We start from the raw sequence: 115343 nt of genomic DNA on the forward strand, positions 1-115343 counted from the left end.
CACAGGTTGTGAACTCGAAGAGTAGGGCGGGACACGTGGTATCCTGTCTGAATATGGGGGGACCATCCTCCAAGGCTAAATACTCCTGACTGACCGATAGTGAACCAGTACCGTGAGGGAAAGGCGAAAAGAACCCCGGCGAGGGGAGTGAAAAAGAACCTGAAACCGTGTACGTACAAGCAGTAGGAGCCCACTAGTTGGGTGACTGCGTACCTTTTGTATAATGGGTCAGCGACTTATATTCTGTAGCAAGGTTAACCGTATAGGGGAGCCGCAGGGAAACCGAGTCTTAACTGGGCGTTAAGTTGCAGGGTATAGACCCGAAACCCGGTGATCTAGCCATGGGCAGGTTGAAGGTTGGGTAACACTAACTGGAGGACCGAACCGACTAATGTTGAAAAATTAGCGGATGACTTGTGGCTGGGGGTGAAAGGCCAATCAAACCGGGAGATAGCTGGTTCTCCCCGAAAGCTATTTAGGTAGCGCCTCGTGAACTCATCTTCGGGGGTAGAGCACTGTTTCGGCTAGGGGGTCATCCCGACTTACCAACCCGATGCAAACTACGAATACCGAAGAATGTTATCACGGGAGACACACGGCGGGTGCTAACGTCCGTCGTGAAGAGGGAAACAACCCAGACCGCCAGCTAAGGTCCCAAAGTCATGGTTAAGTGGGAAACGATGTGGGAAGGCCCAGACAGCCAGGATGTTGGCTTAGAAGCAGCCATCATTTAAAGAAAGCGTAATAGCTCACTGGTCGAGTCGGCCTGCGCGGAAGATGTAACGGGGCTAAACCATGCACCGAAGCTGCGGCAGCGACACTATGTGTTGTTGGGTAGGGGAGCGTTCTGTAAGCCGTTGAAGGTGGCCTGTGAGGGTTGCTGGAGGTATCAGAAGTGCGAATGCTGACATAAGTAACGATAATGCGGGTGAAAAACCCGCACGCCGGAAGACCAAGGGTTCCTGTCCAACGTTAATCGGGGCAGGGTGAGTCGACCCCTAAGGCGAGGCCGAAAGGCGTAGTCGATGGGAAACAGGTTAATATTCCTGTACTCGGTGTTACTGCGAAGGGGGGACGGAGAAGGCTATGTTGGCCGGGCGACGGTTGTCCCGGTTTAAGCATGTAGGCGGATGTTCCAGGTAAATCCGGAACGTTACTAACGCTGAGGTGTGATGACGAGGCACTACGGTGCTGAAGTGACAAATGCCCTGCTTCCAGGAAAAGCCTCTAAGCATCAGGTAACATCAAATCGTACCCCAAACCGACACAGGTGGTCAGGTAGAGAATACCAAGGCGCTTGAGAGAACTCGGGTGAAGGAACTAGGCAAAATGGTGCCGTAACTTCGGGAGAAGGCACGCTGATGGTAGGTGAAGTGACTTGCTCATGGAGCTGAAATCAGTCGAAGATACCAGCTGGCTGCAACTGTTTATTAAAAACACAGCACTGTGCAAACACGAAAGTGGACGTATACGGTGTGACGCCTGCCCGGTGCCGGAAGGTTAATTGATGGGGTTATCCGTAAGGAGAAGCTCTTGATCGAAGCCCCGGTAAACGGCGGCCGTAACTATAACGGTCCTAAGGTAGCGAAATTCCTTGTCGGGTAAGTTCCGACCTGCACGAATGGCGTAATGATGGCCAGGCTGTCTCCACCCGAGACTCAGTGAAATTGAACTCGCTGTGAAGATGCAGTGTACCCGCGGCAAGACGGAAAGACCCCGTGAACCTTTACTATAGCTTGACACTGAACACTGGTCCTTGATGTGTAGGATAGGTGGGAGGCTTTGAAGTGTGGACGCCAGTCTGCATGGAGCCATCCTTGAAATACCACCCTTTAATGGCTGGTGTTCTAACGTGGGCCCCTGATCGGGGTTGCGGACAGTGTCTGGTGGGTAGTTTGACTGGGGCGGTCTCCTCCTAAAGAGTAACGGAGGAGCACGAAGGTCAGCTAATCCTGGTCGGACATCAGGAGGTTAGTGCAATGGCATAAGCTGGCTTGACTGCGAGCGTGACGGCGCGAGCAGGTGCGAAAGCAGGTCATAGTGATCCGGTGGTTCTGAATGGAAGGGCCATCGCTCAACGGATAAAAGGTACTCCGGGGATAACAGGCTGATACCGCCCAAGAGTTCATATCGACGGCGGTGTTTGGCACCTCGATGTCGGCTCATCACATCCTGGGGCTGAAGTAGGTCCCAAGGGTATGGCTGTTCGCCATTTAAAGTGGTACGCGAGCTGGGTTTAGAACGTCGTGAGACAGTTCGGTCCCTATCTGCCGTGGGCGCTGGAGAATTGAGGGGGGCTGCTCCTAGTACGAGAGGACCGGAGTGGACGCATCACTGGTGTTCGGGTTGTCATGCCAATGGCATTGCCCGGTAGCTAAATGCGGAAGAGATAAGTGCTGAAAGCATCTAAGCACGAAACTTGCCCCGAGATGAGTTCTCCCTGACTCCCTGAGAGTCCTGAAGGAACGTTGAAGACGACGACGTTGATAGGCCGGGTGTGTAAGCGCAGCGATGCGTTGAGCTAACCGGTACTAATGAACCGTGAGGCTTAACCTTACAACGCCGAAGATGTTTTGGCGGACTGAGAAGACAACAATTTCAGCTTAGATTCAGAGTTGAGTACGCGATAAAGAATTGCGTACTGAGCACAAAGAATTTGCCTGGCGGCGATAGCGCGGTGGTCCCACCTGACCCCATGCCGAACTCAGAAGTGAAACGCCGTAGCGCCGATGGTAGTGTGGGGTCTCCCCATGTGAGAGTAGGGAACTGCCAGGCATCAAACAAGTGAAGAGCCCATCCTGACGGATGGGCTCTTTGCGTTTTTGTCGTCTGAACCGACCGGACATCGGTTTACCCATAAAACCCAACTCCGCGGTCATTTCTGCCTTTTACTCCCTGCTTTCATCCACATCTTCATAATAATAACCTGCCGGTTTTATGCGGGCTCTCTGTATAAATATACAGAAGATTCCACTAGCCACACTTCAGTCTTATGTACCAGGCTTATAACGTGTATCAGCCAGCCCGTGAGAAAATAATGGCCATTAAGCCTTTTAATTACCAGCAAGACTTTTCCAGCATCGATTTTCGCCAGCATCCGGAGTTTTATCAGGTAGGAAGAGGTGAACAGGGCGTGTTGTTGGTTGAACCCTATAAAAGCGAAATTCTTCCCTACTGGCGCTATAAAGATGAAGCATCGGCGATTGAATCTGCGAGGAAAATTTATCAGCTCTTCGAGTTCTATCGACAGCAGAATGATTTTGTCGGTATGGATATGGCGCGCAAATTTATTCAGATGGGCTACACCCGGGCAAGGCGTTATGCCAATTACAAAGGCGGTAAAAAATACGCGAAGGAGGGGCACCTGAATTCGCGAGGTAATGATCCTGTTAAGGCGGCAGCTGCGGCAGTTTTCAAACAATGGTGGGATAAGCTTCGTCAGGATGAAGATTATCTCCAGCGAAAAAAGAAACATCAGGCTCATTGGGGATAATTTTCAGCATCGATCTTCCCGCCCCACATAAATTTGTGCCGCAATATCGCCTGTATAAAAACCTGTTCTGGCCCGCTATTCACCATATTTCACTTTGCTAATCCTGAAGAATCTCCTTTTAATCGCGAAAACCTGCAGTACGAAAAAAAATGTGAATGGCATCACAAACTAAAAAATAACAATTATATAACATTTAATTTACTAATCGATTTGTCTGATTGAGCGGGGTCACCCGACGCGGCAGATTGCAGTCTTTGCTGGAGCAGAATTACAATGACAGAAAGCAGTATTAGCGAACGCGGATCCCAGGATCAGGGTGATACCCGGCGCCGTATATGGGCAATTGTGGGGGCGTCATCAGGGAATTTGGTGGAATGGTTTGATTTCTACGTCTATTCATTTTGCTCACTCTACTTTGCGCACATCTTCTTTCCTTCTGGCAACACCACTACGCAATTGTTACAAACTGCAGGGGTATTTGCGGCGGGTTTTCTGATGCGTCCGATCGGGGGATGGATATTCGGGCGCATTGCCGATCGTCGTGGACGTAAAACCTCTATGCTTATCTCCGTATGCATGATGTGTTTTGGTTCACTGGTGATTGCCTGCCTGCCGGGTTATGCAACGATAGGGACCTGGGCCCCGGCTCTGCTGCTACTTGCACGCCTGTTCCAGGGCCTGTCCGTTGGCGGAGAATACGGTACCAGCGCGACCTATATGAGCGAAGTCGCGGTGGAAGGAAAGAAAGGTTTCTATGCCTCATTTCAATACGTCACGCTGATTGGTGGGCAACTTCTGGCCGTGCTTGTTGTGGTTGCCTTGCAGCAGATCCTCAGCGATGAAGAGCTTCATGCCTGGGGATGGCGTATCCCGTTTGCTCTTGGCGCAGTCCTGGCTATTGTTGCCCTGTGGCTGAGACGACAGCTGGACGAAACGTCTAAACAGGAAACGCGCGCGTTAAAAGAAGCGGGATCGTTTAAAGGATTATGGCGTAACCGTAAGGCATTTATCATGGTGCTCGGATTCACTGCCGCAGGGTCGTTAAGCTTTTATACCTTTACAACCTATATGCAGAAATATCTGGTCAACACCGCAGGCATGAGCGCGGGTACCGCCAGCATGATTATGACCGCTGCCTTATTTGTTTATATGCTTGTTCAGCCGCTTTTCGGCGCGCTTTCGGATAAGATTGGCCGCCGGACCTCAATGCTCTGTTTTGGCGTACTCGTCACCGTCTTCACTGTCCCGATTCTCAATGCATTACAGAACGTGAGTTCACCGTATGCGGCATTTGCTTTAGTGATATGCGCCCTGTTGATAGTAAGCTTCTATACCTCAATCAGCGGCATTCTGAAGGCCGAAATGTTTCCGGCTCAGGTTCGTGCCCTGGGGGTTGGACTCTCTTATGCGGTGGCCAATGCGCTATTTGGCGGCTCGGCAGAGTATGTCGCGCTGTCGCTAAAATCAGCGGGAATTGAGCACGCCTTTTACTGGTACGTGACCGTCATGGGAGCGATTGCCTTCCTGGTCTCCCTGACGCTGCATCGTAAAGGCAAGGGGCTACGTTTGTAGCATTACTGATGTGCCAGCTGCCATACCGCATAGCCGGTAGTGGCACCTGCCACATCCCAGGCAAAATCTTTCCAGCTCCAGCCGCTCCCTGACGGGCGGCTGTCCCATAGCTCCTTCGATGCCCCTAAGCTCACGGAAAACATAAAGCCTATAGCGGCACTCCGGTCGCGGCTATAGCCCTGATGCTGGGCATATTCGTTGCCTGCGGCGGAAAGCATGGCTGAGGCGAGGAAGTGTTGGGCTTTATCCTGGCCGCTCCATGAATCATTAGCCATATGGCTGCAGCCAGTCAGTAATAATAGTGGGGCAATAAGCATGATGACGCGCATACTAATTCCAGAAAAAGCCCCGCAGGGCGGGGCGTGAATTCAGAGAATACGGCTGATAAGGCGGTCGATTCGGATACGTCGCAGACGCCTGATCAGTTTGCGTACCTTTATCGGGTAATCGGCAATACTTTGTAGATCGCGATAGTGCTGAACGATCGTAGTATGTTTGCGGATGAGATTGAGCTCTTTTTCACGCATTGCGCCGAGCTGGTGTTTTGGATCGTGGATAAGTATCGCGTTTTCCAAATCCAGCCGCCATGCGCGCGGGTTCAGGTTATTGCCGGTCAGCAGCATCCATTCGTCATCAACCCACATGCCTTTCAGGTGGTAGCTGTTATCGTCGTCCTTCCATAAACGGACAATCAGCTGATCGGTATTGACATAATACTGCAGTCGGCTCAGGAAGCGTCGCAGATTGATTTCGTAAAGATAGGGCAGCGCGCCGATAATTTTAAACGGCTGATCTTCCGGAATATAGAAATCATTAGCGGTTTTATCACCAACGATAATTTCGACTTTCTTCCCGCTACGCAGCAGCTGGATGATATTACGTACCAGCAGAGCGGGCAGGTTGAAATAGGGGGTGCAGATAGTCAGCTTATGCTCAGCGCAGGGCATCAGATGAAAAATGGTTTTATTCAGCAGACTCGTCTTCCCGAGGCCCACTAACGGAGTGACCGACAGCTGGTCATCGTCAGCATTGCCGATAAAATGATAGCTGCTATCGCGGAGCTCCTGGCGATACTGGCGGATGTCATTTTTGATTTCCGGACTTTTTGGCCGATCGGCCCTGTCAAGGCGGTTAACGCCACGCCCTTGCACCAGGTTATTCTCAACCCAGTCGAACATCACATCAGCCATTTTACCATTGCGAATACACTGGTAGCGGTCGTAGCGATACTTATCGTGTTGATGCAGGTAAACATCATTCAGACTGGCGCCGCTGTAGAGAACGCTGTCATCAATGATAAAACCTTTGAAGTGGAGGACGCCGAGCGCTTCCCGGGTATTGACCGGAACGCCATAAACCGGGATATCGACACCGGGATTTTCCTGCGCCATGCGGCAGTACCAGTCGGCATTGGTGTTTGACGCCGCTACGCCAATACGCCCGCGCTGGGCGCGATGCCAGTCGACCAACACCTGAACATCTAATTCGGGACGCTGACGCTTAGCGTCATAGAGCGCCTGCAAAATTCCTTTGCCGCCATCATCCTGTTCCAGATAAAGCGCAATGATACAAATACGCTGGGTGGCTTGAGCTATCCTGGCCAGTAACGCTTGCCGAAAATCTGCCGGAGCGTAAAAGAACTCGATATCATCAACTGACTGAGAAAGCTTAGGGAGTTGGGCAAGGTGTTGTTGATGTTTATTGCGTTTAAATTTTGACAACATCACAGTGCGTTTCTTCTCTGTTTATTGAAGGGTCTTCTGTACCATGCAGACGACGTAAGCGGGCAATAATACCATTACTACCCGTTAAAGTAGTCAACAATTGCGGCCAGCCGTTTGTAATTGCTCAGGTACAAGCTGTAGAGACAAACTGACAATTCCATCTTCAAGCTGAATATCAACCGAGAATCCTAGCTTTCTGGCGAGTTCGATCATGCCTTTATTATTCGGCATGGTAATGCCATTCAAACGCTGCAGGCCGTGGTTTTGCGTGTAGACAATCAGCTTTTCCAGGAGCTTACGGCCTAACCCCATACCCTTCAGGTCGGAGCGCACCAGTACAGCAAACTCGGCATCGATATTATCCGGATCGGAGATCGCTCGCGTTACGCCGAGGATCTCGTTCCCCTCGGCGGTGGTGCGCACAGCAACAAAGGCCATTTCTCGATCGTAGTCGATCTGCGTCATATTGGCTAAATCATCATGAGTAAATTCGTTGATTTCGCTGAAGTAACGATAATAAAGATCTTCTTTCGTGACCTGAGCGATAAAGGCCATAAGCTGCGGCTCATCTTCCGGGAGGATGGGACGGAAAAGACAGCGTTCACCATTCTTCATCACCACCCACTCCTCCTGCTGCTGAGGGTAAGGGCGTATGGCCAGGCGACTTTCACTATCGCCGGTAAACGGTGCGAGAGTTAACGTGACATCAAGCGCGGTAAACTCGTGGCCGGAAGCCAGAAGAGGATGAATATCCAGGCGCTGTATTTCCGGACAGTCGACGATCAAATTCGATACCTGTACCAGAAGCTGGCTCAGGCCAGGAATATCGAGAGGGCGCAGCGCGCTGCGGCCGCGCACTTTTTTACTTTTGATGGCCTGGATAACCAGATAGCGCGCAAGGTTCATATTCAGCGGCGGGAGCGCGACGGCGGCCTGATCCTCAGCCCGCCATTCGACGCCGCCTTCCCCCAGCATGATCAGCGGCCCAAAAACCGGATCGTGCTCAACGACAACCCGCAGCTCCTGTGCCCCGGCGCGATTAGCCATGCTTTGCACCAGCAGCCCGTGAATACGCGCCTGAGGCCAGGTCATTTTGACGCGATCTATAATCGCGTCCGCGGCCTGCTGTACCTCGGTAGCCGTGCGCAGATAAAGCATAACCCCCTGAACTTCCGACTTGTGCGGAATATCAGGCGAGCGCAGCTTCAGAGCGACGGGGTAGCCAATCTGCTCGGCAATATGTACAGCCTCGGCGCTATCAGCGGCAATCCACGTCGGCAGGGTATGAATACCGTAAGCGTGCAGAACGGGGCTCACTTCATGGGTATCCAGCGACGTTGCGCCTTCATTCATTGCCCGTTGCAGCAGGTTGTACGCTTCGGCAGCGTTAGTGGTTAACGAATCTGACAGGACCGGGGTTTCCCTGAGCTGTTTCTGGTTACGCCGGTACTCCACCATGTGCATAAAAGCGGTAATGGTTCCTTCAGGCGTTCGATAGGTCGGCAGCCCCGCATCGCTAAACAGGCGCCGGGCTTCTTGTGAAGAGAACTCACCGCACCAGTTGGTAAGAACCGTAACGTATTTGCCGCGCGGGTGGCGCTTCAGGGCGTCAATCAGCGCCAGCGCGCTCTCTGTTCCCGGTGCGGCAGCGCTGGGAGAGTGGATCACCAGCAGCGCATCGTAGTCATGGCTATCCAGCAGTACGTTCAACGCTTTGAGGTAATGCTCGCTGCTGGCGTCATCGCGGAGATCCAGCGGGTTGGCAATATCGATGGTTTCAGGTAATGCCTGACGGAGAGCGCTGCTGGTCTCTTCGCTGAGCGCGGCGAGTTTGCCGTTACGCAGCCAGAGCTCATCCAGCGCCAGCGCAGCCGGAGCGGCGCCGTTGCTGATTATCATCAGTTTCTCGCCGCGCAGCGGGCGCATGTGGCTGAGGGTTTCGACCGCTGAGAACAGCTCGTGCGTGTCCTGTACGCGCAATAAACCTGCGCGCTGAATAGCGGCGTCCCAGGCCGGATCCATGCCAGAGTTGACGTGCAGAAGCTTCTGCGCAGCCGGACTGCGTCCGCTTTTTATCACCAGGATCGGCTTATTACGCGATGCGCTACGGGCCGCAGAGACAAAACGACGGGCATCGCTGAGGTGTTCGAGATAAAGCAAAATGGCGCTGGTTTTACTATCGCGAGCGAGGAAATCAAGCAGGTCATCAACGTCGATGTCCAGACTATCCCCCAGCGCAATAAAGTAAGAAAAACCCATCTCGCGCTGCTGGGCCCAGTCGAGGATGGTATTGGAGACCGCCGCCGATTGCGAAATAAACGCCAGTTTGCCGCGATGAATAGGCACCGGCGAAAAGCTGGCGTTGAGGCCCTGCCACGGCGCAAGCAGGCCAAGGCTGTTAGGGCCGAGCAGACGCATCTGGTAGCGGGAGGCGCATTCAAGCAGCGCGGGATACTGTTCGGGGATGGAGGAGAGAATGATGCAGGTTTTGCACCCTTTTTGCCCCAGCGCTTCCAGCAGCTCAAGATTTCGGCGGGCGTTAGTACAAAGCACGGCGAGATCGGGCGTGAAGGGCAGACTGTCGACGTCAGGCCAGGCCAGTACGCCCTGAACCGCTTTCCACGCTGGCGTTACGGGGAGAACGGGGCCGCTAAATCCGCCCGCCAGCAGGTTGCGCATCATCAGATAACCGGCGCGCTGTGGTTTCATTGATGCGCCAATAACGGCGATCGACTTTGGCCGCAGCAATGCTTCCAGGCCTCGTTGGCTCATACCGGTCTCCTTTGATCCCCAGTGACCGAATGATTTTAAACGTTTTCTGTCAGTTGTGCTGTGATACTGCCCTTATGCTGAGTTTTTCCTGCCAGGTAGCGCGCTCTGAATAAGCTGAAGTGCTCGCTAAGGGCCGTGGCTGCGCTTTCATCCCCCGCGAGATCCAGCAGCGCAATCGCGACTTCGGCAGTACAGTATTGGCCTTCTGCGTGAGCTTCCCGCAGGTGATAAGTGGAGATACGCGACAGATCGACGGAAATCATCGGCAGCGCGTCAAGCCAGGGGCTTTTACGGAACATTTTTCGCGCTTCGGGCCAGGTGCCGTCGAGCATAATAAACAGCGGTGGTTTACCCGGGGGCGGTGAATCAAGTACCTGACGCTCTGGGCCAGCATAAGAGGCAGGAAAAACCACCATCGGCTGATATTGCGCGTCGGCGACGAGATCGAGAAGCGCCTGCGGCGGTTCGGTTCGTGACCACTGAAAGGCCTCCGTATCCGGCAGGATATCGGCAATCAGGCGACCGGTATTGCTGGGCTTCATTGGCTCGGTATCGAACATCACCAGGCAAAAACGGCTGGCGGCAGCAGCCGGCTTGAGGGTGGCGCAGAGGCACTGCTTCAACGGCAGCAAGCAACGCTGGCAGCGGTGGATACGGTTGCCGCGAGCAAGAAAAGGCCGGGTGGCGCGCGCGAGGCGTTCGGCGCGAAGGCGAAGGACGGCGTTATCAGTCATGGGGATCGCTAAGAAAAAACGCCATTGTCGCAGAGGAGAAAACGGGGCACAAGCGGTGCCCCGTGAGGTTTACTGCTGGCCTGCTTCGTTTAGCCAGCTATCGAAAGGTGCTTTAGGTACGGCACCATTGAGCATGTCGATAACTTCGCCATTTTTAAACATCATAATGGTCGGGATGCTGCGAATGCGGAAGCGAGCGCTCAGTTCACGCTCCATCTCGGTATTCACTTTCACGAAACGCATTTCGCCGCTGCGTTCTTCAGCCACATCTTCAAAGATTGGCGCAAAGTTACGGCAGGGGCCACACCACGGCGCCCAGAAATCAACAACCACGGGCAGATCGTCCTTCAGCAGTTTATCCAGCGTTGCCCCGGTCGCGTTGATCACATCGCCATCAAAAAGATCGTGACCGCAGCGCCCGCATTTCGCGCCATCGGCGCTACGATCGTCGGGGATGCGGTTCAGAGCCTGACAACTGGCACAAACGGTATTCATAACTAACCTCTGGTTATGGGTTGCAGCGCGGCACGTGGCCGATTTGTTTCTGTAATGTTACATATTATCGATGCACTGCGAATAAAGGACAATGAGTTTTATTCAATGAATACGATAGACTCAGGCTTTTAAATGAAATAATGGCTAAGTGATGGCACATCGGGTAATCTGCGCGCTTCGCGCAGCGCAGGTGGAGAAAATGAATGAGCGACGACGAACTGAAAAATAAAAGCGGCAAGGTCAAAGTGATGTATGTCCGCAGTGATGATGATTCTGACCGACGTACCCATAACCCGCGTACCGGGAAGGGCGGGGGACGTCCAGGAAAGTCTCGTGTTGACGGTCGTAACCGCCCCGCGCGCGATGAAAAAGAGAGCCGCGGTGGCGATCGTAAACGTGACGATCGCAAGCGTGAAGGCTTTGGCGGCGAGGGCTCCTCTCCGTGGCGTACCGTATCCCGCGCGCCGGGCGATGAGGCGCCGGTAAAAGCGGATCACGGCGGGATCAGCGGAAAAAGCTTTATCGATCCTGAAGTGCTGCGCCGCCAGCGCGCGGAAGAAACCCGCGTTTATGGTGAAAACGCCTGCCAGGCGCTGTTCCAGAGCCGTCCGGACGCCATCGTTCGCGCCTGGTTTATCCAGAGCGTGACCCCGCGCTTCAAAGAAGCTCTGCGCTGGATGGCGGCGAATCGTAAAGCCTATCACGTGGTCGATGAAGCAGAGCTGGCGAAAGCGTCCGGCACTGAACACCACGGCGGGGTTTGCTTCCTGATTAAAAAGCGCCACGGCACTTCCGTTGAGCAGTGGGTGGCTAAAGCCGACGCTGAAGATTGTGTTCTGGCGCTGGAAGATGTCGGCAACCCGCACAACCTCGGCGCGATTATGCGCAGCTGCGCGCACTTTGGCGTCAAAGGCGTGATTGTGCAGGATGCCGGCGTTATGGAGTCCGGCGCCGCGATTCGTACTGCGGAAGGCGGCGCGGAGCACGTTGAGCCGATTACGGGCGACAGCTTCATCGATACGCTCGAGCGCTTCCGTAAAGCGGGCTACGCGATTGTTTCTACTTCCAGCCATAACGGGACTCCGCTGTTCAAAGCCGAGCTGCCGAAGAAAATGGTGCTGGTGTTAGGGCAGGAGAGTGACGGTCTTTCTGACGCCGCTATCTCCAGCGCCGATCTGAACATCGCGATTGAAGGCACCGGCAACGTTGAAAGCCTGAACGTGTCCGTAGCAACCGGCGTGCTGCTGGCTGAATGGTGGCGGCAGAACAAGGCGTAACACCTTGTCTCAGAGTCAAAATGCCAGCGTAATGCTGGCATTTTCATTTTCAGAGCTATTCGCTTTCAGCCGGTAGCCTGGGCAGCCAGTCAATGGGCGCTTCGCCGCGTTCGGTCAGCCACTGATTCGCCTGCACGAAATGATTACTGCCAAAGAACCCGCGGTGGGCGGAGAGGGGCGACGGGTGCGGCGCTTTGAGCACGCAGTGGCGCTGGCGATCGATTATCGCGCCTTTCTTCTGCGCATGCGAACCCCACAGCAGAAAGACGACGCCTTCCCGATGCTGGTTAATCAGCGAAATGACTTTATCAGTAAAGGTTTCCCAACCGAGGCTGGCGTGAGAGTGCGCTTGTCCGGCACGTACCGTTAATACGGTATTGAGCAGCAACACGCCCTGGCGCGCCCAGCTTTCGAGATAACCGTGAGTCGGGCGCTGAAAGCCTGGTATCGTCCCTTCCAGTTCCTTGTACATATTCAGCAGCGATGGCGGGATCTGAATGCCCGGTAGAACCGAGAAGGCGAGGCCGTGCGCCTGCCCTGGTCCGTGGTAAGGATCCTGGCCGAGAATCACCACTTTAACGTCGCTTAGCTCAGTATAACGAAACGCGTTAAAGACATCTTTTTGCGGGGGATAGATGGTGATTCCCGATTGCCGCTCGTCAGCAACGGTTTTCAGGGTATTAACAAAATAGGGTTGCTGCTTCTCTTCTGCCAGCACGTCATGCCAGGTTAATGGGGCGGTCATTTTGCTCTCCTGCAAAGTGTCATTGCCATAGCTTAACTGCATCTTTCAACATCACAAAATTTGCCCCACGCGATTGACGCTCTTTATGCAAAAAAAATTGAAAACTTACAAATTTATTTGGTAGGCGGCATGGCGTAACTTGATGTAAAACAATAATATCCACCTATGACCACTTTTGCGATGTGGTTTTTGTTGATTTAAATCAAAGAATGCCGGGTGTACGGCTGATATATATACACTCATAGAACAATGGTTTTACCAATTGGCCGCGAAGGCCAATAATCGAACAAACCCTGCCTGGGAGGCATAAAATGATTACTGGTATCCAAATTACTAAAGCTGCAAACGACGACCTGCTGAACTCTTTCTGGCTGCTGGATAGCGAAAAAGGCGAAGCCCGCTGCCTGTGCGCGAAAGCCGGTTTTGCTGAAGATGACGTGGTTGCAGTGAGCAATCTGGGTGAAATCGAATACCGTGAAATCCCGGTAGACGTGAAGCCTGAAGTCCGCGTTGAAGGCGGTCAGCACCTGAACGTTAACGTGCTGCGTCGCGAAACTCTGCTGGACGCGGTTGAACATCCGGAAAAATACCCGCAGCTGACCATTCGCGTGTCTGGCTATGCGGTACGCTTTAACTCTCTGACTCCGGAACAGCAGCGCGACGTTATCGCCCGTACTTTTACTGAAAGCCTGTAAGATTCCGTTTTAATGTGAAAACGCCGGGATATCCCGGCGTTTTTTTTACTCTTCGTTTGACTTCTGCGGAGCATCCGCTGCGCTTGGTTTACGACGCTTACCAATGTTTTTGGTATCGCGATGGCGTTTTTTCACGCGCGGTTTCTCTTTTTCTTTCTCTTTCTTCTCTGCACGCTTGGCTAAAACCTTCTTGGAAGGTTTACCGGTTTGCTTCTCGCTGGGTGCGCGAGTGGTCGGGCGCAGTTCATCGATGACGCGGGCTTTTAACGGCTCTTCAATATAGCGGCCAATTTTACCCAGCAGCAGATGGTCGTGGGCTTCGACCAGAGAGATGGCCGTTCCCTTTTTACCCGCGCGTCCGGTACGACCGATACGGTGCAGATAGATGTCGGCCGTGCGCGGCAAGTCGAAGTTGAAAACGTGACTGACGTCCGCGATGTCGATCCCGCGCGCGGCAACGTCGGTGGCGATTAACACGTTAATACGGCCATCGGTCAGGCGGCTAATCGCTTCATTACGTTTTGCCTGTACCATCTCGCCTTCCAGCCAGCAGGTGTTGATACCCACTTCACGCAGCCAGCCCGCCAGCTCATGCACGCGCTCGCGCTTACGGACGAAGACGATAGAACGCGTCGCTTCCGGCTGCTTTAGCAGATGGACCAGCAGCGCGGTCTTATGCTTGACGTCATCGGCGCGGTAATACCACTGGTGAATCTTTTTACGCTCGCGGGTGGAGGGAGTCGCAGAGACTTCCACCGGTTCTTCCAGCAGACGCTCAGCAAAATCTTTAATGGCGTCACCTTCGAGGGTGGCGGAGAACAGCATGGTCTGCTTACGCCAGCGGGTTTCACCGGCAATGTGTTCGATATCCTGCGCGAAGCCCATGTCCAGCATGCGGTCCGCTTCATCAAGGATCAGCGTTTCAACGGCGCGGCAATCAAAGTTTTCTTCTTTAATATATTGCAGCAGGCGACCGGTCGTGGCGACCACGATGTCCTGGTTCTCGCTGAACACTTCAGCATGGTTCATATAGGCGACACCGCCGGTGATCGTGGCGATATCCAGATGAGTATGTTTTGCCAGCTCACGCGCATGGTCGGCAACCTGCATCGCCAGTTCGCGCGTGGGGGTCAGGATAAGAATGCGCGGCGGACCAGACTTCTTGCGCGGAAAATCGAGCAGATGCTGCAACGCTGGCAGGAGATACGCCGCCGTTTTACCGGTGCCGGTCGGGGCTGAACCGAGAATATCACGGCCATCAAGCGCAGGCGGAATAGCGGCGGCCTGAATGGCTGTCGGGCGTGTGAAACCTTTATCCTGGAGGGCGTCCAGCAGGTTTTCGTCGAGTTCAAGTTCGGAAAAAGTCGTTACAGTCATGATCTACCTCTGAGTGGACCGCCGATTATAGACGTTACGGACGCAATGTTCATCTGTTTGTAAGGCTATCTGTTCTCCGGTATTGTGCATAGCCTTAAGCTCAGGAGTTTTTTGCCCGCAAGGTTATCGAGGATGTCCCAGTCGAAGTTCGCGCTGCCGCGCAATGGTTTTACGTTTAAGCAGTTTTTTGTCGCCCACGATCGCTGTGCGATGAAAGTGGGTACCGACGGCATTTTACTCGGCGCATGGGCCCCCATCGCTCAGGTTAAGCGCGTGCTGGATATCGGCGCGGGCAGCGGTCTGTTAGCGCTGATGCTCGCGCAGCGAACCGGCGAGACGGTGATTGTGGATGCCGTGGAGCTGGATGAAGAGGCGGCAGAACAGGCGCGAGAAAACGCCGCGGATTCTCCCTGGGCCGATCGCCTGCAGATTCATCAGGCGGATATTCAGCAATGGCAGCCGCAGCAAACCCGCCGCTATGAGCTGATTGTCAGCAATCCGCCTTTTTTCGCTGAAGGCGTACCTTGCGCCACCTCGCAGCGCGAGCAGGCTCGCTATACCTCCTCCCTCGATCACGCAACATTATTAACCTGCGCCGCCGAGCTTATTACGGAGGAGGGGTTTTTCTGTGTCGTGCTTCCGGTCGACATTGGTAACGCCTTTGTGCAGCGGGCGCAGAATATGGGCTGGCATCTGCGTCTGCGTACCGACGTGGCGGAAACGGAAGTGCGCCCGCCGCATCGGGTTCTGTTGGCTTTTTCGCCGACGGCGGGGGAGGAGTGCTTTAGCGACAGATTGATCATCCGTGGGCCAGAGCAGCAGTATTCCGAAGGATTTACCGCTCTGACCCAGGACTTTTATCTTTTTATGTGAGCCAACGGCGAGAGCACCGACGGCCCGCTCTCCGGCAACTGGTCAGGATAGTCCAGCGTGTAGTGAAGCCCGCGGCTCTCTTTACGCAGCATGGCGCAGCGCACAATCAGCTCGGCAACCTGCACCAGGTTCCGCAGCTCCAGTAAATTATTGGAGACGCGGAAGCGGGCGTAGTATTCGTCCAGCTCCTGCTGCAGCATAGTAATGCGGCGCAGGGCGCGCTCAAGACGGCGGGTGGTGCGCACGATGCCGACATAATCCCACATCAGCAAGCGCAGCTCATGCCAGTTGTGCTGAATCACGACCAGTTCATCAGGTATTTCAACCTGGCTTTCGTCCCATGATGGCAGTTCATTGACTGCCTGCGCGAACGGCAGACGCTTAACGATATCTTCGGCGGCGGACCACCCGTAGACGAGGCACTCAAGCAACGAGTTTGATGCCATCCGGTTAGCGCCGTGTAATCCGGTATAGCTTACTTCACCGATGGCATACAGCCCGTCGACGTCGGTGCGCCCGTGATCGTCAACCATGACGCCGCCGCAGGTGTAGTGTGCGGCAGGAACCACGGGCACCGCTTCTTTTGTCAGATCGATGCCCAGCCCCAGCAGCTTCTCGTAGATCATCGGGAAGTGGTGGCGAATAAATTCTGCCGGTTTATGGCTGATATCCAGATACATGCAGTCAGCGCCAAGGCGCTTCATCTCATGATCGATGGCTCTGGCGACGATATCGCGCGGAGCCAGCTCGCCGCGCTCGTCAAAGTCCGGCATAAACCGCGTGCCATCAGGGCGTTTCAACAGCGCGCCCTCGCCGCGCAGCGCTTCCGTCAGCAGGAAGTTGCGCGCTTGCGGATGGTACAGCGCGGTTGGGTGGAACTGATTAAATTCGAGGTTGGCGACCCGGCAGCCGGCACGCCAGGCCATCGCGATACCATCGCCGGAAGAGACGTCAGGATTCGTCGTATATTGATAAACTTTAGCCGCGCCGCCGGTAGCCAGCACCACGGCCTTTGCGCTACAGGTTTCAACCGCTTCTTTATTACGATTCCAGATCCACGCGCCCACCACCCGGCGCGTGCCGGGCAGGCCGATTTTATCGGAGATAATAAGGTCAACGGCGTTACTGCGTTCCAGTATGCGGATATTAGGGTGGGCCAGCGCCTGGCTCACCAGGGTAGTCTCAACGGCTTTACCGGTCGCATCGGCGGCGTGGAGAATTCTGCGGTGGCTGTGACCTCCCTCGCGGGTCAGATGGTAGCTCTCTTCGCCGTTCGCCTGAACCTGAGTATCAAACAGCACGCCCTGATCGATTAGCCACTGAACGCAGGGTTTAGCGTTGCTCGCCACGAATGAGACCGCATGGCGATCGCAAAGACCCGCTCCGGCTATCAACGTATCCTCGATGTGCGATTCAACGCTATCGGTTTCATCAAATACGGCGGCAATACCGCCCTGAGCGTAGAAAGTAGAACCTTCACTGATAGGGCCTTTGCTGAGAACCGTGACCGCGCAGCGTTCCGCCAGGCGTAAGGCAAGGGATAATCCGGCAGCGCCGCTGCCAATAATCAGCACATCACAGGAGGAATCGGAAGTTGTTTTCATGGCCTTTGTTTAATTTACTAAACACAATAAGCGAACAATAGCACCAGCCAGCGAGAAGTCGTACATTTTTTTTACTCAGCGTTGCGAGGACTAAACATAGCGGCGTAATGAGGCGGGCTGTAAATGGAAAAAAGGTTTTGCGAAGCGGCTCGTGAGCTTCAGATTTTATAGTGAAATAAAAGCCGGGTTACGTTACCCTTCTGGCGGGTCTTGCGCTTTTTCTTATTATCTTACATATCGTTTAGCAACCGGGACATATAATGAGAGATAACAATCCGTCAGCCGGTGCCGGACGAAAAACAAAGGCGTAACGGAACTTTATTGTTTTCAGACACTCCAACCCTCTGCTTGCTCACTTGATGCAGTAATTGGGTGGTGTTTTTGAATACGCATGGGAATTGGGTTTGGGGAGACATTACCTCGGATGAGCGAGCAGTTAACGGATCAGGTCCTCGTTGAACGGGTCCAGAAAGGAGATCAGAAAGCATTTAACCTGCTGGTGGTGCGCTATCAGCATAAGGTTGCAAGTCTGGTCTCCCGCTACGTGCCGCCGGGCGATATCGCTGACGTTGTTCAGGAATCGTTCGTTAAAGCATGGCGTGCGCTGGATTCTTTCCGGGGGGATAGCGCTTTTTACACCTGGTTATATCGCATCGCCGTAAACACGGCGAAGAATTATCTGGTTGCTCAGGGACGCCGTCCGCCATCCAGCGATGTTGATGCGAATGATGCTGAAAACTTCGAAAGTGGCGGGGCATTGAAAGAAATTTCGAACCCTGAGAACTTAATGTTGTCAGAAGAGCTGAGACAAATAGTTTTTCGTACCATTGAATCGCTTCCGGAAGATTTACGCATGGCAATTACCTTGCGGGAGCTGGATGGCATGAGCTATGAAGAAATAGCCGCCATCATGGATTGTCCGGTGGGCACCGTGCGTTCGCGCATCTTCCGGGCGCGAGAAGCTATTGATAATAAAGTTCAACCGCTAATCAGGCGTTGACGATAGCGGAATACTGGAAAAGGGTATCAGGCATGCAGAAAGAAAAACTTTCGGCCTTAATGGATGGTGAAACGCTGGATAACGAACTGCTCAACGAGCTGGAGCGTTCATCTGAAATGCAAAAAACCTGGGAGAGCTACCATCTCATCCGCGATACGCTGCGAGGCGATACGAGTGAGGTGCTCCATTTTGATATCTCAGCTCGCGTCATGGCCGCCATTGAAAACGAGCCCGTTCGTCAGACGGTTCCTCTAATTCCTGAATCTCAGCCCGCACCGCACCAGTGGCGTCAGATGCCTTTCTGGCAAAAAGTACGCCCGTGGGCCAGCTCGCTTACCCAGATGGGCGTTGCCGCGTGCGTATCCCTTGCTGTGATTGTCGGCGTTCAGCAGTATAATGGCCAGTCTGATTCATCCCAGCAGCCAGAGGCGCCGGTGTTTAACACCATGCCGATGATGGGTAAGGCCAGCCCGGTCAGCCTGGGCGTGCCGGCGGATGCTTCGGCAGGTAGCGGTCAGCAGGCTCAGGTGCAGGAACAGCGCCGCAGAATTAATGCTATGCTGCAGGACTATGAATTGCAGCGTCGCCTGCATGCGGAACAGCTTCAGTTTGGCCAGGCCCAGACTCAGCAAGCCGCTGTTCAGGTGCCGGGCTATCAAACTTTAGGAACACAATCGCAGTAATGAAGCAACTTTGGTGTGCCATGTCGCTCATGGCAGGCAGCCTGTTCTTCTCCGTCAACGCCTCGGCTGATACATCGTCCGGGGCGTTGTTGCAGCAGATGAACCTGGCCAGCCAGTCCCTTAATTACGAGCTCTCTTTCGTCAGCATCAACAAGCAGGGTGTTGAGTCGCTGCGTTATCGACACGCTAAACTAAACAATCGCACCCTGGCACAGCTGCTCCAGCTTGACGGGCCGCGTCGGGAAGTGGTGCTGCGCGGAACGGAAATCAGCTATTTTGAGCCCGGACTCGATCCTTTCACCCTGAACGGCGACTATATCGTTGATTCGCTGCCTTCATTGGTCTACTCCGACTTTAAACGTCTGTCATCCTATTACGACTTCATTTCCGTGGGGCGGACGCGTATTGCCGATCGTTTATGCGATGTTGTGCGCGTCGTGGCTCGCGATGGCACCCGCTATAGCTATATCGCATGGTTAGATGCTGAAACTAAGCTGCCTCTGCGCGTTGATCTGCTTGATCGCGACGGCGAAACGCTTGAGCAGTTCCGCGTCGTCTCGTTCAACGTTGGCGATAACGTTAGCGCCAGTATGGAAACCCTGTCTAAGGCTAACCTGCCTCCGCAGCTGTCGGTGCCGGAAGGGGGCAATAAGGCCAACTTTAACTGGGCGCCAACCTGGTTGCCGCAGGGCGTGGCCGAAGTCTCCAGCAGCCAGCGTCGTCTGCCCACTTTCGATGGCCCGGTAGAGTCCCGTTTGTATTCCGACGGGCTGTTTAGTTTCTCTGTCAATATCAATCGCGCCACGGCAAATAGCAGCGATCAGCTGCTGCGTACCGGCCGTCGTACCGTGGCGACTACCGTGCGTGATAACGCAGAGATAACCATCGTTGGCGAGCTGCCGCCGCAAACGGCGAAGCGTATTTCCGATAGTATTAAATTCAGGGCAGTACAATGATTAAAGAGTGGGCGACGGTCGTTTCCTGGCAAAATGGCGTTGCGCTGGTGCACTGCGATGTGAAAGCCTCCTGCAGCAGCTGTGCTTCTCGCGCCGGTTGCGGAAGCCGGGTGCTGAATAAGCTTGGGCCGCAAACCAGCCATACCCTTAGCGTCCCCTGCGAACAGCCGCTGTCGGCCGGGCAAAAAGTCGAACTGGGCATTGCCGAAAGCAGCCTGCTCGGGTCGGCGGTATTGGTTTATATGGCGCCGTTAGTCGGTTTGTTCTTGATGGCATCGATATTCCAGGTGCTGTTTGCCAACGACTTTGCCTCGCTTTGCGGGGCAATTTTGGGCGGCGTTGGCGGGTTTCTGGTCGCTCGCGGTCTTTCGCCTGGCTTAGCCTCCCGGCAGTCGTGGCAGCCGGTTATTATCAGCGTCGGTTTACCGCCAGATTTAGTCCGCATCGAGACGCCTTCCTCCCAGCTGGGTCAGTGATTTCACTGGCCCTTATCTTTATTTACAACTCCCGCAAGAACTCATCGTTTACTCCGGTTATGCTAGCGGTAAGAGCATTTCCTGGTTTCGTGGATGTAGTGTAGAATGCGGCGTTTTCGGATTAAAAAACGTCAGGCACAGAACAGCGGCCTCATGATTCGCGTAAGGCATAATTAACTCTAAATATGAAGAATATACGTAACTTTTCCATCATCGCTCACATCGACCACGGTAAGTCGACATTGTCTGACCGTATTATCCAGATTTGCGGTGGCCTTTCCGATCGTGAAATGGCAGCCCAGGTTCTGGACTCCATGGATCTTGAACGTGAGCGCGGTATCACTATCAAGGCGCAGAGCGTCACCCTGGATTACAAAGCAACTGATGGCGAAACCTATCAGCTGAACTTTATCGACACCCCCGGCCACGTCGACTTCTCTTATGAAGTTTCTCGTTCGCTTGCCGCCTGTGAAGGCGCTTTGCTGGTGGTTGATGCCGGCCAGGGCGTCGAAGCCCAGACGCTGGCTAACTGCTATACGGCGATGGAAATGGACCTTGAAGTCGTACCGGTCCTGAACAAAATTGACCTGCCCGCAGCCGATCCGGAACGCGTAGCGGAAGAGATTGAAGACATCGTTGGTATTGATGCCACCGATGCGGTGCGCTGTTCAGCGAAGACCGGCGTTGGCGTACCGGACGTGCTGGAGCGCCTGGTGCGCGATATTCCGCCGCCGGAAGGCGATCCGGAAGCGCCGCTGCAGGCTCTGATTATCGACTCCTGGTTTGATAACTACCTCGGCGTCGTTTCTCTGGTGCGTATCAAAAACGGCACCATGCGCAAAGGCGATAAAATTAAGGTGATGAGTACCGGGCAGGTGTATAACGCCGATCGCCTGGGCATCTTCACGCCGAAGCAGGTGGACCGTACCGAGCTGAAATGCGGCGAGGTAGGCTGGCTGGTTTGCGCCATTAAAGACATCCTCGGCGCGCCGGTCGGCGATACGCTGACGCTTGCGCGCAACCCGGCAGATAAAGCACTGCCCGGCTTTAAAAAGGTGAAACCGCAGGTCTATGCCGGCCTGTTCCCGGTCAGCTCCGATGATTATGAAAACTTCCGCGACGCGCTGGGCAAACTGAGCCTCAACGATGCTTCTCTGTTCTATGAACCGGAAAGCTCTACGGCGCTGGGCTTCGGTTTCCGCTGCGGCTTCCTGGGTCTTCTGCATATGGAGATCATCCAGGAGCGCCTGGAGCGTGAATACGATCTGGATCTGATCACCACGGCGCCGACGGTAGTCTATGAAGTCGAAACCACCTCGAAAGAGGTTATCTACGTCGACAGCCCGTCGAAGCTGCCGCCGCTGAACAATATTCAGGAGCTGCGCGAGCCGATCGCGGAGTGTCATATGCTGCTGCCGCAGGAGTTTTTGGGCAACGTCATCACCCTGTGTATCGAAAAGCGCGGCGTACAGACCAACATGGTCTACCACGGCAATCAGGTTGCGCTGACCTATGAAATCCCGATGGCGGAAGTGGTGCTCGACTTCTTCGACCGACTGAAGTCTACCTCCCGCGGCTATGCGTCGCTGGACTACAACTTCAAGCGCTTCCAGGCTTCCAACATGGTGCGTGTGGATGTGTTGATTAACGGCGAGCGTGTGGATGCGCTGGCGCTGATCACGCATAACGACAATGCGCCGTACCGCGGCCGCGAACTGGTAGAGAAGATGAAAGAGCTGATCCCGCGTCAGCAGTTCGATATCGCTATCCAGGCTGCCATCGGCAACCACATCATTGCCCGCTCTACCGTAAAACAGCTGCGTAAAAACGTCCTGGCGAAATGCTATGGCGGCGACGTCAGCCGTAAGAAAAAGCTGCTGCAGAAGCAGAAAGACGGTAAGAAACGCATGAAGCAGGTCGGTAACGTTGAGCTTCCGCAGGAAGCGTTCCTCGCCATTCTGCACGTTGGTAAAGACGGCAAATAACCCTAAGGAGTTGGCATGGCGAACATGTTTGCCCTGATCCTGGTCATCGCTACTGTGGTGACGGGTCTGTTGTGGTGCCTGGATAAGTTTATCTTTGCGCCAAAACGTCGCGAAAGTCAGGCCGCTGCGCAGGCGGCGGCCGGCGACCAGTTGGACAAGAAAACGCTGAAAAAGGTCGGCCCGAAACCGGGCTGGCTGGAAACCGGCGCGTCAATCTTTCCGGTACTGGCGATTGTGCTGGTGGTTCGCTCATTCATTTATGAGCCCTTCCAGATCCCCTCCGGCTCGATGATGCCGACGCTGCTGATCGGCGATTTTATTCTGGTTGAGAAGTTTGCCTACGGCATTAAAGATCCGATTTACCAGAAGACGCTGATCGAAACCGGACATCCGAAGCGCGGCGATATTGTCGTCTTTAAATATCCGCAAGATCCGCGCCTGGATTATATCAAGCGTGCGGTCGGTTTACCGGGTGATAAAGTGACTTACGATCCGATTGCCAAGCAGGTCACTATCCAGCCGGGCTGTAGTTCTGGCCAGGCCTGCGGCAACGCGCTGCCGGTCACTTACTCCAACGTTGAGCCGAGTGATTTCGTACAGACCTTCTCCCGCAGCAACGGCGGCGAAGCGACCAGCGGTTTCTGGCAACTGCCGAAAGGCGAGACGAAAGCCGATGGCATCCGTCTGACCGAACGTAAAGAGACGCTGGGCGAAGTGACGCACCGTATATTGACCGTACCGATTGCTCAGGACCAGGTGGGGATGTATTACCATCAGTCCGGTCTGCCGCTGGCGACCTGGATTGTCCCGCCGGGGCAGTATTTTATGATGGGTGACAACCGCGATAACAGCGCCGATAGCCGTTATTGGGGCTTTGTGCCGGAAGCGAATCTGGTGGGTAAAGCAACCGCAATCTGGATGAGTTTCGAAAAACAGGAAGGCGAATGGCCTACCGGCGTACGTTTATCGCGTATCGGTGGTATCCAGTAAATTTTTCCTGCTTTATTCACGCTGCCGACGCAATAACGGCAGCGTGAATTATTTAAAATTTAAATCTATTCAAACTAACGACATCCCTTGTCGTTGCGTATAGAATATCCCCCCGAAGTTTTAGGTTGTCTCTCGTAAGATTGACACAGCACACGAAACCGCGTTGGTTTTTACTCAGGTCGGTTTCGTGTGCTGCATTTTTGACGCATTCATCTATTGGTAACGCATGAACCCCATCGTAATTAATCGGCTTCAACGGAAGCTGGGCTACACTTTTCATCATCAGGAGCTGTTGCAACAGGCATTAACTCACCGCAGTGCCAGCAGCAAACATAATGAGCGCCTGGAATTTTTAGGCGACTCAATATTGAGCTTTGTGATCGCGAACGCGCTCTATCATCGTTTCCCTCGGGTAGACGAAGGCGATATGAGCCGCATGCGCGCGACCCTGGTACGAGGCAACACGCTGGCAGAAATTGCCCGCGAGTTCGAATTAGGTGAATGTCTGCGTCTTGGGCCGGGTGAACTGAAAAGCGGGGGCTTTCGCCGTGAATCTATACTGGCGGACACCGTTGAAGCGTTAATCGGCGGGATTTTCCTCGACAGCGATATTCAGAACGTTGAGCGCCTTATTCTCTCCTGGTACCAGAGTCGTCTGGATGAAATCAGCCCGGGCGACAAGCAAAAAGATCCGAAGACGCGCTTGCAGGAGTATCTGCAGGGGCGCCATCTGCCGCTGCCGTCTTACCTGGTGGTACAGGTTCGCGGTGAAGCGCACGATCAGGAATTTACTATCCACTGCCAGGTTAGCGGCCTGAGTGAACCGGTGGTTGGCACGGGTTCTAGCCGTCGCAAGGCGGAGCAGGCTGCCGCCGAACAGGCGCTGAAAAAGCTGGAGCTGGAATGAGCGAAGAAAAGAACTACTGCGGATTTATTGCCATCGTTGGTCGTCCAAACGTGGGCAAATCCACATTGCTGAACAAGCTGCTCGGGCAGAAGATCTCGATCACTTCCCGAAAAGCGCAGACGACGCGTCACCGCATCGTTGGTATTCATACTGAAGGTCCGTATCAGGCGATCTACGTCGATACCCCGGGCCTGCATATGGAAGAAAAACGCGCGATTAACCGTCTGATGAACAAAGCGGCAAGCAGCTCCATTGGCGACGTTGAGCTGGCTATTTTCGTCGTTGAAGGTACCCGCTGGACGCCGGACGACGAGATGGTGCTCAACAAGCTGCGCGATGGTAAAGCGCCGGTGATTCTGGCGGTCAACAAAGTCGATAACGTACAGGAAAAAGCCGATCTTCTGCCGCACCTGCAGTTCCTTGGCAGCCAGATGAACTTCCTTGATATCGTGCCGATTTCCGCGGAAACGGGGCTGAACGTTGATACCATCGCCGGTATCGTGCGTAAGCATCTGCCGGAAGCGATTCATCACTTCCCGGAAGATTACATCACCGACCGCTCTCAGCGCTTTATGGCTTCCGAGATCATTCGTGAAAAGCTGATGCGTTTCCTCGGCGCTGAACTGCCGTATTCCGTTACAGTGGAAATCGAACGTTTTGTAACCAACGAGCGCGGCGGCTACGATATCAACGGTCTGATTCTGGTTGAGCGTGAAGGGCAGAAGAAGATGGTGATTGGCAACAAAGGGGCCAAAATCAAAACCATCGGTATCGAAGCGCGTAAAGACATGCAGGATATGTTTGAAGCGCCGGTTCACCTCGAGCTGTGGGTGAAAGTGAAGTCCGGCTGGGCTGATGACGAACGCGCGCTGCGCAGTCTCGGTTACGGCGACGATCTCTAAGTTTGGATACTCTATGGCTTTCGAGGTGCAGGACAAAACACAACGTGTTTTGAACAGCGCTTGCGCTGGCTGCGAAGGCGCGAGGCCAGAGGCTGAGTCACGCGGCAAGACCGCGAGTCCCCGGGAGCTTACTTCAGTAAGTGACTGGGGGGATTGGGCGCAGCCAACGCACCTGCGGCTTGAAAGACGACGAGTATGATGGAAGGCTGGCAACGCGCTTTCGTACTGCATAGCCGTCCCTGGAGCGAAACCAGCCTGATGCTGGACGTCTTCACGGAAGAATCCGGCCGCGTGCGCCTTGTGGCTAAAGGCGCACGTTCCAAACGTTCGAACCTCAAAGGCGCGCTTCAGCCTTTTACTCCCTTACTGCTTCGCTTTGGCGGGCGCGGCGAAGTCAAAACGCTGCGCAGCGCGGAAGCCGTCTCGCTGGCGCTCCCTCTCAGCGGCATCACGCTCTACAGCGGCCTTTACGTCAACGAACTTCTCTCTCGCGTGCTTGAGCATGAAACGCGCTTTTCCGAACTCTTCTTCGATTATTTGCACTGTATCCAGTCTCTGGCTGGCGCAAGCGGCTCGCCGGAACCGGCGCTACGGCGTTTTGAACTGGCGCTGCTGGGGCATCTGGGATATGGCGTGGATTTCCTGCACTGCGCCGGCAGCGGAGAAGCGGTTGACGACGCAATGACCTATCGCTACCGTGAAGAAAAAGGCTTTATCGCCAGCGTGGTTATTGATAACAACACCTTTACCGGGCACCATCTTAAGGCGCTGGCGAGCCGTGAATTTCCGGACAGCGATGCGCTGCGCGCGGCAAAGCGTTTCACCCGTATCGCCCTGAAGCCCTATCTGGGCGGGAAGCCGCTAAAAAGTCGCGAGCTTTTTCGTCAGTTTTTGCCCGCGCGGGCAGCGCGAGCCGATAAAACAAATAACGATTAACGAGGATTGTCATGGCTGAATTACTGTTGGGGGTCAATATTGACCACATTGCGACATTACGCAACGCTCGCGGTACCGCTTATCCGGATCCGGTACAGGCGGCCTTTATCGCCGAGCAGGCCGGCGCTGACGGTATTACCGTCCATCTGCGCGAAGATCGTCGCCATATTACCGATCGCGATGTCCGTATTTTGCGCCAGACGCTGGATACCCGCATGAACCTTGAGATGGCGGTGACGGAAGAGATGCTGAAGATTGCCTGTGAGACTCAGCCCCATTTTTGCTGCCTGGTGCCGGAAAAACGTCAGGAAGTGACCACCGAAGGTGGACTGGACGTGGCGGGCCAGCTCGACAAAATGCGCGACGCCTGTAAACGCCTTGCCGATGCCGGTATCCTGGTTTCGCTGTTTATTGACGCGGACAACGCGCAAATTAAGGCGGCAGCGGACGTTGGCGCGCCTTATATCGAAATTCACACCGGATGCTACGCTGATGCGCAAACTGACGCTGAGCAGGCAAAAGAGCTGGAGCGTATTGCCAAAGCGGCGACCTATGCCGCCAGCCTGGGGCTGAAGGTTAATGCCGGTCACGGTTTGACCTACCATAACGTGAAGGCCATTGCCGCGCTGCCGGAAATGCACGAGCTGAACATCGGCCACGCGATTATTGGCCGTGCGGTGATGAGCGGCCTGAAAGAGGCGGTGGCGGAAATGAAGCGCTTGATGCAGGAAGCGCGCGCCTGATGGCCATTCTCGGACTGGGTACTGATATTGTAGAAATTGCCCGTATTGAAGCGGTAATTGCCCGCAGCGGCGATCGTCTGGCGCGTCGCGTCCTGAGCGATAGCGAGTGGGCGATATGGGAACAGCATCAGCAGCCGGTCCGTTTTCTGGCCAAGCGTTTTGCCGTTAAAGAAGCGGCGGCCAAGGCGCTTGGTACCGGCATCCGCAATGGGCTGGCGTTTAATCAGTTTGAGGTTTACAACGACGAGCTGGGTAAGCCAAAGCTGCGATTGTGGGGCGAAGCGAAGAGTCTGGCCGAGCGCATGGGCGTAAGCAGCATTCACGTGACGCTGGCCGACGAGCGTCACTATGCCTGCGCCACGGTGATTATCGAAAGCTAGAGTGTTACAGGCCGGAGAGGTCGGTTAACGCCGCCATCCGGCAATATCACAGTTTGTCCGCGTGGTGCAGCAGGACAAACTTATCCCACAGCTGCTCTTCATTTTCGTTATGGGCCGGATCTTTCAGAATGGTATTTGGGATCGGGCACACCTTCTGGCAGGTCGGCGTATCATAGTGGCCAACGCATTCGGTGCAGCGATCGCTGTTAATTTCATAAATGCTATCACCCATGGATATCGCCTCATTCGGGCACTCCGGCTCGCACATATCGCAGTTGATGCATTTTTTGGTGATTAACAGCGCCATCAGGAAATTCTCAGAAACAACACAAACAGGGCGGGCATTATACGCCCATTTTTCGCCCGGGCCAGCTCTTTTCAACCGCGGTGCGACCATCCGCAGCGGAGAAATTTTGCCCGGCCTGAGCCAATAAGAGAGTGTGTGCTTTTGACAGCGGGCAGGGCACTCGGGGTTACACCAGCTTTTTCACCAGCGCTTCGCTATGGCGAATCCGCTCCGGAGCGTGCTCAAGATCCTGCTGCACCAGCCCCATAAACAGAAGATCGGTCAACATCATTTGCGCGCTGGTGGAGGAGATCGCGGCGCTACGCGTGGCCTGCTCTTCCGCAATGGTGTACAGGCACAGCGTCGCCTGCTGCTGAAGCGCGTTGGGGTTAAAGCCGGTGATCGCCAGGATCTGGCTTCCTACCCGCAGCGCTTCACCGGCCGCCATATTGATCTCGCGTCGTTCACCGGAATAGGAGATGGCCAGCAGCAGATCGTCCGGAGACATCGCCTGTACCGTCGCCAGCAGGGCGTGCATATCCTGTTCTGATACCGCGTTAATGCCGATTTTCATCAGCTTCCAGCTAAAGTTTCTCGCCACCAGGCCCGACGCGCCGATGCCGGTAATGATGACCCGACGGGCGTGGCGCAACAGCGTGACGGCTTCCAGCAGCTTCTCTTCGGTGTTGACGTCCAGCGAGGCGTGCATGGCCGCGACGTTATCCTTAATCAGCTTTTCGCCAACCAGGCGCAGGGGATCGTCGCCGCGAATCTGGTTATGCACCGGTACGGATTGCGGAGTCGGCGCGCTTGCCAGGGCTTCGCTCAACGCCAGCTTTAACGCCGGGAAGCCTTTGAACCCCATCTTCTGCGCAAATTTCACTACGCTTGACTGGCTGACGCCGGCTTCGCCCGCCAGCTGCTGCGAGCTGAGGTGGCGGGTTTGATCCGGTTGAGCCAGAATGAAATCGGCCAGTTTTTTATCGCTTGCGGCCAACGTCGGATAGCGCTGGCGAATACGGGTCAAACAGTTCATAGCGGCTCCGGAGGACAGCTTCACCCTCGGCTGAAAGAATTTTGTATTCGATTATAAGAGGATTATCGCGAATTAAAAATTCTGTGCCTAAGATTTCTCGGCAAAGACGTTTTCTTAATACGGATTCAACAGCAGCGTATGTTTTCGCTATTGGCGACGTAAGGCTGTTAAGCTATTGGTTATCATGCGATCGTTCAGGGGAGTGGGTTTTGAATAGCAGCACGCGGAGAGTGGTTTTCTTTGATCTGGATGGAACCTTGCATCAGCAGGATATGTTCGGCAGCTTTTTGCGCTATGCCCTGCGCCATCAGCCGCTGAACGCGCTGCTGCTGCTTCCTTTATTGCCGGTTATCGCGGCCGGACTGATGTTATACGGTCGCGCCGCGCGCTGGCCGATGAGCCTGCTGCTCTGGGCATCAACCTTCGGACGCAGCGAGCAGCAGCTTAAACGCCTGGAGGCCAATTTTGTTCGCTGGTTTCGCCAGCACGTCACGGCATTCCCGGTTGTTCAGGCGCGGCTTAAACATTATCTGACCAGCACGGACGCTGACGTCTGGCTGATCACCGGTTCGCCGCAGTCGCTGGTTGAACAGGTCTATTTTGATACCGCCTGGCTGCCGCGGGTGAATCTGATCGCCAGCCGAATGGAGCGACGCTACGGCGGCTGGGGGTTAACCCTGCGCTGTCTCGGTAATGAAAAAGTGACGCAGCTGGAACAAAAGATCGGCGCACCGCTGCGCTTGTATAGCGGCTACAGCGACAGCGAGCAGGACAACCCGCTGCTCTCTTTTTGCCAGCACCGCTGGCGGGTGACGCCGCAGGGCGATCTTCAGCAGTTAGAATAGTGTGTAATACATAGCGCCCATGTATAATGCGCCCCGCTTTTCTGCAGGAGTGCCCGCTTTGTCTGACCATGAATTAAATGATGAATACTGGATGCGTCACGCCCTGACGCTGGCCAAACGCGCCTGGGAAGAGGGCGAGGTGCCGGTCGGCGCCGTGCTGGTGCATAATCATCAGGTCATCGGCGAGGGCTGGAACCGGCCCATCGGCCGCCACGATCCCACCGCGCACGCCGAGATTATGGCGCTGCGTCAGGGCGGGCTGGTGTTGCAAAACTATCGCCTGATTGACGCAACGCTGTACGTTACTCTCGAGCCCTGCGTGATGTGCGCCGGCGCAATGGTGCATAGCCGTATTTCCCGGCTGGTGTTTGGCGCCAGGGATGCGAAAACCGGCGCCGCAGGGTCGCTGATTGATGTGCTGCATCATCCGGGCATGAACCATCGGGTAGAAATAGCGGAAGGTGTTATGGCGGAGGCCTGTTCCGGCATGCTGAGCGATTTCTTCCGCTGGCGGCGGGAAGAGAAAAAAGCGCTAAAGCGAGCTGGCCAACAGGCGCAAGATTAATGCCCCATTCCGGGGATTTTTAATTTTGCGTTATCGACCAGCGTTTCGGCGCGAAAGTTAAAAAAGGACCTGGTGTACTGCTCTTCTTTATCCAGCTCATCCGGCATGACCGCCGGATAGTGTTCGCCTAAGGCCGCCATCTGCGCGTCTTTTTTCTCTTTTTCAGAGAGATAGCCCACGAGGCTGATATGATATTTGCGGATATTTTCGACGTAAGCGTAGGCTTCGTGCCCGCGTGCAAATCCGTACTTCAGTCGGCTGTAGTAGTTTTTCTGGCTTAGCAGCGGCAGACGCTGCTTCACATCCGCCCAGCTATTCGGGTTGCCTTTCTGCTTTTTGGTCAGCGCCATCGCGTCAAGCATGTGCGCGTAGCCCATATTATAAGCCGCCAGCGCAAACCAGATGCGCTCGTCCTGTGGGACCGACTCCGGCACTTTATTCATCATGTCCTGTAAATAACGCATGCCGCCGTCGAGGCTTTGCTCGGCGTCGGTACGATCGGTCAGGCCCAGGCTTTGCGCCGTATTGCGGGTCAGCATCATTATCCCGCGAACGCCCGTCGGAGAGGTGGCCTGCGGATCCCAGTGCGATTCCTGCCATGAGATAGCCGCCAGCAGCCGCCAGTCTATCTGTCGGGCGTATTTTTCAAACATCGGCTGCAGGTCAGGGAGGACGCTCTCCACGGCGCGCAGGAAGGTGCGGGTGTCAACGTAGTCAAAATCGTTGCCGTGGCCGAGGTATTTCTCCTCCAGCCTCGCCAGGGTGCCATCTTCGTTAATGTTATTGAAGAAATCGAGCATTGCCGCCGGCAGGGAATTATCCTCACCTTTTTCGCTAAACCAGGTGACCGGCTGTTCGTCGCTGATATCGAGGGCGACGGCCAGCTCCGGGTGGACGCGCTGGAACAGACTGACGGCGACCGAATCAGCGACGGTATAGTCGAGTTTGCCATCGATAACCGCCTGCATCAGCGCCGTCGTGCCGCGCTTATCGTCCACGTGCCACTCAAGGTCGGGATATTTTTGCTTTTTCAATGCCTGGAGATCGTTAATCGCCACGTGCCCGGGAGCGATGGCCAGCTGCGCGGCGGTGATGTTTGCCAGGGTGCGCGGACGCAGGTTGCCTTTGCGATACACCAGCTGTTGCGAAACGGAATAGTAGGTCGGCCCGACCTGATAGTTTTTCACCCGCTCGGAGTTGTAGACCAGCCCGGCTGCCAGCATGTCGGCTTTGCCTTCATCGAGGTCGTCGAATAGCTGGCTGATATTCTGCCTGACGGTGACTTTGAGCTCGACGCCGAGGTAGTCGGCAAACTGCTGCGCCAGCTCATAATCAAAACCGTAGGTCTTGTCATTGATGGTCGCGAAGGTCATCGGCGAATTAATGGTGCTGATTCGCAGTTCTCCGCGCGCCATGATCCCCGCCACGCGGTTTTCTGGTTTTCCCATCCACGGGAGAGACGGCCACAGGGCAGCCGCCAGCAGGAGGGTCACAATGCCGATGAGCAGATAATTAATCTTTAGTTTTTTCAGATAGTTAATCTTCTGCAGCTTCGCGTTCCTCAGCAGATTATGACCAGAAAAAGTAAAAGGTTGTCCTAGAATGAGCGGCATTTTGCTTAAGAATGCGCCAGTTGGCAACTTATTCGCGAGATGAGTCACATTAATTGATAAACCCCGGCAATCATTTTATTTCTACGCAAACGGTTTCGTCGGGGCGCAGGATTCACTATAATGGCGCCCGTTTCCCCCCTGGCTCACCATGAAAGCTTCGAAGACGAGAGACTTATGATGGAAATTTTGCGTGGTTCACCTGCACTGTCGGCATTCCGTATCAATAAACTGCTGGCACGTTTCCAGGCGGCCAACCTTCCGGTCAGCACCCTTTATGCCGAGTACGTTCATTTTGCCGACCTCAGCGCCCCGCTCAGCGGCGACGATCGCGAGAGCCTGGCAAGATTGCTCAAGTATGGCCCGAACTTAAGCAGCCATACCCCGACCGGCAAGCTACTGCTCGTTACCCCCCGTCCCGGCACCATCTCTCCCTGGTCTTCTAAAGCTACCGACATCGCCCATAACTGCGGCCTGTCACAGGTTTTGCGCCTGGAGCGCGGCGTGGCGTATTACGTCGAAGCGAGCAGCCTGAATGACGAACAGTGGTCGCAGGTGGCGGCCGAACTGCATGACCGCATGATGGAAAGCGTCTTTGGCGCGCTGGAAGAGGGTGAAAAACTCTTCGCCCACCATCAGCCAACCCCGGTCACCAGCGTTGATCTGCTGGGCCTGGGCCGTCAGGCGCTGATTGACGCCAACCTCCGTCTGGGGCTGGCGCTGGCGGATGATGAAATCGACTATCTGCAGGATGCTTTCCAGAAGCTGGGTCGCAACCCGAACGATATCGAACTCTATATGTTCGCGCAGGCTAACTCCGAGCACTGCCGACACAAGATTTTTAACGCCGACTGGGTCATTGATGGCGAAAAGCAGCCGAAGTCGCTGTTCAAAATGATCAAAAACACCTTCGAGAAAACCCCGGACTACGTGCTGTCTGCTTATAAAGACAACGCCGCGGTAATGGAAGGTTCAGCCGTGGGGCGCTACTTCGCCGACCACGAAACCGGCCGCTACGACTTCCACCAGGAAGACGCGCATATTCTGATGAAGGTCGAAACCCATAACCACCCGACGGCGATCTCTCCGTGGCCGGGCGCGGCGACCGGTTCCGGCGGCGAAATTCGCGATGAAGGCGCCACCGGGCGCGGCGCGAAGCCGAAAGCGGGTCTGGTGGGCTTCTCGGTTTCCAACCTGCGTATTCCGGGGTTTGAGCAGCCGTGGGAAGAGGATTTCGGTAAGCCGGAGCGTATCGTCACCGCGCTGGATATCATGACCGAAGGCCCGCTGGGCGGCGCGGCGTTTAACAACGAATTTGGTCGTCCGGCGCTCAACGGTTACTTCCGTACCTATGAAGAGAAAGTGAGCAGCCACAACGGCGAAGAGCTGCGCGGCTATCACAAGCCCATTATGCTGGCGGGCGGTATCGGCAACATTCGCGGCGAACACGTGCAGAAGGGCGAGATCGTCGTCGGCGCGAAGCTGATTGTTCTCGGCGGTCCGGCGATGAACATCGGTCTTGGCGGCGGCGCGGCCTCTTCAATGGCTTCCGGCCAGTCCGATGCCGATCTCGATTTCGCCTCCGTACAGCGCGACAACCCGGAAATGGAACGTCGTTGCCAGGAAGTTATCGACCGCTGCTGGCAGCTGGGCGACGCTAACCCGATTCTGTTTATCCACGACGTCGGCGCCGGCGGTCTGTCGAACGCGATGCCTGAACTGGTCAGCGACGGCGGACGCGGCGGTAAATTCCAGCTGCGCGATATCCTCAGCGATGAGCCGGGCATGAGCCCGCTGGAGATCTGGTGTAACGAATCGCAGGAACGTTATGTGCTGGCGGTCGCGCCGGAGCAGCTGCCGCTGTTTGATGAGCTGTGCCGCCGCGAACGCGCGCCGTACGCGGTGATTGGCGAAGCGACCGAAGCGCTGCATCTGAGCCTCGACGATACCCACTTTGACGATCGCCCGATCGACCTGCCGCTTGACGTGCTGCTGGGCAAAACGCCGAAAATGACCCGCGACGTGCAGACGCTCAAAGCCCAGGGCCAGAGTCTGGAACGCCAGGGAATCACTATTGCCGACGCGGTGAATCGCGTGCTGCACCTGCCGACCGTGGCGGAGAAAACCTTCCTCGTCACCATCGGCGACCGTACCGTCACCGGTATGGTGGCGCGCGATCAGATGGTGGGTCCGTGGCAGATCCCGGTGGCTAACTGCGCGGTGACCACCGCCAGTCTCGACAGCTACTATGGCGAAGCCATGTCTATTGGCGAGCGCGCGCCGGTGGCGCTGCTGGACTTTGCCGCTTCCGCCCGTCTGGCGGTCGGCGAGGCGCTGACCAACATCGCGGCGACGCAGATTGGCGCGCTCAATCGCGTGAAGCTGTCGGCAAACTGGATGGCCGCAGCCGGTCACCCGGGCGAAGACGCCGGTTTATATGAAGCGGTAAAAGCGGTTGGCGAAGAGCTCTGTCCGGCCCTGGGACTGACCATTCCGGTGGGTAAAGACTCCATGTCGATGAAAACCCGCTGGCAGGAAGGCGCTGAACAGCGCGAGATGACCTCTCCGCTGTCGCTGGTGATTTCCGCCTTTGCCCGCGTGGAAGACGTACGCCGTACCGTCACCCCACAGCTCGTGACTGAAGACAACGCCCTGCTGCTGATTGATTTAGGCAAGGGGAACAATGCGCTGGGCGCGACCGCGCTGGCGCAGGTTTATCGTCAGCTTGGCGATGTGACCGCCGACGTGCGCGATGTCGCGCAGCTGAAAGGCTTCTGGGACGCAATGCAGGCGCTGGTGGCCGAAGGTAAGCTGCTGGCGTGGCACGACCGGTCTGACGGTGGCCTGCTGGTCACGCTGGCCGAGATGGCCTTTACCGGCCACTGCGGCGTCAAGGTTGATATCGCCGCGCTCGGCGAGGATCGTCTGGCCGCGCTGTTTAACGAGGAGCTTGGCGGGGTGATTCAGGTTCGTGCCGCCGACCGCCAGGCGGTGGAAGCGCTGCTGGCCGCTCATGGTCTGGCGGATTGCGTTCACTATCTTGGCCAGGCCACGACGGGCGATCGCTTTATCATCGAGGCCGACGGTCACCCGGTATTCAGCGAAAGCCGCACAACGCTGCGCATGTGGTGGGCAGAAACCACCTGGCAAATGCAGCGTCTGCGCGATAACCCGGAGTGCGCCGACCAGGAGCACGAGGCGAAAGCCAACGATGCCGATCCGGGCCTTAACGTGAAGCTCTCCTTCGATATCAATGAGGATATCGCTGCGCCTTATATTGCCACCGGCGCGCGTCCGAAGGTTGCGGTGCTGCGCGAGCAGGGCGTGAACTCCCATGTCGAAATGGCCGCGGCGTTCCATCGCGCGGGCTTTGATGCCATCGATGTGCACATGAGCGACCTGCTGGCGGGGCGTACCGGTCTTGCTGACTTCCAGGCGCTGGTGGCCTGCGGCGGCTTCTCCTACGGTGACGTTTTAGGCGCGGGTGAGGGCTGGGCGAAATCGATCCTGTTCAATGAGCGAGTTCGCGACGAATTTGCCACCTTCTTCCATCGTCCGCAAACCCTGGCGCTGGGCGTGTGCAACGGCTGCCAGATGATGTCTAACCTGCGCGAGCTGATCCCGGGCAGCGAGCTGTGGCCGCGCTTTGTGCGTAACCAGTCGGACCGCTTTGAAGCGCGCTTCAGCCTGGTTGAAGTGACCCAGAGCCCGTCGCTGCTGCTGCAGGGGATGGTGGGGTCAATGATGCCGATTGCCGTATCTCACGGTGAAGGACAGGTGGAAGTCCGCGATGGCGCGCATCTGGCGCAGCTGGAAAGCAAAGGCCTGGTGGCGCTGCGCTTCGTCGACAACGTCGGCAAGGTGACGGAAAACTATCCGGCTAACCCGAACGGTTCGCCGAACGGTATCACCGCGGTGACCAGCGAAAGCGGGCGCGCGACCATCATGATGCCGCACCCGGAACGCGTGTTCCGCACCGTGTCGAACTCCTGGCATCCGGAAAACTGGGGCGAAGACAGCCCGTGGATGCGTATTTTCCGCAACGCGCGTAAACAGCTGGGCTAAAACCGCTCACAAATCGCATTAAGCCTCCTGCCCGCGCAGGGGGCTTTTTTATTGGTGAGGCGTATCGACAGCAGGTGTCGGGGATCGCCGACAAACGCGCTATAGCGGTGTCGTCAAAAGGTGACACTTAACATATTGATTTATAATAGCATTGCTAAACCATTCATCCGGTGTTGCTAATCAGCGACACTTTGCGCATAAACCGACCATCATCATTCACGTCCATAAATAGTAAAAAGGTATTATATTTCATTGTGTTAATAAAATGTTTTGAGATGTGGCATAGTTCGTGCATAATTATAACCAGTGGCTCATTCACCTTCTTATGTCAGCCCCTTCGGGACGCGCTACATAAACTTCGAATGACGCACAAACAGGTGCCTGCCGTCCAACTCCTGATAACAGCTCTGCTTTATCAGTCATCGGGCGAAACGTCGAGTAAGGCACCGCCTCATTTCTTAATAAAGCCAGGCTCCTGTAGCCTGGCTTTATTATTTCCGGCGTAGATGTTTATTGCGTCCTCGGTTAGCATCGTCATGAGCTAATGATTGAGACCCTATCCGTGAAGCGACTCTCCCTTTTCCCCCGTTCGCTGCGCCAGCTGGTCACGCTATCCTTCGTGCTGATCCTGCTGCCGCTGCTGGTGCTGGCATGGCAGGCGTGGCAAAGCCTCAACGCGCTGAGCGCGCAGGCGGCGCATATCAACCGTACTACCCTTATCGACGCCCGCCGCAGCGAAGCGATGATTAACGCATCGCTGGAGATGGAACGTAGCTACCGTCAGTACTGCGTGCTGGACGATCCGACGCTGGCGCGGGTCTACCAGAATCAGCGCCAACGCTACAGCGAAATGCTTGATGCTCACGCGGGCGTCCTGCCCGATGAGAAAATCTGGCAGGCGCTGCGTCAGGATCTCGACGATCTGGCCGAGCTGCAGTGTAAAAATAGCGGTCCGGCGGCGAAGTCAGCCGCCAGCCTGGAAGCGTTTGCCTCGGCCAATAGCGACATGGTGCAGGCAACCCGAACGGTGGTCTATTCGCGCGGGCAGCAGCTGCAGCAGGAAATTGCCGAGCGCGGGCAGTTCTTCGGCTGGCAGGCGCTGGTGCTGTTCCTGCTCAGCCTGGCGCTGGTGCTGCTTTTCACCCGCATGATTATCGGCCCGGTGAAGGGCATTGAGAGAATGATCAACCGACTGGGGGAGGGGAAGTCGCTGGACGACGCCGCGCTGTTTACCGGTCCGCGCGAGCTGCGCTCCGTCGGTAAACGCATTATCTGGCTGAGCGAACGCCTTGCCTGGCTGGAATCCCAGCGTCATCAGTTCCTGCGCCATCTTTCCCATGAGCTGAAAACGCCGCTGGCCAGCATGCGCGAAGGGACGGAGCTGCTTGCCGACCGGGTGGCCGGGCCGCTGACGCCCGAGCAGCAGGAGATCGTTGAAATTCTCGATAACAGCAGCCGCAACCTGCAAAAGCTGATCGAGCAGCTGCTGGATTACAACCGTAAACAGGCCGATGGCCCGATTGCGCGCGAGACGGTAAACCTGGCCGAACTGGTGGAAAATGTGGTTTCTGCCCATAGCCTGCCGGCAAGAGCTAAAATGATGCATACCGAACTGTTGCTCAGCGAGCGTTTATGCGAAGCGGAGCCCGCTCTGCTGGTGAGCGTCCTGGATAATCTCTACTCCAATGCGGTGCACTATGGTGCTGAATCCGGTAACATTCGCATTCATAGCTATCGGCACGGCGAGCAGGTGCGCATTGACGTCATTAACGACGGCGAGCCGATCCCGCCCGCAGAGAGAAACATGATTTTTGAGCCTTTTTATCAGGGAAGCCACCAGCGTAAAGGGGCGGTAAAAGGCAGCGGTCTGGGGCTGAGCATTGCCCGCGACTGCGTACGGCAAATGCAGGGCGAGCTGAGCCTGGTTGATGATAAATCAGGGCTAATCTGTTTTCGTATCACGCTCCCCGTCGCCGAGTCTGGACAAAATAACGTATAACTATCGGGTGAATATGTCCCACTTCTTCGCACTTGTCCGTCCCCTCAGGGGATGGCTGCTGTCAGGCATGTCCTGCCTGGCGCTGGCGGGATGTTCCGCCTCTACATCACCACACGCCGCGGATGGCAAAACGCTCTCCGCGCTGCCGCAGCATCAGGTCGCCGATTTTCTTTCGGTGGAGTGCGCCGACATCTGGAGCCTGCAAAGCGAGGCCAGTGATAAAAACCCGCTTTACTGGCTGCGGGGAATTGACTGCGCGGATCGCCTTGCTCCGGTACAGGCGCGGGCTGAAGCCCGGCAGCACGATGCCAACAGCTGGCAGGATGCCTTTAAACGCGGCATTTTACTGGCCGATGCCAAAATTACGCCCAACGAACGTCGCGATCTGGTGGCCAGTCTGGATGCCTTCAGCCCGCAAATCGCCGCCCAGGTTCGCCCGCTTTATCAGCTCTGGCGCGATGCCCAGGGCCGGCAGCTTCAGCTGATTGAGGAGCGCTCCCGCTACGCCAAATTGCAGCAGTCAAGCGATGCGGAGCTGGAGACGCTGCGTCAGCAGGAAATTGAACTTCGCAGTCAGCTCGAACTGACGACCCGCAAGCTGGAGAATCTCACCGACATCGAGCGCCAGCTCTCCAGCCGTAAACCCGGCGGGAACTTCAGCCCGGACGCCGGGCACGGCGGCGAGAAGGTCCCGGAGGTGATTCATGACGATCCGTAAACCCGCCCGCCTGCTGCTGGTGGACGACGATCCGGGGCTGCTGAAGCTGCTGGGCATGCGTCTTGTCAGCGAAGGATACAGCGTACTGACCGCCGAGAGCGGGCCGGAGGCCCTGCGCACCCTGAGCCGCGACAAAGTCGACCTGGTGGTCAGCGACCTGCGGATGGACGAGATGGACGGCCTCCAGCTGTTCAGCGAAATCCAGAAGGTTCAGCCGGGAATGCCGGTGATCATTCTCACCGCGCACGGTTCCATTCCGGACGCCGTTGCCGCGACCCAGCAGGGCGTATTTAGCTTTCTCACCAAGCCGGTGGATAAAGACGCTCTGTATAAAGCGATTGATGACGCGCTGGAGCAGAGCGCGCCCACCACCGATGAGCGCTGGCGCCAGGCGATTGTGACCCGCAGCCCGCTGATGGAGCGTCTGCTGGAGCAGGCCGGGATGGTGGCGCAGTCGGACGTCAGCGTACTGATTAACGGCCAGAGCGGTACCGGCAAGGAGATTGTCGCCCAGGCAATTCATAACGCCAGCCCGCGCCGCGATAAACCTTTTGTCGCCATTAACTGCGGCGCGCTTCCCGAGCAGTTGCTGGAGTCAGAGCTGTTTGGCCACGCCCGCGGCGCTTTTACCGGCGCGGTCAGCAATCGCGAGGGGCTATTCCAGGCTGCAGAAGGCGGGACCCTGTTTCTTGATGAAATCGGCGATATGCCGGTGGCGCTGCAGGTTAAACTGCTGCGCGTCCTGCAGGAGCGTAAAGTGCGCCCGCTGGGCAGCAACCGCGATATCGACATTGATGTGCGGATTATTTCTGCGACCCATCGCGACCTGCCGAAGGCCATGGCGCGCGGCGAGTTTCGCGAAGATCTGTTTTATCGTCTCAACGTGGTGAATCTGAAAATCCCGCCGCTGGCCGAGCGTACGGAAGATATTCCGCTGCTGGCGAACCATCTGCTGCGCCAGTCCGCCGATCGCCACAAACCCTTTGTTCGCGCGTTCTCCACCGATGCGATGAAGCGGCTGATGGCCGCAAAATGGCCGGGCAACGTGCGCCAGCTGGTGAACGTGATTGAGCAGTGCGTGGCGCTAACCTCTTCGCCGGTCATTAGCGACGCCCTGGTGGAGCAGGCGCTGGAAGGGGAAAACACCGCGCTGCCGACCTTTGTTGAGGCGCGGAATCAGTTTGAGCTCAATTACCTGCGCAAGCTGCTGCAAATCACTAAAGGCAACGTCACGCATGCGGCGCGGATGGCGGGGCGCAACCGCACCGAATTTTATAAGCTGCTGTCGCGCCACGAGCTCGACGCTAACGACTTTAAAGAGTAGCTCCGCGTGATGACGCAAGTTATGATACGGTTAGCAACCGGTTACGCGACTAAAACAGGAACACCATGAAAAAGATTGATGCGATTATTAAACCCTTCAAACTGGATGACGTGCGTGAAGCGCTGGCCGAAGTCGGCATCACCGGGATGACGGTAACGGAAGTGAAAGGTTTTGGCCGCCAGAAGGGGCATACCGAGCTGTATCGCGGCGCGGAGTATATGGTCGATTTTCTGCCGAAAGTGAAAATCGAAATCGTTGTCACCGATGATATCGTCGATATCTGCGTGGATACCATTATCCGTACGGCGCAGACCGGCAAAATCGGCGACGGTAAGATCTTTGTTTTCGATGTCGCGCGCGTGATTCGTATCCGCACCGGCGAAGAAGACGACGCGGCGATTTAAGCTGACAAACCGAATGGCGGCCCGATAATTTCCGGGCCGCCTGCATCCATCGCTCTGTTTACAGCACCTTGTGCGGGCCGAAGCACTCGTAATGAATGTTGCCGCTGCTCACGCCCAGATCTACCAGCTGCTTCGCGGCAAACTGCATAAACGCCACCGGGCCGCAGAGATAGAACTGCATCTGCGGGTCGCCGATCTTGTCGGCCAGGGCCGATAAATCCATCAAACCTTCGCTGTCAAACGCGCCGGCGTCACGGTCCGTTTCGCTCGGGCTGCGGTACCAGACGTGAGAAGTAAACTTCGTCAGGGTTTCACCCAGCGCTTTCACTTCCTCCGCGAAGGCGTGCACGTCGCCATTCTCTGCCGCGTGGAACCAGTTCACCTGCGCCGGATGCTGTGCTTTTGCCAGCGCGTCCAGCATCGCCAGCATCGGCGTCTGACCGACGCCGCCGGAGAGCAGCGTGACCGGCGTTTCCGGCGCCACGTTGAGGAAAAAGTCGCCGGCCGGCGCGGCCAGGTAAATCACGTCGCCTTCTTTCGCAGAATCATGCAGCCAGTTTGAAACCTGGCCGCCGTTTTCACGCTTAACCGCAATGCGATAGCCTTTGCCGTCGGGTTTGCGGGTCAAAGAGTACTGACGAATTTCCTGATGCGGAAAGCCTTCCGGCTTCAGCCAGACCGCCAGGTACTGGCCCGGATGGTATTCAGCGACCGCGCCGCCGTCGACCGGCTCAAACTCAAAGCTGGTAATCAGCGCGCTGCGCGGCGTTTTTCTGACGATGCGGAACGCGCGGGTGCCTTCCCAGCCGCCGGTTTTACTGGCGCTTTCGCTGTAGATTTGCGCTTCACGATTAATAAAGACGTTGGCCAGCACGCCGTAGGCCTTGCCCCAGGCATCCAGCACTTCCTGACCCGGGCTGAACATCTCGTCAAGGGTGGCCAGCAGGTGGGTGCCGACAATATTGTACTGCTCGGGCTGGATCTGGAAGCTGGTGTGCTTCTGGGCGATTTTTTCCACCGCCGGCAGCAGGGCGGACAGGTTCTCAAGATTGCTGGCATAGGCGGCAATGGCGTTGAACAGCGCCTCGCGCTGGTCGCCGTTGCGCTGATTACTCATATTAAAGATTTCTTTGAGTTCGGGATTATGAGCAAACATGCGGTCGTAAAAATGGGCGGTCAGTTTCGGACCGGTTTCAACCAGCAGAGGGATGGTGGCTTTCACCGTAGCGATGGTTTGCGCGTCGAGCATAGCAGCTTCCTTTATAGGTTATCTTAATGATGCATATTAAATGCATCTTATAAAAATAACCCTGCTTTGTAAATGGTTCTTTAACTCTTTGCCGTAAGGCAGTTACAACATGAATTATTTGCATCACAAACCTGAAAAGAAATCCGTTGATAATCGAAGGTGCTTTATTGCTCAAAGCCTTGTGTAACGCGGAGCCAATCGTTTGCGTAAAATCCTTTGTCAAGACCTGTTATCGCAGAATGATTCAGTTATACTGTGGGCCGTTGTCCAGGTGGACCGCCTTTTTAGGCCGAAATTTTATTGTTAGCTGAGTCAGGAGATGCGGATGTTAAAGCGTGAAATGAACATTGCCGATTATGATGCCGAACTGTGGCAGGCTATGGAGCAAGAAAAAGTACGTCAGGAAGAGCACATCGAACTGATCGCCTCCGAAAACTACACCAGCCCGCGCGTTATGCAGGCGCAGGGCTCTCAGCTGACCAACAAATACGCTGAAGGATATCCGGGCAAGCGCTACTACGGCGGCTGTGAATACGTCGATATCGTAGAGCAGCTGGCTATCGATCGCGCCAAAGAGCTGTTCGGCGCTGACTACGCTAACGTGCAGCCGCACTCCGGCTCCCAGGCTAACTTCGCGGTCTATACTGCACTGCTGCAGCCGGGCGATACCGTTCTGGGTATGAACCTGGCGCAGGGTGGTCACCTGACTCACGGCTCCCCGGTCAACTTCTCCGGCAAACTGTACAACATCATTCCTTACGGCATCGATGAGTCCGGTAAAATTGACTATGAAGACATGGCTAAGCAGGCTCAGGAACATAAACCGAAGATGATTATCGGTGGTTTCTCCGCTTATTCCGGCGTGGTTGACTGGGCAAAAATGCGCGAAATCGCTGACAGCATCGGCGCATACCTGTTCGTCGACATGGCCCACGTTGCCGGTCTGATCGCCGCTGGCGTTTATCCGAACCCGGTTCCGCATGCTCACGTCGTGACCACAACTACCCACAAGACCCTGGCCGGTCCGCGCGGCGGCCTGATCCTGGCGAAAGGCGGCAGCGAAGAGCTGTACAAAAAACTGAACTCTGCCGTATTCCCTAGCGCCCAGGGCGGCCCGCTGATGCACGTTATCGCGGCGAAAGCCGTTGCGCTGAAAGAAGCGATGGAGCCGGAGTTCAAAGTTTACCAGCAGCAGGTAGCGAAAAACGCGAAGGCAATGGTAGAAGTGTTCCTGAACCGCGGCTACAAAGTGGTTTCCGGCGGCACTGAAAATCACCTGTTCCTGCTGGATCTGGTCGATAAAAACCTGACCGGTAAAGAAGCGGACGCTGCGCTGGGCCGTGCTAACATCACCGTCAACAAAAACAGCGTGCCGAACGATCCGAAGAGCCCGTTTGTGACCTCCGGCATCCGTATCGGTTCTCCGGCAGTCACCCGTCGCGGCTTTAAAGAAGCGGAAGTGAAAGAGCTGGCCGGCTGGATGTGCGACGTGCTGGACAACATCAATGACGAAGCGGTCATTGAGCGCGTGAAGGGTAAAGTGCTGGATATCTGCGCACGCTTCCCGGTTTATGCGTAAGCGTTAGCGTTGACATAAAAAAGGCCGCTGATGCGGCCTTTTTTGCGTCTGTTGATTAGCGGCGGTCGAGCGAAATCGCCCCGGGACCGGTTATCGCCAGCAGCAGGAAGGCACCGGCAATACTGATGTTTTTCCAGAAGTTAATCATGTTCGGCAGAACCGCATCGCCGGTCATATCCCAGTAGTGATGGCCAATCACCGCGGTACCGAGGGTATAAAAAATAAAGATCACCGCCAGCGGGCGGGTGAAAAAGCCCAGCACAATTAAAATGGCCGCCGGCACTTCCATAATAATGGCAATGATGGCCGCAAGCGTTGGCATCGGCGCGCCGGAGGAGGCCATGTACTGCACCGTGCCGCTAAAGCCGAGCAGCTTGGGATAGCCGAAAAGAATAAACAGCACCACCACCGCGATACGCGCAATCAGCAGCAGCAGAGAGCGGGAGGAGCCAAAGTCAAAGTAGCGTAGAGTGTTCATAATCAGCTCGTTATGAGAGACGTGTGATTTAAACGTAATACACAAATTTGCGCTCCGCCACGTCCGCTGACGATTAACGCAGCGTTTGCAGCTGTTCCTCCACGTACAGATAACCGATCCCCATCAGCTGCTGGGCGCGGGTCAGTTTGCCAAAGCCGATTTGAGTGGCGTGCGCTCGCGGCGTATCGCCGTGGTCAAAGGGATTAAAGCCGGTTTGTTTAACGATACTTTCCAGCCATTGTTCGCCAAAGGCGCAGCTGCGTCCGTATAGCCAGATCTGATTAATATTCAAAATATTTAAGAAATTATAAAGGCTTAAGCCAATGGCGTTGGCCGCGCTATCAACCCATGCGCGAATATGCACGTCTCCCTGTTCCCAGGCTTCAATGAGCGATGCCGTGGTTAATTGCTCGGGAGAGCGCTGCGCTTCCGGCTGCGTTTTGAGCCACATCCGCGCCTGCTTTTTCAACGCGCTGAGGGACGCTACGGTTTCGAGGCAACCGTATCTCCCGCAGTCGCAGGCCTTGCCGTCAGGATTCACAATCGTGTGTCCTATCTGCCCGCTGCCGTAGAGGCTTCCTCGATAAATCTGATCGTTAATCACAAATGACGAGCCGATACCGTAATCGACGTTAATCACGCAAAAATCCGGCTGTATACCCTGATGCTGCCACTTCTCCGCCAGCGCCAGCATCACGCAGTCATTATCCACCCGCACCTGCACGCCGAGCTGTTCCTCCAGCAGATACTTTATTTCAATCGGCGTTTTCCAGCGCGCCTGGGGCATGGTTTGTGACACCCCGGTTACCGGATCAACCTGCCCATGAACGCCAAGCGCGAGATTGATGCTGTGCTGCGGGTAGCGGCGGTGTATACGTCGCCAGCATTCCACGATGGCCTCCAGAAGGGCCTGCGGCGTGGGGGCATCGATGGGCAAATGCTGGTGGCCGTCAACCGCCAGCAGTCGGGCATCGGCAAGCTGATACTCAATGCTGGTCGGCGTGATATTCATGCATAGCGTCCAGGCACCGTGTTCGGGGATCTGGTAGCTTCCGCTGTTCACGCCGCGCTTGCTCATTTTTTCCGTGGAATGGCCTATCAAGCCCTCGCTAAGCAGTTCGGCAAGAATGTTGCTCACAGCCGGAATAGAGAGCCCGGTGAGCTGGGAAAGCTGGGATTTACTGAGCTGTTTCTCCCGCCAGAGGTGGGAGAGAAAAATAGATTTGTTGGCCTGCCTGACCCGGGCGTTATTCAAACCGGTGCGCTGCATACACTTAACTCCCTTAACTATATTGCGTGAGCGTTGCGCATTTTAGCAGCTAAATGGCGATATAAACTCCTCTCAAAGCAAGTTTTACTTTATTTCGTTTAGTGGAGGCGTCATGTACGGTTCGGTTAAGGTCTGGCAGGAAACAATTACATTACCTACGTGGACGACGGGGGCGGAGGATCCGAACCCCATGTTTCTGGAAAAGCGCGTTTATCAGGGTTCCTCCGGCAACGTCTATCCCTACGGCGTGATAGATACCCTGACCGGCGAGCGTGAAATGCGCGATTATCAGGCAGTATGGATGGAGAATGATTTCATTCGTATCATGCTGCTGCCGGAGCTTGGCGGACGTATTCACCGGGCGTATGACAAAGTCAAACAGCGCGATTTCGTTTATTACAATGAAGTCGTTAAGCCCGCCCTGGTAGGGCTACTGGGGCCCTGGATCTCCGGCGGTATCGAGTTCAACTGGCCGCAGCATCACCGCCCGACGACCTTTATGCCGGTCGATTTTTCGATCCAGCGCGGGGAAAACGGCGTGCAGACCGTATGGATGGGGGAAGCGGAGCCCATGCGCGGTTTGCAGGTCATGACCGGGTTTACTCTCTATCCTGACCGCGCGCTGATTGAAATTACCGGTAAGGTTTTTAATGGTAACGCAACGCCGCGTCATTTCCTGTGGTGGGCCAACCCGGCGGTCAAAGGCGGCGATGCTCACCAGAGCGTGTTTCCACCCGACGTCACCGCCGTATTCGATCACGGCAAGCGCGATGTTTCCGCTTTTCCCATCGCCACCGGCACCTACTACAAAGTGGACTATTCTGCGGGCGTCGATATCTCCCGGTATAAAAACGTTCCGGTACCCACCTCGTATATGGCGGAGAAATCGGACTACGACTTTGTCGGCGCTTATCACCACGACGAGCGCGGTGGGCTGCTGCATGTTGCCGACCATCACGTCTCGCCGGGCAAAAAACAGTGGAGCTGGGGCTATGGCGACTTTGGCCAGGCGTGGGACCGCAATCTGACCGACGAAAATGGCCCCTATATCGAGCTGATGACCGGCGTCTACACCGATAACCAGCCTGACTTTACCTGGCTTGCGCCTTATGAAGAGAAGGTGTTTGTGCAAAATTTCCTTCCCTACAGCGAGCTGGGGATGGTGCAAAATGCCAATACGCAGCTGGCGCTGAAGCTGGTTCGTGAGTCGGAGCAGCTGCAGCTCGGCGTTTACGCCATTGCGCCGCTGGAAAATATTGTTGTTGAACTCAGCGCGGAAAAGCAGCCGCTGTATGAAACTCAGCTTACGCTGAAGCCCGGCGAGAGCTGGCAGCATACGCTGCCGGAAAATGACGTCCGGCGCTTAACCCTTAAGGTGAAAACCGCAGACAACCAGCCGCTGCTGGATTATCAGGAACATATTACTCAGCAGACGCCCCTGCCCGAACCTGCCTGCGCGCCGGCGATGCCGGAAGAGATTCACAACGGCGATGAGCTCTATTTTATCGGCCAGCATCTTGAACAATATAATCATGCAAGCCGCTATGCCGCGGATTACTATCGCCGGGCGATAGCCCTCGATCCGCAGGATTACCGCAATAATGTTGCCCTCGGGACGCTGGCGTTTAATTGCGCCGACTGGGGGCTGGCGGAGCAATGTGCCCGGGCCGCGCTACTTCGCGCCCATCGTCTGAATAAAAATCCGCGCGATGGCGAAGCCAGTATGCTGCTTGGCAGCGCGCTGGAAAGGCAGGGCGATGAAGCTGGAGCATGGGATTGCTATTACAAAGCGTCCTGGAGCGGTAACTGCCGCGATGCCGCCTGGTGGGCGCTGGCAAGGCTGGCGATGAAGCGTGGTGATACCGCCGACGCGCTGGAAAAGGTCAACACCAGCCTGCAGTTTAACGCCAGCAACCATCTGGCTATGGGGCTGAAAGCGCTGGCGTTAGCGGACAGCGGGCGGGCGAAGGAAGCGCAGGCGTATATTGTCGTCTGCCTCGAACAATACCCGTTGAGCTATCCGCTGCACTGCGCGCGCTGGATGATTGCGCCGGGCGATGAGGCGCGCGCGAGCCTGCTGCGCGTAACGGGGTGCAGAGGGATCAACGGCAGCCTGCTGGCGGGCTGGCTGCTCTCCATCGGTCAGAAGCAGGCGGCGAAGGAGGTGCTTGAGGTTCTGGATTGCCAGGAGGCGCTGCCGATGCTGTGGCGCGCCTCGTTAAGCGATGATGCGAATAAACGGCAACGGTTAATTGCCGAAGCTGAGCGCTGCCATGTGCGAAAAGTGCGTTTCCCCAATACGCTCGATGAAGTCCAGATGCTGCAAACCCTGAGCGATAGCGCTTTTGCCCGCTATCTGCTCGGTTGCTTCTGGTACAGCAAACGTCGCTATGAAGAGGCGGTAAGCTGCTGGCGCGAGACGCTGGAAAAATCTCCCGACTATGCGCCCGCTCATCGTCTGCTGGGGGTCTACGCCTGGAACAAACAACAGGATGCCGCGCAGGCGCTGGCTTATCTGCAGCGGGCCGTAGAGCTTGAGCCCGAAAACGCGCGCTTCCTCTTTGAGCTTGATTTCCTGAAAAAATCACTGGGTACGCCGGTAAACGAACGACTGGAAACGCTGGCGGCGCGCAAAGCGGTGGTGCTGAAACGGGATGACCTGACCGCTGAGCTGTTAAGCCTGTGGAACGCGGCCGGCCATTATGCCGATGCCGCCGCTATTCTCGGTACGCGCGTATTTCATCCCTGGGAAGGCGGGGAGGGGAAAGTTACCGGCCAGTATTTGCTCAATCAGCTCCATCGCGCTTTACAGTTGATCGAACGTAAGGCGTTCACGCAGGCCGCTCTCTGCCTGAATGAAGCGTTACGCTATCCCGATAACCTGGGAGAGGGGCGGCTGCCCGGGCAGACGGACAACGATATCTGGTATTTGCTGGGCTATTGCGCGGAACAGGCTGGGGATGCGCAGCAGGCAGCGGAATATTACCAGCTTGCCCTGCAAGGGGGCTCAACGCTGGACGCCGGGCGTTACTACAACGATCAGCCCGCCGATTACCTTTTCTGGCAGGGCATCGCGCTGCGTAAGAGCGGTAATCCGGCGCAGGCCGAGCAGCACTTCCAGAATTTTATCGCCTGGGCCAGGCAGCATCGGGATGACGTTCCGCAAGCCGACTTTTTTGCCGTTTCTCTCCCGGATCTGGTGGTGCTCGATGTTTCAGCGCAGCAGCAGCATCAGCAGCACTGTTTGTTTATTGAAGCGCTGGGCCATCTGGGGCTGGGCAACGTATCCGCCAGTCAGCAGGCGATGCAGCGGCTGCTGCAGCTGAACCCGGCTCATGATAAGGCGCATCTGATTCGCCACGCCCTGCAAAGCGGCATGTTTTCCTGAACCTGAAACGGGCGGGCCTGGCCCGCCTGAACCCTACTGTTCCCTGCGTTTCCCTTATAGAGGAATCATTATGAATAACGCGCAGACACATCTGAAAATGGGCTACGTCTGGACTATCTGTCTGGTCGCCGCCTGCGGTGGTTTACTCTTTGGCTATGACTGGGTGGTGATTGGCGGCGCAAAGCCGTTTTATGAAGCCTGGTTTTCCATTACCGACCCGGCGCAGTCCGGCTGGGCAATGAGCTCGGCGCTGGTGGGCTGCGTTTTCGGCGCATTAATCTCGGGATGGTGCGCCGATAAACTGGGGCGCAAGCTGCCCTTAATACTGTCCGCCGTGCTGTTCAGCGCCTCGGCGTGGGGGACGGCGGTAGCCAGCAGTTTCGACATGTTTGTGGTTTACCGCATTGTGGGCGGCGTGGGGATTGGTCTGGCATCCGCGCTCAGCCCGCTTTACATCGCGGAAGTCAGCCCGGCAGAAAAAAGAGGGCGCTTTGTTGCGATAAACCAGCTCACTATCGTGATTGGCGTGCTGGCCGCTCAGCTTATCAACCTGATGATTGCGGAACCCGTAGCGACGGGGGCGACGCAGCAGATGATTGTGGAGACCTGGAACGGGCAGATGGGCTGGCGCTGGATGTTCGGCGCGGAACTGGTGCCGGCGCTGGCGTTTCTGGTGCTGATGTTTTTTGTTCCTGAGTCGCCGCGCTGGCTCATGAAGGCCGGTAAGCCGGATCGCGCCCGGGCCGCGCTGGAGCGCATTGGCTCCGCCGACTATGCCGACAGGATATTACACGACATCGCGCACACGCTGGAAAAAGATAACCATAAAATCTCCTACGGCGCGCTGCTGGCTCCGCAGGTTAAACCGATCGTTATCATTGGCATGGTCCTCGCCGTCTTCCAGCAGTGGTGCGGAATTAACGTCATCTTTAACTACGCGCAGGAGATTTTTGCCTCAGCGGGATTCGATATTAACAGTACGCTGAAATCGATCGTCGCAACGGGGATCGTCAACCTGGTGTTTACCCTCGCCGCGCTGCCGCTGGTGGATAAAATCGGCCGCCGTAAATTAATGCTGCTTGGTGCCTCAGGGTTGACGCTGATCTATGTTCTGATTGCCGCCGCCTATGGCATGGGCATCATGGGCTGGCCCGTTCTGCTGCTGGTGCTGGCGGCGATTGCTATTTATGCCTTGACCCTGGCGCCGGTTACCTGGGTACTGCTGGCGGAAATCTTCCCCAACCGCGTTCGCGGACTCGCGATGTCCTTAGGCACCCTGGCGCTGTGGATTGCCTGTTTCTTGTTAACCTACACTTTCCCGCTGCTTAATGCCGGACTGGGCGCGGCGGGCAGTTTCCTGCTGTATGGCGTCATTTGCGCTGCCGGCTACCTCTATATTCTGCGCAACGTGCCGGAAACGAAGGGGGTCACTCTCGAAGCCCTGGAAGAGCAGCTGGCGCAACGTCATGCGGGCGCTCAGGCGATGAAGCAGGAGCAGACGCGCTAATGGCGGAAGAGTGGATTCTGGAAAACGCGCATCTGCGAATGCGCGTCGCTTCTCTGGGCGGCAAAGTGCAAAGTTTATACTCGCGGCGCTATCAGGCGCCGGTGCTGTATGAAAACCCCGCCGGCGGCATGTTTCCGATGCTGCCGCTGGCCAATCGCGTCGCCGGGAACCGCTTTATTTTTCAGGGTCGTGAGATAGTTCTGCCTCGCCACCACGCCGACGCGCATTTTTTTCTCCACGGCGACGGTTGGCTGCAGCGCTGGGATATGATTGCGCGCGGCGGCGACTATTGCGTGTTACAGCTGCGTCGGCAGCATGCCTGCGGTTTCGATTACCTGGCGCAGATCCGCTACCAGCTGCTGCGTAACCAGCTGGTGGCTGCGCTGACGCTTACCCACTGCGGTAGCACGCCCATCCCCTATGGCTGCGGTTTTCATCCGTTTTTTCCTTTTTATAAGCGCGGTACGGTGCAGTTTGCAGCCGCCGGCTACTGGCCGGAAGGGGAGCAGCATCTTCCTCTCGGCTGGCAAGGCCAGTTGCCCGGCTACGCCGATTTCAGCCACGCGCAGTACGGTGAGGATCGCTGGCTGAACGTGGGCTATTCCGGCTGGAGCGGGCGGGCGAGGGTGAGTAGTGATGTGATGGATATCACAATTCTTTCGCAAACTCCGTGGTTGATGCTTTTCAGAATGCAGGGCGAGCCGTTCATTTGCCTCGAGCCGCAAAGTCATCCGGTAAACGCCCATAACATGGACGGACAGCCGGGGTTGCGGGTTTTAGGCGCCGGAGATACGCTGAGTTTTTCGCTGAAAATAGACGTACAGGGGCGCGAATAGCGCCATATTTGGGGCGAGGGTATCTTGCACCCGCCCCGCTTTATCGCCAGACTGTCGCCTCCATTCGGGAGGGAATCATGGTCTTACACTCCACGCGCTGGCTGGCGCTTAGTTACTTCACCTATTTTTTTAGCTACGGCATCTTCCTGCCTTTCTGGAGCGTCTGGCTTTCCGGACTTGGCCTGACGCCGGAAACCATCGGCATGCTGCTCGGCGCCGGGCTGGTGTCGCGCTTTCTTGGCAGCCTGCTGATCGCGCCGCGGGTCAGCGACCCGTCCCGTCTTATCTCTTCTCTGCGCATTCTGGCGCTGCTGACGCTGCTCTTTGCGCTCGCATTTTGGATCGGCCACCAGGTTGCCTGGCTGATGGTGATTATCGTCGGCTTTAACCTCTTTTTCTCGCCGCTGGTGCCGCTGACCGACGCGCTGGCGAATACCTGGCAAAAGCAGATCACCATGGACTACGGGCGCGTGCGCCTGTGGGGGTCGATAGCTTTCGTCATTGGCTCGGCGCTGACCGGGAAGCTGGTCAGCCTGTATGACTACCGGATGATACTGGTGATGCTCAGCGTCGGTATTGCCTCCATGCTGCTCGGCATGCTGCTGAAGCCGTCGGTGCAGCCGCAGGGCGAATCCCGCCAGCAGGAAGCGGCCGGCCTGGCGGCCTGGCTTACGCTGGTGCGGCAAAGCTGGCGCTTCCTCGCCTGCGTCTGTTTGCTGCAGGGCGCGCACGCCGCCTACTACGGATTTAGCGCTATCTACTGGCAGGAAGCGGGGTATTCCGCCTCCGCCGTGGGCTACCTGTGGTCGCTTGGCGTCGTGGCGGAAGTGGTGATTTTCGCGCTGAGCAAAAAAGTCTTCCGCCGCTTTAGCGCCCGCGATCTGCTGCTGCTGTCCGCGGTATGCGGGCTAATTCGCTGGACGTTGATGGGCTGGACGACGGCGCTACCCTGGCTTATCGTCGCGCAGATCCTCCACTGCGGCACCTTTACGGTGTGCCATCTGGCGGCGATGCGCTACATTGCGGCGCGTCAGGGCAGCGAAGTGATCCGCCTGCAGGCGGTCTACTCCGCCGTCGCGATGGGCGGCAGCATTGCGGTGATGACGGTCTTTGCCGGTTTCCTCTACCAGCATCTGCACCAGGGCGTTTTCTGGGTGATGGCGCTGGTGGCCTTACCGGCGCTGGTGGTGCGGCCAAAAGCGGTGGCTTAGGCCTCCAGCATTTTGCAAATCTGCTGCTGCTGATGATCGCTGAACGTCTCTTCGGCGTGAAACAGCGGCGGCGAAAACAGCGGCAGCGCCGTGGCATAGGGAGTGACGATCAGCGTCACTTCCTTCGGTGCGCCCTCTTTCTGAAAGGTGCTCACGCTCAAATACTTTATATTGAGCGGCAGCAGGGTTAACTCGCGCAGCTGCTGCTCCAGCGACTGCTCAAGGTCCGGGTTATCATCGGTCAGCAGAACCACCTGTTTCTCCTGCAGATCGCTTTTTTGCATCAGCCAGGCGCCGAAGATCACCGCGATTAAACTGACTTCCTCCTGGCTAAAGCGTACCTGCCAGCTGGCTTCGAACTCTGCCAGCGCAGCCTGCGTTGTGCGCATCAAGCGGGGATAAAGACGGCCTATCTCCTCCGGCAGCGCGTTATCGATACCGATAGCGAAAACGCTGCGGTGTAGCGCCTGCGAAAGGTGAATATAGAGCTGATCGCTCAGCCCCTGCTCATCGCTAAACGGACGGCCCGCCAGGTTCTGAAAGCGGTGAATCAGCCCGGAAATGGCCAGATGCAGACGGCGATCGTGCTGATGACCATCCCGGATAGGATCGGGGGTTTTCAACAGCATAAACAGCAGGGCCAGAAACAGCTGTTCTCCGGCATGGGGCGTTGCCGCAACCCGCCGCTGCCAGTGGCGGACAATCTCCTCGGCGAGGGAGAACTCGGCGGCGGCTTGCGCCCAGCGCTGCTGCTCGTGGGTGAAAGTGGGGCTCTGTCCAAGGTGGTGCTGCAGCAAACAATACTGTAAATAAAGACGCAGAAAATGCACGTCGCGGCAGTCAAACTGCCGGTTCAGGGCGCGCGAGCAGCGGTTGACCAATGCCTGAAGATTGGTGTCGTCATACAGCGTGCGTGCGATACCCTGCTGTTTAAGCTGCGTTTTCAAAGCCGGGGTAAAATGGTGGCTGACAAAATGCGGGCACAGGCGCAGCCCGCGGCGCAGGCCGTGCAGCAGGCATAAGCGTTGATCGAGCGCGGCGCCTTCCATCCGATAGCTGCCGTCCGCTTGTGAAGCAAGGGTCAAGCGGTGATAACGCTGAATCTCGCGTCCCGTCTCCGCAATGTCCTGCCGGGCGGTATCCTCATCAACCTGGGTGAGGTTACCCAGCCATTCGGGCGTCACGGACTGCCCGGGCAGATAAAACATCAGGAGCACCTGGCTACGGCGCTGTGGACTGGAAAGCACAGATGGTGGTTCAATCACTGTCATCATCCGGTTAGTTCCAGTTAGGGTTTTCGTTAAGAGTAGTTAATGTATTGAGGGTGAACAGGGCATTTCCGGGTCTTTACATCAGGATTGCTGGCGGGGTTCACAGAATTTTTCACGCGAGGAACAGATGAAGAGAGTGAAACAATGCGTCAGCGTAGCGTTTTTCATGTTTTTATCGCTATCTGCGGCGGCGCATCCGCACAGTTTCATCAGTTTGCAAACGGAGGCCGTGGCGGAAAATGGGCTGCTCACCGGCTTTAAAATGCGCTGGACGATGGATGAAATCACCTCCGCCGATCTGCTCTATGATGCGGGCAACGCTAAACCCGGTAGCGAAATCTGGAAAAAGTTGGCGGCGGAAGTGATGGCGAACGTGCTGGGCCAGCACTATTTCAGCGAGCTATGGCACAACGGCCAGCGGGTGAAGTTTGATAATCGGCCCGCTGGTTATGGCCTTGAACGCAGCGGTCATCAGGCGGTGCTCACCTTTACCCTGCCGCTGGCGAAGCCGCAGCCTCTGGCCGGGCAAACCTTCACCTTTTCCACCTACGACCCGACCTATTATGTTGATATGTATTACGACAAAGACGCAGACTTCACACTACCGACGGCGATGAAGACAAGCTGCACGGCAAAAGTGATGACGCCGAAGCCTAACGAAAAAATGTTGTCCTACGCGCAGTCGCTGGATAAAGCGGATGCGCCGCCGGAGGATATGGAACTGGGGAATTACTTCGCGCAAAAGGTGACGCTGCAATGTCAGTGATTTTTGCTCAAACCGGCCGTTCGCCGCGCTGGCGTCAGCTGTGGCCGCTGGCGCTGTTTCTGCTGCTGGCAGCCGGAGCTGGCTTCTGGCTATGGCGGGCCTGGCCGCAGGTGCTGCTGCAAAGCGCGGTCTGGCAGCGCGCGCTGAATGTCGAACTGAGTCGGCTTCTGCAGGCGGTTGCGGAGAATCCTGCCGCCGCCGGGCTGTCGCTGCTGGGGTTTAGCTTCGCCTACGGCATCCTGCATGCGCTGGGGCCGGGGCACGGCAAGGTGGTCATAACCACCTGGCTGGCAACCCATCCGTCGAAGCTGAAATCGAGCATCGGCCTGACGCTGGCCGCTTCGTTGCTGCAGGGGCTGGTAGCTATCGCCTTAGTGGTGGTGGTACTGACGCTGCTGCGGCTGCCGGCAAGACAGCTGCATCTGAGCAGCTTCTGGCTGGAAAAGGGAAGCTATCTGCTGGTCGGCGCGCTGGGCCTTTTGCTGTGCTGGCGGGCGCTGAAAAAGCTGCGGATGCTGCTGCGCCGACCGACATTCACCGCCTTCACCGCGCATCACGTTCATCACGCCAGCTGCGGCTGCGGGCACCAGCATTTGCCGGCGCCGGAACAGCTGCAAAGCGGAGATGACTGGCGGGCGCGGCTGGCTATCGTGCTGTCAATGGGGATGCGGCCCTGCTCCGGAGCCATTATGGTGCTGTTGTTCAGCAAGGTTATAGGCGTATTTGGCTGGGGCATGGCGGCCGCGATGGCGATGGCGGCGGGAACCTCGCTGACGATTAGCGCGCTGGCGCTGCTGGTTCATGGTTTCCGCCAGCTGGCGGTCAGGCTGAGCGCGAATCGGGCGCCGGCGCTGTGGAAGCAGATCGGTTGGGCAACGCTGGCGCTGGCCGGCGGCGTGATTTTACTGGCGGCGGCTATCGTGATGTGGAGTAGCGCGATGCCATCGGGCGGCGGCCTGCGGCCGTTTTAATGCGATAAAAAAAGGAAGCCGCGGCTTCCTTTTGGTTTTTCATGCGGTGAGAAATTAACGCTTCAGCGCTTCACTCAGATGCTCGCGCATATTGGCCAGCATCGCTTTAACGACGCGCGGGTTGCCTGCAACGATGTTGCCGGTCAGCAGGTAGTTATGGCCGCCGGTAAAGTCGCAGACGATAGCGCCTGCTTCACGGGCGATCAGCTCGCCTGCCGCGAAATCCCACGGTTTCAGCGCGATTTCAAAGTAACCGTCAACCCGGCCAGCGGCAACGTAGGCCAGATCCAGGGCAGCGGAACCGGTGCGGCGGAAATCCGCGCATTCGGTGAACATGTTGCCGAGGATGTTCATGTAAGAGGTCGCGTGCTGTTTTGCTTTGAACGGGAAGCCGGTGGCGATGATCGTGCCATCCAGATCGCGAGCGCTGCTGCCGCGCAGGCGGTAGCCGTTCAGCTGCGCGCCCTGACCGCGGGTCGCGGTGAACAGTTCGTTACGCATCGGATCGTAAACCACGGCCACTTCAGTACGGCCTTTAATGCGAACGGCAATGGAGACGGAGAAGTGCGGCAGACGTTTGACGAAGTTGGTGGTGCCATCCAGTGGATCGATAACCCATTGAACATCCTGATCTTCACCAGCGTGCTCACCGCTTTCTTCGGTGATGATGGTGTGCTGCGGGTAAGATTTGCGAATGGTTTCGATAATCATCGCCTCGGCGGCTTTATCGACGTTGGTCACAAAATCATTGCTGCCTTTCTGGCTGGTTTCTACGGAGTCAGGGGTTTCGTAGTGCTTGGCAATTAAATTACCCGCCTTGCGCGCTGCGCGCACGGCGATGTTCAGCATCGGATGCATCGGTATCTCTCACTGGATGTTAAAGAACGGGAAAAAACGGCGCATATAGTAACAGTGAAATCTCCTTATGTCTTCGTTTTATGATAGCATGCACGAATAATCTTTAGCCGAAGAACCATAATGCTGCAAAATATTCGAATCGTACTGGTAGAAACCTCACACACCGGCAATATGGGCTCCGTCGCCCGCGCAATGAAAACCATGGGGTTAACCAACCTGTGGCTGGTCAATCCTCTGGTCAAACCCGATTCTCAGGCCATCGCTCTGGCGGCCGGGGCCAGCGACGTCATTGGCAATGCCCACATCGTTGATACCCTTGATGAAGCGCTGGCGGGCTGTAGCCTCGTCGTGGGGACCAGCGCGCGCTCCCGTACGCTGCCGTGGCCGATGCTCGACCCGCGTGAATGCGGCCTGAAAAGCGTTGCCGAAGCGCAGCATGCGCCGATCGCGCTGGTATTTGGCCGCGAACGCGTCGGCCTGACTAACGAAGAGCTGCAGAAGTGTCACTACCATGTGGCAATCGCTGCCAACCCGGAATACAGCTCGCTGAACCTGGCGATGGCGGTGCAGGTTATCTCCTATGAAGTGCGTATGGCCTGGCTGGCGGCGCAGGAGCAAAATGAACCTGTCGTCGAGCATGAAGAAACCCCGTATCCGCTGGTGGATGATTTAGAGCGTTTCTACGGTCATCTGGAGCAGACGCTGCTGGCAACCGGGTTTATCCGCGCCAGCCACCCGGGCCAGGTGATGAATAAGCTGCGCCGTTTGTTTACCCGCGCCCGCCCGGAAAGCCAGGAGCTGAACATCTTGCGCGGCATGCTGGCGTCAATTGAGCAGCAGCAGAAAAATAAAGAGTAATAGTGCACGCCGTTGCCCGGCGGCGCGGTACTGCGGGTTCCCTCTCTCCTTGTGGGAGAAGGCCGGGGCGAGGGCACCAGGCCGCGCTGAAGTGAAACGGCACGGAAAGCCAAATACCTGACTAAAACAGTCAAGTAAATAGTTGACCAATTTACTCGGGAATGTCAGACTTGCCCTTGCTATGCAATACCCATATTAATAAAAAGCCCGGGCAGGGGCGAGTTTGAGGTTAAGTAAGACATGAGACTGACATCTAAAGGGCGTTATGCCGTGACCGCGATGCTTGACGTTGCGCTCAACTCTGAATCGGGTCCGGTTCCGTTGGCTGATATTTCAGAACGTCAGGGAATTTCGCTTTCCTATCTGGAACAGCTGTTCTCTCGCCTGCGCAAAAATGGCCTGGTTTCCAGCGTCCGTGGTCCAGGCGGCGGTTATCTGTTAGGTAAAGAAGCGGGTAGCATCGCGGTTGGCGAAGTTATCAGCGCAGTGGACGAATCCGTTGACGCCACCCGTTGTCAGGGTAAAGGCGGCTGCCAGGGCGGCGATAAGTGTCTGACTCACGCGCTGTGGCGCGATCTGAGCGAGCGACTGACCGGTTTTCTGAATAACATCACGCTGGGCGAACTGGTGAATAACCAGGAAATCCTTGATGTCTCCGGCCGTCAGCACAACCATGAATCCCAGCGTAGCACCCGCGCTCAGGACGCCATCGACGTCAAACTGCGCGCGTAGTTCTCGTTCAGTTTCATCTTGCAGCTATCGGCTGCAAGCTGAAACGAGCTGAGTAAAAAAGATAAAAAAGATTTTCGAATCAGGCCAGGATGTTCCGACATCCTGTGTACTCGGTCGTACATCCAGCCGGTTGCCTGATTCCTTGCATTGAAGCGATGTACGGAGTTTATAGAGCAATGAAATTACCGATCTATCTCGATTACTCCGCAACCACGCCGGTGGACCCGCGTGTTGCCGAGAAAATGATGCAGTTCCTGACCCTGGACGGGACCTTTGGTAACCCGGCCTCGCGTTCACACCGTTTTGGCTGGCAGGCTGAAGAGGCGGTAGATATCGCCCGTAATCAGATTGCCGAGCTGGTCGGCGCTGACCCGCGCGAAATCGTTTTTACTTCCGGCGCGACGGAATCCGACAACCTGGCGATTAAAGGTGCAGCCAACTTTTATCAGAAAAAAGGCAAGCACATCATCACCAGCAAAACCGAACATAAAGCCGTGCTGGACACCTGCCGTCAGCTGGAGCGCGAAGGGTTTGAAGTGACCTACCTCGCCCCGCAGCGTAACGGCATTATCGATTTAAAAGAGCTGGAAGCCGCGATGCGTGATGACACCATCCTTGTTTCCATTATGCACGTGAATAACGAAATCGGCGTGGTGCAGGATATCGCTACCATCGGCGAGATGTGCCGCGCCCGCGGTATCATTTACCACGTTGACGCGACCCAGAGCGTGGGCAAACTGCCTATCGATCTGAGCCAGCTGAAAGTTGATCTGATGTCCTTCTCCGGCCACAAAATCTATGGCCCGAAAGGCATCGGCGCGCTGTACGTGCGTCGTAAACCGCGTATTCGTATCGAAGCGCAGATGCACGGCGGCGGTCACGAGCGCGGCATGCGCTCCGGGACGCTGCCTGTCCACCAGATCGTCGGTATGGGTGAAGCTTACCGTATCGCGAAAGAAGAGATGGAAAGCGAAATGGCCCGCCTGCGCGGCCTGCGTAACCGTCTGTGGGATGGCGTAAAAGATATGGAAGAGGTCTACCTGAACGGCGATCTCGAGCAGGGCGCGCCGAACATTCTCAACGTCAGCTTTAACTACGTTGAAGGCGAGTCGCTGATTATGGCGCTGAAAGACCTGGCGGTCTCTTCCGGTTCCGCCTGTACTTCCGCAAGCCTCGAGCCGTCCTACGTGCTGCGCGCGCTGGGGATGACCGACGAGCTGGCGCATAGCTCTATTCGTTTCTCTTTAGGTCGTTTTACTACCGAAGAAGAGATTGACTACACCATCAATCTGGTTCGCAACTCCATTGGTCGTCTGCGCGAACTTTCTCCGCTGTGGGAAATGTTCAAGCAGGGCGTGGATCTGAACAGCATTGAATGGTCACATCACTAATTCGGCACCAATAAGGAGAATTCATCATGGCTTACAGCGAAAAAGTTATCGATCATTACGAGAATCCGCGCAACGTCGGCTCTTTCGACAATAGCGACGAAAACGTCGGCAGCGGCATGGTTGGCGCACCGGCGTGCGGCGACGTGATGAAGTTGCAGATTAAAGTCAACAATGAAGGTATCATTGAAGACGCGCGTTTCAAGACCTACGGCTGCGGTTCCGCTATTGCTTCCAGCTCCCTGGTGACCGAGTGGGTGAAAGGGAAATCGCTGGACGAAGCTCAGGCGATCAAAAACACCGATATCGCAGACGAGCTTGAGCTGCCGCCGGTGAAAATTCACTGCTCTATTCTGGCGGAAGACGCGATTAAAGCCGCGATTGCGGATTACAAAAGCAAACGTGAAGCAAAATAATTAAGAGTTGAGGTTTGTTATGTCGATTACTTTAAGCGACAGTGCAGCAGCGCGAGTCAACACCTTTCTGGCCAACCGCGGTAAAGGGTTTGGTCTGCGCCTGGGAGTCAGAACTTCCGGCTGCTCGGGTATGGCTTATGTACTGGAGTTTGTTGACGAGCCGGCGGCAGAAGACACCGTGTTTGAAGACAAAGGCGTGAAGGTCGTGATCGACGGCAAAAGTTTGCAGTTCCTCGACGGCACGCAGCTGGACTTCGTCAAAGAAGGTCTTAACGAAGGGTTTAAGTTCACCAACCCGAACGTGAAAGACGAGTGCGGCTGCGGCGAAAGCTTTAACGTGTAATTGCAATGTAATCTAAACCCCACTGCGGACGTCCGTAAGTGGGGTTTGCTTTATCTCGTTAACCCTGAGGTTGCTATGGACTATTTTACCCTCTTCGGGTTACCGGCCAGCTATACCCTTTCGTTAGAACCCCTGGCTGCCCGGTACCAGGAGCTACAGCGCCAGTATCATCCCGATAAGTTCGCCAGCGGCAGCGCGGCCGAACAGCTCGCCGCGGTGCAGCAGTCCGCCACCATTAATCAGGCGTGGCAAACCCTTCGCCATCCGCTGACCCGCGCCGAATATCTCCTTTCACTTCACGGTTTCGATCTCGCCAGCGAGCAGCATACCGTGCGCGATACCGCGTTCCTGATGGAACAGCTGGAACTGCGCGAAGAGCTCGATGAGATAGGCAAGGCGAAAGATGAAGCGCGGCTGGAAAGCTTTATCAAGCGGGTCAAAGCGCAATTTGATACCCGGCATCAGCTGATGGTTGAACAACTGAATAACGAGACGTGGGAGGCGGCGGCGGATACCGTGCGCAAGCTGCGTTTTCTCGATAAACTGCGAAGCAGTGCGGAACAACTCGAAGAAAAACTGCTCGATTTTTAATTTTCGGAAGCAATTATGGCCTTATTACAAATTAGTGAGCCCGGACTGAGCGCCGCGCCGCACCAGCGACGTCTGGCGGCGGGTATCGACCTGGGCACCACCAATTCACTGGTGGCTACCGTGCGTAGCGGCCAGGCCGAAACTCTGCCCGACCATCAGGGGCGCTATTTGCTGCCGTCGGTGGTGAACTATCAGGCTTCGGGTTTGACGGTGGGCTATGACGCGCGACAAAACGCCGCTCTGGATCCGGTCAACACCATCAGCTCCGTCAAACGCATGATGGGCCGCTCTCTGGCCGATATCGAGGCCCGCTACCCACATCTGCCTTATCAGCTGCAGGCCAGCGAAAACGGCCTGCCGATGATTCAGACTATGGGAGGTTTGCTCAATCCGATCCGCGTATCTGCCGACATTCTAAAAGCGCTGGCCGAACGCGCCACCGAGGCGCTGGCGGGCGAGCTCGACGGCGTGGTGATTACCGTGCCGGCCTACTTCGATGATGCTCAGCGTCAGGGAACCAAAGACGCGGCGCGTCTGGCGGGCCTGCACGTGCTGCGTCTGCTGAACGAGCCGACCGCGGCGGCGATAGCCTACGGCCTGGACTCCGGTCAGGAAGGGGTCATCGCGGTTTACGATCTCGGCGGCGGTACTTTTGATATCTCCGTGCTGCGCTTGAGCCGCGGCGTGTTTGAAGTCCTGGCCACCGGCGGCGATTCCGCGCTCGGCGGCGACGATTTCGATCATCTGCTGGCCGATTATCTGCGCGAGCAGGCTGGCCTGAGCGATCGCAGCGATAACCGCCTGCAGCGCGAGCTGCTCGACGCGGCGATCGCGGCGAAAATCGCCCTCAGCGATGCCGAGACGGCGCGAGTGAACGTCGGCGGCTGGCAGGGGGAGGTGACCCGTAGCCAGTTTAATGCGCTGATCGCCCCGCTGGTCAAACGCACCTTGCTGGCCTGCCGTCGCGCGTTGAAAGACGCCGGCGTTGAGGCGCAAGAGGTGCTGGAAGTGGTGATGGTGGGCGGCTCGACCCGCGTGCCGCTGGTGCGCGAACGCGTCGGCGAATTCTTTGGCCGTACGCCGCTGACCTCTATCGACCCGGATAAAGTCGTCGCCATCGGCGCGGCGATTCAGGCGGATATCCTGGTGGGCAATAAGCCGGACAGCGAGCTGCTGCTGCTTGATGTCATTCCGCTCTCTCTGGGGCTGGAAACCATGGGTGGCCTGGTGGAAAAGGTTATCCCGCGTAACACCACTATTCCGGTGGCGCGCGCGCAGGAGTTCACTACCTTCAAAGATGGTCAGACGGCGATGTCTATCCACGTTATGCAGGGCGAGCGCGAGCTGGTGCAGGACTGCCGCTCCCTGGCGCGTTTTGCGCTGCGCGGCATTCCGGCATTACCGGCGGGCGGGGCGCATATTCGCGTGACCTTCCAGGTGGATGCCGATGGCCTGCTGAGCGTGACGGCAATGGAGAAATCGACCGGCGTTGAGGCCTCTATCCAGGTGAAACCGTCCTACGGTCTGACCGATGGCGAGATCGCCAGCATGATTAAAGATTCGATGAGCTATGCCGAACAGGATGTCCAGGCGCGTATGCTGGCCGAGCAAAAAGTTGAAGCCGCGCGCGTACTGGAAAGTCTGGTCAGCGCGCTGGCCGCCGACGCCGCGCTGTTAAGCGCCGCAGAGCGTCAGGCTATCGATGACGCCGCGGAGCAAGTGCGCGCCGCAGCGGCAGGCGATGATGCCGATGCAATCAAAGAAGCGATTAAAAATATCGACACACAAACCCAGGAATTTGCCGCACGTCGTATGGATCAATCGGTCCGTATCGCGCTGAAAGGCCAATCCGTGGACGAGGTTTAAAATGCCAAAAATTGTTTTTCTGCCCCACCAGGACCTGTGTCCGGATGGCGTAGTTGTGGAAGCTGAGACCGGTGAGACCATTCTTGATGCAGCGCTGCGTAGCGGTATTGAGATTGAACACGCCTGCGAAAAATCCTGTGCCTGCACCACCTGCCACTGCATCGTGCGTGAAGGCTTTGACTCGCTGGCGGAAAGTACCGAAGATGAAGACGACATGCTGGATAAGGCCTGGGGGCTTGAGCCCGACAGCCGTCTGAGCTGCCAGGCGCGGGTGACTGACGAAGATTTGGTCATCGAAATTCCGCGTTACACCATCAACCACGCACGCGAGCATTAATATGGGACTGAAATGGACCGATAGTCGTGAAATCGGCGAAGCGCTGTACGACGCTTTCCCGGATCTCGACCCGAAAACCGTTCGCTTCACCGATCTGCATCAGTGGATTTGCGATCTGGAAGAGTTTGATGACGATCCGAACGCATCCAATGAAAAAATTCTTGAGGCGATTCTGCTAGTCTGGTTAGACGAAGCAGAATAATTTTCGCGTCATGATTTATCCGGTAGTTTAAACCGGATGAATCAACGAGCGAAAGAACTTTACGGGCTGCCATACGGCGGCCCGTTTGCTAAGAAGGATAATGATAATGACCGAAGCTATGAAAATTACGCTTACCGCTCAGCCAGCCGATGCGCGCTGGGGAGAAAAAGCATCTTACAGCATTAATAACGACGGCATCGCCCTGCATCTGAACGGCAAAGACGACCTCGGTTTGATTCAGCGCGCGGCGCGAAAAATTGACGGCATGAGCATCAAACATGTCGCGCTTGACGGCGAGGGCTGGGATACCGATCGCGCATGGGCGTTCTGGGCCGGCTATAAAGGCCCGAAAGGCAGCCGCAAAGTGGAGTGGCCGGCCCTCGACGATGCGCAGAAAAGCGAACTGGATAACCGCCTGACCATTATTGACTGGGTCCGCGACACCATCAACGCCCCGGCGGAAGAGCTGGGGCCGGAACAGCTGGCGCAGCGTGCGGTAGACCTGCTGTGCAGCGTGGCCTGCGATAACGTCTCTTATCGCATCACCAAGGGCGAAGATCTGCGCGAGCAGAACTACCTGGGCCTCCACACCGTCGGCCGCGGCTCCGAGCGTCCGCCGGTCCTGCTGGCGCTGGACTATAACCCAACCGGCGACAAAGAAGCCCCGGTGTACGCCTGCCTGGTCGGTAAAGGCATCACCTTTGACTCCGGCGGATACAGCATCAAGCAGAGCGCGTTTATGGACTCGATGAAGTCCGATATGGGCGGCGCGGCGACGGTAACCGGCGCGCTGGCGTTCGCCATCACGCGCGGCCTGAACAAGCGCGTGAAGCTGTATCTGTGCTGCGCCGATAACCTGATTAGCGGTAACGCCTTCAAACTGGGCGATATTATTCACTATCGCAACGGCAAAACCGTGGAAATCATGAACACCGATGCGGAAGGTCGCCTGGTACTGGCGGACGGTCTGATCGATGCTTCGGCGCAAAAGCCGGCGCTGATCATCGATGCCGCCACGCTGACCGGCGCGGCGAAAACCGCGCTTGGCAATGATTATCACGCGCTGTTCAGCTTTGACGATGCGCTGGCGAATCGCCTGCTGGCGAGCGCGCAGGCTGAAAACGAAGCTTTCTGGCGCCTGCCGCTGGCTGAGTTCCACCGCGGCCAGTTGCCGTCCAACTTTGCTGAACTGAACAATACCGGCAGCGCGGCCTATCCGGCCGGCGCCAGCACCGCGGCGGGCTTCCTGTCCCACTTCGTGGAGAATTATCATGAAGGCTGGCTGCATATCGACTGTTCGGCGACCTACCGCAAATCTGCGGTTGAGCAGTGGTCGGCCGGCGCGACCGGCCTCGGCGTGCGCACTATTGCTAATTTGCTGACCGCGGAATAACCCTTTCCCCTGACCCTCCCCCTGATGTTTCAGGGGGAGGTCACGTTCGGCTTTCTCCCGCTTCCTTCGTGGAGAGAGCCGGGGTGAGGGGATTTTCGTTGTGGAACTACTATGTCCGAAACTAAAAATGAGCTAGAAACCCTGCTGGAGAAGGCGGCTACCGAGCCAGGCCATCGTCCGGCGTTTTTCCGTACGCTGCTGGAAGCTACGGTGTGGGTACCCGGAGCCGCCGCTCAGGGCGAGCAGGTCGTTGAAGACAGCGTGCTGGATCTGCAGCACTGGGAAAAAGATGATGGCACATCGGTCATTCCTTTTTTCACCTCGCTGGAAGCGCTGCAGCAGGCCGTTGAGGACGAACAGTCTTTTGTGGTGATGCCGGTGCGCACGCTGTTCGCCATGACCCTCGGCGAAACGCTCTATCTCAATGCCAAACTCGCCACCGGCAAAGAGTTTGCGCCGCGTGAGATTAGCCATCTGCTGGGGGAAGAGGGCAGCCCGCTCAGCACCCAGACCGTGCTTGAAGGCGGAGAGTCGCTGCTGCTGTCTGAGGTTGCCGAGCCGCCCGCGCAGATGGTGGACTCGCTGACCGCGCTGTTTAAGACCCTGAAAACGGTGAAGCGCGCGTTTTTATGCTCTATCAAAGACAGCGCCGATGCGCCAGCCAACCTGCTGATTGGCATTGAAGCGGAAGGCGATATTGAGGAGGTTATTCAGGCGACCGGCAGCGTGGCGACCGATACGCTTCCCGGCGACGAGCCGATTGATATCTGTCAGGTAGTGGAGGGGGAAAAGGGGATTAGCCACTTTATGATCGCCCACATCACGCCGTTTTATGAAAAGCGCTGGGGCAGCTTCCTGCGCGACTTTAAGCACAATCGGATTATTTAACTCAACGGGGGCTCAGGCCCCCGTTGTTCTCTTTACTGCCTACTGCGCCGGTTCAATCGGCAAATCCGTCCGCGCGCCCCATTCGCTCCATGAGCCGTCGTACAGGCTAACGCCGTTAACGCCGAGGGTGGTGAGCGCCAGCACGACGACCGCCGCCGTTACGCCGGAGCCGCAGCTGGCAATAATCGGCCGTTCAAAATCGACGCCCTGACGCGCGAAGATCTCGTTGAGTTCATCGGTAGTTTTGAGTTCGCCGTTAATCACCAGCTCCGTCCACGGTACGTTTAGCGCGCCGGGAATATGCCCGCTGCGCAGTCCCGGTCGCGGCTCTGCCACCTGGCCATTAAAGCGTCCTGCCGGGCGCGCATCGACGATCTGCGCCGATCCTTCGTGGCTGACCAGCAGCACATCGGTCAGGCGCTTGATCGCCAGCGGATCGACGCGGCCGTCAAAATCACCTTCCGGCAGTTCGGGGAGGCCTTGCTCCAGCGGTAGCCCATCGCGGCGCCAGCCCTCCAGCCCACCGGCGACAATCGACACCTTTTCAACGCCGAACGTGCGCAGCATCCACCAGGCGCGCGGCGCGGAGAAGAGATTGCCTTCATCGTATACCACCAGATGCTTATCGCTGCTGACGCCAAGTTCGCGCATGGCGACGGCAAACGCCTCCGCGCGCGGCATCATGTGCGGCAGCGGGCTGGTGTGGTCAGAGAGGGCTTCGATATCGAAAAAGACGGCGCCGGGAATATGGCCTGCCTGATACTCAGCGTTAAGATCGCGCTCTTCCTGTCCCGGGGGGGCCATCCGCGCGTCGATAATCTGGATTTCAGGGTCATCAATATGCTCTGCCAGCCAGTCGGCAGCGACAAAAAACGAGGTAGACATGAGTGCCTCCGTGTCATCAACAATAGAGTGATTGTTGTTGTTTTTTGCGATATCGACAAGGCATTTTCAAGGAGAGGCGGCGGGAATGTGATATTCCCCCGAGCGGCGTCGGGGGAGAGTTGGCTTAAAACGCGTTTTGCTGCAGGTAGCGCCAGGCGTACTGCGCGTACAGTTCAGCGCCGCTTTTCATCACCTGCTCGTCGATATTAAAGCAGCCGTGATGGTGCGCGTAGTCGCTGCCTTTCTCTTTATTGCCCGAGCCGAGCAGCGCAAAGGCACCGGGGATATTTTGCATATAAAAACTAAAATCCTCTCCGCCGGTGGTCGGTTTTTCATTGAAAAGGACGCCATCGCCGAACGCGTTGCGGATAACCGACTGCGCCAGCAGCGCGCTGCGCTCTTCGTTGATCACCGGTAGCGTACCGTAGCAGTAGTCAACCTGAGCGGTCGCCCCATATACCGCGGCGGTATGCTCGGCATAGCGGGTAATGGCCGTTTCCAGGCGCTGGCGCGCTTCCAGGCTGAAGCAGCGCACGGTACCGTCAAGAACGGCGTTCTCGGCAATGACGTTAAAGCGCGTGCCGACATCCATTTTGCCGATGGTGACTACCGCGGACTCAAGCGGGGAGGTTTCTCGCGCCACAATAGCCTGCAGATTCATCACGAAAGCGGAAGCGACCACCGCCGCATCGACGCAGGCCTCCGGCATCGAACCGTGGCCGCCGCGGCCGCGGAAGGTCACTTTCAGCAAATCGGCTGAGGCAAAGGAGGAACCGACGTTGCAGGAGATTTTGCCGGACGGCGTGCCGGACCAGATATGCATCCCGAAAACGTTATCCACGTTATCGATAGCCCCCTGCTGAATCATCGCCTTCGCCCCCTCGGCAATCTCTTCCGCAGGCTGAAAGATCAGCCGGACGTTGCCCGCCAGCTGCTCGCGGACGTCATATAACGCACGGGCGGCGGTCAGCAGCATGGCGGTATGGGCGTCATGGCCGCAGGCGTGCATTTTCCCGGGGGTTTGTGATTTATAGTCGAGCGGATCGTTCAGCTCCACCACCGGTAACGCATCCATATCGGCGCGCAGAGCCACGGTTTTACCCGGCTGGCCGCCGGTGATGTCGGCGATGATTCCGGTAGGATGCGTCCGGCGGTAAGGGATGCCGATGGCCTCCAGTCCGGCGGCGACGCGATCCGTGGTGCGCTTCTCCTCCCAGGGAAGTTCCGGATGGGCGTGCAGGTCGCGACGAAAAGCGATCATCGCCTGTTCTTCTCTGGCGATAATCGCGGTGATGTCAGGGTTAATCATCAATGGCTCCATCATTTGCTAAAAATTCAACGCGATCAGCCGACAGCGGGGGTCAGATAGCCGACCAGAATTCCGGCTAACACCACCGACACCATGGTGACGGAGACGAATCCGCCGACCAGCATCGGGCCCAGCATATGGTGGGTCAGCATCTGGCGCTCTTTTTCATCGTGGGTGAGGGCGTTGATGGCCTCGTTGGTAATAATATAGTCGGCGGGGAAACCGTACAGCGCGGTCAATGAGATGGCGAAAGCCATCGGGCCGCTGACGCCAAGCAGTTTCCCGACCAGCCAGGAGACAACAAACATCCCGATCGCCGCCGTGGCGATTAACACCACCATCGGGAAAAGCAGGCGCAGCAGCATCTCCGGCGTGGCTTTGTTTAAGGTATCAAAGATAAATAGCATCAATGCCATAATAGCGAAGCCAAAGCCGTTCGCCTTATGCAGCATATGCTTTTCAAGAAAGCCTAACGAGGTAAACACCACGCCAAAAAACAGGCACAGTACGAAGGGGCTGATATTCACTATCGGCTTCGCGAGGTCGGCGACAAGCCAGGCCAGACAGCCGACCAGCGCCAGCCGCAGGAATTTAAAGTAGTTGCTGTTGTAGCTAACGGGGATTTTACTGAACAGGCGCGGCATTTTCTCCTCGCCAACGGTGAGCATCGCGTGCTCATCGGCGATGTCATCGGGTCGGTGCTCGCCGCTGCGGTAGCGGGCAAGCAGCGTTTTACCTTCGCGCTGCAGCATGATGGCGGTGAGCGGATATCCGGCAAACCCCTGCATTACGTAAATCAAAATGGCAAAAACCGACAGGTCGACCAGTCCGGCGCTGCTCGCGCCCTGCGACATAATCAGCGATGAGACGATACCGCCGACCAGCGGAGGAATGGTGACCAGAGCGGTGTTGCGGTCGAACAGCGCCAGGCTCACCGCAAAGACCGCCGCCGCGATCCCGGCAATGCCGGCGAGGGAGATGACTACGGTCTTCCACTGCTGCGCCAGCTCTTTTAGCGACAGCAGGGTGCCCATATTGGTGATTAACAGATACATCAGCATTATGGCAACCGGCGTGCCGATTCCGGCCCGGCTGATAATATCTGCCGGGAAAAATGTCCAGTACCCGATTAAAAACAGGACCGCACAGACAAATACGGAGGGAATCCAGGCTTTTGTGCGGGTTGAAACAACGTCGCCGATATAAAGAATTAAAATAATAATCGACAGTGCGACCATCTGAGACATAAATAACTTCCATATTATTAATCCCATATATATTTATATGAGATGGGTTGATGTTGTGTTATCTGGTAAACGCTGGAACGTATAGTCAATATCATCGCCGGCGTAATAATTTATATTTTAAAGGCAATGATATCCCGAACAATAAATAGAAAGCGCGCGCCTTGTCAATTTATATGGGCGGAGAGAGTGGGATTTCAGAATAAAAAGTATTGATAGCTGAGGATATTAAAAGTTGATATAAGAAAAATCGTAGCGCGGTATATCCGTTAAATTAATCCACTCCAGCTATCCGTGATCCCTACCAATATTGCTTGCTAGCGCGCTATTGGTAATTCTGCCGCTAACGCATAATAATGTGTTCACTGAAATTATCTGGCCTGCGGGCCGAGGGGTTAGAAGGATGAAACCATTTCGTTTGGCGGCGCTATCTCTGGCGCTACTTACCGCGCTATCGTTGACCGCCTGTGACGACAGCGGCAAACCGCAGGCGGTCGCGTCGGCGCCATCCGCGGCGGCAGATAGCGCGCCCGCGAAGCCGGACAGCGCCCAGCTGGCGGCGCTGGCTGAAAAAAGCAAAGGCAAAGCGTTAACGCTGCTGGATGCTTCTGAAGTTCAGCTCGACGGCGCGTCGACGCTGGTGCTGACCTTCTCTATTCCTCTGCAGCCGGATCAGGATTTCTCCCGCAGCGTGCATCTGGTCGACAAAAAAAGCGGCAAAGTCGATGGGGCATGGGAGCTGGCGCCCAATCTTAAAGAGCTGCGTCTACGCCATCTTGAGCCAAAACGCGAGCTGATCGTTTCGCTCGACCCCACCCTGACCGCGCTGAATAAAGCGACCTTAGACAGCAGCGTTGAAAAAACCATTACCACCCGCGATATCGCCCCGAGCATCGGCTTTGCCAGCCGCGGCTCGCTGCTGCCGGGGAAAGTGGTGGCCGGACTGCCGGTGATGGCGCTGAATGTCGATAACATCGACGTCAATTTTTTCCGCATCAAACCTGAATCGCTCTCCGCCTTCGTCAGCCAATGGGAATACCGCAATTCGCTGAGCAACTGGGAGTCGGACGAGCTGCTGAAGATGGCCGATCTGGTCTACACCGGCCGTTTTGACCTTAACCCGGCGCGCAATACGCGCGAAAAACTGCTGCTGCCGCTGGCGGATATCAAGCCGTTGCAGGAGCCGGGCGTCTATATCGCGGTGATGAACCAGGCGGGCCGCTACAGCTATAGCAACGCCGCGACGCTGTTCACCCTCAGCGATATCGGCGTATCCGCGCACCGCTACCACAACCGGCTGGATGTCTTTACCCAGAGCCTGGAAAACGGCGCGGCGCAGTCCGGTATCGATGTGCAGCTGCTGAACGCCAAAGGGCAAACCCTGGCGCAGGCGAAGAGCGACGCTCAGGGGCACGTGACGCTGCAAACGGACAAAGAAGCGGCGCTGCTGCTGGCGCGTAAGGACGGGCAAACCACTCTGCTGGATCTCAAGCTCCCGGCGCTGGACCTGGCTGAATTTTCCATCGCCGGCGCGCCGGGCTTCAGCAAGCAGCTATTTATGTTTGGCCCACGGGATCTCTATCGTCCGGGCGAAACGGTTATTCTCAACGCGCTACTGCGCGATAGTGACGGTAAACCGCTCCCCGAGCAGCCGGTGAAGCTGGAAGTCGTGCAGCCGGATGGGCAGGTTATTCGTTCGACGGTCAGCAAACCGGTTAACGGCCTGTATCAGTTGACTTATCCGCTCGATAGCGGCGCGGCGACCGGGATGTGGCACATTCGCGCCAGCACCGGCGACAACCAGCCGCGCGAGTGGGATTTTCACGTTGAAGATTTTATGCCTGAGCGCATGGCGCTGAATCTCACGCCGCAAAATGCCCCGGTTTCGCCGGCTGCGGATGTCAGCTTTGCCGTGAGCGGGGCGTATCTGTACGGCGCGCCGGCCAGCGGCAACTCGCTGCAGGGTAAACTGTTCCTGCGTCCGCTGCGCGATGCGGTGCCTGCGCTGCCGGGCTTCCAGTTTGGCGACATTGCCGAAGAGAACCTTTCCCGCAGCCTGGATGAAGTGCAGACCACCCTGGACGATCGCGGACATGCGGAAGTCATCGCCGCCAGCCAGTGGCAGGAGAGCCGCTCGCCGCTGCAGGTGATCCTGCAGGCCAGCCTGCTGGAGTCCGGTGGCAGACCGGTCACGCGCACCGTCAGGCAGCCGATCTGGCCGGCCGAAACGCTGCCGGGTATCCGACCGGAATTTGCCCTGAAAGAGGTTTACGACTATCGCACCGACAGCACTATCAAGCAGCCGGTGGTGGATGAAAACGGCACCGCCGCGTTTGAGATTGTGTATGCCGACGCTAAGGGTGAGAAGAAAGCGGTCTCCGGGCTGCAGGTTCGGTTGATTCGCGAACGCCGCGATTACTACTGGAACTGGTCCGAGAGCGAAGGCTGGCAGTCGCAGTTCGATCAAAAAGATCTTCAGGAAGGCGAGGAGTCGCTGGATATTTCAGCCGGACAAACGGCGAAAGTGAGCTTCCCGGTCGAGTGGGGTTCTTATCGCCTGGAAGTTAAAGGGCCGGATGATGCGGTCAGCAGCGTGCGCTTCTGGGCCGGATACAGCTGGCAGGATAACAGCGATGGCCTGGGGGCGGCGCGTCCGGACCGCGTCACCATGAAGCTGGACAAACCGGCCTATAAACCGGGCGATACGATCAAGCTGCATATCGCCGCTCCGGCAGCCGGTAAAGGCTACGCGCTGGTGGAATCAAGCGAAGGGCCGCTGTGGTGGCAGGAGATTGACGTCCCGGCGGAAGGGATGGAGTTATCGATCCCGGTGGATAAAGCGTGGAATCGTCACGACCTCTACCTCAGCACCCTGGTGATTCGTCCGGGGGATAAATCCCAGTCCGCGACGCCAAAACGGGCGGTGGGTCTGCTGCATCTGCCGCTTGGCGATGAAAATCGCCGTCTGAACCTGACGCTGGAAGCGCCGGATAAAATGCGCCCCAACCAGCCGCTGAAGGTCAACGTTAAGGCCAGCGTCAAAGAAGGCGAGACGCCGAAACAGGTTAACGTGCTGCTCTCCGCCGTCGATAGCGGCGTACTCAATATCACCGACTATGCAACGCCGGATCCGTGGAACGCCTTCTTTGGCCAGAAACGCTACGGCGCCGATATTTACGATATCTATGGTCAGGTGATCGAAGGGCAGGGGAGACTCGCCAGCCTGCGCTTCGGCGGCGACGGTGATGAACTCAAACGCGGCGGCAAACCGCCGGTTAATCACGTGACGATTATCGCTCAGCAGGCGCAGCCGGTGGTGCTGGATGAGAAAGGCGAAGGGACGGTGACTTTGCCGATTGGCGACTTTAACGGCGAACTGCGGGTTATGGCCCAGGCGTGGACCGCTGAGGATTTTGGCAGCAGCGAAGGAAAAACGATCGTGGCGGCGCCGGTTATTGCCGAGCTGAATATGCCGCGCTTCCTCGCCAGCGGAGATACCACTCGCCTGGCGCTGGATCTCAGCAATCTGACCGATAAGCCGCAGACCCTCAACGTTGCGCTGGCCGCCAGCGGTCTGCTGCAGCTTGAAGGGGGAGAAATACCGCCGGTGCATCTGGCTCCCGGCGCGCGCACCACCCTGTTTGTGCCGGTTCGCGCGCAGCAAGGCTTTGGCGATGGTCAGGTAAATGCCACCATCAGCGGCCTGAACCTGCCGGGTGAAACCTTCGCGCCGATGCAGAAGCAGTGGCAGCTGGGCGTGCGTCCGGCTTTCCCGGCGCAAACCGTGAATTCCGGCGCTGTCCTCCAGCCGGGTGAAAGCTGGCAGGCTCCGGCGGCGCAAAGCGAGGGCTTCTCGCCGGCCACGTTGCAGGGGCAGCTGGTGTTCAGCGGTAAGCCGCCGCTGAACCTGGCGCGCTATATACGCGACCTGAAAGCCTATCCTTACGGCTGCCTGGAGCAGACCACCAGCGGGCTGTTCCCGTCGCTCTATACCAACGCCGCCCAGCTTAAAGCCCTGGGGATCGGCGGCGATAGTGATGAAAAGCGACGCGCGGCGGTGGATATCGGCATTTCTCGTCTGCTGCAGATGCAGCGCGATGATGGCGGTTTCGCCCTGTGGGATAAAGAAGGGCCGGAGGAGTACTGGTTGAGCGCCTACGCGATGGACTTCCTCGTCCGGGCGGGCGAGCAGGGCTACAGCGTACCAACGAACGCCGTCAATAACGGCAACCAGCGCCTGCTGCGTTATTTACAGGAGCCGGGGCTGATGACCGTCCGCTATAGCGATGATGCCCAGGCCAGCCGCTTTGCCGCTCAGGCCTACGCCGCGCTTGTACTGGCCCGGCAGCAGAAAGCGCCGCTCGGCGCGCTGCGCGAAATCTGGAGCCGTCATGCCCAGGCGCGTTCCGGTCTGCCGCTGCTGCAGCTGGGCGTGGCCCTGAAATTGATGGGCGATGCGCCGCGCGGCGACGAAGCCCTGAAGCTGGCGCTGACGACGCCGCGGCAGGACGCGAACCGCTGGCTCGGCGATTACGGTAGCGAGCTGCGCGACGATGCGCTGAAGCTGGCGCTGCTGGAGGAGAACAAACTGCTGCCGGAAGCGCAAAATACGCTGCTCAGCCATCTGGCGGACGAAGCCTACGGCCAGCGCTGGCTCTCGACGCAGGAGAGTAACGCCCTGTTCCTGGCCGGGCGTACGCTGCAGGATCTCCCCGGCAGCTGGCAGGCGCAAACCTCCGTGCAGGCCGAACCGCTCTCCGGCGAGAAAGCGCAAACCCGCAACCTGACCGGCGACCAGCTGGCGGCCTTGCAGGTGACCAATACCGGCCAGCAGCCGCTGTGGCTCCGTCTCGACAGCAGCGGCTATCCGCAGAACGCGCCGCAGCCGGGAGGCAACGTACTCGGCATTGAACGGCAAATTTTCGATACCCAGGGCCAGCAGAAATCGCTCTCTTCACTGCGCAGCGGCGAACTGGTGCTGGTAAAGCTGGAAGTGACGGCAAAGCGTAACGTCCCGGACGCGCTGGTGGTGGATTTACTCCCGGCGGGGCTGGAGCTGGAAAACCAGAATCTGGCCAACAGCAGCGCCAGCCTGCAGGAGAACGGCGAGGTGGTGCAGAATCTGCTTAACCAGATGCAGCAGGCCGATATTCAGCACATTGAGTTTCGCGACGATCGCTTCGTCGCCGCGGTGGCTATCAATGAAGGCCAGCCGGTGACGCTGGTTTATCTGGCGCGCGCGGTGACGCCGGGCACCTATCAGGTACCGCAGCCGCAGGTCGAGTCAATGTACGTGCCGCAGTGGCGGGCAACCGGCGCGGCCAGCGGACCGCTCACCGTTGCACCCTAAATGCGGGCACTGAAGCGCATTAAACGCCGCTGGCGCTGGCTGGCGGCGTTTATTTTTTTGCTGTGGCTGCTGCTGCTGGCCGCCGATCGCCTGTGGCCGCTGCCGCTGCGCGAGGTGACGCCTGCCAGAGTGGTGGTGGCGGAAGACGGGACGCCGCTGTGGCGTTTCGCCGACGCGCAGGGCGTCTGGCGCTATCCGGTGACCCTGGCTGACGTTTCGCCGCGCTATTTACAGGCGCTGATCCAGTATGAAGATCGCTGGTTCTGGGATCACCCCGGCGTTAATCCGTTCTCGATCGTTCGCGCCGCCTGGCAGGATCTCACTTCCGGGCGGGTGATCTCCGGGGGCAGCACCCTGACCATGCAGGTGGCGCGTCTTCTCGATCCGCATCCCCGAACCTTCGGCGGCAAGCTGCGTCAGCTATGGCGCGCGCTGCAGCTGGAGTGGCATCTGTCAAAAAGCGAGATCCTCACGCTCTACCTCAACCGGGCGCCGTTCGGCGGTACGCTGCAGGGGATAGGCGCAGCCAGCTGGGCCTATCTCGGTAAACCGCCCGCGCAGCTCAGCTATGGCGAAGCGGCGCTGCTGGCGGTACTGCCGCAGGCGCCGAGCAGGCTGCGTCCGGATCGCTGGCCGGAGCGAGCGCAGGCGGCGCGCGATAAAGTGCTGCTGCGGATGGAAAATCAGGGCGTGTGGCCGGCGCAGCCGGTACGAGAAGCTATCGAAGAGCCCGTCTGGCTCTTTCCGCGGCAGATGCCGCAGCTGGCGCCGCTTTTTGCCCGCCGCGCGCTGGCGAGCAGCCGCGCAGAGAAGGTGGTAACGACGCTGGATGCCGGACTGCAGCGGCAGCTGGAAGACCTGGCGCTGAACTGGAAATCGCGCCTGCCGCCGCGCAGCTCTTTAGCGATGATCGTGGTCGACCATACCAATATGAAGGTGCGCGGTTGGGTAGGGTCGGTGGATATCAACGATGATAGCCGCTTTGGTCATATTGATATGGTCTCGGCGATCCGCTCCCCGGGCTCGGTTCTGAAGCCGTTTGTTTATGGTATGGCGCTGGATGAGGGGCTGATCCATCCGGCTTCGTTGTTACAGGATGTGCCGCGACGGTTTAGCGACTACCGGCCGGGGAATTTTGACAGCGGTTTTCACGGGCCGGTGAGCGCGAGCGACGCGCTGGTTCGCTCGCTGAACCTTCCGGCAGTGCAGGTGCTGGAGGCCTACGGGCCGAAGCGTTTTGCCGCCAGGCTACGCAATGCCGGATTGCCGCTGATGCTGCCCGCCGGCGCGGAGCCGAATCTGTCGCTGATCCTCGGCGGCGGCGGCGCGCGTCTGGCGGATATCGTGGCGGCGTACAGCGCGTTCGCCCGCCATGGTAAGGCGGGACAATTGCGCATCACGCCAGACTCACCGCTGGTTGAGAGGCCGCTGCTGTCGCCGGGCGCCGCGTGGATCGTGCGGCGCATACTGGCCGGCGAAGCGCAGCCGGTGCCCGATGCGTCGCTGGTGCAGGTGGTGCCGCTGGCGTGGAAAACCGGAACCAGCTACGGCTACCGCGACGCCTGGGCGATCGGCGTGAACGCCCGCTATCTGATAGGTATCTGGACCGGGCGACCCGACGGCACGCCGGTCGTCGGGCAGTTTGGCTTCGCCAGCGCGGTGCCGCTGCTGAACCAGGTGAATAATATGCTGCTGGCGCGCCCGGCGATGAGCCGCGGCGGATTGCCGGCCGACCCTCGCCCGTCGTCGGTCAGCGCCGGGACGGTTTGCTGGCCCGGCGGGCAGAATTTACCCGCGGGCGACGCGAACTGCCGCCGACGGCTGGCCACCTGGCTGCTTGATGAGAGCCAGCCGCCGACCCTGCTGCTGCCCGGCCAGGAAGGTATCCGCGGGATTCGCTTCCCGGTGTGGCTGAATGAGAAAGGGCTGCGGGTGGCGGCAGATTGCCCCGGCGCGGTAGAGAAAAGCCTCGACGTCTGGCCGCTGCCGCTTGAACCCTGGCTACCCGCAGGCGAACGGCGTCGCGTCAGGCTGCCTGCGGTTTCGGCGGCGTGTCCGCCGGTGCAAACCGCGGATGCCGCTCCGCTGGTGCTCTCCGGTCTTCGTGAAGGCGCGGTGGTTAAACGGCTGCCCGGCGAGCAAAAGGTGATGCTGCCGCTGCAAACGACCGGCGGGGAAGGGCGCCGCTGGTGGTTTCTTAACGGTGAGCCTCTGCCGGCGGAAGGCGCCGGCGCGACCCTTAACATCGATCGCCCTGACCGTTATCAGCTGGTGGTGATGGACGAGGCGGGGCAAATTGTTGCCGCGAACTTCACCGTGCAATAAACGTAACGTGCCTTAATTGGCGGGATTTGTTGTTTAAGGTCGCTTTTTTTTAAAAAAATGTTACCTAAACACATAGGCAATCGCCTTAGATGATGATTATAATTCGCGCCGTATTTATCGGTCTCATCTGCTCATCTGCAAAACAGAACAACATATATAAAGAGGTTATCATGGCTATTGAACGTACTTTTTCCATCATCAAACCAAACGCGGTGGCAAAAAACGTTATTGGCGGCATCTTTTCTCGCTTTGAAGCTGCAGGGTTCAAAATTGTTGGCACCAAAATGCTGCATCTGACCGTTGAGCAGGCTCGCGGCTTCTATGCTGAGCACGAAGGTCGCCCGTTCTTTGACGGTCTGGTTGAATTCATGACTTCCGGCCCGATCGTGGTTTCCGTGCTGGAAGGCGAAAATGCGGTTCAGCGTCATCGCGACCTGCTGGGCGCAACCAACCCGGCGAACGCGCTGGCGGGTACCCTGCGCGCAGACTACGCTGACAGCTTCACCGAGAACGGCACCCACGGTTCCGATTCCGTTGAATCCGCTGCGCGCGAGATCGCGTTTTTCTTTGCTGAAGGCGAGGTTTGCCCGCGCACCCGCTAATCTCCCGCGTCTTTCACGCCACCGCTTTGTTGGCTTCATTCGCGCACCCCGGTCACATAGTTATCTATGCTCCCGGGATTTGCGAATTCGCCGCCTCGCCGTGACGTAAAATACTTTGGAGATACCATCCTCGTCGCCTTTTCGACCGTCGCGGTGTTGGCTGCGCGCGTTCACCCCGGTCACGAGGAGCTGTCTGGCAGTTACAGATTTTTTCATCATTGCTGCGTGCAAACGTGGTATTGATGGACCAGAATTTGTAGAATACAGCGCCCCGGATGAGCAGTCGCTCCCGGGGCGTTTCTTTTTTCAACCCTCCAGGGGCCATAACGTGTAATAACGAGGCCGGAATCAATTATGTCTGAACAAATAGTCACACCTGATAGCGCCGCTCTGACGGTGCCGAACAAAGATGCCAAAATCAACCTGCTGGATTTGAATCGTCAGCAGCTGCGCGAGTTTTTCAAAAACATGGGCGAAAAGCCTTTCCGCGCCGATCAGGTGATGAAATGGATGTATCACTACTGCTGCGATAACTTTGACGAGATGACCGATATCAACAAAGTTCTGCGCGGCAAATTAAAGGAAGTCGCGGAGATTCGCGCCCCGGAAGTCGTTGAAGAGCAGCGCTCCAGCGACGGTACCATTAAGTGGGCCATTGCCGTTGGCGATCAGCGCGTCGAAACCGTGTATATCCCGGAAGACGATCGCGCCACCCTGTGCGTTTCTTCCCAGGTGGGCTGCGCGCTGGAGTGTAAATTCTGCTCTACGGCCCAGCAGGGCTTTAACCGCAACCTGCGGGTTTCGGAAATTATCGGCCAGGTCTGGCGCGCGGCGAAAATCGTCGGCGCGGTGAAGACCACCGGCGTACGTCCGATTACCAACGTGGTGATGATGGGGATGGGCGAGCCGCTGCTGAACCTGACTAACGTGGTGCCGGCCATGGAGATCATGCTCGACGATTTCGGCTTTGGTCTCTCTAAACGTCGCGTCACGCTCTCCACTTCCGGCGTGGTGCCGGCGCTCGATAAGCTTGGCGATATGATTGACGTCGCGCTGGCCATCTCTCTGCACGCGCCGAACGATACCATTCGTGATGAAATCGTGCCGATCAACAAGAAATACAATATTGAGACCTTCCTGAACTCGGTGCGTGGCTATATTTCGAAGTCCAACGCCAACCAGGGACGCGTCACTATCGAATACGTCATGCTGGATCACGTCAACGACGGCACCGAGCATGCGCACGAGCTGGCCGCGCTGCTGAAAGATACGCCGTGCAAGATCAACCTGATCCCATGGAACCCCTTCCCGGGCGCGCCGTATGGCCGTAGCTCCAACAGCCGTATCGACCGTTTCTCCAAGGTGTTAATGGAGTATGGTTTCACCACGATCGTGCGTAAAACCCGCGGCGACGATATTGATGCCGCCTGCGGTCAGCTGGCCGGCGACGTTATCGACCGTACCAAGCGTACGCTGCGTAAACGTATGCAGGGCGAAGCCATCGACGTGAAGGCGGTCTGATAATCAATGATGCAGCGCACAGCCCTGGCGGTGCGCTGCATATTTATATGGAATCGCCGGGCGAAATACGCTGTTGTGGTTAATAATTACGGTGCGTTTTTGTCGACTTTGAGGCAGTATGTAGCGGTACAACAACCGCTTAGCATTCAATATTGATAAGTCTCTGTGATACCAGGTCATACGGACTTATACTGTTTGTCTGACGTTGAGCAGATGTCTCGCGGCGCGGGGTCACCGGCGCTGAATTTTAAATTTCACGTACCAGTAGTTGTAGCGAATGAATACTGAAGCCACTCAAGACCATCAAGAAGCAAACACCACGGGCGCGCGTCTGCGTAATGCCCGCGAACAACTCGGGCTCAGCCAGCAGGCGGTGGCTGAACGCTTATGCCTGAAGGTTTCCACGGTTCGTGATATTGAAGACGATAAGGCACCCGCCGATCTTGCTTCAACCTTCCTGCGCGGCTATATCCGCTCTTATGCCCGCCTTGTGCACATTCCTGAAGAAGAGCTGCTGCCGATGATGGCCAAGCAGGCTCCGATCCGGGCGGCGAAAGTTGCCCCCATGCAGAGCTTCTCGCTGGGTAAACGCCGTAAAAAGCGCGACGGCTGGCTAATGAGCTTTACCTGGCTGGTGCTGTTCGTGGTGATTGGCCTCAGCGGCGCCTGGTGGTGGCAGGACCACAAAGCGCAGCAGGACGAGATCTCCACGATGGCCGATCAATCCTCCGCCGAACTGAATGCGGGCGATAGCAACAGCCAAAGCATCCCTCTGGATAATCAATCGGCGAATTCTGCACCGGATACCGCCGCCAACAGCGCGCCTGTAGAAACGTCTCCGGCGCCAGCGGCGTCAACTCCGGCCCCGGCTCCAGCTCCGGCCGAGAATAACGCCGTTGTCGCGCCTTCTCAGGCCAACGTCGATACGGCGGCAGCGCCGGCAACTTCGCCGTTACCGACCGACCAGGCAAACGTGACCGCTGCGGCGGCCTCCGCCCAGGATCTGGTGCTGAATTTTACCGCCGACTGCTGGCTGGAAGTGAGCGATGCGACCGGTAAAAAGCTGTTCAGCGGTTTACAGCGTAAAGGCGGTAACCTCAATCTGAGCGGTCAGGCGCCTTATAAGCTGAAAATCGGTGCCCCGGCGGCGGTACAGATACAGTATCTGGGTAAACCAGTCGATTTGAGTCGTTTTATCAGAACTAACCAGGTTGCACGTCTGACCCTCAATGCCGAACAATCACCGGCGCAGTAACAGACGGGTAACGCGGGAGATTTTTCATGCATAACCAGGCTCCGATTCAACGTAGAAAATCAAAGCGAATTTACGTTGGGAATGTGCCGATTGGCGATGGCGCTCCCATCGCCGTACAGTCGATGACAAACACGCGCACCACCGATGTGGCGGCGACGGTAAATCAAATTAAAGCCCTTGAGCGCGTTGGCGCGGATATCGTGCGCGTTTCGGTGCCGACGATGGACGCGGCGGAAGCGTTCAAGCTTATCAAACAGCAGGTTAGCGTACCGCTGGTTGCCGATATCCACTTCGATTACCGCATTGCCCTGAAGGTAGCGGAATACGGCGTTGATTGCCTGCGCATTAACCCGGGCAATATCGGTAACGAAGAGCGTATCCGCATGGTGGTGGACTGCGCTCGCGATAAAAACATCCCTATCCGCATCGGGGTGAACGCCGGCTCTCTGGAAAAAGATCTCCAGGAAAAATACGGTGAACCCACCCCGCAGGCGCTGCTGGAATCGGCAATGCGCCATGTCGATCACCTCGATCGTCTCAACTTCGATCGGTTTAAAGTCAGCGTGAAAGCTTCCGATGTGTTCCTGGCGGTTGAATCCTACCGCCTGCTGGCGAAACAGATCGATCAGCCTCTGCACCTCGGGATCACCGAAGCGGGCGGGGCGCGCAGCGGCGCGGTGAAGTCCGCGATCGGCCTCGGCCTGCTGCTGTCTGAAGGGATCGGCGATACCTTGCGCGTCTCCCTGGCGGCGGATCCGGTTGAAGAGATCAAAGTGGGCTTCGATATTCTCAAGTCGCTGCGCATTCGCTCTCGCGGGATCAACTTCATTGCCTGCCCGACATGTTCACGTCAGGAGTTTGACGTTATCGGTACCGTTAACGCGCTGGAGCAGCGGCTGGAAGATATCATTACGCCGATGGATATTTCGATCATTGGCTGCGTGGTAAACGGTCCCGGTGAGGCGCTGGTTTCCACCCTCGGCGTGACCGGCGGCAACAAGAAAAGCGGCCTGTACGAAGACGGCGTACGTAAAGACAGACTGGATAACGACGATATGATCGATCAGCTGGAAGCGCGTATTCGCGCTAAAGCATCGATGCTTGATGAGGCGCGTCGCATCGATATTCAGCAGGTTGAAGCGAAATAACGTGTTGGGAAGCGATACGCTTCCCGTGTATGATTGAACCTGCGGGCGCGAGGCGCCGGGGTTCATTTTTGTATATATAAAGAGAATAAACGTGGCAAAGAACATTCAAGCCATCCGTGGCATGAACGATTATCTGCCGGGCGAAACCGCTCTCTGGCAGCGCATTGAAGGCTCACTGAAGCAGGTGCTTGGTAGCTACGGTTACAGCGAAATCCGTTTGCCGATTGTAGAGCAGACCCCGTTATTCAAACGCGCTATCGGCGAAGTGACCGACGTGGTTGAAAAAGAGATGTACACCTTTGAGGACCGTAACGGCGATAGCCTGACTCTGCGTCCGGAAGGTACCGCTGGCTGCGTACGCGCCGGCATCGAACATGGTCTCCTGTACAATCAAGAACAGCGTCTGTGGTATATCGGGCCGATGTTCCGCCACGAACGTCCGCAAAAAGGGCGTTATCGCCAGTTCCACCAGATTGGCGCGGAAGCGTTCGGGCTGCAGGGGCCGGATATTGATGCCGAGCTGATTATGCTGACCGCCCGCTGGTGGCGCGAGCTGGGCATCTCCAGCCACGTTGCGCTGGAGCTGAACTCTATCGGTTCGCTGGAGGCTCGCGCTAACTATCGCGACGCGCTGGTGGCCTATCTTGAGCAGTATAAAGATAAGCTGGACGAAGACTGCAAACGCCGCATGTACACTAACCCGCTGCGCGTGCTGGATTCTAAAAACCCGGACGTCCAGGCGCTGCTGAACGACGCCCCGACGCTGGGCGACTATCTTGATGAAGAGTCCAAAGCGCATTTTGCGGGACTTTGCGCGCTGCTGGATGATGCCGGTATCCGCTATACCGTGAATCAGCGTCTGGTGCGCGGTCTCGACTATTACAACCGCACCGTGTTTGAGTGGGTCACCACCAGCCTCGGTTCCCAGGGCACCGTCTGCGCCGGCGGCCGTTACGATGGTCTGGTTGAGCAGCTTGGCGGTCGCGCAACCCCTGGCGTCGGCTTTGCGATGGGGCTGGAACGTCTTGTTTTACTGGTTCAGGCAGTGAATCCGGAATTTAAAGCCGATCCTGTTGTCGATATATACCTGGTAGCCTCCGGAACTGACACCCAGTCCGCAGCAATGCGTCTGGCTGAACAGGTACGCGATGCGTTACCCGGCGTTAAGCTGATGACCAACCACGGCGGCGGCAACTTTAAGAAGCAGTTTGCGCGCGCTGATAAATGGGGCGCTCGCGTTGCGCTGGTGCTGGGCGAATCAGAAATCGCTGACGGAAACGTGGTAGTGAAAGATTTACGCTCAGGAGAGCAAACTACCGTAACGCAGGATAGCGTTGCCGCGCATTTGCGCACACTTCTGGGTTAATCTCCCGGGAATCATTAGTCAGGAGAAGGACTGCGTGGAACTTTACAATAACGAAAACGATCAGGTCGACGCGCTGAAGCGTTTCTTTGCTGAAAATGGCAAGGCGCTGGCCGTTGGGGTGATTTTGGGCGTTGGCGCGCTGGTTGGCTGGCGCTACTGGACCTCCCATCAGTTGGATACCGCCAGAGGCTCGTCTCTGGCTTATGAAAATGCGATTTCCGCCCTCAAATCGGATAAACCAGAAGCGCTGAACGCTGCGCAGAAATTTGCCGCCGACAGCAAAAACACCTATGGTGCGTTTGCTTCTCTTGAGCTGGCGCAGCAGTTTGTTGAGAAAAACGACCTGCAGAACGCTGAAAAGCAGCTTCAGCAGGGGCTTACGGCCGCTTCTGATGATAACCTGAAATCGGTTATCAATATGCGTCTTGCTCGCGTCCAGCTGCAGCTTAAGCAGCCTGATGCCGCGCTGAAAACCCTGGATGCCGTGAAAGGCGAAGGCTGGACCGCGATTGTCGCTGACCTGCGCGGTGAGATCCTGCTGAGCAAAGGCGATAAGCAAGGGGCGAAAGCAGCATGGGAAGCGGGCGCGAAAAGCGATGCCTCACCGGCGCTCAGCGAAATGATGCGTATGAAAATAAATAATTTGTCCATCTGAGAGGGACTCGATGCAATTGCGTAAATTACTTCTGCCAGGGCTGCTTTCCGTTACCTTATTGAGCGGCTGTTCGCTGTTTAACAGCGAAGAAGATGTGGTGAAAATGTCGCCACTGCCGACGGTGGAAAACCAGTTTACGCCGTCCACCTCCTGGAGCACCTCCGTTGGCGGCGGTATTGGCGAATTCTACTCTAACCTGCACCCGGCTTTTGCTGATGGCGTCGTGTATGCCGCCGATCGTAAAGGTACCGTTAAAGCCCTTAATTCAGGCGACGGCAAAGAGGTGTGGTCGGTTAATCTGGCAGAGAAAGACGGCTGGTTCTCCCGCGCGCCTGCGCTGCTCTCCGGCGGCGTGACCGTCTCCGGCGGCCACGTTTATATCGGTAGCGAAAAAGCGAAAGTTTATGCGCTGAACACCAGCGACGGCACCGTCGCGTGGGAAGCGAGCGTGGCGGGTGAAGCGATTTCTCGTCCGGTCGTCAGCGACGGCATGGTGCTGATTCATACCACTAACGGTCAGCTTCAGGCGCTGAACGAAGCCGATGGCGCGGTGAAATGGACCGTTAACCTTGATATGCCAGCGCTCTCCCTGCGCGGCGAATCCGCTCCGGCCACCGCCTACGGCGCAGCTATTGTAGGCGGCGACAACGGTCGCGTCAGCGCGGTGCTGATGCAGCAGGGCCAGATGATTTGGCAGCAGCGTATCTCTACCGCGACCGGTCCGACGGAAATCGACCGTCTTAACGACGTCGACACGACGCCGGTTATCGTGAACGGCGTGATTTACGCGCTGGCCTACAACGGCAACCTGACGGCGCTGGATCTGCGCAGCGGCCAGATTATGTGGAAACGCGAGCTGGGTTCAGTGAACGATTTCATTGTCGACGGCAACCGTATTTACCTGGTTGACCAGAATGACCGTCTGCTGGCGCTCACCACCGACGGCGGCGTGACGCTGTGGACGCAAAGCGATCTGCTGCACCGTCTGCTGACTGCGCCTGTGCTGTATAATGGCAATCTGGTTGTTGGCGATAGCGAAGGCTATATGCACTGGGTCAACCCTGAAGATGGTCACTTTGTGGCTCAGCAGAAGGTGGACAGCTCAGGCTTCCTGACCGATCCGGTTGTTGCTGACGGCAAACTGCTGATTCAGGCGAAAGACGGCACGCTGTACGCGATTACGCGTTAACAACAGCGGTAGTCTATTTTTGAGAAACGGCCCCTGGCAGACAGGGGCCGTTTTGGCTTTTTTAAAAACGCCGTGAAAACGGGCGTTGTATCGATTTTTGTATGAGGCATTTAACATGATACCTGTGGTCGCGCTTGTCGGGCGCCCTAACGTTGGAAAATCCACGCTCTTTAACCGCTTAACGCGCACTCGCGATGCGTTGGTCGCGGATTTCCCGGGGCTGACTCGTGACCGTAAGTACGGTCGTGCTGAAGTGGAAGGCCGCGAATTTATCTGTATCGATACCGGCGGGATCGACGGTACCGAAGATGGCGTAGAAACGCGAATGGCGGAACAGTCGCTGCTGGCGATTGAAGAAGCGGACGTGGTGCTGTTTATGGTCGATGCGCGTGCGGGCCTGATGCCGGCGGATTCGGCAATTGCGAAACATCTGCGATCCCGTGAGAAACCGACTTTCCTGGTGGCAAACAAAACTGACGGTATCGATGCCGATCAGGCGATTGCCGATTTTTGGTCGCTGGGGTTAGGCGAGATTTATCCTATCGCCGCTTCCCATGGCCGCGGCGTCACCAGCCTGCTCGAGCACGTGCTGCTGCCGTGGGTTGACGAAGTGAACCCGCCGGAAGAAGTGGACGAAGACGCGGCATACTGGGCGCAGTTCGAAGCCGAGCAGAACGGCGAAGCGCTTGAAGAGCCGGAAGATGATTTTAACCCGCAGGATCTGCCGATTAAGCTGGCGATTGTGGGCCGCCCGAACGTGGGTAAATCTACGCTCACCAACCGTATCCTGGGTGAAGATCGTGTGGTGGTTTACGATATGCCGGGAACCACTCGCGACAGCATCTACATTCCGATGCAGCGCGATGAGCGTGAATACGTCCTTATCGATACCGCAGGCGTGCGCAAGCGCGGCAAAATTACCGATGTCGTCGAAAAATTCTCGGTGATCAAAACGCTGCAGGCGATTGAAGACGCCAACGTGGTGCTGCTGGTGATTGATGCGCGCGAAGGGATTTCCGATCAGGATCTCTCCCTGCTGGGCTTTATCCTCAACAGCGGTCGTTCGCTGGTGATTGTCGTCAATAAATGGGACGGCCTGAGCCAGGAAGTAAAAGAGCAGGTGAAAGAGACCCTGGACTTCCGTCTGGGCTTTATCGACTTTGCCCGCGTGCACTTTATCTCCGCGCTGCACGGCAGCGGCGTAGGCAATCTGTTTGAATCCGTGCGCGAGGCGTACGACAGCGCAACCCGTCGCGTGGGTACCGCTATGCTGACCCGCATCATGACCATGGCTGCTGAAGACCATCAGCCGCCGCTGGTGCGCGGCCGTCGCGTGAAGCTGAAATATGCCCACGCCGGTGGTTATAACCCGCCGATCGTGGTTATTCACGGTAACCAGGTTAAAGATCTGCCGGATTCTTATAAACGCTACCTGATGAACTACTTCCGTAAATCGCTGGAAGTGATGGGCACGCCGATTCGTATTCAGTTCAAGGAAGGGGAAAACCCGTTTGCCAACAAACGCAATACCCTGACGCCGAACCAGATGCGTAAGCGTAAGCGCTTGATTAAGCACATCAAGAAAAGCAAATAACGAATCACAACTACGCGATTGTTAAAAAGCCCGCGTGCGGGCTTTTTTGTATCTGTTGTTATTATTCAGCTTCATTGCCTTTTTTAAGGGGAGGAGAGGGGGTATCCTCAACCAGCAAAGCTCCAGTTAAACCGGTGTAAATAATCAGCCAGCCGATTAACATGATGACGAATCTTACATGAATGAAAAGAGAATCTACCGTACCAAAAAATAATACCGGCAAACATAGAAATAAAGCGGCATAAGATGGCTTCTTTCTTGTCATGTAATAGATAAGCGTTATATAGAAAAAAAATAAAAACAGGCCGCTGGCAGCTCCCTGAAGCGACATCGTTTCAATCAAATCATTATGTAAATGATAGGGTATATTGCGTAAGGCTTCTGGATTTCCATTTTCGTTTTTATTGATAAAATCAGCCAGGATTTGATATCTCTCTTTTGCGCTGACTCCTCCGGGGTGGGTTATGATTTCGTTTATCCCGGAATACCACATTGTTAATCTTGCTCCTATTGATGTGTTATTGTTTTGCTGATAAAGAGTTATATCGGTTATAACCTCGCTCGCTCTCTTATAAACATTTGGCGAGAATACACCAATCATTAGTGAAAATAAAATAAATGAAAGTGCACAAATAGATAATGCTTTCCATTTCGCTACGGCATATTTTTTAAATAAAATATAAAGCAGAATTACAGGATACACGATTAAAGCTGATCGAGTCTCAGTTAATAGCAATATATATAGCGAAGAAAAAACAATGAATGAAGCTAATACTTTTCTGTAATGTATGCTGGTACGCAGAAGCGAATAAAGCGTCAAGAGCGAATACATAGTATAAAGCGCAGCGCTTAAGGTAGATGAAGTATTTATACGAAGACGCTCACCGGGAGCAATGATTTTGCAATATACTGCATATAATGTCAGGGTAATAAAACCGAATAAGAGGTAGTAGGTTGTTTTTTTCTGTTGGCCTGTTCCTGATAGCCTCATGATCGCTGGGAACAGTGATATCACTACAGAGCCGATGATCAGATAAGTACCCGTTTTGGGATAATTAGTATCAGCGCGATAGATCTCCGTAAGATGTGCAGGAAACCTCCAGGACCATAATAGCTGAGATGCTCCAATAAGGAAGATGGCTGCACCTAATATTAAATCCTGACGGGTGATTGTTAATTTCTTAAAATAAAAAAAAGAGCCAGTAATTATCACTGAGGAATAGATGTAAAATATATTCCGACCAAGCAATTGCTCAGGGATGATAATGCTACTTGATATTACTGCTAAAAGTAATACGAAATTTATATATTTCTCCTTTATCATATCAATTTACATCTCAATCTCAAACTTTGACGTTTTTCCTAACTTACAACGTAGCGTGTCCGATACTTTCTGACATGCAAATTCAAAAAGTGTATTATCCTCAAGATCATCATTCAGGCAGATTTGCGGAACGTCGCTTTTCAGGGCCTGAATGGCGTGATCAAGCTGCTGCCGATCGCCGGTTAAATTAAAATGGCTGCCTAATCTTTTAGGATTGCATGGATTAAATTTTCCTGAAGCTAAATGCCAATATCTGAAAATATATTGATTTAAATTATAGCCATCTCTGAATCTGGATTTTGAGGTCCTTACCAGTATGTCCCTTATTTCATCATGAGACCAAACTTCCTCAAAGGTAGATTTTAGGAAGGGTTGTGGTAAATGCCTTCCGAAAAAACCAGTGAAGTTTCTTGCTTTCTTTTTAGATATATTTTTCTTAATATATCGACCATATTGCAAGTTATAGTATTTTGTTATGTTTTTTTTGATAGACTCTCTGCGATTGAAAAATGTATTAATAACTGAAGCATTGGTCGTTAACATTAGGTTTGAAATGTTATTATCAATTGATATAGGGTTAATGTCATTCTCGATTAAAAAATCATTAGGTAAATTTTTTTTAAAGTAAAACTCTGGAGTGATGGGAGAGTTTAATAACATATCGTCATTGAAATATACAAACTGATCACTCAATCCTTTTATTTTATGAATATTAACTTCAATTGCTCGTGAATTGAATGTAGGTAAATATTCTTTATCAATGATGTCGCTATGTCGGACAAGATTTATTTTATGATAGCTTTTATCCAGCCATGAAGGAACCTGTCCACAGGTAACCAGATGGACTTTGCGAACCCAAGGTGCGTAATTTTCGACAGCCCTGAACCAGTATTTAAACAACCCCATATCTCTGAAGCGTGATGGCGTGACTGCCAACTTATAAGTATCACTGTAGATAGTTTTATAACGTATAAAATCGTCCTGCCAACACCTATCATCGGAGTCGACCCATAAAACAACAAAATCAATATCGGACACCGCTCTCTCCTTTAATCACCAGGTTGGTTATTTTAATCTCTGTTAATATTTGTTTTGTGAATGTTTTATCTAAACGTATTTTTGCTATGTATTAAATTATTGTGAAAGCTTATTTTATGTGATAGTTATCAAGGTTGATTTTAACGGTAATTTATCATTGCTGATTTTTATTTTTTGATGTTGGGTGCGTTTTTATATTTTTGTGATGTTTTTATAAGTTATTGAATGCAAAAGTTGAGTTTGCTAATGGTTAATTGTCAGAAGGCTTTGTTAATAACGTTGTTATCAGAATTACCTTGTAACATTTTTGATAATCTTCTTCTCAAAATATTGCACTGTTCTTCGATAATCAATCTCTACTCTTTATCAAAAGGTATCGTCAGATAAGTTGAGTCGATGGCAAACGAATTCACTATTGATCGCGCTCTGGGGCGATTATGAACATTATCTTGCGAATATATTTTCGGTGAGCACAGCCTATTTGAAGGTGAGCTGGAAGAAATTTGCGGGCTCACCTGCGGCGAACTAATGAGGTTGAACAACCCCTACAGCGACAGCCGCAATTTCGCGGACTGCACTTGCTATCGACGTGATAAGCTAGTGATACTCAATGTGAGAAGGAGTCACCATGGAATTTGATTGCCCCGTGTGTCATGCGCAGCTTGCTGTGCAGGGCAATAGCGCCCGCTGCGAGCGTTGTGCGAAAGAGTATGTTGTCGAAGCCCGCTGCCCGGACTGCCACAAGCCGCTGGAGGTGTTAAAAGCCTGCGGCGCGGTGGATTATTTTTGCCAGAATGGCCACGGGCTGATTTCGAAAAAACGCGTCGAGTTTGTGCCGATTTAATCTTTATCGCTGACGCAGCCTTCGCCGTCGCGCCAGAGTTCAACCAGTGAATCTGGCGCACGATCCTCCGGGATGAGAATAATCAGGCTGTGGTAGTGCTGCTCGCTGACGATCTGGATGCGAAAAAAACGCTGGTCGCCCCGGCCAGGCGAGTCGGGCTGGCCCGGCGGCTTGCCCAGCGGTAGCGACTGTTGGAGAATCGTCGCGATCCGCTGCTTCTGTTGCTCGTTGAGCTTCGCCACGACGATCTTACGCATCCCGCTGAGCGCCGGGATCCAGGCAACGCCACCCTCGCGCGCCAGCTCAATCACCGCGTCATCGCTAAGATCGGCAAGATTCATAGCACCACTCCGACCCGCTCCCAGGCCTGAGTAATCGCCTCTGCGGTCTCTTTGCCAGAGCGTTTCTCGCCGTGGTGAATCGTCAGTCTGGCAAAGGCTGAGAAATCGGCGTCTTTCGCCAGAGATTGATCGCACACCGCGTCGTACCAGGCGTATCCCGCTTTCTCCCATGCAAAACCGCCGAGGGCGCTGGCGGCGAGATAAAAGGCGTGATTAGGAATGCCGGAGTTGATATGCACGCCGCCGTTATCCTGCTGGGTATGAACAAAATTTTTCATATGAGCGGGTTGCGGATCTTTGCCAAGGACAGGGTCATCGTATGCGGTACCCGGCTGCGACATTGAGCGCAGACCTTTGCCGTGGATGCCTTTCGCGAGTAGCCCCTCGCCAATGATCCAGTCCGCTTTGTCTGCCGTCTGCTGGCGCTGATACTGTTTGACCAGCGAACCGAAAACATCGGAAAGCGATTCGTTCAGCGCGCCGGATTGTTCGAAATAGATGAGACCGGCTTCGCTCTCCGTCACGCCGTGGCTTAGTTCGTGCGCCACCACGTCAATGGCGATAGTAAAACGATTAAAAATCTCGCCATCCCCGTCGCCAAACACCATTTGTTGGCCGTTCCAGAATGCGTTTTGATATTCGTGACCATAGTGGACGCTGCCGGTGAGCTTCAATCCGCGGTTATCCAGCGAATCGCGCTGGTAGCTCTTCCAGAAAAAATCATGGGTGATGCCGAGATAGTCATAGGCTTCATCAACGGCAACGTCGCCGTTGGAGGGCTGTCCCTCAAAACGGACCTGAGTACCCGGTAGATCCTGGGTCTGCCCGGCATCATAAATGTCGCGTTCAAGCAGGCCCGGCGTGGTGACGTGGGGCGCGGCAGGGCGCCCCGGAACGTGCGCCATCAGGGTCTGAACGTGGCTGAGGGTATTCTGCGCGCAGCGCTGCTGCTGAAGGGAACCACGATCGACAATGCGGCGTAAAATGTAGGGCGGAATCACATAACGAGGATAAGCATCTGGCATATCACGCTCCTTAGCCGGATAGAACCGTTTAAAAAGGGCATGACAGCAGTATAGTTATCCTCGGTCGAAATGGCAGGCTTATCCGGCTTTTTTGCGGGAACGGGTTTTCTTCACCGGCGTGATGTTCTTCACTTCGCTCTCTACCCAGCCATCGTTCAGGCGGGTAGTGAGAACGTCGCCCTCGCGCACCTGTTTCGTTTGTTTCAGCACCTTGCCGTCGCTGGCGGAAGTGACGCTATAGCCGCGGGCCAGCGTCGCCAGCGGGCTGACGGCTTCCAGGTGCGTGACCATATTACCGAAGCGTTCACGTTGCTCGCCAAGACGCGCGCGGATGTTTTCCGCCAGCCGGTATTCCAGCTGTTGAATACGGCTCTGGGCGCGGTGAATTCGCGGCTGTGGGTTTTGTTGATTCAGGCGCTGCGCGGCGCGCTGCTGGCGCTGGTCGGCGCGCTTTATTTGCGTCTCAAGAGCGAAACGCATGCGCTGACGCAATCTTTCAAGCTCTGTTTGCTGACGGGCCAGCCGCAGCTGAGGATGCTGCTGCTGCAGGCGGTGAAAAACCTGGGTAAAGCGACGATGGCGGTTGGCAAGGAAGTAGTCCATCGCCATTTCAAGGCGCTGCTGCCCGGACTGGAGCTGGCGCAGCAGCTCCTGCTGGTTGCGGCTGACCATTTCCGCCGCCGCGGAAGGGGTCGGGGCGCGCAGGTCGGCGACAAAATCGGCGATAGTGACGTCAGTCTCATGGCCTACGGCGCTGACGATGGCAATAGGGCTGGCAAAAATCGCCCGCGCCACTCGCTCATCGTTAAAGCTCCATAAATCTTCCAGCGAACCGCCGCCGCGCCCGACAATCAGCACGTCGCACTCCTGGCGCGCGTTGGCCAGCTCAATCGCGCGAACGATCTGCCCTGGCGCATCTTCCCCCTGGACGGCGGTCGGGTAAATAATCACCGGCAGGGAAGGATCGCGGCGCTTGAGCACGTGTAAAATATCGTGCAGCGCAGCACCGGTTTTAGAGGTGATGACGCCGACGCAGTGCGCGGGGGAGGGGAGCGTTTTTTTATGCTGCTGATCGAACAAGCCTTCCGCCGCCAGCGCGGTCTTGAGCTGCTCATACTTCTGCTGAAGCAGACCTTCGCCCGCAGGCTGCATGCTTTCCACGATGATCTGATAATCGCCGCGCGGCTCGTACAGCGTGATATTGGCGCGGACCAGCACCTGCTGCCCGTGCTGCGGACGGAACGTCACGCGGCGGTTGCTATTGCGGAACATCGCGCAGCGCACCTGGGCGTTATCGTCTTTTAGGGTGAAGTACCAGTGGCCGGAAGCGGGCTGGCTGAAATTGGAAATCTCGCCGCTGATCCATACCTGACCCATTTCACGTTCGAGCAGCAGTCGAACCGACTGATTGAGGCGGCTAACCGTGTAAATTGAGGGGGATTGAGATGGCAACATGTGAGCAAGATCAAATTCTAAATCAGCAGGTTATTCAGTCGATAGTAACCTGCTGGGAGGGGATCGCAAGTATTATTTGCAAAAAAGGGTAGATGCAATCGGTTACGCTCTGTATAATGCCACGGCAATATTTATCCACCCTGGTCGAGATATTGCCCATGCTACGTATCGCTAAAGAAGCCCTGACGTTTGACGACGTCCTCCTCGTTCCCGCTCATTCAACCGTTCTGCCAAATACCGCCGATCTCAGCACTCAGCTGACGAAAACCATTCGTCTGAATATTCCAATGCTCTCTGCTGCAATGGATACCGTGACGGAAGCGCGTCTGGCAATTGCCCTGGCACAGGAAGGCGGCATCGGCTTTATTCATAAAAACATGTCCATCGAGCGCCAGGCGGAAGAAGTTAAGCGCGTGAAGAAGCATGAGTCCGGCGTGGTTACCGACCCGCAGACCGTCCTGCCGACCACCACCCTGCGCGAAGTGAAAGAGCTGACTGAACGCAACGGTTTTGCTGGCTATCCGGTGGTGACCGAAGACAACGAGCTGGTCGGCATCATCACCGGTCGCGACGTGCGTTTCGTCACCGACCTGAATCAGCCGGTGAGCGTTTATATGACGCCGAAAGAGCGTTTGGTGACCGTTCGCGAAGGCGAAAGCCGCGAAGTGGTTTTTGCCAAAATGCATGAAAAACGCGTTGAGAAAGCGCTGGTTGTGGATGACAGCTTCCATCTTCTCGGCATGATCACCGTTAAAGATTTCCAGAAAGCGGAGCGTAAACCGAACGCCTGTAAAGATGAGCAGGGTCGCCTGCGCGTCGGTGCGGCGGTGGGTGCGGGCGCCGGTAACGAAGAGCGCGTGGATGCGCTGGTTGCCGCGGGCGTAGATATTCTGCTGATCGACTCCTCTCACGGCCACTCTGAAGGCGTATTGCAGCGTATCCGCGATACCCGTGCGAAATATCCTGACCTGCAAATCATCGGCGGCAACGTGGCGACCGGCGCGGGCGCACGTGCGCTGGCGGAAGCCGGCTGCAGCGCGGTGAAAGTAGGGATCGGCCCTGGCTCCATCTGTACGACTCGTATTGTGACCGGCGTGGGCGTTCCGCAGATCACCGCCGTTTCCGACGCGGTTGAAGCGCTGGAAGGCACCGGTATCCCGGTTATCGCCGACGGCGGTATTCGTTTCTCCGGCGATATTGCGAAAGCGATTGCCGCAGGCGCAGCCGCCGTCATGGTTGGCTCAATGCTGGCCGGTACGGAAGAGTCCCCGGGCGAAATCGAACTCTATCAGGGCCGTTCGTACAAATCATACCGCGGTATGGGTTCCCTTGGCGCGATGTCTAAAGGTTCCTCCGATCGCTACTTCCAGACCGATAACGCCGCCGACAAACTAGTACCGGAAGGTATCGAAGGTCGCGTCGCCTATAAAGGCCGCCTGAAAGAGATCATTCACCAGCAGATGGGCGGCCTGCGCTCCTGTATGGGCCTGACCGGTTGTGGTACCATCGACACCCTGCGGACCAAAGCGGAATTCGTGCGCATCAGCGGCGCGGGTATCCAGGAGAGCCACGTTCACGACGTGACTATCACCAAGGAATCCCCGAACTACCGCATGGGCTCCTGATTTTCATCGCCCGGCCACGCGCCGGGCGATTTATTTAACCTGTATCACTTGCCTCGGAATTATCGTCAATGACGGATAACATTCATAAACATCGTATTCTTATCCTGGACTTCGGTTCTCAGTACACCCAGCTGGTTGCGCGTCGCGTTCGTGAATTAGGTGTCTACTGTGAACTGTGGGCATGGGACGTGACTGAAGCTCAAATTCGTGAGTTTAATCCTAACGGCATTATTCTTTCCGGTGGCCCGGAAAGCACCACCGAAGATAACAGCCCGCGCGCGCCGCAGTATGTCTTTGAAGCCGGCGTGCCGGTATTCGGCGTATGCTACGGCATGCAGACCATGGCGATGCAGCTGGGCGGCCACGTTGAAGCCTCTAATGAACGTGAGTTTGGCTATGCGCAGGTTGAAGTGCAGACCGATAGCGCCCTGATTCACGGTATCGAAGATGCGCTGAGCGCGGATGGTAAGCCGATGCTGGACGTCTGGATGAGCCACGGCGACAAAGTCACCGCCATCCCGTCTGACTTCGTCACCGTTGCCAGCACCGAAACCTGCCCGTTCGCCATAATGGCTAACGAAGAGAAGCGCTTCTACGGCGTACAGTTCCACCCGGAAGTCACCCACACCCGTCAGGGTCTGCGCATGCTGGAGCGTTTCGTACGCGATATCTGCCAGTGTGAAGCGCTGTGGACCCCGGCCAAAATTATCGACGATGCTATTGAGCGCATTCGTCAGCAGGTTGGCGACGATAAAGTGATCCTCGGCCTGTCCGGCGGCGTGGATTCCTCCGTCACCGCCATGCTGCTGCACCGCGCCATCGGCAAAAACCTGACCTGCGTCTTTGTGGATAACGGTCTGCTGCGTCTGAATGAAGCCCAGCAGGTTATGGATATGTTTGGCGATCGCTTCGGCCTGAACATCGTTCACGTCGAAGGCGAGGCGCGTTTCCTGGCTGCGCTGGCGGGCGAAAACGATCCGGAAGCGAAGCGTAAAATCATCGGCCGCGTGTTCGTTGAAGTGTTTGACGAAGAAGCGCTGAAGCTGGAAGACGTGAAATGGCTGGCGCAAGGGACCATCTACCCTGACGTCATCGAGTCCGCGGCTTCCGCAACCGGTAAAGCGCACGTCATCAAATCTCACCATAACGTGGGCGGCCTGCCGAAAGAGATGAAGATGGGCCTCGTTGAACCGCTGCGCGAGCTGTTCAAAGATGAAGTGCGTAAGATTGGCCTCGAACTGGGTCTGCCGTACGATATGCTGTACCGCCACCCGTTCCCGGGGCCGGGTCTGGGCGTGCGCGTGCTGGGTGAAGTGAAGAAAGAGTACTGCGACCTGCTGCGCCGCGCGGATGCAATCTTTATTGAAGAGCTGCACAAAGCCGACCTGTACAACAAAGTGAGCCAGGCGTTCACCGTGTTCCTGCCGGTGCGTTCCGTCGGCGTCATGGGCGATGGCCGTAAGTACGACTGGGTCGTTTCCCTGCGTGCGGTTGAAACCATCGACTTTATGACCGCTCACTGGGCGCATCTGCCGTACGATTTCCTCGGCCGCGTATCCAACCGCATCATCAATGAAGTCAACGGTATTTCCCGCGTGGTGTATGACATCAGCGGTAAGCCGCCGGCGACCATTGAGTGGGAATAAACTTTATTCTTTGCGTTAATTGAATAAAAAATAATGCCATTAATGATTGACGTCATTAATGGCATTTTTCTTAACAATATCGCCGAATTACGGCATTCCCTGAGACGATGAATACCGATACACCGGGTTTCTACTGTCAGCCCCGTTCTTCAATCGCCGCTGGCGTATTCTCCCGCTGACACCATGCAATGGCCATCGCCAGAGCTGCCACCACCAGAGCCAGCGCGGCGGAAACCGCTAAACTGCCCCTTATCCCGAGATGATCATTCAGCCACGCGTAGGCAAACGGCGAAGCGGCGGCCAGCAGCTGCGCGGGAATCAACAGAATACCGGTTCGCCGGGCATAATCCTCGGTGGCAAAAAGCTGCAGCGGCAGAGTGGCTTTAAATACGGTCGTCAGGCCGTTGATCGCGCCGTAACCCAGCACAAATCCGCCGGCCGCCCACGACAGATATGGCCCGCTCAGGCCGAGCGCAAAGCAGAGCGGCATCAGCAGGGTGGTCAGTATCGTTAGCCGCAACGGCGTAAGGACAGAACCGGATGCCACTTCGAGAAAGCGCGCGCCGGTTTGCCCAATCCCCCACAGCATTCCCACCGCGACAGGAAGCCCGACGCTGGCGATATACTCGGGGAGATGCGTCGAGGTACCGTTGGAAACAAAGGTAACCAGCGCAATCAGCGACGCGTACAGGAGGGCAGGGCGTTTATCGCGGTGGGAGAGCCGCTGGCGTTGCATTATCCGTTTCGGTGACGGCAGTCGATGGTTTGGCATTTTCCACAGCAGCATCGCGCTAAGCAGGCCAAACAGGGCATAAATCAGCAGCGCATGCCGCCAGTCCATCTGCGTCAACAACCCGGCGCCGAGCGGCCAGAACAGAGCCGAAGCCAGGCCGCCGGCCAGCGTCACGCGTGAGATAGTTAATCTGGCGCTTTGCCCATAGATATTCACCAGCGCGGCGAACAGCGCGTCGTAGAGCGCCAGACGCATCCCGGCGCCGGTCAGAACCCAGGCGGCGAACCAGCCCGGCAGACTCTGGACGTAAGCCATTACCAGGCAGCCCGCTGAAATCATCAGCGTACCCGTGACCACCACCCGTTGCCCCCCAAAGCGGGCCAGTAGCCGGGCGACAAACGGGGAGAGCATCGCCATCATCAGCATGGCGATAGTCAGGCCAAAGTAGATTTCCGTTGCGGCCCAGCCGGTCTCCTGAGCAATCGCTCTGGCGAAAGTGCCGGGCATATAAAATGAGATTCCCCAGTTTATTAGCTGGTTGCACCCGGCGGCAAGCGTGACAGCGCCCGGCGCGGAGAGTGGTTTTGCAGATGTTTTCATGATCGTCCATTTTGTTACGCTGTTGTCGGCAGCATACCCTGCACGCTATTGTGGAGGCAGGCCGGTCCATTTATGACCCTTATAAGAGAAACTTTGTGATGATGACGCTCAATCTGGGAAATCTGGCGACGTTCCGCCTGGTGGTACAGCGCGGAAGCTTTTCCGCCGCTGCTGACCTGCTGGGGCTGTCGCAGCCTGCGGTAAGTCTGCAGGTACGTCAGCTGGAACAATTTCTCCAAACCAGACTGCTTGAGCGAACAGGACGAGGCATCAAAGCGACGGCGGCCGGCATCGCCCTGCTGGCGCACAGCGAGCGGATTGAACTGGCGGTGGGCGCGGCAGTGCAATCGGTTAGCGAATTCAATCGAGAAATCAGCGGCTCGATAACGTTGGGTACCGGGGCGACCGCCTGTATCCACCTGTTACCGCCGCTGCTGCAGAAGCTGCATCAGGATCACCCTCTGCTGACGGTGAGGGTCACGGTTGGCAATACCCTGGAAGTGGTTCGGGCTATCGAGGAGAACCGGCTTGATCTGGGCCTTTGTACGCTTCCGGCGAACGGACGCAGCCTGGCGGTGACGCCGGTTTTAGATGAAGAGTTTGTCGGTATTTTTAGCGATGCTCAGGACGACCTGCCCTCGCCGCTGACGCCAGAGGTTCTGCAATCATTGCCGCTAATTGCTTTTGAAGCGGGGAGCGGAACCCGGGATCTGATTGACGGCTGGTTTCGCCATAATGGACTGATGGTCGTGCCAGTCATGCAGTTAGGCAGCATTGAGGCGATTAAACGCATGGTGCGCGCGGGACTGGGATACAGCATCGTGCCGCGTATGGCGGTAGAGGATCCGCAGGATCGCGTCGGCCTGAAGGTACAATCGTTGACTCCGCGTCTGTATCGGCAGTTAGGCATCGTCATGCGGCAGGATAAAATCATCACTAAAGGCATTGCTGAAGTGCTGCGTTTGCTCTCTCAGACCGGTTGCTGAACAGCGTACCGCGCTTATTTTTGTACCGGCGTTTTTAGCGGATCTGAAGGTTCAACGGTGATAGTGGATTGCTGCGATTGCTTTTTGTCCTGATGATGGTACCAGGCACCGATGGAGGAGTAGACAAAGCGTCCAAAGAAGAAGATAAAGCTGATAAGCAGTACGATACGGGTCATGCGACGGTTAAATCGATGTCGTTTACGCATACTGGGTGCCTGACTCACAAAAGGTTCCTTAAAGTATACCCAAAGGATGGGCGATGTGCGTATTAAGGCACAGTAACGCGGAAGGGTCAATTGATGAGGATGTAAAAATCCCAGGGGTAAAACATTAATTAATGTTATATAAGATAATCCTCGTATTTACATGCTTTCTGCTTATCGCAAATTGATGTTAAAAAAAAGACATTATTAATATTAGCGACGTGATTTTTTGATTTATATCAATCGTCTATTCTCACCGACAACTAAAATCACCAGCCAGTTCCGCGTTGTTATTCCTTGCGCGATTATGACGGTTGGTTGGATGCCTGCCTGAATATACCCTGCAGGATTTAGGGTTATCCGTAGAGCATCTATGAACATTATTAAACTTTACAGACGATATCGGGATAAATGGTGGTCGCTGCCGCTCATCTTACCCATCCTTTTACTCCCCCTGGCAAGATGGGCGAACACCGTTGCTGTACTGAATGGTAATGAAGTTTATCTTTACTATTTACCTTTGGCGTTAGTGCTGAGCCTAATGCTGTTTTTCGGCTGGGCTGCTTTACCGGGGATCGTTGTCGGTTTGCTGCTTTCCATTACGCGCGGCATGACGCTGGAAGATTCCATCGGCGTGATTTTCCATTTTCTTATTCCGACCGTTCTTTGCTGGGGCGGGTATCGCGTTTTTGTTCCGCGAAGGCAGCAAATCTCGCATGGCAATGTGCGACTGATGCCTCAGCGATTGTTCTGGCAAATGTTGCTGCCATCGCTGATCTTTCTTATCCTTTCCCAAATCGCTGAATATCTGGGAATTCATCCTCGGGCGACCGGGTTGATTGGGGTCAACCCTTTAAGTTTGCGTTCACTTATCACCTTCCAGGCCCTGATGGCCGGATGCCTGACCGGCGTGCCGCTATGCTACTTTATTATTCGAATGATCCGCAACCCGCTCTATATTCGGGGTTTTGTTTCTCAGATTCGCCTGCAGATTGACCCGAAAATAAAGCCCTTAGAGTTTATTTTATGGGCGGCAGTGCTGTTAATTTTATTAGTGCTGCTATTAATGCCGCTGAGTAGTACAAGCACTATTTTTAGTACAAATTATACCTTGTCCTTGCTTATGCCGGTGATGTTGTGGGGGGCGATGCGCTTTGGCTATCGCTTCATTTCATTAGTCTGGTCCCCTGTTTTAATTGTAATTATCCACTTTCACTATCAATATCTCCCGCAGTCACCGATTTACAGTAATCAGCTGGCTATTACCTCCTCCAGCTATCTGGTGTTTTCATTTATTATCGCCTATATGGCGATGCTGGCGACGCAGCAGCGAATTTTTTATGCGCGGATGCGGCGGATGGCCTTTATTGATCCGGTTGTACGCTTGCCCAATATCCGCGCGCTGAGCCGGGCGTTAAATAAATCCTCCTGGTCAGTGCTGTGCTTCTTACGCATTCCCGAGCTGGAAATATTGGGCCGCCATTACGGCGTTCTGTTGCGCATTCAGTACAAGCAGCTGCTGGCCGAGTCGCTTGGCGATCTGTTGCAGCCCGGGGAGGATGTCTATCAGATGGCCGGGCATGAGCTGGTGGTCCATCTGAACAGTGAAGAGTATCAGCAGCGGGTCCCTCTGCTGTTTGAACAGCTCAAAAAGTTTCGCTTTGTCTGGAACGGTATGCCGCTGCAGCCGCCCGTGGGATTCAGCTATTGCCACGTTCGCTCTCCGGTGATGCATCTGCATTTACTGCTTGGAGAACTCAGCGGCGCGGCTGACCTTTCCCTGGCGACCGGAAGTCCTGAAAATTTACAGCGTCGCGGCGCCATTAATACCCAGCAGGAGCTGAAAGACAAAGTCACGATAATGAATCAGCTGGTGAAGGCGCTGGAGCACGATCGCTTCGTTCTGATGGCACAACCGATCGTCGGCATCCGGGGGGATAGCTATCATGAAGTTCTGCTGAGAATGCTGAACGACAACGATGAAATCATCATGCCGGATGCTTTTTTACCGGTGGCGCATGAGTTTGGACTGTCGGCGCGTATCGATAGCTGGGTCCTCGAACATACGCTGATCTTTATGGACAAGCGGCGCAAAAAGCTTCCTGGAATGCGTCTGGCGATAAATATCTCGCCGTTTTCAGTGAGTAACAGTTATTTTCATCAGCAGGTAAAAACGCTGCTGGAGCATTATGACATTGAACCCTGGCAGATTATTTTTGAGCTGACGGAGAACCATTCACTGACCAATCCCGAGCAGGCGCGGAAAACCCTGGCGCAGCTTCAGGACCTGGGCTGTCGGGTAGCGATTGATGACTTTGGCACCGGCTATGCCAGCTACGCGCGGCTGAAAACGATGAATGCGGATCTGCTGAAAATCGACGGTAGTTTTATTCGTAATCTGGTGACCAGCAGTCTGGACTATCAGGCCGTTGCCTCTATTTGCCTTCTGGCGAGGATGAAAAATATGCAGGTGGTGGCCGAATATGTCGAAACGCCCGAGATTCGGCAGGCTGTGGTTTCGCTGGGGATTGATTATATGCAGGGCTATGATATCGGCAAACCGGCCCCGCTTGAGGCGCTGGTTGAGGATTGATAAGCGAATGGGCCGGACGTCCGGCCCATATGCGCGAAACTAGCTTGCCGCGTCAGGCTTCTCTTCTTCGCTGATTTTCAGCCACCAGTCAGGCACCCCTTCCCAGTATTCCTGCTCTTTTTCCAGGTCGAGCAGCACCAGCGCATTCTGGCTAAACCAGTCGTGCGGGAAGGTCAGCGTCCAGTGGTTTGCCTCGGTTTTCAGCGTAAGGCTCGGCGGCGTTGTCGTTGCCTGACGCTGGTTATTCAGCAGCACGCCAAGGCGCAGCAGCTGAATTAACGGCAGAAACTGCTTCTTCTTAAACAGCGTGAAACGCGGTAAATCATCCAGCTTAATCGCTTTACGGTGATAGCGAACTAAGGTGGCCATCAGCATCTGCTGTTCCTGATTAAAGCCCGGCAGATCGCTGTTTTGCAGGATATAAGCCGAATGACGGTGCATGCCGCTGTGGTTAATATTCAAGCCGACTTCATGCAGCATGGTCGCCCATTTCAGCAGCGCCGCCAGATGGGGGTTCGCGAGCTTGGGATTCTGCTCCTGCCATTGCTCATAAATATGCGTGGTGGTCTCCAGCACCCGACGCGCCTGCTCGCGATCGATATTGTACTGGTTCGCCAGGCTCTGCGCGGTGCGGCTACGGATATCCTGGTGACGGAAACGTCCTTCCATCTCGTACAGTACGCCTTCGCGCAGCGCGCCGTCGGACAAGCGCAGCTCTTTAATCGCCAGCGCGTCAAACACCCCGCACAGGATAGCCAGACCGGGCGCAAAAACGGCTTTCCGATCTTCAGACAGCCCGGGCAGGCTTAGCGAGTCGAAGTTTTTATACTTCAGCAGCTCTTCGACCAGCATCTCGAGGCGCTCGGGAGTGATGAAGCCGTCTTTCTCGCCCATGGCCACCAGCACTTCGTGAGCGGCTTTAATGGTGCCCGACGCGCCCAGGGCGACGTTCCACCCCTGGATGCGGAACTGCCAGGCCAGAGTTTCCAGCTTCTGCACGGCGGAAAGACGCGCGCGCTGGAAATTCTCTTTGTTGATGACGCCGCCAGCAAAGTAGGCCTGAGAGAAGCTCACGCAGCCCATACGGCGGCTTTCCACCAGACGAGGCTCGAAATCCTCGCCGATAACCAGCTCGGTAGAGCCGCCGCCGATATCGATGACCAGCTTACGGCCTCGCTCCGGCTGCGTGTGCTCCACGCCCATAAAAATCAGACGCGCTTCTTCGTTGCCGGGAATGATTTCGATCGGGTAGGGGATGACCTGCTCCGCGCGTTTGAGGAACTCTGCGGCGTTTGTCGCCTGGCGCAGCGTGTGCGTGCCGACGATACAGACGCTTGATGGGTCAAAACCCTGCAGGCGCTCGGCGAACAGCGACAGGCAGTTCAGCCCGCGCGCAATAGCCTCTTCGCTCAGTACAGAGTTTTCATCCAGGCCGTCGGCCAGATGTACGCGCTGCTTCAGACGACCGATGATCTGCATTGCCCCGTCAACGACACGGGCGATCACCATATGAAAACTGTTCGAACCGAGGTCGACCGCAGCGAACTCCTGCGGCCGAGGGGCATTTTCGTTTATTGGCATAGGTTAATCGGGCTGTTCAAGTGATTTGAGGTAGTCGTATATCGCCATCTGTGCGCGCACTTTGCGGCGATTGCCGCGCGGCACGTAGCGATTACTCAGTTCTTTATCAAGATAGCGTGCTTTCACCGTATCGTTGAAGAGGAGATCGAAAATATCCAGTACCCGCTGTTTCAGGCGCGGATCCAGCAGCGGCGCGGCCACTTCGATACGATAGTCAATATTGCGCGTCATCCAGTCCGCGGACGATAGCCAAACCTGCTTATCGCCGCCGTTTTCAAAGCAATAAACGCGGTCATGCTCAAGGAAACGGTCAACAATGCTGGTTACGCGAATATTTTCGCTGATTCCTTCCAGACCGGGGATCAGCGAGCACATACCGCGAATAAGCAAATTAACCGGCACGCCGGAGCTGGAAGCGGCGTAGAGACGGTCTACCAGCCCCTTATCGACCAGGTTGTTCAGCTTCAGCATAATGCCCGACGGCTGACCATTTTGCGCGTTGGCGATTTCACGATCGATCATCTCATAAAGCAGGCGACGCGAGTTTTGCGGCGACACCAGCAGATAATCGAAGCTGACCGGGCGGTAGGGGTTTTCGATAAAGTTAAATACCCGGCGGACTTCATTGGTGATGCGCGCATCGGCGGTCAGCAGCGAGTAGTCGGTGTAAAGACGCGCGGTTTTTTCGTTGAAGTTGCCGGTGCCGATATGCGCATAGCGCACGACTTCATCGCCCTCTTTGCGCGAAACCAGGAACAGCTTGGCGTGGATCTTGAGGCCCGGCGCGGAGAAGATAACGTGCACGCCGGCTTCGGTCAGGCGTTTAGCCCAATGAATATTGGCTTCTTCATCGAAACGCGCCTGCAGCTCCACGACCACCGTCACTTTCTTACCGTTGTGGGCGGCGTGAATCATCGAGTCGATAATCCGTGAATCTTTCGCGACGCGGTAGATGTTGATTTTGATAGCCAGCACGCTTGGGTCGAAAGAGGCCTGGCGCAGCAGCTCAAGGACGTGTTCAAACGTATGGTACGGGTAGTAAAGCAGCACGTCGCGTTCGCGGATTGCGTCAAAGCCGTTGCGGAATTTATCAAACCACAGATGACGCAGACGCGGCATCGGTTTGTTGACCAGATTGGCTTTGCCGACGTTCGGGAAGCCGATAAAGTCTTTAAAGTTGTGGTAACGACCGCCCGGCAGCATTGAATCGTAGTTGGAGATGGAGAGCTTATCGCGCAGCATTTCGACCATCGCGTCGGGCATATCGCGCTGATAAACGAAGCGCACCGGCTCGGCGGTCAGGCGCTGTTTCAGGCTGGAGGACATCAGCTCCATCAGGCTCGACTCCATCTCGTGCACCAGATCGTATTCGGCGTCACGGGTCATTTTCATCGAGTAGGCGTTCAGCGCGTCGTAATCAAAAAAGCCCTTGAAGATATCATCCAGGCAGTAGCGCAGGATGTTATCTAACAGAATCATCGGCTTGCGGCGGCGAGGCGCTTCCGGCGGCAGGTTCACAAAACGCGGCACCTTGTCTGACGGAATTTCAAGCAGCGCGTAATTGATGGTATCCCCGCGAATAATCTCGACGGCCAGGTAGGTGTAATCATCCTTCAGGAACTGCACCAGATCCGTTTCGCGGTTAATCAGTATTGGCGTGATGTGCTGACGAAGATACAGCTTGAAGTAGTTACGCAGCCAGGACTGCTGGTTGACGGAGAGCTGGCGTTCGTTGATCAGGAAAATCTGGTTACGCGCCATTTCCAGCAGCAGCTCGTTGTATAAGCCGTCAAACTCCTGATCGGCCTTGAGCACGCGGGCCTGAATTTTGCCCAGCAGATGGCGAGAGTGTGCGGTACTGCCTTGTTCTTCGCTGATGATGATGCGGCGCTTCAGCTCGGCAAAGCGCACTTTATAAAATTCATCGAGGTTATTGGAGTAAATCCCTAAAAAGCGCATGCGCTCGATCAGCGGGTTGCTTTTGTCCGCCGCTTCCTGAAGTACGCGCTCGTTAAAGGATAACCAGCTGAGTTCTTTTTCGATGTATAGCTTTTCCTGGCCCATTACAGCTCACACTCCGGTAGATGTATGTTGCTATTTCATTATGGCGAGCTTTGCCACTGAATGTCCAATTATGTCAAAGAAGTATGACTGTTTTCTTTCAGTATATAGCGAAGAAAAACAGACGATTTTCGCGACTTACGTTATGTTCAAGGAAAGGTGAGATTCAGGAGCAAAACCATGTGGGAGACGCGAGCGTTAGAACTGAATAATCAGGATATATGGAACTGGTCATCGGTATGCAATCTGGTCAGGTATGCCTCTCTGCATGGCTTTAATACTATCGTGGTGGGGCAGGCAGATCTCTTCGGTAAGCTGGTGTCCCCGAAGGGATATACGCCTTTTCACTATAACGATAGCGTTTCCAGCCAGCAGAGAGCGCGCTGTATCTACCTTAATCGTCTCGCCATGTATTGCCGCGAGCAGGGGCTGCGATTTTATTTACAGGCAAAAGAGCTGGATTTCCCAACGGAATTGCTGTTGTCGCATAAGTATCTACTGGATAACCAGCAAGGGATCCTTTTTGATGTGGATTTCTGGAGCCGCTGGCTGACAGACAAAATTCGCGGCGTTTGTCAGGGAATTCCAGCTTTAACAGGGCTAATTATTGCGCTTTCCAGCACCGATGGTTTATTGCCGATTACGCGCCCTAAATGGGATATAAACGCCAGGGATGAGCCTGAAAATACCCGGCAACCGTCGCAAAGCTTTGTGCTCTATCGCCGTTGTTTTCAAGCGCTCAGCCAGGTGGTTACCGCACAAAATAAACATCTGGTTTTGCGGGTTTTCCCTGCAAGTAATGATGATCTTGGTACCGTTCTCGATGCTATCGAGCCGCTTCCGCCAAGCGTTTCGGTATCGATCAAGTTAACGCCAGAACGTTTCTGGCCAGCATTTCCAAATAATCCCGCACTGCTTCAGGTCACTATGCGAGACGTCTGGGTTGATATTGATTTAGCAGGCGAAGAGGTGGGCTGGGGCGTTATGCCTTTCTTGCGCATTGATGAGTTAAAAGGCCGACTGCTGTGGTGCCAAAGCGCGAATCCCAGAATCACCGGTGCGATATGCAAAACCAGTTGGGAGAGCGTTGATAACCACTGGATACCGGAAACGTTAAGCGAATGCAATCTGTTTGCCTGTAGCCAGCTGTTAGGTCATGGTGCGGGAAAGACCCAGGAGCAGCTATTGGATCTCTGGCTGGCTGAGCGTTACGGCTGGTGCCCCGATGTTACAGTCGCCCGCCGTTTTCAGCAGCTACTTGAGCAGGCAACGGAGGTGCTTTACCAGGCGATTTATGTTCGCGATCACGTTTTTCACCGCCATAGTCAGCTACCGGAAAGCTATGGTCAGGCAGTATGGAGTTTGTACAGCCAGCTGGCGCGTAATCACTGGCTGCCGGGGTCGGCCCAGGATATCCACTTCACGCGTGACGATCCGCAAATATCGATGGAAAACCTCACGCGAATTGCGCAAGAGAAGGATGAGGTAGCGGCAGATGCCCTGAAGCTATGCGCGCAGGCGCTGGAGTTTGCCGAGAATGCCGCGTTTCCCACGGCGCTCTATCGGCTCTGGCAGAATGAATGGCGGGGGCTCGTACTCTACTGTCAGCTGTTCACGCATGCACAGAAAGCTTTTTTTACGCTGCATTTTGCTCGTGAGGTGGAGAATAGCTGGAGTATGAGAGAAATCTGCCATATCAACGTGCAGGCGTTGTATCAGGGGGCATCCGAAATGGAGATGCTTTGCCAGCAGATGAACGAAGCATCGCCTGGGTTTTATATCATGTTCGATGCGGGTCGGGTTCGTAGCCTGGCTGATAGCCTGAGTAGCGAACTATCGGCACTCAGGCATTAGGTATTAACGCGTGCGGTATAAAGCCTCGACCAGGCTGAGCATCGCCAGCGCCTGGCCATATGGCATCGCAGTTAGGGGGATTCGTCGGTAATGGTCAAGGTCGTGTCCCATTGCCGTGCCAAATGAAACCTGGGTTAACTCTCCCTCCGGCGAGATATGCTCAATAATGCCTGCGATTGCTCGTTCGGCAACGGGTAGATAGCTGTCGTCCAGGTAGCCGAGACGTATCGCTTTCAGGATACCGGCTGCAAATCCCCCTGTTGCTGAGGCTTCAGCGTAGCTTGTTGCATCATCTAATAGCGTCGGCCATAGCCCGTTTTCACATTGACAGCGGGCGAGGGCGGATACCTGGCCCTGCAGGATGTTACAGAGCTGGCGATAGAAGGCGTCATGCTCATCAAGATTGAGCATTTCCAGTAGTTCAGGAATCGCCAGTGTTATCCAGCTATTGCCACGAGCCCATCGGGCACCGGCAAAATGATGCCTGCCGTCGAAATTCCAGCCGTGAAACCATAAACCACTTTTTCTATCCGTAAGGTAGTGAATGTGCTGTAGAAATTGAAATTTTGCTTCTTCTACCCAGTAAGGTTTTTGCAATAAAAGCCCAATCCTGGCCAGAGGCAGGACCGCCATCATCAAGGTGTCATCCCAGATTTGCTGATAATGCGCGTTTTCGTAGGTGACATGCTGCATGCAGCCTTCATCAGTGCGCGGAATCTGACGATAAAGCGCATCTCCCCACACTTCCAGATACGCGCGCCATTCGTGACGAGCGTCCTGCTGGTAGCGACTGGCAAGCGTCAAAAAAGGGATCGCGGTATTAATATTCTTCTCCGGCGTTCCTTCGGCGAAACGGGCGCTGAACCAGTCGTCAATAATCTGCCTGGCGCGAGATGAGCCGGTAAGTTCATGGTAGCGGTAGAGACCAAACAAGCCGATACCATGTGTCCATTCCCATCCAGCCCAGCCTTTTGTATCAATCACGCGCCCGTCAGGCAGGCGCTGCAGGAATTGACCATTGTCATCCTGAATTGCGGTGAGGCTATCGATCAGTTTTTCGATAAGACGGATGATTTCAGGATGGCTTATTTTCTGCGACATAGTGATTCCTTTGCGCTGTCGTTTCAGCTGTATGCTGCCAGTGGGTATTCATATGCGGATGCCCGGTAAGTAACTCTACGGTTTGTCGTACCTGTGTTGATGCATCTTCGGGTTTACCGCCAGACCGCAGACGCTCTAGCTCGAAGGTAAGCGTCTTATGACACTCCTGGCTTAGACGAAAGCGAAACGCGCCGTACATCGCCAGCAGAGTGAGTAAACCCGGCCCGATAAGGAATACCCACCAGATGCCGTTTAGCGCGGCGGCATCTTGCGACTCTGCGCCTTTGGTAAAGCCAAACGCCTCCAGCGCCAGTCCAACAATAAACAGGGCGAGGGCCTGGGAAAATTTGCGCGTTAGCATCATGACGCCCGCGTAAATGCCTTCACGTCTGACGCCGGTATAAGCTTCATCCACATCAGGTAAAAAGTTGTAGACGTTCCATGGAATAAGATAGGTTCCGCCGCGTGCGATGCCCATCACGATGGCCCCGCCGAATAAGAACCCTGATAAATGGCTAATGGAGGCGGAAAGCTGGCTGAACCACAGTAGAGCGCACATAATCAGTGCAATTGCCAGTTTGTAGGCGTTGCCGTTGCCGATGCGAATACAAAGCCAGGTAAAGAAAGGGATGGCAAAAAATTGAAATAGCGTCATCAGGCTCATTGCCTGGGAAGCTAAGGATGCGCCGACCTGAAGTACATATGTAAGATAGTGCATAAACAGCGAGCCGAAAATATCCAGGGCGACGGCTCCGCCAACGTACATCATGATGTGAATACGAAAAGTACGTAAACGGAAAGTTGAAGCCATTTCTCGATACAGCGAAATAATTGTTTTCCCCATCCCGCACTGAGTCGAAGGCGGCGGGAGATTCTCCCGTTCCCAGGTTCCCCGCCAAACGAAGATCCACGGTAGGGCGAAGAGTACGGAAAAGACCAGGCCGATATATAAAAATGCCTGCGATTTATCGGCGACGTGCGCCAAAATTTGTCCTGGGATAAGTGCAGATAAAAACGCTGTCGCCTGGGCAAATAGCATCCGCGCGCCAGACATTTTTGAACGCAGATCGTAACGCGAGGTCATCTCCGCAGGCAGCGTATCGTAGGGCACCATCAAGAGGGTAAAAACGGTGCTGAATAACAAATAAGTACCAAGATACCAGGAATAGCCAAAACCGCTTACCCACATCAGGGCAAAGCAAAAGGAGAGCGGCGCGCCGATAATAAAGAATATTCGGCGTCGCCCCCAGCGCGTGCGAATATTGTCGGTGATATAACCCATGATCGGGTCGGTGATGCCATCCCAAATTTTGGCGATCGCAAAGATGGATGCGGCGGCGGCGGGAGAAAGGCCCGCCACTTCAATATAAAAATAAAGCAGCCAAAGCCCGGTGATCGTCATTGCCCCGCTGCCGAAGATATCGCCCATCCCCCAGCAGAGAATATTGCGTGTTTTTACTTCCCGTGGTGCCGTTACTGTCCTCGTCATTTTCCTGTCTCTTCTGTCAGTAAAGAGGAAGTAGCACAGTAAAAGAGGTGAAAATTTTGCGGAATCGTCATTAAGGCGCTTTTGTTAAGAACTGAGAGCGGGGCGGAGAAAGCGGATTAAATGAAATAAATAGCGTGATATGGCCGGCAGTATTAGGACGGGCGAAAAAATGAAATGTGATAGCCATCGCTATTTCTGCGGAAGGAGCGAGAAGAAATGTGTCCGAAATCACAGATGAACTGCGGGAAAAAAGGACGTTGTGAGAACGGCGACAGATTACTTATGTCGATGCTGTTTTGCCCTACGGCGATCGATAATGACTGTGTTCAGATAGCATTCCCATTTCATCTCAGGAAATCCTATGAACATTTTTCTTTCAAACTGGCGCCCGCACGCAGATGGTATTACTCGCGACACTGAGATTTTTCAAAAAGCGCTGGATACCTTATCGCAAGCGGGCGGCGGTACGCTGGTGGTGGAAAGTGGAAAATATTACCTTGGCGGGTTACGCATGGGGTCAAACACCTGCCTGTGGTTGTCACCCGGTGCAGAACTCATCGTCAGCGATAATTATGCTGATTTCACCCAGGCGGTGGCCTTAAGCCGCGCAGAGTGCTCAGACCGGGCTTTCCTCTATGCCCAGGATGCCGAAAATATCTCGATTTGTGGGGGCGGTACTATTTACGGTAATGCAGATGGTTGGTTCTCCTCATCGGTTGATGATATGGGCTATCGCACGCCCGCCGAACAGCGGCCGCGCATGATTCTTCTGGAAAATTGCCAGCGGGTCAGGCTGGAAAATATCTGTATACACCATGCGCCGATGTGGACAATTCATCTTGTTTCATGTTCACAGGTGGTGATGGATGGCATTACCGTCGATAACGATCTGACAATGGCAAATACTGATGCGCTGGATATCGATAGCTGTCAGCAGGTACACGTTGCTAATAGTTTTTTTAGTGCGGCGGACGATGCAATTTGTCTGAAAACCACCGATAAACCGGCGGCTATCCAACGTCCTCTACGTCAGGTGACGATCGTCAATTGTACCCTGCGCTCAAAAAGCTGCGCTTTTAAAATCGGCACGGAAACCTGGCAAGATATTGAAGATATTGTGGTCAGCAACTGCACTATCTATGATTCGAATCGCGGTATCGGCCTGATTTCACGAGATGGCGGTCGGCTACGAAGAATGCTCTTTACCAGCATGACTTTTGAGTGTGTGGCGGCGCCAGCCTGTCACTGGGGGGAGGCGGACCCGATTTTCCTCTCCGCGCGCCGCAGGAATCCGCAGATCGAGCCCGGTGAGATTACGCAAATCCAGTTTCGTGGGCTTTGCGGAGAATGTGAAGGCGCCATCAATATGCACAGTGAAACCCCTTCCATGATCAACCGAATACGACTCGAGAGTATTCAGCTTACCCAGCGACTGCATTGCCACGGTTGGCAGGGGAATTATGATATTCGTCCGCCGTGTAATCCTTTTTCGCCAACAGGAATGGGTATCGATAACGCCTGGTGCCTCAACCCAGAAACGGGAAAGGCCTGGGGAGTCGAACCCTATCCCGGAGGGCTACCCGTCCTGTTTGCGCAGGGGGTTTCCGATTTAGTCATCAGAGAACTTGATTGGCAGCGTCCAGTTCCCCTACCGGCAGGCTGGAATACGCAAGCGCTGTGTCTGGAAAAATGCGAGCGGTCATCCGTGCGGGAAACCTGAGCTAATGAAAAACGCCTCCAGCGGACGCCAGAGGCGGGGAAGTTTACTCTTCTGCCGCATATCCCTGCGGTGGAAGAGGAACATCATCAAGCCAGGCTTCGTTTCCTTCCGCGCGCAGGCGGCCGTCGACAAACCAGCTGATAGCCAGGGGATAGATATCGTGCTCCTGCGCCTGTACGCGAGCGGTAATGTCGTCCTCGGTATCTTCAGCGAAAACCGGTACCTTTGCCTGCAGAACCACCGGACCTCCGTCCAGCTCATCGGTCACAAAATGCACCGACGTCCCGTGCTCCTCATCGCCATTTTCCAGCGCCTGACGATGGGTGTGCAACCCCGGATATTTTGGCAGCAGGGAAGGGTGGATATTCAGCATGCGCCCCTGGTAGTGGGCGACAAAAGCCGGGCTAAGAATACGCATGTAGCCGGCGAGAACCACCAGATCCGGCGCGTAAGCATCGATCTCGTGCATCAGCTCGCGGTCGAAAGCTTCCCGGTTGGCAAACTGGCTGGCGGCGAGCGCGTGAGCCGGAATATTGGCCGCGCGCGCGCGCTCAAGGCCGAACGCGTCGGCCTTGTTGCTGAAGACTGCACGCAGGGTGCCGTTGATTTTTTTCCGGGCGCAGGCGTCAATAATCGCCTGCAGGTTGCTACCGTTACCGGAAATCAGCACCACGATGTTTTTCATTCAATGACCACACGCTGTTCGGAATCAGAGGCTTTGATATACCCTATTTTCCACGCGCTTTCACCTTTGTCGTTCAGGAAGGCAATGGCTTTATCCGCCGCTTCCGCCGGCAGCGCGATGACCATGCCGACGCCGCAGTTAAAGGTGCGATACATTTCGTGGCTGCTAACGTTACCCGCGGTTTGCAGCCAGTTGAACACGTCCGGCCACTGCCAGGAGGATTCATCAATGACCGCCTGGGTGTTGTCCGGCAGCACGCGCGGGATGTTTTCCCAGAAGCCGCCGCCGGTCAGGTGGGCGATGGCGTGCACGTCAACGTTGGCGATCAGGTCGAGTACGGATTTCACATAAATGCGGGTCGGCGCCAGCAGATGGTCGGCCAGCGGCTTACCGTTGAGATCGGTGGTTTGCGGGTCAACGCCGCTGACTTCGATAATTTTGCGCACCAGAGAGTAGCCGTTAGAGTGCGGGCCGCTGGAAGCCAGCGCCACCAGCACGTCGCCATCGGCCACTTTGCTGCCGTCGATAATTTCTGATTTTTCTACTACCCCAACGCAGAAACCGGCCACGTCATAATCTTCGCCGTGGTACATGCCCGGCATTTCCGCCGTCTCGCCGCCCACCAGCGCGCAGCCTGACTGCAGACAACCTTCGGCAATGCCGCTGATTACGCTCGACGCAGTATCGACATCCAGTTTGCCGGTCGCGTAGTAATCAAGGAAGAACAGCGGCTCTGCGCCCTGAACCACGAGGTCGTTTACGCACATAGCGACCAGGTCGATACCGATAGTGTCGTGACGCTTGAGGTCCATCGCCAGACGCAGCTTGGTGCCGACGCCGTCGGTGCCGGAGACCAGAACCGGTTCGCGATACTTCTGCGGCAGCGCGCACAGCGCGCCGAATCCGCCCAGTCCACCCATCACTTCCGGGCGGCGGGTTTTCTTCACCACGCCCTTAATACGGTCGACGAGAGCGTTGCCTGCATCAATATCCACGCCGGCATCTTTATAGCTGAGAGAGGTTTTATCGGTCACTGCGAAGTCTCCACGCGTTTGCGGTAGCAATAAAAAACGGCGCAATTCTAACAGGGATAGCAAACGTTTGCGAGCCTGCTTTGCAGCCGATGCAAAACGGCCGTTAAGTGCGCAAATTTGATACTGTTCACGAAAATGAAACCGGGTACATTCTTCTGCTTGCCAGCGTTGTCGGGAATAATCATCATGCCAGTGAAACCGGTTTCTTTCCTGATTTCTGGAGAGATAAACCGCGAATGTGATGGATTCTGGAGGAAAGCTGAGGATGAACATTGCCGCATTTGATATCGGTGGCACGGCGCTAAAAATGGGGGTAATGACGCGCGAAGGCACGCTGCTGGAGAAAGGAAAGCAGAACATCGTCGACAGCGACGGCGACCAGATCCTGCAGGCGATGCTGGCGTGGATCGCCGCTCACCCGGCGTGTGAAGGGGTGGCAATCAGCGCGCCCGGCTACGTTAACCCGCACACCGGCTTTATCGAAATGGGCGGCGCCATCCGTAAATTCGATAACTTCGCCATCAAGCGCTGGCTTGAGCAGCAGGTTCGCCTGCCCGTGGCCATTGAGAATGATGCCAACTGCGTGCTGCTGGCCGAGCGCTGGCGGGGTAAAGCCGCCGACATGAGCAATTTTCTGGTCCTGACCATCGGCACCGGCATCGGCGGGGCGATTTTCTGTAATAACCAGCTGGTCCACGGCGCGCGCTTCCGCGCCGGCGAGTTCGGCTATATGCAAACCGCGCGTCCGGGCACCCGCGATGTGCGGCGCTATTCGATGAATGAAAACTGCACGCTGCGCGTGCTGCGCCATCGCTACGCTGAACATATCGGCAAGGCGCTGGATGACGTCACTGGCGAAGAGATTTTTGACCGCTACGATGCGGGCGACGCCACCTGTCGACGTCTGGTCGCTGAATTCTTTAACGGCCTGGGTACCGGGCTTTACAACCTCGTCAACTTATTCGACCCGCAAACGATTTTGATCGGCGGCGGGATTGTGGAACGACCGGGCTTTCTGGCGCTGCTGCGCGAACATCTGGCCTGGTTTGGCATTGCGGAATATATCGACACCGTCAGCCACGGCAACGATGCCGGGCTGGTAGGCGCGGTTTACCATTTCAATCAGCAATACCGGTCGCAGAGCGGCGACTGCGCATAGGGAGAGAACATGTCCGGATTTAAAGAAGGTTTTCTGTGGGGCGGCGCGGTGGCGGCGCATCAGCTGGAAGGCGGCTGGAAAGAGGGCGGTAAAGGGGTGAGCGTCGCCGACGTGATGACCGCAGGCGCGCACGGCGTACCGCGCGAAATCACCGATGGCGTGCTGCCGGGGAAAAACTACCCCAACCACGAAGCGATTGATTTTTATCATCGCTATAAAGACGACATTCGGCTGTTTGCCGAAATGGGCTTCAAATGCTTCCGCACCTCTATTGCCTGGACGCGCATCTTTCCGCTGGGCGATGAGCAAGAACCTAACGAGGCCGGGCTGCAGTTTTACGACGACCTGTTCGATGAGTGCCTGAAGCACGGTATTGAGCCGGTGATTACGCTCTCCCACTTCGAAATGCCGTACCATCTGGTGACGGAGTACGGCGGCTGGCGTAACCGTAAACTGATTGATTTCTTCGTCCGCTTTGCCCGGGTGGTATTTACCCGCTACCAGCACAAAGTGAAGTACTGGATGACCTTCAATGAGATCAATAACCAGGCCAACTTCCACGAAGATTTTGCGCCGTTCACCAACTCCGGACTGAAATATCTGCCGGGGGAGGACCGCGAGCCGGTCATGCTTCAGGCGGCGCACTATGAGCTGGTCGCCAGCGCGCTGGCGGTTAAAGCCGCCCGCGAAATTAACCCGTCATTGCAGATTGGCTGCATGATCGCCATGTGTCCGATTTACCCGCTGAGCTGCGCGCCCAACGACATGATGATGGCGATGAACGCCATGCATCGCCGCTACTGGTTTACCGACGTTCACGTGCGCGGCCGCTATCCGCAGCACCTGCTGAACTACTTCGAGCGTCGCGGTTTTGCGCTGGACATCACCGAAGAAGACCGCGTGGCGCTGACTCAGGGCTGCGTCGACTATATCGGCTTTAGCTACTATATGTCGTTCGCCACGAAAGCAACGGATGATAATCCGCAGCTGGATTACGATGAAAGCAAGAGCCTGGTTTCCAACCCGTACGTGCAGAAGTCAGACTGGGGCTGGCAGATTGATCCGGTCGGGCTGCGCTACTCCCTGAACTGGTTCTGGGACCATTACCAGCTGCCGCTGTTTATTGTGGAGAACGGCTTTGGCGCCATCGACGTGCGCGAAGCGGACGGCTCGGTGGATGACCAGTATCGTATTGACTACCTTTCCGCCCATATCGCCGAAATGAAAAAAGCGGTTGTTGAGGATGGCGTCGACCTGATGGGCTATACCCCGTGGGGCTGTATCGACCTGGTTTCCGCGGGAACCGGTGAGATGAAAAAACGCTACGGCTTTATCTACGTGGATAAAGATAATGAGGGCAACGGCACGCTGGCGCGTAGCCGTAAGAAATCTTTTGCCTGGTATCAGCAGGTTATCGGCAGCAACGGCGAAAAGCTATAAACGGCCGTAAAGCCCCATTCAGCCCCGCCTTCGCGGGGTTTTTTTATTTTGTCTTATACTGGCTCAGGCAGCGTAAAGCATTTTGGTTGATCCCGGTCAAACATATCGGCTATGGCGTAAAAGGAAAAAGGCGGTATAATCCGGCGATTTTTTTTGTGGCTGCCCCTCAGAGGAGAAAGAGAATGAAGATCGTGGAAGTGAAACACCCACTCGTCAAACACAAGCTGGGCCTGATGCGTGAGCACGACATCAGCACCAAACGCTTCCGTGAACTCGCCTCAGAAGTTGGCAGCTTACTGACTTATGAAGCTACTTCCGATCTGGCGACCGAAAAAGTCACCATCGAAGGCTGGAACGGCCCGGTAGAAATTGAGCAGATCAAAGGCAAGAAAATTACCGTAGTGCCGATTCTGCGCGCGGGTCTGGGGATGATGGAAGGCGTGCTTGAGCACGTGCCGAGCGCGCGTATCAGCGTGGTGGGCATCTATCGTAACGAAGAGACCCTTGAGCCGGTGCCTTACTTCCAGAAGCTGGTATCCAACATCGACGAACGCATGGCGCTGGTGGTTGACCCGATGCTGGCGACCGGCGGCTCCATGATCGCCACCATCGACCTGCTGAAAAAAGCGGGCTGCTCCAGCATTAAGGTGCTGGTTCTGGTGGCGGCGCCGGAAGGCATCGCCGCGCTGGAGAAAGCGCATCCGGACGTTGAGCTGTACACCGCGTCCATCGACCAGGGCCTGAACGAGCACGGATACATTATTCCGGGGCTCGGCGACGCCGGCGATAAGATTTTTGGTACGAAATAAATGATGAAGTAGAAAAAGCCGACTTTGAGAGTCGGCTTTTTTTTGAATAAAAACACACCAACAGCAATCAACAAACGACTCTCAGAGGAAAATGCCATGACGCGCCGTGCTATCGGGGTGAGTGAAAGACCGCCGCTTTTACAGACAATCCCGCTTAGTTTGCAACATCTGTTCGCCATGTTTGGCGCAACGGTACTGGTGCCCGTTCTGTTCCATATCAACCCGGCCACGGTACTGCTGTTTAACGGCATCGGAACGCTGTTATATCTTTTCATCTGCAAAGGCAAAATTCCGGCTTATCTCGGATCGAGCTTTGCGTTTATCTCCCCGGTGCTGCTTCTGCTGCCGCTGGGCTACGAAGTCGCTCTCGGCGGCTTTATCATGTGCGGCGTGCTGTTTTGCATCGTCTCCTTTATTGTCAAAAAAGCCGGAACCGGCTGGCTGGACGTGATGTTCCCACCGGCGGCGATGGGCGCGATTGTCGCGGTTATCGGCCTGGAGCTGGCGGGCGTGGCGGCGAATATGGCCGGTCTGCTGCCCGCTGACGGGCAATCGCCGGACAGCAAAACCATTATTATTTCGATGGTGACGCTGGCGGTGACGGTTTTCGGTTCGGTGCTGTTCCGCGGTTTCCTGGCGATTATCCCGATTTTAATCGGCGTCCTGGTCGGCTACGCGCTCTCCTTCGTGATGGGCGTCGTCGATACCACGCCCATCGCCGAGGCCCACTGGTTCGCGCTGCCGACCTTCTACACCCCGCGCTTTGAATGGTTTGCGATTTTCACCATTCTCCCCGCCGCGCTGGTGGTGATCGCCGAGCACGTTGGACATCTGGTAGTCACGGCCAATATCGTCAAAAAAGATCTGATCCGCGATCCGGGCCTGCATCGTTCAATGTTTGCCAACGGCCTGTCTACGGTGATCTCCGGCTTCTTTGGCTCCACGCCAAACACCACCTACGGCGAGAACATTGGCGTGATGGCGA

The 115343-nt window shown here is 55.9% G+C and carries 93 protein-coding genes, 2 rRNA genes and 1 pseudogene (1 of these 96 running past the window's edge); 64 read left to right on the plus strand and 32 right to left on the minus strand.

What is annotated here, in order from left to right:
- From ABLU88_RS12550 to ABLU88_RS12565, 4 genes are all read left to right on the plus strand, one after another.
- A 23S ribosomal RNA gene (locus ABLU88_RS12550) occupies nt 1–2556 on the plus strand; the annotation flags it as partial.
- A gap of 103 nt (nt 2557–2659) precedes the next feature.
- Nucleotides 2660–2775, plus strand: a 5S ribosomal RNA gene (gene rrf / locus ABLU88_RS12555).
- Nucleotides 2776–3037: 262 nt separating this feature from the next.
- Nucleotides 3038–3493 (plus strand): DUF4385 domain-containing protein, encoded by a 456-nt coding sequence (locus tag ABLU88_RS12560; protein ID WP_014230413.1) that lies wholly within the window; start codon nt 3038–3040, stop codon nt 3491–3493.
- Nucleotides 3494–3766: 273 nt separating this feature from the next.
- Nucleotides 3767–5065 carry an MFS transporter gene (locus ABLU88_RS12565; protein WP_004853296.1) on the plus strand — a complete coding sequence of 433 codons (1299 nt, stop codon included), beginning with the start codon at nt 3767–3769 and terminating at the stop codon, nt 5063–5065.
- Between the two features lie 2 nt (nt 5066–5067).
- Here the strand turns inward: ABLU88_RS12565 and ABLU88_RS12570 are convergent, their stop codons facing one another.
- The 5 genes from ABLU88_RS12570 to trxC form a co-directional block, all read right to left on the minus strand.
- Nucleotides 5068–5394, minus strand: a complete 327-nt coding sequence (locus ABLU88_RS12570; protein WP_014839230.1) for a YfiM family lipoprotein — start codon at nt 5392–5394, stop codon at nt 5068–5070.
- Nucleotides 5395–5433: 39 nt separating this feature from the next.
- Nucleotides 5434–6789: a CDP-diacylglycerol--serine O-phosphatidyltransferase gene (gene pssA / locus ABLU88_RS12575; RefSeq protein WP_014230410.1), complete on the minus strand. Its 1356-nt coding sequence runs from the start codon at nt 6787–6789 to the stop codon at nt 5434–5436.
- Nucleotides 6790–6882: 93 nt separating this feature from the next.
- Nucleotides 6883–9561, minus strand: a complete 2679-nt coding sequence (gene pat, locus ABLU88_RS12580) for a protein lysine acetyltransferase (protein ID WP_348836659.1) — start codon at nt 9559–9561, stop codon at nt 6883–6885.
- Between the two features lie 35 nt (nt 9562–9596).
- The gene (locus ABLU88_RS12585) at nt 9597–10295 is read right to left on the minus strand and encodes a tRNA-uridine aminocarboxypropyltransferase (RefSeq protein WP_316533971.1); all 699 of its coding nucleotides are present in this window, start codon (nt 10293–10295) and stop codon (nt 9597–9599) included.
- A 69-nt stretch (nt 10296–10364) separates the two neighbouring features.
- Nucleotides 10365–10790 (minus strand): thioredoxin TrxC, encoded by a 426-nt coding sequence (gene trxC, locus ABLU88_RS12590; protein WP_004104599.1) that lies wholly within the window; start codon nt 10788–10790, stop codon nt 10365–10367.
- A gap of 203 nt (nt 10791–10993) precedes the next feature.
- Here trxC and ABLU88_RS12595 point away from each other — a divergent pair, with 203 nt between their 5' ends.
- On the plus strand, nt 10994–12067 hold the full coding sequence (locus ABLU88_RS12595; protein WP_004123719.1) for a tRNA/rRNA methyltransferase: 1074 nt from the start codon (nt 10994–10996) through the stop codon (nt 12065–12067).
- 55 nt (nt 12068–12122) lie between these two features.
- Here the strand turns inward: ABLU88_RS12595 and ung are convergent, their stop codons facing one another.
- Nucleotides 12123–12812 (minus strand): uracil-DNA glycosylase, encoded by a 690-nt coding sequence (gene ung / locus ABLU88_RS12600; protein WP_014230405.1) that lies wholly within the window; start codon nt 12810–12812, stop codon nt 12123–12125.
- A gap of 311 nt (nt 12813–13123) precedes the next feature.
- Here ung and grcA point away from each other — a divergent pair, with 311 nt between their 5' ends.
- A complete protein-coding gene (gene grcA / locus ABLU88_RS12605) occupies nt 13124–13507 on the plus strand; it encodes an autonomous glycyl radical cofactor GrcA (RefSeq protein ID WP_004104596.1) in 384 nt (127 codons plus the stop codon).
- A 45-nt stretch (nt 13508–13552) separates the two neighbouring features.
- Here grcA and srmB read toward each other — a convergent pair whose 3' ends face one another.
- Nucleotides 13553–14884 carry an ATP-dependent RNA helicase SrmB gene (srmB, locus tag ABLU88_RS12610; protein WP_316533969.1) on the minus strand — a complete coding sequence of 444 codons (1332 nt, stop codon included), beginning with the start codon at nt 14882–14884 and terminating at the stop codon, nt 13553–13555.
- Nucleotides 14885–15016: 132 nt separating this feature from the next.
- Between srmB and ABLU88_RS12615 the strand changes: the two genes are divergently transcribed.
- Nucleotides 15017–15757: a tRNA1(Val) (adenine(37)-N6)-methyltransferase gene (locus ABLU88_RS12615; RefSeq protein WP_014230403.1), complete on the plus strand. Its 741-nt coding sequence runs from the start codon at nt 15017–15019 to the stop codon at nt 15755–15757.
- Here the strand turns inward: ABLU88_RS12615 and nadB are convergent.
- Nucleotides 15742–17361, minus strand: coding sequence for an L-aspartate oxidase (nadB, locus tag ABLU88_RS12620; protein WP_004853280.1), 1620 nt, complete (start codon nt 17359–17361; stop codon nt 15742–15744). The genes ABLU88_RS12615 and nadB overlap by 16 nt on opposite strands.
- 424 nt (nt 17362–17785) lie before the next feature.
- Here nadB and rpoE point away from each other — a divergent pair, with 424 nt between their 5' ends.
- From rpoE to acpS, 11 genes are all read left to right on the plus strand, one after another.
- Nucleotides 17786–18361, plus strand: coding sequence for an RNA polymerase sigma factor RpoE (gene rpoE / locus ABLU88_RS12625; RefSeq protein WP_004104583.1), 576 nt, complete (start codon nt 17786–17788; stop codon nt 18359–18361).
- Nucleotides 18362–18393: 32 nt separating this feature from the next.
- Nucleotides 18394–19044, plus strand: a complete 651-nt coding sequence (gene rseA, locus ABLU88_RS12630) for an anti-sigma-E factor RseA (RefSeq protein ID WP_004853279.1) — start codon at nt 18394–18396, stop codon at nt 19042–19044.
- Complete coding sequence (gene rseB, locus ABLU88_RS12635) at nt 19044–20000, plus strand: sigma-E factor regulatory protein RseB (protein WP_004853278.1); 957 nt, start codon at nt 19044–19046, stop codon at nt 19998–20000. The genes rseA and rseB overlap by 1 nt, the downstream gene beginning before the upstream one ends.
- Nucleotides 19997–20476: a SoxR-reducing system protein RseC gene (gene rseC / locus ABLU88_RS12640; protein WP_025106579.1), complete on the plus strand. Its 480-nt coding sequence runs from the start codon at nt 19997–19999 to the stop codon at nt 20474–20476. Before rseB ends, rseC begins: the two co-directional genes overlap by 4 nt.
- Before the next feature lie 185 nt (nt 20477–20661).
- Entirely contained in the window at nt 20662–22461 is a 1800-nt protein-coding gene (lepA, locus tag ABLU88_RS12645; RefSeq protein WP_004853275.1) for a translation elongation factor 4, read from the plus strand.
- A gap of 15 nt (nt 22462–22476) precedes the next feature.
- Nucleotides 22477–23451: a signal peptidase I gene (gene lepB, locus ABLU88_RS12650; RefSeq protein ID WP_143440394.1), complete on the plus strand. Its 975-nt coding sequence runs from the start codon at nt 22477–22479 to the stop codon at nt 23449–23451.
- Between the two features lie 226 nt (nt 23452–23677).
- Nucleotides 23678–24358 carry a ribonuclease III gene (gene rnc / locus ABLU88_RS12655; RefSeq protein ID WP_004104573.1) on the plus strand — a complete coding sequence of 227 codons (681 nt, stop codon included), beginning with the start codon at nt 23678–23680 and terminating at the stop codon, nt 24356–24358.
- Nucleotides 24355–25260 (plus strand): GTPase Era, encoded by a 906-nt coding sequence (gene era / locus ABLU88_RS12660; protein ID WP_348836662.1) that lies wholly within the window; start codon nt 24355–24357, stop codon nt 25258–25260. Before rnc ends, era begins: the two co-directional genes overlap by 4 nt.
- A 198-nt stretch (nt 25261–25458) precedes the next feature.
- Nucleotides 25459–26196 carry a DNA repair protein RecO gene (gene recO / locus ABLU88_RS12665; RefSeq protein ID WP_004853269.1) on the plus strand — a complete coding sequence of 246 codons (738 nt, stop codon included), beginning with the start codon at nt 25459–25461 and terminating at the stop codon, nt 26194–26196.
- 11 nt (nt 26197–26207) lie between these two features.
- Nucleotides 26208–26939 carry a pyridoxine 5'-phosphate synthase gene (pdxJ, locus tag ABLU88_RS12670; RefSeq protein ID WP_014230400.1) on the plus strand — a complete coding sequence of 244 codons (732 nt, stop codon included), beginning with the start codon at nt 26208–26210 and terminating at the stop codon, nt 26937–26939.
- Nucleotides 26939–27319 (plus strand): holo-ACP synthase, encoded by a 381-nt coding sequence (gene acpS, locus ABLU88_RS12675; protein ID WP_014230399.1) that lies wholly within the window; start codon nt 26939–26941, stop codon nt 27317–27319. The genes pdxJ and acpS overlap by 1 nt, the downstream gene beginning before the upstream one ends.
- 46 nt (nt 27320–27365) lie before the next feature.
- Here the strand turns inward: acpS and ABLU88_RS12680 are convergent, their stop codons facing one another.
- Nucleotides 27366–27626, minus strand: coding sequence for a YfhL family 4Fe-4S dicluster ferredoxin (locus ABLU88_RS12680; protein WP_004114478.1), 261 nt, complete (start codon nt 27624–27626; stop codon nt 27366–27368).
- Nucleotides 27627–27792: 166 nt separating this feature from the next.
- Nucleotides 27793–28641 (minus strand): MurR/RpiR family transcriptional regulator, encoded by an 849-nt coding sequence (locus tag ABLU88_RS12685; protein ID WP_014230398.1) that lies wholly within the window; start codon nt 28639–28641, stop codon nt 27793–27795.
- A 209-nt stretch (nt 28642–28850) separates the two neighbouring features.
- On the opposite strand from ABLU88_RS12685, the gene yfhb reads away from it, so the two are divergent.
- Together yfhb and tadA are read left to right on the plus strand one after the other, a co-directional pair.
- Nucleotides 28851–29486, plus strand: a complete 636-nt coding sequence (gene yfhb, locus ABLU88_RS12690) for a phosphatidylglycerophosphatase C (RefSeq protein ID WP_004853258.1) — start codon at nt 28851–28853, stop codon at nt 29484–29486.
- 58 nt (nt 29487–29544) lie between these two features.
- A complete protein-coding gene (gene tadA, locus ABLU88_RS12695) occupies nt 29545–30051 on the plus strand; it encodes a tRNA adenosine(34) deaminase TadA (protein WP_014230397.1) in 507 nt (168 codons plus the stop codon).
- Here tadA and mltF read toward each other — a convergent pair.
- Nucleotides 30048–31664: a membrane-bound lytic murein transglycosylase MltF gene (gene mltF / locus ABLU88_RS12700; protein ID WP_032720549.1), complete on the minus strand. Its 1617-nt coding sequence runs from the start codon at nt 31662–31664 to the stop codon at nt 30048–30050. The genes tadA and mltF overlap by 4 nt on opposite strands.
- A 174-nt stretch (nt 31665–31838) precedes the next feature.
- Here mltF and purL point away from each other — a divergent pair, with 174 nt between their 5' ends.
- The 5 genes from purL (at nt 31839) to glnB (ending at nt 40171) form a co-directional block, all read left to right on the plus strand.
- Nucleotides 31839–35726: a phosphoribosylformylglycinamidine synthase gene (purL, locus tag ABLU88_RS12705; RefSeq protein ID WP_064404355.1), complete on the plus strand. Its 3888-nt coding sequence runs from the start codon at nt 31839–31841 to the stop codon at nt 35724–35726.
- Between the two features lie 562 nt (nt 35727–36288).
- A complete protein-coding gene (locus tag ABLU88_RS12710) occupies nt 36289–37725 on the plus strand; it encodes a HAMP domain-containing sensor histidine kinase (RefSeq protein WP_025106584.1) in 1437 nt (478 codons plus the stop codon).
- Nucleotides 37726–37738: 13 nt separating this feature from the next.
- Nucleotides 37739–38443, plus strand: a complete 705-nt coding sequence (gene qseG / locus ABLU88_RS12715; RefSeq protein WP_032750903.1) for a two-component system QseEF-associated lipoprotein QseG — start codon at nt 37739–37741, stop codon at nt 38441–38443.
- On the plus strand, nt 38430–39767 hold the full coding sequence (gene glrR / locus ABLU88_RS12720; RefSeq protein ID WP_014230390.1) for a two-component system response regulator GlrR: 1338 nt from the start codon (nt 38430–38432) through the stop codon (nt 39765–39767). Before qseG ends, glrR begins: the two co-directional genes overlap by 14 nt.
- A 65-nt stretch (nt 39768–39832) precedes the next feature.
- Nucleotides 39833–40171 carry a nitrogen regulatory protein P-II gene (gene glnB / locus ABLU88_RS12725; RefSeq protein WP_174501346.1) on the plus strand — a complete coding sequence of 113 codons (339 nt, stop codon included), beginning with the start codon at nt 39833–39835 and terminating at the stop codon, nt 40169–40171.
- A gap of 58 nt (nt 40172–40229) precedes the next feature.
- Here glnB and hmpA read toward each other — a convergent pair whose 3' ends face one another.
- Nucleotides 40230–41420: an NO-inducible flavohemoprotein gene (gene hmpA / locus ABLU88_RS12730; RefSeq protein ID WP_348836663.1), complete on the minus strand. Its 1191-nt coding sequence runs from the start codon at nt 41418–41420 to the stop codon at nt 40230–40232.
- Between the two features lie 325 nt (nt 41421–41745).
- Between hmpA and glyA the strand changes: the two genes are divergently transcribed.
- A complete protein-coding gene (gene glyA, locus ABLU88_RS12735; RefSeq protein WP_009654385.1) occupies nt 41746–42999 on the plus strand; it encodes a serine hydroxymethyltransferase in 1254 nt (417 codons plus the stop codon).
- A 55-nt stretch (nt 43000–43054) separates the two neighbouring features.
- Here the strand turns inward: glyA and ABLU88_RS12740 are convergent, their stop codons facing one another.
- Together ABLU88_RS12740 and ABLU88_RS12745 are read right to left on the minus strand one after the other, a co-directional pair.
- Complete coding sequence (locus ABLU88_RS12740; RefSeq protein WP_025106587.1) at nt 43055–43477, minus strand: DoxX family protein; 423 nt, start codon at nt 43475–43477, stop codon at nt 43055–43057.
- A 73-nt stretch (nt 43478–43550) separates the two neighbouring features.
- A complete protein-coding gene (locus ABLU88_RS12745; RefSeq protein WP_009654343.1) occupies nt 43551–44747 on the minus strand; it encodes an ROK family transcriptional regulator in 1197 nt (398 codons plus the stop codon).
- A 112-nt stretch (nt 44748–44859) separates the two neighbouring features.
- On the opposite strand from ABLU88_RS12745, the gene ABLU88_RS12750 reads away from it, so the two are divergent.
- The 4 genes from ABLU88_RS12750 (at nt 44860) to ABLU88_RS12765 (ending at nt 51689) form a co-directional block, all read left to right on the plus strand.
- Nucleotides 44860–48135, plus strand: a complete 3276-nt coding sequence (locus ABLU88_RS12750; RefSeq protein ID WP_348836665.1) for a DUF5107 domain-containing protein — start codon at nt 44860–44862, stop codon at nt 48133–48135.
- A 70-nt stretch (nt 48136–48205) separates the two neighbouring features.
- Entirely contained in the window at nt 48206–49642 is a 1437-nt protein-coding gene (locus tag ABLU88_RS12755; protein WP_348836667.1) for a sugar porter family MFS transporter, read from the plus strand.
- Nucleotides 49642–50478, plus strand: a complete 837-nt coding sequence (locus ABLU88_RS12760) for an aldose 1-epimerase (protein WP_348836668.1) — start codon at nt 49642–49644, stop codon at nt 50476–50478. The genes ABLU88_RS12755 and ABLU88_RS12760 overlap by 1 nt, the downstream gene beginning before the upstream one ends.
- Before the next feature lie 77 nt (nt 50479–50555).
- Complete coding sequence (locus ABLU88_RS12765) at nt 50556–51689, plus strand: 3-phenylpropionate MFS transporter (protein WP_004853228.1); 1134 nt, start codon at nt 50556–50558, stop codon at nt 51687–51689.
- Here ABLU88_RS12765 and csiE read toward each other — a convergent pair.
- The gene (gene csiE / locus ABLU88_RS12770) at nt 51686–52963 is read right to left on the minus strand and encodes a stationary phase inducible protein CsiE (protein WP_032750899.1); all 1278 of its coding nucleotides are present in this window, start codon (nt 52961–52963) and stop codon (nt 51686–51688) included. The two genes, ABLU88_RS12765 and csiE, sit on opposite strands and share 4 nt — an antisense overlap.
- A 124-nt stretch (nt 52964–53087) precedes the next feature.
- On the opposite strand from csiE, the gene ABLU88_RS12775 reads away from it, so the two are divergent.
- On the plus strand, nt 53088–53726 hold the full coding sequence (locus ABLU88_RS12775) for a DUF1007 family protein (protein ID WP_025106593.1): 639 nt from the start codon (nt 53088–53090) through the stop codon (nt 53724–53726).
- Nucleotides 53717–54697, plus strand: a complete 981-nt coding sequence (locus ABLU88_RS12780; protein WP_048260588.1) for a nickel/cobalt transporter — start codon at nt 53717–53719, stop codon at nt 54695–54697. The genes ABLU88_RS12775 and ABLU88_RS12780 overlap by 10 nt, the downstream gene beginning before the upstream one ends.
- A gap of 54 nt (nt 54698–54751) precedes the next feature.
- Here ABLU88_RS12780 and suhB read toward each other — a convergent pair whose 3' ends face one another.
- Complete coding sequence (suhB, locus tag ABLU88_RS12785) at nt 54752–55555, minus strand: inositol-1-monophosphatase (RefSeq protein ID WP_004853221.1); 804 nt, start codon at nt 55553–55555, stop codon at nt 54752–54754.
- A 120-nt stretch (nt 55556–55675) separates the two neighbouring features.
- Between suhB and trmJ the strand changes: the two genes are divergently transcribed.
- From trmJ to sseB, 11 genes are all read left to right on the plus strand, one after another.
- The gene (gene trmJ, locus ABLU88_RS12790; RefSeq protein WP_348836670.1) at nt 55676–56413 is read left to right on the plus strand and encodes a tRNA (cytosine(32)/uridine(32)-2'-O)-methyltransferase TrmJ; all 738 of its coding nucleotides are present in this window, start codon (nt 55676–55678) and stop codon (nt 56411–56413) included.
- 240 nt (nt 56414–56653) lie between these two features.
- Nucleotides 56654–57145 carry a Fe-S cluster assembly transcriptional regulator IscR gene (gene iscR, locus ABLU88_RS12795; RefSeq protein WP_004853217.1) on the plus strand — a complete coding sequence of 164 codons (492 nt, stop codon included), beginning with the start codon at nt 56654–56656 and terminating at the stop codon, nt 57143–57145.
- 176 nt (nt 57146–57321) lie between these two features.
- Nucleotides 57322–58536 (plus strand): cysteine desulfurase, encoded by a 1215-nt coding sequence (gene iscS / locus ABLU88_RS12800; protein WP_004134936.1) that lies wholly within the window; start codon nt 57322–57324, stop codon nt 58534–58536.
- Nucleotides 58537–58562: 26 nt separating this feature from the next.
- On the plus strand, nt 58563–58949 hold the full coding sequence (gene iscU, locus ABLU88_RS12805; protein WP_002913991.1) for a Fe-S cluster assembly scaffold IscU: 387 nt from the start codon (nt 58563–58565) through the stop codon (nt 58947–58949).
- A gap of 19 nt (nt 58950–58968) precedes the next feature.
- Complete coding sequence (gene iscA / locus ABLU88_RS12810) at nt 58969–59292, plus strand: iron-sulfur cluster assembly protein IscA (protein WP_004104506.1); 324 nt, start codon at nt 58969–58971, stop codon at nt 59290–59292.
- A gap of 75 nt (nt 59293–59367) precedes the next feature.
- Nucleotides 59368–59883, plus strand: a complete 516-nt coding sequence (gene hscB / locus ABLU88_RS12815) for a co-chaperone HscB (protein ID WP_004104505.1) — start codon at nt 59368–59370, stop codon at nt 59881–59883.
- Nucleotides 59884–59898: 15 nt separating this feature from the next.
- A complete protein-coding gene (hscA, locus tag ABLU88_RS12820; RefSeq protein WP_348836671.1) occupies nt 59899–61749 on the plus strand; it encodes a Fe-S protein assembly chaperone HscA in 1851 nt (616 codons plus the stop codon).
- A gap of 1 nt (nt 61750) precedes the next feature.
- Nucleotides 61751–62086, plus strand: a complete 336-nt coding sequence (gene fdx, locus ABLU88_RS12825) for an ISC system 2Fe-2S type ferredoxin (protein ID WP_004104503.1) — start codon at nt 61751–61753, stop codon at nt 62084–62086.
- A 1-nt stretch (nt 62087) separates the two neighbouring features.
- Nucleotides 62088–62288 (plus strand): Fe-S cluster assembly protein IscX, encoded by a 201-nt coding sequence (gene iscX / locus ABLU88_RS12830; RefSeq protein ID WP_004104502.1) that lies wholly within the window; start codon nt 62088–62090, stop codon nt 62286–62288.
- Between the two features lie 106 nt (nt 62289–62394).
- Nucleotides 62395–63681: an aminopeptidase PepB gene (gene pepB / locus ABLU88_RS12835; protein WP_348836672.1), complete on the plus strand. Its 1287-nt coding sequence runs from the start codon at nt 62395–62397 to the stop codon at nt 63679–63681.
- Nucleotides 63682–63792: 111 nt separating this feature from the next.
- Nucleotides 63793–64569 (plus strand): enhanced serine sensitivity protein SseB, encoded by a 777-nt coding sequence (gene sseB, locus ABLU88_RS12840; RefSeq protein WP_025106598.1) that lies wholly within the window; start codon nt 63793–63795, stop codon nt 64567–64569.
- Between the two features lie 39 nt (nt 64570–64608).
- On the opposite strand, the gene sseA is transcribed toward sseB, so the two are convergent.
- The 3 genes from sseA to ABLU88_RS12855 all read right to left on the minus strand — a co-directional run bounded on the left by sseA (nt 64609) and on the right by ABLU88_RS12855 (nt 68010).
- Nucleotides 64609–65454: a 3-mercaptopyruvate sulfurtransferase gene (gene sseA, locus ABLU88_RS12845; protein ID WP_014230369.1), complete on the minus strand. Its 846-nt coding sequence runs from the start codon at nt 65452–65454 to the stop codon at nt 64609–64611.
- A gap of 124 nt (nt 65455–65578) precedes the next feature.
- Nucleotides 65579–66763, minus strand: coding sequence for a M20 family metallopeptidase (locus ABLU88_RS12850; protein ID WP_348836673.1), 1185 nt, complete (start codon nt 66761–66763; stop codon nt 65579–65581).
- A 35-nt stretch (nt 66764–66798) separates the two neighbouring features.
- Nucleotides 66799–68010 (minus strand): hypothetical protein, encoded by a 1212-nt coding sequence (locus ABLU88_RS12855; protein WP_109241350.1) that lies wholly within the window; start codon nt 68008–68010, stop codon nt 66799–66801.
- A gap of 400 nt (nt 68011–68410) precedes the next feature.
- Here ABLU88_RS12855 and ABLU88_RS12860 point away from each other — a divergent pair, with 400 nt between their 5' ends.
- The 10 genes from ABLU88_RS12860 to der all read left to right on the plus strand — a co-directional run bounded on the left by ABLU88_RS12860 (nt 68411) and on the right by der (nt 85012).
- Nucleotides 68411–73357, plus strand: a complete 4947-nt coding sequence (locus ABLU88_RS12860; protein ID WP_348836675.1) for an alpha-2-macroglobulin — start codon at nt 68411–68413, stop codon at nt 73355–73357.
- Complete coding sequence (pbpC, locus tag ABLU88_RS12865; protein ID WP_348836677.1) at nt 73358–75682, plus strand: peptidoglycan glycosyltransferase PbpC; 2325 nt, start codon at nt 73358–73360, stop codon at nt 75680–75682.
- A gap of 170 nt (nt 75683–75852) precedes the next feature.
- Complete coding sequence (gene ndk, locus ABLU88_RS12870; protein WP_004114414.1) at nt 75853–76284, plus strand: nucleoside-diphosphate kinase; 432 nt, start codon at nt 75853–75855, stop codon at nt 76282–76284.
- A gap of 354 nt (nt 76285–76638) precedes the next feature.
- Nucleotides 76639–77805, plus strand: coding sequence for a bifunctional tRNA (adenosine(37)-C2)-methyltransferase TrmG/ribosomal RNA large subunit methyltransferase RlmN (locus ABLU88_RS12875; protein WP_004123586.1), 1167 nt, complete (start codon nt 76639–76641; stop codon nt 77803–77805).
- Between the two features lie 277 nt (nt 77806–78082).
- On the plus strand, nt 78083–79060 hold the full coding sequence (gene rodZ / locus ABLU88_RS12880; RefSeq protein ID WP_134898439.1) for a cytoskeleton protein RodZ: 978 nt from the start codon (nt 78083–78085) through the stop codon (nt 79058–79060).
- 26 nt (nt 79061–79086) lie between these two features.
- A complete protein-coding gene (ispG, locus tag ABLU88_RS12885; RefSeq protein ID WP_014230363.1) occupies nt 79087–80208 on the plus strand; it encodes a flavodoxin-dependent (E)-4-hydroxy-3-methylbut-2-enyl-diphosphate synthase in 1122 nt (373 codons plus the stop codon).
- 91 nt (nt 80209–80299) lie between these two features.
- The gene (gene hisS / locus ABLU88_RS12890; protein WP_025106604.1) at nt 80300–81574 is read left to right on the plus strand and encodes a histidine--tRNA ligase; all 1275 of its coding nucleotides are present in this window, start codon (nt 80300–80302) and stop codon (nt 81572–81574) included.
- Nucleotides 81575–81608: 34 nt separating this feature from the next.
- Nucleotides 81609–82229, plus strand: coding sequence for a YfgM family protein (locus ABLU88_RS12895; RefSeq protein ID WP_025106605.1), 621 nt, complete (start codon nt 81609–81611; stop codon nt 82227–82229).
- 10 nt (nt 82230–82239) lie between these two features.
- On the plus strand, nt 82240–83418 hold the full coding sequence (gene bamB / locus ABLU88_RS12900; protein WP_004104478.1) for an outer membrane protein assembly factor BamB: 1179 nt from the start codon (nt 82240–82242) through the stop codon (nt 83416–83418).
- Nucleotides 83419–83533: 115 nt separating this feature from the next.
- On the plus strand, nt 83534–85012 hold the full coding sequence (gene der, locus ABLU88_RS12905; RefSeq protein ID WP_014230361.1) for a ribosome biogenesis GTPase Der: 1479 nt from the start codon (nt 83534–83536) through the stop codon (nt 85010–85012).
- Between the two features lie 61 nt (nt 85013–85073).
- On the opposite strand, the gene ABLU88_RS12910 is transcribed toward der, so the two are convergent.
- Together ABLU88_RS12910 and ABLU88_RS12915 are read right to left on the minus strand one after the other, a co-directional pair.
- Nucleotides 85074–86336 carry an O-antigen ligase family protein gene (locus ABLU88_RS12910; protein ID WP_348836679.1) on the minus strand — a complete coding sequence of 421 codons (1263 nt, stop codon included), beginning with the start codon at nt 86334–86336 and terminating at the stop codon, nt 85074–85076.
- Between the two features lie 6 nt (nt 86337–86342).
- Nucleotides 86343–87374, minus strand: coding sequence for a Stealth CR1 domain-containing protein (locus tag ABLU88_RS12915; RefSeq protein ID WP_004853188.1), 1032 nt, complete (start codon nt 87372–87374; stop codon nt 86343–86345).
- A 628-nt stretch (nt 87375–88002) separates the two neighbouring features.
- On the opposite strand from ABLU88_RS12915, the gene ABLU88_RS12920 reads away from it, so the two are divergent.
- The gene (locus ABLU88_RS12920; RefSeq protein WP_004853184.1) at nt 88003–88218 is read left to right on the plus strand and encodes a zinc ribbon domain-containing protein; all 216 of its coding nucleotides are present in this window, start codon (nt 88003–88005) and stop codon (nt 88216–88218) included.
- On the opposite strand, the gene ABLU88_RS12925 is transcribed toward ABLU88_RS12920, so the two are convergent.
- From ABLU88_RS12925 to xseA, 3 genes and pseudogenes are all read right to left on the minus strand, one after another.
- Nucleotides 88215–88559: a protealysin inhibitor emfourin gene (locus ABLU88_RS12925; protein WP_009654386.1), complete on the minus strand. Its 345-nt coding sequence runs from the start codon at nt 88557–88559 to the stop codon at nt 88215–88217. The two genes, ABLU88_RS12920 and ABLU88_RS12925, sit on opposite strands and share 4 nt — an antisense overlap.
- Entirely contained in the window at nt 88556–89584 is a 1029-nt protein-coding gene (locus ABLU88_RS12930) for a M4 family metallopeptidase (RefSeq protein WP_196545568.1), read from the minus strand. Before ABLU88_RS12930 ends, ABLU88_RS12925 begins: the two co-directional genes overlap by 4 nt.
- Before the next feature lie 71 nt (nt 89585–89655).
- A pseudogene (gene xseA, locus ABLU88_RS12935) lies at nt 89656–91039 on the minus strand (exodeoxyribonuclease VII large subunit); the annotation flags it as partial.
- Nucleotides 91040–91197: 158 nt separating this feature from the next.
- Here xseA and guaB point away from each other — a divergent pair.
- The gene (gene guaB / locus ABLU88_RS12940; protein WP_014230355.1) at nt 91198–92664 is read left to right on the plus strand and encodes an IMP dehydrogenase; all 1467 of its coding nucleotides are present in this window, start codon (nt 91198–91200) and stop codon (nt 92662–92664) included.
- Between the two features lie 68 nt (nt 92665–92732).
- Nucleotides 92733–94310: a glutamine-hydrolyzing GMP synthase gene (guaA, locus tag ABLU88_RS12945; RefSeq protein ID WP_004853173.1), complete on the plus strand. Its 1578-nt coding sequence runs from the start codon at nt 92733–92735 to the stop codon at nt 94308–94310.
- 136 nt (nt 94311–94446) lie between these two features.
- Here guaA and ABLU88_RS12950 read toward each other — a convergent pair whose 3' ends face one another.
- The gene (locus tag ABLU88_RS12950) at nt 94447–95643 is read right to left on the minus strand and encodes an MFS transporter (RefSeq protein ID WP_154904315.1); all 1197 of its coding nucleotides are present in this window, start codon (nt 95641–95643) and stop codon (nt 94447–94449) included.
- Nucleotides 95644–95741: 98 nt separating this feature from the next.
- Here ABLU88_RS12950 and ABLU88_RS12955 point away from each other — a divergent pair, with 98 nt between their 5' ends.
- A complete protein-coding gene (locus tag ABLU88_RS12955; protein ID WP_134897659.1) occupies nt 95742–96629 on the plus strand; it encodes a LysR family transcriptional regulator in 888 nt (295 codons plus the stop codon).
- A gap of 14 nt (nt 96630–96643) precedes the next feature.
- On the opposite strand, the gene ABLU88_RS12960 is transcribed toward ABLU88_RS12955, so the two are convergent.
- A complete protein-coding gene (locus ABLU88_RS12960; protein ID WP_009654356.1) occupies nt 96644–96835 on the minus strand; it encodes a YfgG family protein in 192 nt (63 codons plus the stop codon).
- Nucleotides 96836–97205: 370 nt separating this feature from the next.
- Here ABLU88_RS12960 and ABLU88_RS12965 point away from each other — a divergent pair, with 370 nt between their 5' ends.
- Nucleotides 97206–99425 carry an EAL domain-containing protein gene (locus tag ABLU88_RS12965; RefSeq protein WP_348836681.1) on the plus strand — a complete coding sequence of 740 codons (2220 nt, stop codon included), beginning with the start codon at nt 97206–97208 and terminating at the stop codon, nt 99423–99425.
- A gap of 39 nt (nt 99426–99464) precedes the next feature.
- Here ABLU88_RS12965 and ppx read toward each other — a convergent pair whose 3' ends face one another.
- A complete protein-coding gene (gene ppx / locus ABLU88_RS12970; protein ID WP_004853121.1) occupies nt 99465–101006 on the minus strand; it encodes an exopolyphosphatase in 1542 nt (513 codons plus the stop codon).
- Between the two features lie 3 nt (nt 101007–101009).
- Nucleotides 101010–103070, minus strand: coding sequence for a polyphosphate kinase 1 (gene ppk1, locus ABLU88_RS12975; protein ID WP_004123499.1), 2061 nt, complete (start codon nt 103068–103070; stop codon nt 101010–101012).
- A 177-nt stretch (nt 103071–103247) separates the two neighbouring features.
- Between ppk1 and ABLU88_RS12980 the strand changes: the two genes are divergently transcribed.
- The gene (locus ABLU88_RS12980) at nt 103248–104921 is read left to right on the plus strand and encodes a hypothetical protein (RefSeq protein ID WP_102803371.1); all 1674 of its coding nucleotides are present in this window, start codon (nt 103248–103250) and stop codon (nt 104919–104921) included.
- A gap of 3 nt (nt 104922–104924) precedes the next feature.
- On the opposite strand, the gene ABLU88_RS12985 is transcribed toward ABLU88_RS12980, so the two are convergent.
- Nucleotides 104925–106022 (minus strand): glycoside hydrolase family 88 protein, encoded by a 1098-nt coding sequence (locus ABLU88_RS12985; RefSeq protein WP_032693135.1) that lies wholly within the window; start codon nt 106020–106022, stop codon nt 104925–104927.
- Nucleotides 105997–107451, minus strand: a complete 1455-nt coding sequence (locus ABLU88_RS12990; RefSeq protein ID WP_049083717.1) for an MFS transporter — start codon at nt 107449–107451, stop codon at nt 105997–105999. Before ABLU88_RS12990 ends, ABLU88_RS12985 begins: the two co-directional genes overlap by 26 nt.
- A gap of 421 nt (nt 107452–107872) precedes the next feature.
- Between ABLU88_RS12990 and ABLU88_RS12995 the strand changes: the two genes are divergently transcribed.
- Complete coding sequence (locus ABLU88_RS12995) at nt 107873–109231, plus strand: glycosyl hydrolase family 28 protein (RefSeq protein ID WP_064375072.1); 1359 nt, start codon at nt 107873–107875, stop codon at nt 109229–109231.
- A 43-nt stretch (nt 109232–109274) separates the two neighbouring features.
- Here ABLU88_RS12995 and purN read toward each other — a convergent pair whose 3' ends face one another.
- A complete protein-coding gene (gene purN, locus ABLU88_RS13000) occupies nt 109275–109916 on the minus strand; it encodes a phosphoribosylglycinamide formyltransferase (RefSeq protein ID WP_014230347.1) in 642 nt (213 codons plus the stop codon).
- Nucleotides 109913–110950, minus strand: a complete 1038-nt coding sequence (purM, locus tag ABLU88_RS13005; protein ID WP_004853107.1) for a phosphoribosylformylglycinamidine cyclo-ligase — start codon at nt 110948–110950, stop codon at nt 109913–109915. Before purM ends, purN begins: the two co-directional genes overlap by 4 nt.
- Before the next feature lie 265 nt (nt 110951–111215).
- Between purM and bglK the strand changes: the two genes are divergently transcribed.
- From bglK to uraA, 4 genes are all read left to right on the plus strand, one after another.
- Nucleotides 111216–112109 carry a beta-glucoside kinase BglK gene (gene bglK / locus ABLU88_RS13010; RefSeq protein WP_014230345.1) on the plus strand — a complete coding sequence of 298 codons (894 nt, stop codon included), beginning with the start codon at nt 111216–111218 and terminating at the stop codon, nt 112107–112109.
- Between the two features lie 9 nt (nt 112110–112118).
- Nucleotides 112119–113549 (plus strand): 6-phospho-beta-glucosidase, encoded by a 1431-nt coding sequence (locus ABLU88_RS13015; protein WP_348836684.1) that lies wholly within the window; start codon nt 112119–112121, stop codon nt 113547–113549.
- Nucleotides 113550–113731: 182 nt separating this feature from the next.
- Nucleotides 113732–114358 carry a uracil phosphoribosyltransferase gene (gene upp / locus ABLU88_RS13020; protein ID WP_004123492.1) on the plus strand — a complete coding sequence of 209 codons (627 nt, stop codon included), beginning with the start codon at nt 113732–113734 and terminating at the stop codon, nt 114356–114358.
- Nucleotides 114359–114454: 96 nt separating this feature from the next.
- Nucleotides 114455–115343 carry the 5' portion of a uracil permease gene (gene uraA, locus ABLU88_RS13025; protein ID WP_004853099.1) on the plus strand. The gene runs 401 nt beyond the window's last position, so only the first 889 of its 1290 coding nucleotides appear in the window; it begins with the start codon at nt 114455–114457; its stop codon lies beyond the right edge, outside the window.

This window comes from Klebsiella sp. GW_Kp182, from assembly GCF_040062275.1.
Lineage (GTDB): Bacteria > Pseudomonadota > Gammaproteobacteria > Enterobacterales > Enterobacteriaceae > Klebsiella > Klebsiella michiganensis.

Coding starts and splice junctions, on each gene's coding strand:
- ABLU88_RS12560 (WP_014230413.1), top strand. CDS start 3,038: ATGGCCATTAAGCCTTTTAATTACCAGCAAGACTTTTCCAGCATCGAT.
- ABLU88_RS12565 (WP_004853296.1), top strand. CDS start 3,767: ATGACAGAAAGCAGTATTAGCGAACGCGGATCCCAGGATCAGGGTGAT.
- ABLU88_RS12570 (WP_014839230.1), bottom strand. CDS start 5,394: ATGCGCGTCATCATGCTTATTGCCCCACTATTATTACTGACTGGCTGC.
- pssA (WP_014230410.1), bottom strand. CDS start 6,789: ATGTTGTCAAAATTTAAACGCAATAAACATCAACAACACCTTGCCCAA.
- pat (WP_348836659.1), bottom strand. CDS start 9,561: ATGAGCCAACGAGGCCTGGAAGCATTGCTGCGGCCAAAGTCGATCGCC.
- ABLU88_RS12585 (WP_316533971.1), bottom strand. CDS start 10,295: ATGACTGATAACGCCGTCCTTCGCCTTCGCGCCGAACGCCTCGCGCGC.
- trxC (WP_004104599.1), bottom strand. CDS start 10,790: ATGAATACCGTTTGTGCCAGTTGTCAGGCTCTGAACCGCATCCCCGAC.
- ABLU88_RS12595 (WP_004123719.1), top strand. CDS start 10,994: ATGAGCGACGACGAACTGAAAAATAAAAGCGGCAAGGTCAAAGTGATG.
- ung (WP_014230405.1), bottom strand. CDS start 12,812: ATGACCGCCCCATTAACCTGGCATGACGTGCTGGCAGAAGAGAAGCAG.
- grcA (WP_004104596.1), top strand. CDS start 13,124: ATGATTACTGGTATCCAAATTACTAAAGCTGCAAACGACGACCTGCTG.
- srmB (WP_316533969.1), bottom strand. CDS start 14,884: ATGACTGTAACGACTTTTTCCGAACTTGAACTCGACGAAAACCTGCTG.
- ABLU88_RS12615 (WP_014230403.1), top strand. CDS start 15,017: ATGTCCCAGTCGAAGTTCGCGCTGCCGCGCAATGGTTTTACGTTTAAG.
- nadB (WP_004853280.1), bottom strand. CDS start 17,361: ATGAAAACAACTTCCGATTCCTCCTGTGATGTGCTGATTATTGGCAGC.
- rpoE (WP_004104583.1), top strand. CDS start 17,786: ATGAGCGAGCAGTTAACGGATCAGGTCCTCGTTGAACGGGTCCAGAAA.
- rseA (WP_004853279.1), top strand. CDS start 18,394: ATGCAGAAAGAAAAACTTTCGGCCTTAATGGATGGTGAAACGCTGGAT.
- rseB (WP_004853278.1), top strand. CDS start 19,044: ATGAAGCAACTTTGGTGTGCCATGTCGCTCATGGCAGGCAGCCTGTTC.
- rseC (WP_025106579.1), top strand. CDS start 19,997: ATGATTAAAGAGTGGGCGACGGTCGTTTCCTGGCAAAATGGCGTTGCG.
- lepA (WP_004853275.1), top strand. CDS start 20,662: ATGAAGAATATACGTAACTTTTCCATCATCGCTCACATCGACCACGGT.
- lepB (WP_143440394.1), top strand. CDS start 22,477: ATGGCGAACATGTTTGCCCTGATCCTGGTCATCGCTACTGTGGTGACG.
- rnc (WP_004104573.1), top strand. CDS start 23,678: ATGAACCCCATCGTAATTAATCGGCTTCAACGGAAGCTGGGCTACACT.
- era (WP_348836662.1), top strand. CDS start 24,355: ATGAGCGAAGAAAAGAACTACTGCGGATTTATTGCCATCGTTGGTCGT.
- recO (WP_004853269.1), top strand. CDS start 25,459: ATGGAAGGCTGGCAACGCGCTTTCGTACTGCATAGCCGTCCCTGGAGC.
- pdxJ (WP_014230400.1), top strand. CDS start 26,208: ATGGCTGAATTACTGTTGGGGGTCAATATTGACCACATTGCGACATTA.
- acpS (WP_014230399.1), top strand. CDS start 26,939: ATGGCCATTCTCGGACTGGGTACTGATATTGTAGAAATTGCCCGTATT.
- ABLU88_RS12680 (WP_004114478.1), bottom strand. CDS start 27,626: ATGGCGCTGTTAATCACCAAAAAATGCATCAACTGCGATATGTGCGAG.
- ABLU88_RS12685 (WP_014230398.1), bottom strand. CDS start 28,641: ATGAACTGTTTGACCCGTATTCGCCAGCGCTATCCGACGTTGGCCGCA.
- mltF (WP_032720549.1), bottom strand. CDS start 31,664: ATGCCGCTCATTCTAGGACAACCTTTTACTTTTTCTGGTCATAATCTG.
- purL (WP_064404355.1), top strand. CDS start 31,839: ATGATGGAAATTTTGCGTGGTTCACCTGCACTGTCGGCATTCCGTATC.
- qseG (WP_032750903.1), top strand. CDS start 37,739: ATGTCCCACTTCTTCGCACTTGTCCGTCCCCTCAGGGGATGGCTGCTG.
- glrR (WP_014230390.1), top strand. CDS start 38,430: ATGACGATCCGTAAACCCGCCCGCCTGCTGCTGGTGGACGACGATCCG.
- glnB (WP_174501346.1), top strand. CDS start 39,833: ATGAAAAAGATTGATGCGATTATTAAACCCTTCAAACTGGATGACGTG.
- hmpA (WP_348836663.1), bottom strand. CDS start 41,420: ATGCTCGACGCGCAAACCATCGCTACGGTGAAAGCCACCATCCCTCTG.
- glyA (WP_009654385.1), top strand. CDS start 41,746: ATGTTAAAGCGTGAAATGAACATTGCCGATTATGATGCCGAACTGTGG.
- ABLU88_RS12740 (WP_025106587.1), bottom strand. CDS start 43,477: ATGAACACTCTACGCTACTTTGACTTTGGCTCCTCCCGCTCTCTGCTG.
- ABLU88_RS12745 (WP_009654343.1), bottom strand. CDS start 44,747: ATGCAGCGCACCGGTTTGAATAACGCCCGGGTCAGGCAGGCCAACAAA.
- ABLU88_RS12750 (WP_348836665.1), top strand. CDS start 44,860: ATGTACGGTTCGGTTAAGGTCTGGCAGGAAACAATTACATTACCTACG.
- ABLU88_RS12755 (WP_348836667.1), top strand. CDS start 48,206: ATGAATAACGCGCAGACACATCTGAAAATGGGCTACGTCTGGACTATC.
- ABLU88_RS12760 (WP_348836668.1), top strand. CDS start 49,642: ATGGCGGAAGAGTGGATTCTGGAAAACGCGCATCTGCGAATGCGCGTC.
- ABLU88_RS12765 (WP_004853228.1), top strand. CDS start 50,556: ATGGTCTTACACTCCACGCGCTGGCTGGCGCTTAGTTACTTCACCTAT.
- csiE (WP_032750899.1), bottom strand. CDS start 52,963: ATGATGACAGTGATTGAACCACCATCTGTGCTTTCCAGTCCACAGCGC.
- ABLU88_RS12775 (WP_025106593.1), top strand. CDS start 53,088: ATGAAGAGAGTGAAACAATGCGTCAGCGTAGCGTTTTTCATGTTTTTA.
- ABLU88_RS12780 (WP_048260588.1), top strand. CDS start 53,717: ATGTCAGTGATTTTTGCTCAAACCGGCCGTTCGCCGCGCTGGCGTCAG.
- suhB (WP_004853221.1), bottom strand. CDS start 55,555: ATGCATCCGATGCTGAACATCGCCGTGCGCGCAGCGCGCAAGGCGGGT.
- trmJ (WP_348836670.1), top strand. CDS start 55,676: ATGCTGCAAAATATTCGAATCGTACTGGTAGAAACCTCACACACCGGC.
- iscR (WP_004853217.1), top strand. CDS start 56,654: ATGAGACTGACATCTAAAGGGCGTTATGCCGTGACCGCGATGCTTGAC.
- iscS (WP_004134936.1), top strand. CDS start 57,322: ATGAAATTACCGATCTATCTCGATTACTCCGCAACCACGCCGGTGGAC.
- iscU (WP_002913991.1), top strand. CDS start 58,563: ATGGCTTACAGCGAAAAAGTTATCGATCATTACGAGAATCCGCGCAAC.
- iscA (WP_004104506.1), top strand. CDS start 58,969: ATGTCGATTACTTTAAGCGACAGTGCAGCAGCGCGAGTCAACACCTTT.
- hscB (WP_004104505.1), top strand. CDS start 59,368: ATGGACTATTTTACCCTCTTCGGGTTACCGGCCAGCTATACCCTTTCG.
- hscA (WP_348836671.1), top strand. CDS start 59,899: ATGGCCTTATTACAAATTAGTGAGCCCGGACTGAGCGCCGCGCCGCAC.
- fdx (WP_004104503.1), top strand. CDS start 61,751: ATGCCAAAAATTGTTTTTCTGCCCCACCAGGACCTGTGTCCGGATGGC.
- iscX (WP_004104502.1), top strand. CDS start 62,088: ATGGGACTGAAATGGACCGATAGTCGTGAAATCGGCGAAGCGCTGTAC.
- pepB (WP_348836672.1), top strand. CDS start 62,395: ATGACCGAAGCTATGAAAATTACGCTTACCGCTCAGCCAGCCGATGCG.
- sseB (WP_025106598.1), top strand. CDS start 63,793: ATGTCCGAAACTAAAAATGAGCTAGAAACCCTGCTGGAGAAGGCGGCT.
- sseA (WP_014230369.1), bottom strand. CDS start 65,454: ATGTCTACCTCGTTTTTTGTCGCTGCCGACTGGCTGGCAGAGCATATT.
- ABLU88_RS12850 (WP_348836673.1), bottom strand. CDS start 66,763: ATGATTAACCCTGACATCACCGCGATTATCGCCAGAGAAGAACAGGCG.
- ABLU88_RS12855 (WP_109241350.1), bottom strand. CDS start 68,010: ATGTCTCAGATGGTCGCACTGTCGATTATTATTTTAATTCTTTATATC.
- ABLU88_RS12860 (WP_348836675.1), top strand. CDS start 68,411: ATGAAACCATTTCGTTTGGCGGCGCTATCTCTGGCGCTACTTACCGCG.
- pbpC (WP_348836677.1), top strand. CDS start 73,358: ATGCGGGCACTGAAGCGCATTAAACGCCGCTGGCGCTGGCTGGCGGCG.
- ndk (WP_004114414.1), top strand. CDS start 75,853: ATGGCTATTGAACGTACTTTTTCCATCATCAAACCAAACGCGGTGGCA.
- ABLU88_RS12875 (WP_004123586.1), top strand. CDS start 76,639: ATGTCTGAACAAATAGTCACACCTGATAGCGCCGCTCTGACGGTGCCG.
- rodZ (WP_134898439.1), top strand. CDS start 78,083: ATGAATACTGAAGCCACTCAAGACCATCAAGAAGCAAACACCACGGGC.
- ispG (WP_014230363.1), top strand. CDS start 79,087: ATGCATAACCAGGCTCCGATTCAACGTAGAAAATCAAAGCGAATTTAC.
- bamB (WP_004104478.1), top strand. CDS start 82,240: ATGCAATTGCGTAAATTACTTCTGCCAGGGCTGCTTTCCGTTACCTTA.
- der (WP_014230361.1), top strand. CDS start 83,534: ATGATACCTGTGGTCGCGCTTGTCGGGCGCCCTAACGTTGGAAAATCC.
- ABLU88_RS12910 (WP_348836679.1), bottom strand. CDS start 86,336: ATGATAAAGGAGAAATATATAAATTTCGTATTACTTTTAGCAGTAATA.
- ABLU88_RS12920 (WP_004853184.1), top strand. CDS start 88,003: ATGGAATTTGATTGCCCCGTGTGTCATGCGCAGCTTGCTGTGCAGGGC.
- ABLU88_RS12925 (WP_009654386.1), bottom strand. CDS start 88,559: ATGAATCTTGCCGATCTTAGCGATGACGCGGTGATTGAGCTGGCGCGC.
- ABLU88_RS12930 (WP_196545568.1), bottom strand. CDS start 89,584: ATGCCAGATGCTTATCCTCGTTATGTGATTCCGCCCTACATTTTACGC.
- guaB (WP_014230355.1), top strand. CDS start 91,198: ATGCTACGTATCGCTAAAGAAGCCCTGACGTTTGACGACGTCCTCCTC.
- guaA (WP_004853173.1), top strand. CDS start 92,733: ATGACGGATAACATTCATAAACATCGTATTCTTATCCTGGACTTCGGT.
- ABLU88_RS12950 (WP_154904315.1), bottom strand. CDS start 95,643: ATGAAAACATCTGCAAAACCACTCTCCGCGCCGGGCGCTGTCACGCTT.
- ABLU88_RS12955 (WP_134897659.1), top strand. CDS start 95,742: ATGATGACGCTCAATCTGGGAAATCTGGCGACGTTCCGCCTGGTGGTA.
- ABLU88_RS12960 (WP_009654356.1), bottom strand. CDS start 96,835: ATGCGTAAACGACATCGATTTAACCGTCGCATGACCCGTATCGTACTG.
- ABLU88_RS12965 (WP_348836681.1), top strand. CDS start 97,206: ATGAACATTATTAAACTTTACAGACGATATCGGGATAAATGGTGGTCG.
- ppx (WP_004853121.1), bottom strand. CDS start 101,006: ATGCCAATAAACGAAAATGCCCCTCGGCCGCAGGAGTTCGCTGCGGTC.
- ppk1 (WP_004123499.1), bottom strand. CDS start 103,070: ATGGGCCAGGAAAAGCTATACATCGAAAAAGAACTCAGCTGGTTATCC.
- ABLU88_RS12980 (WP_102803371.1), top strand. CDS start 103,248: ATGTGGGAGACGCGAGCGTTAGAACTGAATAATCAGGATATATGGAAC.
- ABLU88_RS12985 (WP_032693135.1), bottom strand. CDS start 106,022: ATGTCGCAGAAAATAAGCCATCCTGAAATCATCCGTCTTATCGAAAAA.
- ABLU88_RS12990 (WP_049083717.1), bottom strand. CDS start 107,451: ATGGGCGATATCTTCGGCAGCGGGGCAATGACGATCACCGGGCTTTGG.
- ABLU88_RS12995 (WP_064375072.1), top strand. CDS start 107,873: ATGAACATTTTTCTTTCAAACTGGCGCCCGCACGCAGATGGTATTACT.
- purN (WP_014230347.1), bottom strand. CDS start 109,916: ATGAAAAACATCGTGGTGCTGATTTCCGGTAACGGTAGCAACCTGCAG.
- bglK (WP_014230345.1), top strand. CDS start 111,216: ATGAACATTGCCGCATTTGATATCGGTGGCACGGCGCTAAAAATGGGG.
- ABLU88_RS13015 (WP_348836684.1), top strand. CDS start 112,119: ATGTCCGGATTTAAAGAAGGTTTTCTGTGGGGCGGCGCGGTGGCGGCG.
- upp (WP_004123492.1), top strand. CDS start 113,732: ATGAAGATCGTGGAAGTGAAACACCCACTCGTCAAACACAAGCTGGGC.